Source organism: Ectothiorhodospira variabilis, assembly GCF_022227625.1.
GTDB classification, from domain to species: Bacteria; Pseudomonadota; Gammaproteobacteria; order Ectothiorhodospirales; family Ectothiorhodospiraceae; genus Ectothiorhodospira; species Ectothiorhodospira haloalkaliphila.
In genome coordinates this window covers 336,117-449,102 of sequence record NZ_JAJNAO010000002.1, presented here as the reverse complement: position 1 = coordinate 449,102, position 112,986 = coordinate 336,117, and the positions used below count along the sequence as shown (strand labels likewise).

104 protein-coding genes and 1 pseudogene (2 of these 105 running past the window's edge) are annotated in these 112,986 nt (G+C 64.6%); 53 read left to right on the top strand and 52 right to left on the bottom strand.

Annotated features, from left to right (window positions below; genetic code table 11):
• Window positions 1–2,808, bottom strand: partial view of a mechanosensitive ion channel domain-containing protein gene (locus tag LPW30_RS04745; RefSeq protein ID WP_026623795.1) — the 5' portion only. It extends 585 nt beyond the left edge of the window; the window shows 2,808 of its 3,393 coding nt (coding positions 1–2,808); it begins with the start codon at window positions 2,806–2,808; its stop codon lies off the left edge, out of view.
• 104 nt (window positions 2,809–2,912) lie between these two features.
• Between LPW30_RS04745 and LPW30_RS04740 the strand changes: the two genes are divergently transcribed.
• On the top strand, window positions 2,913–3,827 hold the full coding sequence (locus tag LPW30_RS04740; protein ID WP_051582654.1) for a patatin-like phospholipase family protein: 915 nt from the start codon (window positions 2,913–2,915) through the stop codon (window positions 3,825–3,827).
• Window positions 3,828–3,830: 3 nt separating this feature from the next.
• Here the strand turns inward: LPW30_RS04740 and LPW30_RS04735 are convergent, their stop codons facing one another.
• The 6 genes from LPW30_RS04735 to ccmE form a co-directional block, all read right to left on the bottom strand.
• Complete coding sequence (locus tag LPW30_RS04735) at window positions 3,831–5,057, bottom strand: Coenzyme F420 hydrogenase/dehydrogenase, beta subunit C-terminal domain (protein WP_025282688.1); 1,227 nt, start codon at window positions 5,055–5,057, stop codon at window positions 3,831–3,833.
• 274 nt (window positions 5,058–5,331) lie between these two features.
• Window positions 5,332–6,621 carry a c-type cytochrome biogenesis protein CcmI gene (ccmI, locus tag LPW30_RS04730; RefSeq protein WP_239680214.1) on the bottom strand — a complete coding sequence of 430 codons (1,290 nt, stop codon included), beginning with the start codon at window positions 6,619–6,621 and terminating at the stop codon, window positions 5,332–5,334.
• The gene (locus LPW30_RS04725; protein WP_025282686.1) at window positions 6,618–7,094 is read right to left on the bottom strand and encodes a cytochrome c-type biogenesis protein; all 477 of its coding nucleotides are present in this window, start codon (window positions 7,092–7,094) and stop codon (window positions 6,618–6,620) included. Before LPW30_RS04725 ends, ccmI begins: the two co-directional genes overlap by 4 nt.
• Entirely contained in the window at window positions 7,091–7,630 is a 540-nt protein-coding gene (locus LPW30_RS04720) for a DsbE family thiol:disulfide interchange protein (RefSeq protein ID WP_025282685.1), read from the bottom strand. The genes LPW30_RS04725 and LPW30_RS04720 overlap by 4 nt, the downstream gene beginning before the upstream one ends.
• Entirely contained in the window at window positions 7,627–9,660 is a 2,034-nt protein-coding gene (locus LPW30_RS04715) for a heme lyase CcmF/NrfE family subunit (RefSeq protein WP_025282684.1), read from the bottom strand. The genes LPW30_RS04720 and LPW30_RS04715 overlap by 4 nt, the downstream gene beginning before the upstream one ends.
• A gap of 2 nt (window positions 9,661–9,662) precedes the next feature.
• Window positions 9,663–10,118, bottom strand: a complete 456-nt coding sequence (ccmE, locus tag LPW30_RS04710) for a cytochrome c maturation protein CcmE (RefSeq protein ID WP_025282683.1) — start codon at window positions 10,116–10,118, stop codon at window positions 9,663–9,665.
• Between the two features lie 349 nt (window positions 10,119–10,467).
• Here ccmE and LPW30_RS04705 point away from each other — a divergent pair, with 349 nt between their 5' ends.
• Genes LPW30_RS04705 through ccmD form a run of 5 tightly spaced genes read left to right on the top strand, consistent with a single transcriptional unit; the run spans window position 10,468 to window position 13,681 of the window.
• Window positions 10,468–11,394 carry a chemotaxis protein gene (locus LPW30_RS04705; RefSeq protein ID WP_025282682.1) on the top strand — a complete coding sequence of 309 codons (927 nt, stop codon included), beginning with the start codon at window positions 10,468–10,470 and terminating at the stop codon, window positions 11,392–11,394.
• Window positions 11,391–12,080 carry a cytochrome c biogenesis heme-transporting ATPase CcmA gene (ccmA, locus tag LPW30_RS04700; protein ID WP_025282681.1) on the top strand — a complete coding sequence of 230 codons (690 nt, stop codon included), beginning with the start codon at window positions 11,391–11,393 and terminating at the stop codon, window positions 12,078–12,080. Before LPW30_RS04705 ends, ccmA begins: the two co-directional genes overlap by 4 nt.
• On the top strand, window positions 12,077–12,754 hold the full coding sequence (ccmB, locus tag LPW30_RS04695) for a heme exporter protein CcmB (RefSeq protein ID WP_029762651.1): 678 nt from the start codon (window positions 12,077–12,079) through the stop codon (window positions 12,752–12,754). The genes ccmA and ccmB overlap by 4 nt, the downstream gene beginning before the upstream one ends.
• Window positions 12,755–12,767: 13 nt before the next feature.
• Window positions 12,768–13,517: a heme ABC transporter permease gene (locus tag LPW30_RS04690; protein ID WP_025282679.1), complete on the top strand. Its 750-nt coding sequence runs from the start codon at window positions 12,768–12,770 to the stop codon at window positions 13,515–13,517.
• A complete protein-coding gene (ccmD, locus tag LPW30_RS04685; protein ID WP_025282678.1) occupies window positions 13,514–13,681 on the top strand; it encodes a heme exporter protein CcmD in 168 nt (55 codons plus the stop codon). Before LPW30_RS04690 ends, ccmD begins: the two co-directional genes overlap by 4 nt.
• A 22-nt stretch (window positions 13,682–13,703) precedes the next feature.
• Here the strand turns inward: ccmD and LPW30_RS04680 are convergent, their stop codons facing one another.
• Window positions 13,704–14,180 carry a NapC/NirT family cytochrome c gene (locus LPW30_RS04680; RefSeq protein ID WP_025282677.1) on the bottom strand — a complete coding sequence of 159 codons (477 nt, stop codon included), beginning with the start codon at window positions 14,178–14,180 and terminating at the stop codon, window positions 13,704–13,706.
• 179 nt (window positions 14,181–14,359) lie between these two features.
• Here LPW30_RS04680 and LPW30_RS04675 point away from each other — a divergent pair, with 179 nt between their 5' ends.
• From LPW30_RS04675 to LPW30_RS04660, 4 genes are read left to right on the top strand one after another with little or no spacing between them, the layout of a single operon-like run.
• Window positions 14,360–15,577, top strand: coding sequence for a response regulator (locus LPW30_RS04675; protein ID WP_025282676.1), 1,218 nt, complete (start codon window positions 14,360–14,362; stop codon window positions 15,575–15,577).
• 58 nt (window positions 15,578–15,635) lie between these two features.
• Window positions 15,636–16,334: a sensor histidine kinase gene (locus tag LPW30_RS04670; RefSeq protein ID WP_025282675.1), complete on the top strand. Its 699-nt coding sequence runs from the start codon at window positions 15,636–15,638 to the stop codon at window positions 16,332–16,334.
• 9 nt (window positions 16,335–16,343) lie between these two features.
• Window positions 16,344–17,060: a GAF domain-containing protein gene (locus LPW30_RS04665; protein ID WP_025282674.1), complete on the top strand. Its 717-nt coding sequence runs from the start codon at window positions 16,344–16,346 to the stop codon at window positions 17,058–17,060.
• A gap of 60 nt (window positions 17,061–17,120) precedes the next feature.
• Window positions 17,121–18,047: a recombination-associated protein RdgC gene (locus LPW30_RS04660; protein WP_239680213.1), complete on the top strand. Its 927-nt coding sequence runs from the start codon at window positions 17,121–17,123 to the stop codon at window positions 18,045–18,047.
• 36 nt (window positions 18,048–18,083) lie between these two features.
• Here LPW30_RS04660 and LPW30_RS04655 read toward each other — a convergent pair whose 3' ends face one another.
• From LPW30_RS04655 to LPW30_RS04640, 4 genes are all read right to left on the bottom strand, one after another.
• Entirely contained in the window at window positions 18,084–18,449 is a 366-nt protein-coding gene (locus tag LPW30_RS04655; RefSeq protein WP_239680212.1) for an acyl-CoA thioesterase, read from the bottom strand.
• 56 nt (window positions 18,450–18,505) lie between these two features.
• Window positions 18,506–19,792, bottom strand: coding sequence for an Nramp family divalent metal transporter (locus LPW30_RS04650; protein WP_239680211.1), 1,287 nt, complete (start codon window positions 19,790–19,792; stop codon window positions 18,506–18,508).
• A 120-nt stretch (window positions 19,793–19,912) separates the two neighbouring features.
• Window positions 19,913–20,494 (bottom strand): tRNA 5-(aminomethyl)-2-thiouridylate-methyltransferase MnmM, encoded by a 582-nt coding sequence (gene mnmM / locus LPW30_RS04645; RefSeq protein ID WP_239680236.1) that lies wholly within the window; start codon window positions 20,492–20,494, stop codon window positions 19,913–19,915.
• Window positions 20,494–20,976 (bottom strand): YqiA/YcfP family alpha/beta fold hydrolase, encoded by a 483-nt coding sequence (locus LPW30_RS04640; RefSeq protein ID WP_274521630.1) that lies wholly within the window; start codon window positions 20,974–20,976, stop codon window positions 20,494–20,496. The genes mnmM and LPW30_RS04640 overlap by 1 nt, the downstream gene beginning before the upstream one ends.
• Before the next feature lie 499 nt (window positions 20,977–21,475).
• Between LPW30_RS04640 and tkt the strand changes: the two genes are divergently transcribed.
• The 5 genes from tkt (at window position 21,476) to fba (ending at window position 28,612) form a co-directional block, all read left to right on the top strand.
• Window positions 21,476–23,470, top strand: a complete 1,995-nt coding sequence (tkt, locus tag LPW30_RS04635) for a transketolase (protein WP_239680210.1) — start codon at window positions 21,476–21,478, stop codon at window positions 23,468–23,470.
• A 77-nt stretch (window positions 23,471–23,547) separates the two neighbouring features.
• Window positions 23,548–24,543: a type I glyceraldehyde-3-phosphate dehydrogenase gene (gap, locus tag LPW30_RS04630; protein WP_025282667.1), complete on the top strand. Its 996-nt coding sequence runs from the start codon at window positions 23,548–23,550 to the stop codon at window positions 24,541–24,543.
• A gap of 162 nt (window positions 24,544–24,705) precedes the next feature.
• Window positions 24,706–25,884: a phosphoglycerate kinase gene (locus LPW30_RS04625; protein ID WP_025282666.1), complete on the top strand. Its 1,179-nt coding sequence runs from the start codon at window positions 24,706–24,708 to the stop codon at window positions 25,882–25,884.
• Between the two features lie 108 nt (window positions 25,885–25,992).
• The gene (gene pyk / locus LPW30_RS04620; protein ID WP_239680209.1) at window positions 25,993–27,435 is read left to right on the top strand and encodes a pyruvate kinase; all 1,443 of its coding nucleotides are present in this window, start codon (window positions 25,993–25,995) and stop codon (window positions 27,433–27,435) included.
• A 112-nt stretch (window positions 27,436–27,547) separates the two neighbouring features.
• Window positions 27,548–28,612: a class II fructose-bisphosphate aldolase gene (gene fba / locus LPW30_RS04615; RefSeq protein ID WP_025282664.1), complete on the top strand. Its 1,065-nt coding sequence runs from the start codon at window positions 27,548–27,550 to the stop codon at window positions 28,610–28,612.
• 65 nt (window positions 28,613–28,677) lie between these two features.
• On the opposite strand, the gene betA is transcribed toward fba, so the two are convergent.
• The 3 genes from betA to betI form a co-directional block, all read right to left on the bottom strand.
• Window positions 28,678–30,372 (bottom strand): choline dehydrogenase, encoded by a 1,695-nt coding sequence (betA, locus tag LPW30_RS04610; RefSeq protein ID WP_239680208.1) that lies wholly within the window; start codon window positions 30,370–30,372, stop codon window positions 28,678–28,680.
• A 66-nt stretch (window positions 30,373–30,438) separates the two neighbouring features.
• Window positions 30,439–31,917: a betaine-aldehyde dehydrogenase gene (gene betB / locus LPW30_RS04605; protein ID WP_239680207.1), complete on the bottom strand. Its 1,479-nt coding sequence runs from the start codon at window positions 31,915–31,917 to the stop codon at window positions 30,439–30,441.
• A gap of 20 nt (window positions 31,918–31,937) precedes the next feature.
• A complete protein-coding gene (betI, locus tag LPW30_RS04600; protein ID WP_025280296.1) occupies window positions 31,938–32,528 on the bottom strand; it encodes a transcriptional regulator BetI in 591 nt (196 codons plus the stop codon).
• Window positions 32,529–32,646: 118 nt separating this feature from the next.
• Here betI and choX point away from each other — a divergent pair, with 118 nt between their 5' ends.
• Both choX and LPW30_RS04590 read left to right on the top strand, forming a co-directional pair.
• A complete protein-coding gene (gene choX / locus LPW30_RS04595; RefSeq protein WP_239680206.1) occupies window positions 32,647–33,603 on the top strand; it encodes a choline ABC transporter substrate-binding protein in 957 nt (318 codons plus the stop codon).
• Between the two features lie 551 nt (window positions 33,604–34,154).
• On the top strand, window positions 34,155–35,174 hold the full coding sequence (locus LPW30_RS04590) for a phospholipase A (protein ID WP_084306989.1): 1,020 nt from the start codon (window positions 34,155–34,157) through the stop codon (window positions 35,172–35,174).
• Window positions 35,175–35,189: 15 nt separating this feature from the next.
• On the opposite strand, the gene mtgA is transcribed toward LPW30_RS04590, so the two are convergent.
• Window positions 35,190–36,566, bottom strand: coding sequence for a monofunctional biosynthetic peptidoglycan transglycosylase (gene mtgA / locus LPW30_RS04585; protein ID WP_239680205.1), 1,377 nt, complete (start codon window positions 36,564–36,566; stop codon window positions 35,190–35,192).
• A gap of 453 nt (window positions 36,567–37,019) precedes the next feature.
• On the opposite strand from mtgA, the gene LPW30_RS04580 reads away from it, so the two are divergent.
• From LPW30_RS04580 to LPW30_RS04530, 11 genes and pseudogenes are all read left to right on the top strand, one after another.
• Window positions 37,020–39,110 (top strand): translocation/assembly module TamB domain-containing protein, encoded by a 2,091-nt coding sequence (locus LPW30_RS04580; protein ID WP_239680204.1) that lies wholly within the window; start codon window positions 37,020–37,022, stop codon window positions 39,108–39,110.
• Between the two features lie 26 nt (window positions 39,111–39,136).
• Window positions 39,137–40,462: a prephenate-dependent tRNA uridine(34) hydroxylase TrhP gene (trhP, locus tag LPW30_RS04575; RefSeq protein WP_239680203.1), complete on the top strand. Its 1,326-nt coding sequence runs from the start codon at window positions 39,137–39,139 to the stop codon at window positions 40,460–40,462.
• Between the two features lie 61 nt (window positions 40,463–40,523).
• A complete protein-coding gene (locus LPW30_RS04570) occupies window positions 40,524–41,153 on the top strand; it encodes a YdbL family probable chaperone protein (protein ID WP_239680202.1) in 630 nt (209 codons plus the stop codon).
• The gene (locus LPW30_RS04565; RefSeq protein ID WP_025282514.1) at window positions 41,131–41,637 is read left to right on the top strand and encodes a Na+/H+ antiporter subunit E; all 507 of its coding nucleotides are present in this window, start codon (window positions 41,131–41,133) and stop codon (window positions 41,635–41,637) included. The genes LPW30_RS04570 and LPW30_RS04565 overlap by 23 nt, the downstream gene beginning before the upstream one ends.
• Window positions 41,634–41,909: an MrpF/PhaF family protein gene (locus LPW30_RS04560; protein WP_025282513.1), complete on the top strand. Its 276-nt coding sequence runs from the start codon at window positions 41,634–41,636 to the stop codon at window positions 41,907–41,909. Before LPW30_RS04565 ends, LPW30_RS04560 begins: the two co-directional genes overlap by 4 nt.
• Window positions 41,909–42,253, top strand: coding sequence for a monovalent cation/H(+) antiporter subunit G (gene mnhG, locus LPW30_RS04555; protein WP_239680201.1), 345 nt, complete (start codon window positions 41,909–41,911; stop codon window positions 42,251–42,253). Before LPW30_RS04560 ends, mnhG begins: the two co-directional genes overlap by 1 nt.
• Window positions 42,250–43,208 (top strand): annotated as a pseudogene (locus LPW30_RS04550) (hydrogenase subunit MbhD domain-containing protein). Before mnhG ends, LPW30_RS04550 begins: the two are co-directional and overlap by 4 nt.
• A complete protein-coding gene (locus LPW30_RS04545) occupies window positions 43,198–43,515 on the top strand; it encodes an NADH-quinone oxidoreductase subunit K (RefSeq protein ID WP_051582651.1) in 318 nt (105 codons plus the stop codon). The pseudogene LPW30_RS04550 and the gene LPW30_RS04545 overlap by 11 nt, the downstream one beginning before the upstream one ends.
• Before the next feature lies 1 nt (window position 43,516).
• The gene (locus LPW30_RS04540) at window positions 43,517–44,974 is read left to right on the top strand and encodes a complex I subunit 5 family protein (RefSeq protein ID WP_239680200.1); all 1,458 of its coding nucleotides are present in this window, start codon (window positions 43,517–43,519) and stop codon (window positions 44,972–44,974) included.
• Between the two features lies 1 nt (window position 44,975).
• Window positions 44,976–46,517: a proton-conducting transporter transmembrane domain-containing protein gene (locus LPW30_RS04535; RefSeq protein ID WP_239680199.1), complete on the top strand. Its 1,542-nt coding sequence runs from the start codon at window positions 44,976–44,978 to the stop codon at window positions 46,515–46,517.
• On the top strand, window positions 46,514–48,310 hold the full coding sequence (locus LPW30_RS04530) for a complex I subunit 5 family protein (RefSeq protein WP_239680198.1): 1,797 nt from the start codon (window positions 46,514–46,516) through the stop codon (window positions 48,308–48,310). The genes LPW30_RS04535 and LPW30_RS04530 overlap by 4 nt, the downstream gene beginning before the upstream one ends.
• Before the next feature lie 589 nt (window positions 48,311–48,899).
• On the opposite strand, the gene LPW30_RS04525 is transcribed toward LPW30_RS04530, so the two are convergent.
• Window positions 48,900–49,400 (bottom strand): peroxiredoxin, encoded by a 501-nt coding sequence (locus tag LPW30_RS04525; protein WP_239680197.1) that lies wholly within the window; start codon window positions 49,398–49,400, stop codon window positions 48,900–48,902.
• A 142-nt stretch (window positions 49,401–49,542) separates the two neighbouring features.
• Here LPW30_RS04525 and LPW30_RS04520 point away from each other — a divergent pair, with 142 nt between their 5' ends.
• On the top strand, window positions 49,543–50,910 hold the full coding sequence (locus tag LPW30_RS04520) for a YhjD/YihY/BrkB family envelope integrity protein (protein WP_025282507.1): 1,368 nt from the start codon (window positions 49,543–49,545) through the stop codon (window positions 50,908–50,910).
• Between the two features lie 59 nt (window positions 50,911–50,969).
• Here LPW30_RS04520 and LPW30_RS04515 read toward each other — a convergent pair whose 3' ends face one another.
• The gene (locus tag LPW30_RS04515) at window positions 50,970–51,467 is read right to left on the bottom strand and encodes a type II toxin-antitoxin system YhaV family toxin (RefSeq protein WP_239680196.1); all 498 of its coding nucleotides are present in this window, start codon (window positions 51,465–51,467) and stop codon (window positions 50,970–50,972) included.
• Window positions 51,464–51,799, bottom strand: a complete 336-nt coding sequence (locus LPW30_RS04510; RefSeq protein ID WP_238624817.1) for a type II toxin-antitoxin system PrlF family antitoxin — start codon at window positions 51,797–51,799, stop codon at window positions 51,464–51,466. Before LPW30_RS04510 ends, LPW30_RS04515 begins: the two co-directional genes overlap by 4 nt.
• A 260-nt stretch (window positions 51,800–52,059) precedes the next feature.
• On the opposite strand from LPW30_RS04510, the gene LPW30_RS04505 reads away from it, so the two are divergent.
• The 4 genes from LPW30_RS04505 to LPW30_RS04490 are packed head-to-tail and all read left to right on the top strand — an operon-like array spanning window position 52,060 to window position 55,062.
• Complete coding sequence (locus LPW30_RS04505) at window positions 52,060–53,343, top strand: SpoIIE family protein phosphatase (RefSeq protein ID WP_239680195.1); 1,284 nt, start codon at window positions 52,060–52,062, stop codon at window positions 53,341–53,343.
• A 10-nt stretch (window positions 53,344–53,353) separates the two neighbouring features.
• Window positions 53,354–53,920 (top strand): SiaB family protein kinase, encoded by a 567-nt coding sequence (locus tag LPW30_RS04500; RefSeq protein ID WP_238624814.1) that lies wholly within the window; start codon window positions 53,354–53,356, stop codon window positions 53,918–53,920.
• 22 nt (window positions 53,921–53,942) lie between these two features.
• A complete protein-coding gene (locus LPW30_RS04495) occupies window positions 53,943–54,335 on the top strand; it encodes a DUF1987 domain-containing protein (protein ID WP_025282502.1) in 393 nt (130 codons plus the stop codon).
• A gap of 1 nt (window position 54,336) precedes the next feature.
• Window positions 54,337–55,062 carry a GGDEF domain-containing protein gene (locus tag LPW30_RS04490; RefSeq protein WP_025282501.1) on the top strand — a complete coding sequence of 242 codons (726 nt, stop codon included), beginning with the start codon at window positions 54,337–54,339 and terminating at the stop codon, window positions 55,060–55,062.
• Here the strand turns inward: LPW30_RS04490 and LPW30_RS04485 are convergent.
• Window positions 55,046–56,836: a GGDEF domain-containing protein gene (locus LPW30_RS04485; protein WP_239680194.1), complete on the bottom strand. Its 1,791-nt coding sequence runs from the start codon at window positions 56,834–56,836 to the stop codon at window positions 55,046–55,048. The genes LPW30_RS04490 and LPW30_RS04485 overlap by 17 nt on opposite strands.
• A gap of 38 nt (window positions 56,837–56,874) precedes the next feature.
• Window positions 56,875–57,972: an AI-2E family transporter gene (locus LPW30_RS04480; protein ID WP_239680193.1), complete on the bottom strand. Its 1,098-nt coding sequence runs from the start codon at window positions 57,970–57,972 to the stop codon at window positions 56,875–56,877.
• A gap of 137 nt (window positions 57,973–58,109) precedes the next feature.
• On the opposite strand from LPW30_RS04480, the gene LPW30_RS04475 reads away from it, so the two are divergent.
• The 8 genes from LPW30_RS04475 (at window position 58,110) to LPW30_RS04440 (ending at window position 66,974) form a co-directional block, all read left to right on the top strand.
• Window positions 58,110–59,111: an alpha/beta fold hydrolase gene (locus LPW30_RS04475; RefSeq protein WP_239680192.1), complete on the top strand. Its 1,002-nt coding sequence runs from the start codon at window positions 58,110–58,112 to the stop codon at window positions 59,109–59,111.
• A 138-nt stretch (window positions 59,112–59,249) separates the two neighbouring features.
• Window positions 59,250–60,227 (top strand): PstS family phosphate ABC transporter substrate-binding protein, encoded by a 978-nt coding sequence (locus LPW30_RS04470; protein ID WP_239680191.1) that lies wholly within the window; start codon window positions 59,250–59,252, stop codon window positions 60,225–60,227.
• Window positions 60,228–60,424: 197 nt separating this feature from the next.
• Complete coding sequence (locus LPW30_RS04465) at window positions 60,425–62,725, top strand: ABC transporter permease subunit (protein ID WP_239680190.1); 2,301 nt, start codon at window positions 60,425–60,427, stop codon at window positions 62,723–62,725.
• A gap of 16 nt (window positions 62,726–62,741) precedes the next feature.
• Window positions 62,742–64,421, top strand: a complete 1,680-nt coding sequence (gene pstA / locus LPW30_RS04460; protein WP_239680189.1) for a phosphate ABC transporter permease PstA — start codon at window positions 62,742–62,744, stop codon at window positions 64,419–64,421.
• A gap of 48 nt (window positions 64,422–64,469) precedes the next feature.
• Window positions 64,470–65,321, top strand: coding sequence for a phosphate ABC transporter ATP-binding protein PstB (pstB, locus tag LPW30_RS04455; RefSeq protein WP_035369605.1), 852 nt, complete (start codon window positions 64,470–64,472; stop codon window positions 65,319–65,321).
• 59 nt (window positions 65,322–65,380) lie between these two features.
• On the top strand, window positions 65,381–66,118 hold the full coding sequence (gene phoU, locus LPW30_RS04450) for a phosphate signaling complex protein PhoU (protein ID WP_238624807.1): 738 nt from the start codon (window positions 65,381–65,383) through the stop codon (window positions 66,116–66,118).
• 65 nt (window positions 66,119–66,183) lie between these two features.
• Entirely contained in the window at window positions 66,184–66,624 is a 441-nt protein-coding gene (locus LPW30_RS04445; RefSeq protein ID WP_238624806.1) for a nucleotidyltransferase substrate binding protein, read from the top strand.
• A gap of 23 nt (window positions 66,625–66,647) precedes the next feature.
• Complete coding sequence (locus LPW30_RS04440; RefSeq protein WP_238624805.1) at window positions 66,648–66,974, top strand: nucleotidyltransferase domain-containing protein; 327 nt, start codon at window positions 66,648–66,650, stop codon at window positions 66,972–66,974.
• Here the strand turns inward: LPW30_RS04440 and LPW30_RS04435 are convergent.
• The 3 genes from LPW30_RS04435 to LPW30_RS04425 all read right to left on the bottom strand — a co-directional run bounded on the left by LPW30_RS04435 (window position 66,947) and on the right by LPW30_RS04425 (window position 69,978).
• Entirely contained in the window at window positions 66,947–67,798 is an 852-nt protein-coding gene (locus LPW30_RS04435; RefSeq protein ID WP_238624804.1) for a UDP-2,3-diacylglucosamine diphosphatase, read from the bottom strand. The two genes, LPW30_RS04440 and LPW30_RS04435, sit on opposite strands and share 28 nt — an antisense overlap.
• Window positions 67,799–67,857: 59 nt before the next feature.
• Complete coding sequence (locus tag LPW30_RS04430) at window positions 67,858–68,655, bottom strand: GNAT family N-acetyltransferase (RefSeq protein ID WP_239680188.1); 798 nt, start codon at window positions 68,653–68,655, stop codon at window positions 67,858–67,860.
• Window positions 68,656–68,904: 249 nt separating this feature from the next.
• Window positions 68,905–69,978 carry a porin gene (locus tag LPW30_RS04425; protein ID WP_239680187.1) on the bottom strand — a complete coding sequence of 358 codons (1,074 nt, stop codon included), beginning with the start codon at window positions 69,976–69,978 and terminating at the stop codon, window positions 68,905–68,907.
• Window positions 69,979–70,206: 228 nt separating this feature from the next.
• On the opposite strand from LPW30_RS04425, the gene LPW30_RS04420 reads away from it, so the two are divergent.
• Both LPW30_RS04420 and LPW30_RS04415 read left to right on the top strand, forming a co-directional pair.
• A complete protein-coding gene (locus LPW30_RS04420) occupies window positions 70,207–70,920 on the top strand; it encodes a sulfotransferase family protein (RefSeq protein WP_239680186.1) in 714 nt (237 codons plus the stop codon).
• A 194-nt stretch (window positions 70,921–71,114) separates the two neighbouring features.
• On the top strand, window positions 71,115–72,905 hold the full coding sequence (locus LPW30_RS04415; RefSeq protein ID WP_239680185.1) for an alkaline phosphatase: 1,791 nt from the start codon (window positions 71,115–71,117) through the stop codon (window positions 72,903–72,905).
• A 103-nt stretch (window positions 72,906–73,008) separates the two neighbouring features.
• Here LPW30_RS04415 and LPW30_RS04410 read toward each other — a convergent pair whose 3' ends face one another.
• The gene (locus LPW30_RS04410; protein ID WP_025282478.1) at window positions 73,009–73,794 is read right to left on the bottom strand and encodes a hypothetical protein; all 786 of its coding nucleotides are present in this window, start codon (window positions 73,792–73,794) and stop codon (window positions 73,009–73,011) included.
• 326 nt (window positions 73,795–74,120) lie between these two features.
• Between LPW30_RS04410 and LPW30_RS04405 the strand changes: the two genes are divergently transcribed.
• The gene (locus LPW30_RS04405; protein ID WP_239680184.1) at window positions 74,121–75,956 is read left to right on the top strand and encodes a pyruvate kinase; all 1,836 of its coding nucleotides are present in this window, start codon (window positions 74,121–74,123) and stop codon (window positions 75,954–75,956) included.
• 16 nt (window positions 75,957–75,972) lie between these two features.
• Here the strand turns inward: LPW30_RS04405 and LPW30_RS04400 are convergent, their stop codons facing one another.
• The 13 genes from LPW30_RS04400 to LPW30_RS04340 all read right to left on the bottom strand — a co-directional run bounded on the left by LPW30_RS04400 (window position 75,973) and on the right by LPW30_RS04340 (window position 88,024).
• Complete coding sequence (locus LPW30_RS04400) at window positions 75,973–76,491, bottom strand: phosphatase PAP2 family protein (protein ID WP_238624848.1); 519 nt, start codon at window positions 76,489–76,491, stop codon at window positions 75,973–75,975.
• Between the two features lie 10 nt (window positions 76,492–76,501).
• Window positions 76,502–77,743, bottom strand: a complete 1,242-nt coding sequence (locus tag LPW30_RS04395) for a glycosyltransferase family 4 protein (protein ID WP_239680183.1) — start codon at window positions 77,741–77,743, stop codon at window positions 76,502–76,504.
• Between the two features lie 87 nt (window positions 77,744–77,830).
• Complete coding sequence (locus LPW30_RS04390) at window positions 77,831–78,958, bottom strand: carboxysome shell carbonic anhydrase (protein ID WP_239680182.1); 1,128 nt, start codon at window positions 78,956–78,958, stop codon at window positions 77,831–77,833.
• A gap of 62 nt (window positions 78,959–79,020) precedes the next feature.
• Window positions 79,021–80,097, bottom strand: a complete 1,077-nt coding sequence (locus tag LPW30_RS04385; protein WP_239680181.1) for a LysR family transcriptional regulator — start codon at window positions 80,095–80,097, stop codon at window positions 79,021–79,023.
• Window positions 80,098–80,404: 307 nt separating this feature from the next.
• Window positions 80,405–80,668, bottom strand: a complete 264-nt coding sequence (locus LPW30_RS04380) for a 4a-hydroxytetrahydrobiopterin dehydratase (protein ID WP_025282473.1) — start codon at window positions 80,666–80,668, stop codon at window positions 80,405–80,407.
• Window positions 80,669–80,683: 15 nt separating this feature from the next.
• Window positions 80,684–81,160: a ferritin-like domain-containing protein gene (locus tag LPW30_RS04375; protein WP_025282472.1), complete on the bottom strand. Its 477-nt coding sequence runs from the start codon at window positions 81,158–81,160 to the stop codon at window positions 80,684–80,686.
• A 54-nt stretch (window positions 81,161–81,214) separates the two neighbouring features.
• Window positions 81,215–81,517 carry an alpha-carboxysome major shell protein CsoS1 gene (locus LPW30_RS04370; RefSeq protein WP_025282471.1) on the bottom strand — a complete coding sequence of 101 codons (303 nt, stop codon included), beginning with the start codon at window positions 81,515–81,517 and terminating at the stop codon, window positions 81,215–81,217.
• Between the two features lie 149 nt (window positions 81,518–81,666).
• Window positions 81,667–81,918: a carboxysome peptide B gene (locus LPW30_RS04365; RefSeq protein ID WP_239680180.1), complete on the bottom strand. Its 252-nt coding sequence runs from the start codon at window positions 81,916–81,918 to the stop codon at window positions 81,667–81,669.
• Between the two features lie 10 nt (window positions 81,919–81,928).
• Complete coding sequence (locus LPW30_RS04360) at window positions 81,929–82,198, bottom strand: alpha-carboxysome shell vertex protein CsoS4 (protein WP_025282469.1); 270 nt, start codon at window positions 82,196–82,198, stop codon at window positions 81,929–81,931.
• Window positions 82,198–83,850, bottom strand: a complete 1,653-nt coding sequence (locus tag LPW30_RS04355) for a carboxysome shell carbonic anhydrase (RefSeq protein ID WP_025282468.1) — start codon at window positions 83,848–83,850, stop codon at window positions 82,198–82,200. The genes LPW30_RS04360 and LPW30_RS04355 overlap by 1 nt, the downstream gene beginning before the upstream one ends.
• A 35-nt stretch (window positions 83,851–83,885) precedes the next feature.
• Window positions 83,886–86,186, bottom strand: coding sequence for an alpha-carboxysome scaffolding protein CsoS2 (locus LPW30_RS04350; protein WP_239680179.1), 2,301 nt, complete (start codon window positions 86,184–86,186; stop codon window positions 83,886–83,888).
• Between the two features lie 29 nt (window positions 86,187–86,215).
• Window positions 86,216–86,560 (bottom strand): ribulose bisphosphate carboxylase small subunit, encoded by a 345-nt coding sequence (locus LPW30_RS04345; protein ID WP_025282466.1) that lies wholly within the window; start codon window positions 86,558–86,560, stop codon window positions 86,216–86,218.
• A gap of 51 nt (window positions 86,561–86,611) precedes the next feature.
• Window positions 86,612–88,024: a form I ribulose bisphosphate carboxylase large subunit gene (locus tag LPW30_RS04340; RefSeq protein WP_025282465.1), complete on the bottom strand. Its 1,413-nt coding sequence runs from the start codon at window positions 88,022–88,024 to the stop codon at window positions 86,612–86,614.
• 234 nt (window positions 88,025–88,258) lie between these two features.
• Between LPW30_RS04340 and LPW30_RS04335 the strand changes: the two genes are divergently transcribed.
• A complete protein-coding gene (locus tag LPW30_RS04335) occupies window positions 88,259–89,992 on the top strand; it encodes a SulP family inorganic anion transporter (protein WP_025282464.1) in 1,734 nt (577 codons plus the stop codon).
• Here the strand turns inward: LPW30_RS04335 and LPW30_RS04330 are convergent.
• Window positions 89,964–92,720: an EAL domain-containing protein gene (locus LPW30_RS04330; protein ID WP_239680178.1), complete on the bottom strand. Its 2,757-nt coding sequence runs from the start codon at window positions 92,718–92,720 to the stop codon at window positions 89,964–89,966. The two genes, LPW30_RS04335 and LPW30_RS04330, sit on opposite strands and share 29 nt — an antisense overlap.
• Window positions 92,721–92,916: 196 nt before the next feature.
• On the opposite strand from LPW30_RS04330, the gene LPW30_RS04325 reads away from it, so the two are divergent.
• Window positions 92,917–93,642, top strand: coding sequence for a flagellar brake protein (locus LPW30_RS04325; protein WP_025282462.1), 726 nt, complete (start codon window positions 92,917–92,919; stop codon window positions 93,640–93,642).
• 6 nt (window positions 93,643–93,648) lie between these two features.
• Here LPW30_RS04325 and LPW30_RS04320 read toward each other — a convergent pair whose 3' ends face one another.
• The 12 genes from LPW30_RS04320 to cysB all read right to left on the bottom strand — a co-directional run bounded on the left by LPW30_RS04320 (window position 93,649) and on the right by cysB (window position 105,787).
• Window positions 93,649–95,943 carry a sensor domain-containing protein gene (locus LPW30_RS04320; RefSeq protein ID WP_239680177.1) on the bottom strand — a complete coding sequence of 765 codons (2,295 nt, stop codon included), beginning with the start codon at window positions 95,941–95,943 and terminating at the stop codon, window positions 93,649–93,651.
• 145 nt (window positions 95,944–96,088) lie between these two features.
• Complete coding sequence (gene nth / locus LPW30_RS04315) at window positions 96,089–96,721, bottom strand: endonuclease III (RefSeq protein WP_025282460.1); 633 nt, start codon at window positions 96,719–96,721, stop codon at window positions 96,089–96,091.
• Between the two features lie 20 nt (window positions 96,722–96,741).
• On the bottom strand, window positions 96,742–97,434 hold the full coding sequence (locus tag LPW30_RS04310) for an electron transport complex subunit E (RefSeq protein WP_025282459.1): 693 nt from the start codon (window positions 97,432–97,434) through the stop codon (window positions 96,742–96,744).
• Window positions 97,427–98,137: an electron transport complex subunit RsxG gene (rsxG, locus tag LPW30_RS04305; protein ID WP_239680176.1), complete on the bottom strand. Its 711-nt coding sequence runs from the start codon at window positions 98,135–98,137 to the stop codon at window positions 97,427–97,429. The genes LPW30_RS04310 and rsxG overlap by 8 nt, the downstream gene beginning before the upstream one ends.
• A gap of 4 nt (window positions 98,138–98,141) precedes the next feature.
• The gene (gene rsxD, locus LPW30_RS04300) at window positions 98,142–99,188 is read right to left on the bottom strand and encodes an electron transport complex subunit RsxD (RefSeq protein ID WP_025282457.1); all 1,047 of its coding nucleotides are present in this window, start codon (window positions 99,186–99,188) and stop codon (window positions 98,142–98,144) included.
• A gap of 85 nt (window positions 99,189–99,273) precedes the next feature.
• The gene (gene rsxC, locus LPW30_RS04295) at window positions 99,274–100,908 is read right to left on the bottom strand and encodes an electron transport complex subunit RsxC (protein ID WP_239680175.1); all 1,635 of its coding nucleotides are present in this window, start codon (window positions 100,906–100,908) and stop codon (window positions 99,274–99,276) included.
• Between the two features lie 39 nt (window positions 100,909–100,947).
• Window positions 100,948–101,529, bottom strand: a complete 582-nt coding sequence (gene rsxB / locus LPW30_RS04290; RefSeq protein ID WP_025282455.1) for an electron transport complex subunit RsxB — start codon at window positions 101,527–101,529, stop codon at window positions 100,948–100,950.
• 37 nt (window positions 101,530–101,566) lie between these two features.
• Window positions 101,567–102,145, bottom strand: coding sequence for an electron transport complex subunit RsxA (rsxA, locus tag LPW30_RS04285; protein ID WP_025282454.1), 579 nt, complete (start codon window positions 102,143–102,145; stop codon window positions 101,567–101,569).
• A gap of 24 nt (window positions 102,146–102,169) precedes the next feature.
• Complete coding sequence (gene mtnC, locus LPW30_RS04280) at window positions 102,170–102,892, bottom strand: acireductone synthase (RefSeq protein WP_025282453.1); 723 nt, start codon at window positions 102,890–102,892, stop codon at window positions 102,170–102,172.
• A complete protein-coding gene (locus LPW30_RS04275) occupies window positions 102,889–103,515 on the bottom strand; it encodes a methylthioribulose 1-phosphate dehydratase (protein WP_025282452.1) in 627 nt (208 codons plus the stop codon). The genes mtnC and LPW30_RS04275 overlap by 4 nt, the downstream gene beginning before the upstream one ends.
• A 201-nt stretch (window positions 103,516–103,716) precedes the next feature.
• Entirely contained in the window at window positions 103,717–104,706 is a 990-nt protein-coding gene (locus tag LPW30_RS04270) for a LysR substrate-binding domain-containing protein (protein ID WP_238624789.1), read from the bottom strand.
• 106 nt (window positions 104,707–104,812) lie between these two features.
• Window positions 104,813–105,787, bottom strand: a complete 975-nt coding sequence (gene cysB, locus LPW30_RS04265; protein ID WP_025282450.1) for an HTH-type transcriptional regulator CysB — start codon at window positions 105,785–105,787, stop codon at window positions 104,813–104,815.
• Between the two features lie 178 nt (window positions 105,788–105,965).
• On the opposite strand from cysB, the gene LPW30_RS04260 reads away from it, so the two are divergent.
• Entirely contained in the window at window positions 105,966–106,184 is a 219-nt protein-coding gene (locus LPW30_RS04260; protein ID WP_239680174.1) for a hypothetical protein, read from the top strand.
• 1 nt (window position 106,185) lies between these two features.
• Here the strand turns inward: LPW30_RS04260 and metG are convergent, their stop codons facing one another.
• Window positions 106,186–108,213, bottom strand: coding sequence for a methionine--tRNA ligase (gene metG / locus LPW30_RS04255; RefSeq protein WP_239680173.1), 2,028 nt, complete (start codon window positions 108,211–108,213; stop codon window positions 106,186–106,188).
• A gap of 257 nt (window positions 108,214–108,470) precedes the next feature.
• Here metG and apbC point away from each other — a divergent pair, with 257 nt between their 5' ends.
• From apbC to ubiV, 6 genes are all read left to right on the top strand, one after another.
• Window positions 108,471–109,562: an iron-sulfur cluster carrier protein ApbC gene (gene apbC / locus LPW30_RS04250; RefSeq protein ID WP_239680172.1), complete on the top strand. Its 1,092-nt coding sequence runs from the start codon at window positions 108,471–108,473 to the stop codon at window positions 109,560–109,562.
• A 3-nt stretch (window positions 109,563–109,565) separates the two neighbouring features.
• Window positions 109,566–110,132, top strand: coding sequence for a dCTP deaminase (dcd, locus tag LPW30_RS04245; RefSeq protein ID WP_025282446.1), 567 nt, complete (start codon window positions 109,566–109,568; stop codon window positions 110,130–110,132).
• 164 nt (window positions 110,133–110,296) lie between these two features.
• Entirely contained in the window at window positions 110,297–110,926 is a 630-nt protein-coding gene (locus LPW30_RS04240; RefSeq protein ID WP_239680171.1) for a TatD family nuclease-associated radical SAM protein, read from the top strand.
• Between the two features lie 3 nt (window positions 110,927–110,929).
• Entirely contained in the window at window positions 110,930–111,886 is a 957-nt protein-coding gene (gene mnmL, locus LPW30_RS04235) for a tRNA modification radical SAM protein MnmL/YtqA (RefSeq protein ID WP_239680170.1), read from the top strand.
• Window positions 111,887–111,900: 14 nt separating this feature from the next.
• Window positions 111,901–112,902, top strand: a complete 1,002-nt coding sequence (gene ubiU, locus LPW30_RS04230) for a ubiquinone anaerobic biosynthesis protein UbiU (protein WP_419398015.1) — start codon at window positions 111,901–111,903, stop codon at window positions 112,900–112,902.
• Window positions 112,899–112,986: the start of a ubiquinone anaerobic biosynthesis protein UbiV gene (gene ubiV / locus LPW30_RS04225; RefSeq protein ID WP_025282442.1), read on the top strand. The gene runs 806 nt beyond the window's last position; only the first 88 of its 894 coding nucleotides appear in the window; it begins with the start codon at window positions 112,899–112,901; its stop codon lies off the right edge, out of view. The genes ubiU and ubiV overlap by 4 nt, the downstream gene beginning before the upstream one ends.

Below are 112,986 nucleotides of genomic sequence, written 5' to 3'. Positions count from 1 at the left end.
GGCCGCCACCATCCACTGCAGTTCACTCCAGCGCAGGCCCAGCAGGGAGAAGACGATGATCACCGCAACCACGGCCAGCACATAGCGCAGCAGCATGGTGGTGGTATAACGATCGGCGGCATCCAGCGTGGTGCTGCGGGCCAGCAGGATCTCCACCAGGCCGGGCAGGTTGCGGGCCGCCAGGGTGAAGACGATGCCCAGGAAGATTGCCAGCAGGAAATCCTGCAGACTCACCCGGCTGAGGATCTCGGCATCGCCCACCACGATGGTGCGTGACCAGAGGGTGATTCCATCCAGCCAGGTCAGTGCCGGCAGTACGTCTGACCAGGCCCAGAACAGGGCCAGGATCACGCCCGCTCCGGCGGTGGTGCGCAGCAGGGTCCGGGTCTGCTGGTTCACGTCCTCCAGGCTCAGGTGGCGCTCGGGGATTTCCACGCCCCCCTCGGCACCCACGGTGCTGCTGCTCTCCACGGCCGCCGCCTTGGCCCGCTGCTCGCGCATGCGACGCAGGAGGAGGCGGGTTTCGCTGAGGATCAGCGCCCGGGCGGCCAGGCTGTAGGCCAGCCACACGACACCCAGCACGATGGCGGTGTCAATGATGCGCGCCATCAGCTCCCCCACGGTCAGCAGGTAACCGGCCAGGGTGAGGCCCGCCAGCGTCAGGGTGACCGCCGCCAGGGTCATGCGCAGCAGGCGTCGGCGGCGTTCCTTCAGGGGGAAGGGGGTGTCCTCGGGGGGCGGTGCCAGCAGGTTCCAGCCCAGCAGGCCGGTGATGATGACGGCGGCCAGCAGGCCCAGGCGTCCGAAGATATCGAACACCAGTTCACTGGGATGGGCGAAGGTGAGGGCCAGGAACAGGATCAGGCCCAACTGGGCCGGGAGGAACCAGGTGAGATGGCGTCGCAGGCGCTGAAGGGTCAGCTCGTTCCAGCCGAAATGGGCGCGGGCCACGCCATGGGCTGAGGTGAACAGCAGGACCAGGTGCCCCGCCAGCCACCAGATGGAGGCACTGAAGAGCATGGCGGCCAATACCTCCACGCCGAATTCCATCTCCGGCATCCATTCCAGGCGCAGCGCGGTGATCATGAGCAGCAGCGGGATGGGGATCACCCGTACCAGGCTCCACCACAGGGCCTGCAGGGTGAGCTTGATGTGATCAGTGAAGCGGTGGCGGGTCTTTTCCGCCAGTGCCTGGAGGTGGGCCGGCGTGCCGCGGCCCCAGGCGAAGAGCAGGCCCACCACCATCAGCGTGAGCGGCATGGCAATCGGGCTGCCGATGGTCACCTCCCTGAGTGCCCAGCGGATTTCCCGCCATGAGGCCGGGTCCGCCAGGCTGGTGACAGCGGTTGGGGTCCCCATGGCCCAGTCCAGGCTCACCGGCAGGTGGCTGGGCCACCAAAGCAGGGTTTCCCTGAGGATCTGTTGCAGTTCGTCCACCAGCGCCACCACCGATCGAGCCCGCAGGTCCGCATGGCGCAATTGATCCGCCAGGACCTCCTCTGACTGCAGATGCGCGGCCAGGGTCTGCTGCTGGATGCGGGTCATCTCCGCTTGAGCCGGGTCGTCGACGGTGCTGATGACCGGGCGGGTGGGCAGGCGCGAGGCCTGTTCCCGCAGGCTGATGCTGCGCAGCCGTGCCTGAGACAGTTCCCGTTCGATGGTGGCCAGGGTGAATCGTACCTCGTCCAGGTCTCGCAGCCGTCGCTGTTCCTCCAGAAACAGTCCACCCAGGGCCTCGTTGAGGCCGCTGACCTCCAGGCGTTCACGCACATTGAGCAGCGTCTGGGTCAGGTCCTGCTCCAGGCGCGTGTAGCGTTCGCGGTCGGCCTGTAGTTCCCGGATGCGACTCTGGGTGCGGGCGATCTGCTCGAAACGGGCATTCAGTGCCTGAATCTCATCGGCAAAGCGTGTGCGGGCATCCGGCTCCTGGTTCAACAGCCGCTGCAGATCGCCGCGCAGGCTGCGCAGTTCCTCCGTGGAACGCTCATTCAGTGCCCGTTGCATCTGGGTGGCCCGCAGGGCCAGCCAGCGGGACTCCAGTTCCAGGGCGCGGACCTCCAGGGCCAGGGTTTCCATGCGCGGAAGCAATGTCTGGGCGTCCAGCTGGGCGGCGATGATGCGGGCATCCGCCTGACGGATCAGTGCCTCGGAAGCGGCTTCCCGTGCCTGGGGCATGTCCACATCATTGACGGCCTGAACCTGGTCAATGGCCCCCTGGCGTTCGCGACCCAGGCGCTCCAGGGTTTCGGCCTGGTTGCGAGACTGCTCCTCCAGGCGACTCAGGGTGAGCCGTTTCTGGTCAAGTTCCAGGGCGGCCTGCTGGCGACGCCGCTCAAGGGTGGTCAGTTCCTGATCGATTTCGTTGATGGTCCACTCGTCTTCGACGGGTTGCAGGGGGGCCACCGTCTGCTGAATCCGATCCATGAAGTCACTCAGTCGCTCTGGCGTGGCCCGCGCCGTGGTGGCCCGATCCAGGGCACCACGCACGCGATCCGCCGCGGACTGCTCTCGCTCCAATGCAGTTTGCCAGAGTGCCTGTTCCGTGCTCGCAAGGCTCGTGTCCCCGGCCCGCTGGCTCAGGTGTTGTTCGGGGCTTTGCTCCAGCCAGTCTTCGGCTGGACCGGTGTCAATGGCATCGATCAGGGGGAGCAGTCGGTCTCTGCCTGCTTCCATCTCGCCCAGCAGTGCCTCCAGTTCTGCCTGGGAGATCTGCGCCATGGGGGCTGGACCATGCTCCTGGGCATGCAGCGGGAATGATAACGGCAGGGTCAGACACAGGATCAGCAGGCTGAGCAGGATGCGGGACATGGTATTCCGGGAGGAGGGCAAGAGTGGCATTGCGCTACCGGGGTATCCGTAATGCCGCCGTTTAAATTATCTTGTGATTATACAATTCGACGGTGCCATCCAGCATGAATGCAGCAGACTCCTTGCCCATTTCGTCCAACGCTCGCACGGTTTCCCTGGTGCTGGGCTCTGGCGGAGCCCGCGGGCTGGCGCATATTGGTGTGATCCAGGAGCTGGAGGCTCAGGGCTATGAGATCCGTGCCATCGCCGGCAGTTCCATGGGGGCGCTGGTCGGGGGGATTTATGCCCTGGGGGAGCTGGATACCTACGCGGAATGGGTCACGGGTCTGGAGCAGTCGGATGTGCTGGGTCTGCTGGACTGGAGTTTTTCCGGGGGCGGGATCATCCGCGGCGACAAGCTGATGAAGAAGCTCAAGGAGCTGGTGGGGGAGAGTGATATCGAGCACCTGCCCATCAGCTACACGGCCGTGGCCGTGGACATCGATCGGGGCCGGGAGGTATGGATGAGCGATGGCTCCCTGTTCGATGCCATCCGCGCCTCCATTGCCATCCCGGCGGTCTTCACGCCACATCGCTACCGGGGACGCACGCTGGTGGATGGGGGGCTGCTCAATCCGGTGCCGGTGGCGCCCACGCTGCGCACGCTGACGGACCTGACCATTGTGGTGGATGTGAATGGTCCAGCCCCCGAGTCCGAACCGGAATCCGATGGTCGGGGGGCGACCCAGAACAAGAATGGGCTGTTACAGCGGATGCGTGGCTATGTGGAGTCCTTCGGCAACGACACCAGTCCCTCGGCCGCCGAAGGGCTGGCCCTGTCCGAGGTGTTGATGCGCTCCCTGGATACCATGCAGGCGGCCATCACCCGGCAGCATCTGGCGGTCTTCCGACCGGACCTGGTGATCAGCGTGCCCAAGAATGTCTGCATGATCCACGAGTTTCACCGGGCGGGGCCGGTGATCGCCCTGGGGCGGAAACTGGCCAGGGAAGCACTGCCCGGTGCCCGCTCTGGCGGGTAGGGATTAACGTCCCCGTTCCCCCTCTTTCGGCTCCAGTCCATAAGGTTCCACCAGGCGCCACACATGATCCGGTATCATGTTGTGCATGCGCTTGGGCATGGCGCGACGCAGGTGAAGGACCGTCTCCACCGCCTTCATCTCCACACGGGCGCGGGCGAATTCCAGGCCGCGGGGGCCGATGCGGGGCATGAAAAAGGCAGCGATGGGCCTGGCCCAGTCGGGCATGCTGCGCAGCGGCAGGCCGCCAGCGGCGCGCTCGGTGTTCTTCATGAAACCGGTCACCGGCCCCTGACGCTTGCCGGCACTGGTGGGTGCCTTGAGGGTCACCTCATCCTCCAGGAGTTCCAGCATCTCGCGTCCGCGATCATTGCGCACCACCAGCCATTGCTCCCCTCGCCCAGCCATGTAACCGACAGTGATGTCCGCCAGCACGTTGGTGTAGTCCACGCAGGTTTGACAGGTCAGTGGGAAGAAATCCTTGGGCAACCTGGAGATGGGCAGTTTGAGGAAGGGGATGGTCTTCACGCGCCCGTCGGTGAAGCGCAGTTCCACATGGTAGTCGGCGCGAAACTCCAGGTAGGTGACGGTCTCGGGTTGATCCGCCAGCAATGCCAAAAAATCGTGGAAGCGTTCGGTGGTGGTGTTGTCGGAGCAGGGCGTGCCGATCACGTAGAGTGCTTCGATCTCCAGTTCCTGCTGCAGCACACGCAGAGGATACACCTGACAGGGCAGGCCGATCACCGCCAGTCGCTTGTATCCCTGAGCCAGCGCTGGTTCCAGGTGGGCCAGCAGCGGGGCATAGCCCATGCGCATGCCCCGACAGCGGGCCATGTCCTCGGCCCGGGTGACGAGCACAGGTTCGGGGCGCCAGAAATCATCGTCGGCGGCCCGCATGGTGAGTACGGCATCCACCTGGTGGGTTTCCAGCAGGCGCTCGGCCAGGCGGGTGGTGATCCCCGTCCATTGGGCGCCTTCCCGGGGCGGTTGCAGCGCGGCCTGGTGCATTGACTGATAGGGGCCGAAAAAAAGCTCATCGTCCCGCTCCGGGTCCCGGGCACGGCCGTGGACCTGGGCCTCCATTCGCGGGTAACGGGGCTGGATGAACTGGCAGGCGTGGCCGCAGCGGCGCGGATCGTGGGTGCGGGTGATGCCGCAATCGGTGCACAGATCCCGGTGGGGGAGTGCCTTGTCGGTGGGTGTGTTCTGCTGCGTGGGGGGCTGCGGGGGCATGAAACAGGCTCCTGATCGGTGCCGGGCGGTAACTTGAGGGGATGAGCTTACTGCATTTCATGGGGCTTATCCCAGCACCCACCCCTCACCCCAACCCCTCTCCCCACGGGGGGAGAGGGGCTCAGACCTGTTGGGCTGTCAAGGTCGTGGGGTTTTTCCCTCTCCCCACGGGGGGGAGAGGGGCTCAGGCTGCAGGTAGCCAGGTCCCACCTGCTCTCTGCCCCACCCTTGGGGGGGTGGGGATGAGGGGGCGGCGTCCAGGATGGCGGGATGCTTACGGCAGCACCCGGTCTATGCGCAGATTCACGCGGCCCTCCGGATCCGACGGATCCACCGGATTACTGATCCCCTCCAGATCGCCGCTGCGTGCCTCGGCCATGCCGCCTTCGCTGACGCGGGCCACCACTTCGATCCACTGGTACTGGCTCATGGCGTTCTGTGCGGCCATGCCCATGCCACCGCCGTCTTCCAGGGTGACCTGAAGCGGGAAGCGGGCCTCGGTGCGGACCACCGCCAGGGGCATGCGGGGACCATCCACCGGGCGGGCGAACACCATCACGTGTTCATCCCCGGAGAGCCGCTCGGCCAGGGCATCATCCAGTTCGATGGTGACCTCCAGAACCTTGGCATCGCCTTGCGGGGCAGTCGGGGTCCGGGCGCTGTCGGCCTGCTCCTGCTGCATGGCCGCGTTCACCTCCCGGAGTGCATCCTCCACCGCACGAGCCGAGCCAGTGTCAGGGTCCACCAGGGTTTCAAGATGTTGCAGATGCTCCTGAGAACGGCTCAGGTCACCCGCCTGGAAGGCGCCGATGGCCGCCAGCCAGAGGGCATTCTGGTTGTCCGGCTGTTGCTCCAGGGCCGTGTCCAGCAGTCCGGCGGCCCGGGTGGAGACACGGCCATCCTGGGCCACCACCAGGGTTTCGGCATAGTCCACGTTCAGGGTCGGGTCATCGCCGATGAGGTCATGGGCCCGCTCGTAGGCCTGGGCGGCGTCGCCGAACCGTTCCAGAAAGCGGTAGGTGCGGGCCAGCACCACCCAGCCTTCGGCATCATCCGGCTCCTGCTCCAGGCGAGCCCTGAGCTGGCCGATCATGCGTTCCACTTCCTCAAGATCATGCTGGCTCGCGCCCTGCTCCGATCCCCCGCCGGCAGAGGGAGCCTGCCCCATGGCGATGGTCTGGCGTGGGTCCGGGCCGCCATGGTCCAGCTGGAAGTGGATCAGCAGCGCCAGGATGGGCACCAGGATGGCGGTGGCCAGCAGTACCAACCCTCCTTGACGGTGAGGGGAGGCCGCTCTCGGCGGCGAGGATGTCTCAGAGTCATCCTCAACATCCGTGATCAGGTTGTCTTCCAGTTCCAGGCGTGCAGCCTCGTACTGCTCCCGGTTCATGAGCCCCGAGGCCAGTTCCTGATCCAGTTCGGCCATGCGCTGCCGGTAAATGGTGAGATTCAGGCCGCGGGCTTCCACGCCCGGCCCGGTGCGACCACGCAGGAAGGGCCACATCACCATGACGATGGCCGTGAGCATCAGCAGCGCGGCTGCAATCCAGAAACCAATGGTCATACGTCTTTTCCTTCACCCAGCAGGCGCCGGGCCCGCTCGCGTGCGGCGCTGTCCACGCCGGTGGTCCGGGCGCCCTGACGGCTGCCGCGGGAGGTGAGATACAGCACCACGAAGCCCAGCCCCAGGAGCACGAACGGTCCGATCCACAGCAGGTAGGTGGCGGGCGAGAACGGAGGGCGGTAGAGCACGAACTGACCGTATCTCGACACCATGTAGTCGATGATCTGGTCGTCGCTGGAGCCGGCGTTGAGCTGGGTGCGCAACTCCCGACGCAGATCCCGGGCCAGGCCGGCATCCGAGTCCGCCAGAGACTGATTCTGGCAGACGGTGCAGCGCAGTTCATGGAGCAGGGCGCGGTAGCGCTCCTCCAGCCCCGGTTCATCGAAATCGGTGGGGTCGACCCCACCGGCAGAGGCCACGGGGGAGAAGGCCAGCAGCGCCAGCAGCGGGATCAGGGGCCACCATGCCTTCATAGGGTTTCACTCCGCAGGCGCTCCACCAAGGGCAGGATGTCATCCTGAACCTTGTCCCAGGTGAGTGGGCCCACATGCTTGTAACGGATCCGGCCCTCGCCGTCGATGACAAAGGTTTCCGGCGTGCCGTACACGCCCCAGTCGATACCGACGCGACCCTCCAGGTCATGGGCGTTCCACACGTAGGGGTTGCCGAAGGCCCGCAGATACTCCAGGCCGTCACGGCGTTCGTCCTTGTAGTTGAGTCCATAAATGGGGATGCCGTAGCGGTCGGCCATGCGCACCAGCAATTGGTGCTCGTGACGGCAGGAGACGCACCAGCTGGCCCAGATGTTGAACAACACCACCTCGCCCTCGAAGTCCGCCGACCCCACCATGCGTTCGGGTTCCTCCAGGGCCGGCAGTTCGAAACCTGGGGCCGGCTGGTTCACCAGGGGGGAGGGAACCAGACGCGGATTGAGCCCCAGGCCGATGAGCAGGAACAGGCCCAGCAGGAGCAGCAGCCCCATGGGCAGCAGATACATCAGTCTTTTCATGCCGAGGGGCTCCGTTGGGCAGGCCGGGGTGCGGCATCCTGGTCAGCGATCCCGCCAGCGTTATCGATGCGTTGCGAGGCCGGCTCGGTGGCCCTCCGCCGGGAGAACACACGGTAGCGGCGGTCAGTGGCGGCCACGAAGCCCCCCAGTACGATCAACGTGGCCCCGATCCAGAGCCACATCTGGAAGGGGTTGTGATAGAGCCGCAATGACCAGGTGTTGCCGGACATGGGCTCGCCCAGCGCCACGAAGATGTCACGGGTGAATCGGGACTGGTATGACGCCTGGGCCATGGGTTGGGTCTGCACCCGGTACACCCGCCGCTGGGGATACAGGTCGGTGACCGGTTCACCGTTGCGGGTCACATGCACGTGGGCCTCCAGGGCATCCCAGTTGGGGCCGGCCACGTTGTAGACATCCCGCAACTCGTAGGTATAACCACCCAGTTCATGGCTCTGCCCCAGACCCATGCGCACATCACGCTCCTGCTCGAAGGCCATGAGCAGTGTGATGCCGATCACCAGGATGGCAAAGCCCACGTGACTGGTGGTCATGCCCCAGTAGCTGGCAGGCAGCTTGCGCAGGGTGGTCAGCGGCGTGCCGCGCTGGCGCAGCCGGCTGTAAAGATCACGCCCGGACGCCAGGATGATCCAGACCGCCAGGCCCACGCCCAGGGTGATCATCAGCGATGTACTGCCCATCATGGCCAGCGGGAAGACCACACCCACCGCCAGGGCCGCCAGCAAGGTGTGCCAGAAGCGCAGGCTGATCTCCCGGGCGGAAGCGCTCTTCCAGCGCAGCAGTGGCCCCAGGCCCACCAGGAAGATCATGGGCAGCATCAGCGGCGCGAACACCGCGTTGAAGTAAGGCGGTCCCACGGAGATCTTGCCCATGTTCAGGGCATCCAGCAGCAGGGGATACAGGGTGCCCAACAGGACGGCGGCCAGGGCCACCATCCAGATGACGTTGTTGGCCAGCAGCCCTCCCTCCCGGGACACGGGCTTGAATTCGGCATGGCTGTGCACGTTGGGGGCACGCCAGGCATACAGGGCGAACGAGACCCCGGTGACCACCAGCAAAAGCGCGAGGATGTACACGCCTCGAGCAGGGTCAGTGGCAAAAGCATGCACGGAAACCAGCACGCCGGAGCGAACCAGGAAGGTGCCCAGCAGGCTCAGGCAGAAGGCCATGATGGCCAGCAGCACCGTCCAGGTGCGGAACGCCCCTCGCTTTTCCGTGACGATCAGGGAGTGAATCAATGCCGTGGCAGCCAGCCAGGGCATGAGGGAGGCATTTTCCACCGGGTCCCAGAACCACCAGCCGCCCCAGCCCAGGGTGTAGTAGGCCCACCAGCTGCCCAGGGCAATGCCGGCCCCCAGGAAAGCCCAGGCCACGGTGGCCCAGGGCCGCGTCCAGCGGGCCCAGGCGGCATCCAGTCGCCCGCCGATCAAGGCGGCGATGGCAATGGCAAAGGGCACGGCCAGCCCCACGTAGCCCATGTACAGCATGGGGGGATGGATCACCAGACCCGGATCCTGCAGCAGTGGATTGAGATCGCGCCCGTCGGCCGGTACCGGGAAAAGGGTTTCGAAGGGGTTGGAGGTGAACAGGGTGAACGAGAGGATGCCCACACTCACCAGGCCCATCACGGCCACGGTGCGCGCCGCCATGTCCGTGGGCAACCCCTTGCTGAGCCAGGACACGGCCAGCGACCAGCCACACAGCATCAGCGCCCAGAGCAGCAACGACCCTTCGTGGCCGCCCCAGACCCCGGAGATGCGATACATCAACGGCAGCTCGGAGTTGGAGTGGTTGGCCACGTAGGCCACCGAGAAATCATGGGTGATGAAGGCGTAGGTGAGCGCAATGTAGGCGATCGCCAGGAACAGGAACTGACCGCCCACGGCCGTGTGAGCGGTGGCCATCCAGGCGGGCGTGCCCCGATGGGCGCCGATCAGGGGGATGATGCCCTGCACGGCGGCCATCAGGAGGGCAAGGATGAGGGCGAGCTGACCGATTTCCGCGATCATGGTCAGTACGCCTTCTCGCCGGGGTGTTCCTCATATCCCGCGGCCTTCAGTGCTGCGGCCACCTCGGGGGCCATATAGTTCTCATCGTGTCGCGCCAGCACCCGCTCGGCGCGGAAGATGCCGTCGCTGCCCAGGCGACCGTGGGTCACCACACCCTGACCTTCACGGAACAGGTCAGGCAGCAGGCCCACGTACTCGACGGGGATGCTGTGGGCTGTGTCGGTGATGCTGAACTGCACGGTCAGGTCGGTATCGTTGTGCTGGATGGATCCTTCCTCCACCAGTCCGCCCAGGCGGATGATGCGCTCGCCCGGTGCTTCACCCTGGGCGATCTGGGAGGGCCCATAGAAGTACATCAGGTTCTCGCGGAAGGCGCTCAGGGCCAGGGCCGAGGCGGTGGAAACCGCCAGCACGACGAGCGCCACGCCAGCCATTCGTCTCTTCTGTCGAGGCGTCATTGCATTCTCCTGCCAGGGTGTTTCCACCCAATGATCATGGTCTTTCCTTGAGGCACTTCCATCCGTGCGCCTGGCCGCCCGGGGCGGCGCTGGCCATTCATAGCACCATCACAGACGGGGTCGCAAGCGGGTTGGTGCCCCCATTTGCACCGTCCGGCCTGGGCATTTGTTTTGTTCATTCGTATTCAAGACAACCTGGGTGGCCTCAGGTTCTATGGTTGCGATTTATCAGTATGATCCAGGTCAGAAAACGATGCACGAAGTCCCGGGATGGATGGCGGGTGCGAGCGTGTGCCCTTCCGGGCGCACTGGTACCATGGGACGAAGGTGGGTCATCTGGAGCGTCGACATGGTTGAAGATCGTTGGGGGTCATCCCTGGAATCCAATCGGGTGGCCGGCAGCCGACTCGAGTTGCTGCTGTTCCAGCTCCAGGGCCAGCAACTCTATGGCATCAATATCTTCAAGGTTCAGGAGGTCATCCCTTATCAGCCCCTGTCCCATCTGGCGGGTTCCCATCCGCTGGTGAAGGGGATCGCCACCCTGCGGGGCATCACCATGCCGGTGATGGACTTGTCGCTGGCCATTGGCGGCCCGCCCCTCAAGTCGCCGGAGGATGGTTACATCATCATCACCGAGTACAACCGCTCGGTGCATGGTTTCCTGATCCGTCGCGTGGAGCGCATCATGAACACCCAATGGGGGCAGGTTCAGCCACCGCCCCGGGCCACGGGTCGCAATGCCTTCGTCACCGCCATTACCCTGCTGGATGATCGCATTGTGGAGATCCTGGATGTGGAGAAGGTGCTGGATCAGGTGGTGCATGCCAGCACTCAGGTGTCGGCAGATCTCAGTGATGGCTTTCGTGCCGAGGACTGCAAGGTGCTGGTGGTGGATGATTCCACGGTGGCTCGTAATCAGATTCGCGCCGCCCTGGAACAACTGGGCGTGCAGTGCACCCTGGTGACCGATGGCAAGCATGCCATCGAGCTGATCGAGCGCCTGCAGGCCGAGGGTGTGGATGTGGCCCGTGAATTCATCATGATGGTGTCGGATATCGAGATGCCGGAAGTGGACGGGTATCAGCTCACCACGCGGGTCCGCGAGGACGAGCGTCTCAAGGATCTCTACATCCTGTTGCATTCATCCATCAGCGGCGTCTTCAACGTGGACATGGTGCGTCGCACCGGAGCGGACAAGTTCGTGCAGAAATACCATCCGGACGATCTGGCCGAAGCCGTGCGAGAGCGCATGCGGCAGTTGGGGCAGTGGTCATGAGCGATGCTGCAGCCGTGCCGGGCGGCGCGCTGGATGCCCCGATCCCGCAGCCCTTTCCGGCGCATTGCCTTGCGGTGGACGGCCTGGTGCTGGAGCGCGGCGAGCGCCTGCTCTTCAATGGCCTGACGTTCTCGCTGGAGGCCGGGGAACTCCTGCAGGTGGCTGGCCGCAACGGCGCCGGCAAGACCAGCCTGTTGCGGGTGCTGTGCGGGCTCACCCGCCCCATGGAGGGGGAAATGACCTGGAACGGTGTGCCGGTGCGTCGCCTGGATGACGGCCCTGGGGGGCACCTGGCCTATCTGGGGCATCACAATGCGCTCAAGGATGAACTCAGCGCCGAGGAAAACATCCAAAGCCAGTGCCGGCTGCACGGCTGCCCGCAGGCGCCTGAGGTGGTGTTCTCCATGCTGGAGGAACTGGGCCTGGGCGGACATGCGGACCTGCCGGTGAAGCTGCTGTCTCAAGGCCAGAAACGGCGCGTCGCCCTGGCCCGGTTGTTGTTGCTGCGACGGCCCCTGTGGATTCTTGATGAACCCTTTGCCGCCCTGGATGTGCAGGTGATCGAAGTGCTCAGGCAGGCACTGGAGGCCCATCTGGCCGCCCGGGGCATGATCATTCTCACCACCCACCAGGCCGTACCTGTGCGCGGCACCCAGCGCACACTCACCCTGGGGACGGGTGCATGAGCGCGTTGTTACGGGCCTTGATGGCCCTGCTGAGACGGGATCTGCTGCTGGCCATGCGTCGTCGCCAGGATGCACTGGTGGTGCTGGGGTTCTTCGTGGTGGTGGTGTCCCTGTTCCCGCTGGGGGTGGGGCCCGATCCTCAGTTGCTGCGCAGCATGGCACCCGGGGTGCTGTGGGTGTCCGCCCTGCTGGCCACCATGCTCTCCCTGGAGCGCCTGTTTGCCGATGACTTCCGCGACGGCTCCCTTGAGCAGCTGTTGCTCACACCGCAGCCCCTGCCACTGCTGGTGTTGATGAAGATTCTTGCCCACTGGCTGGTCACGGGCCTTCCCCTGGTGCTGATATCGCCCTTGCTGGGCATGCAGCTCAACCTGGATGGCACCGAAATCGCTGTGCTGATGATGGCCCTGCTGCTGGGTACGCCCATTCTCAGCCTGGTGGGGGCCATCGGCGCGGGGCTCACGCTGGGACTGCGGGGCGGGGGCGTGCTGATTTCGCTGTTGATCCTGCCCCTGTATGTGCCGGCACTGATCATGGGGGCAGGGGCCGTGGATGCGGTCATGTACGGGTCGAGCCCCGATGCCCACCTGTCGCTGCTGGCCGCATTGCTGATCTTTACCCTGTTGTTGGCGCCCTGGGCGATCGCCGCGGCGCTGCGCATCATGCTGGACTGACTGGAGGAAGGCCGTGGCTCAACCGCGTGTGCAGTGGTTCAAGTTCTCTTCACCACCGAATTTCTATGACCTGTCGGGGCGATTGATTCCCTGGTTTGGGGGTCTGGCGGCGATACTGTGTGTCGCCGGTCTGTATGTGGGCTTCGTGGTGGCCCCGCCGGATTACCAGCAAGGGGACAGCTACCGCATCATGTTCATCCATGTGCCGGCGGCCTGGATGTCCATGTTCCTCTATGTGCTCATGGCCGTGTATGCGGCCATCGGCCTGATCTGGCGGGTGAAGACCGCCGAGGTGATGGCCAAGGCCATTGCCCCCACGGGCGCCCTGTTTGCGTTTCTTTGCCTGTGGACAGGGGCCCTGTGGGGCAAGCCCACCTGGGGCACCTACTGGGTGTGGGACGCACGCCTGACCTCCCAGTTGATCCTGCTGTTCCTCTATCTGGGTTACATGGCGCTGCATGGGGCCATCGAGGATCGTCAGCGGGCGGCCAATGCCAGTGCCGTGCTGGCCCTGGCGGGGGTGGTGAACGTGCCCATCATCTACTTCTCTGTGGTGTGGTGGAACACCCTGCACCAGGGGGCCTCCATCACCGTGACCAGTGCGCCCACCATGGAAACGGTGATGTTCGTGGCGCTGATGCTCATGACCTTCGCCTGCTGGATGTATGCCATCGCGGTGGTGCTTTGGCGGGCGAGGCTGGAATTGCTGGAACGTGAACGCCGCGCCAAGTGGGTGCTCGAACGCATGGGGGGCAAGGCATGATGGAATTTCTCGCCATGGGCGGCCACGGGCCGTTCGTCTGGGGCTCCTATGGGGCGGCCTTGCTGGTGCTGGTGGGGGAGATGATCTGGCTGCGCCGACGGCGCATTGCGTTGCGCCGTCAGCTGGCCCGGCTGGCAAGGCTCCAGGAGAGCCCGCCGCCATGATCCGGGCTGCCGGCGGGCGCGTCTAATCCTCCTGTGCGAACCGCGGTGCCTCGAAGCGCAGGGCCTGTAGCTCCGGGTCGTGTCCCGAATAATCGTGGCAGCTCTGGCAGGTGTCGAAGTTTTCCATCATGCCCGTGTGCTGGGCGAAGAATGCCGGATCATTCGCTTCCACTTCGCTGGTCATGTGGCAGGCGGCACAGTTGTCGCTGGTCTTCTGCGGGTGGAGTTGCGACGGCGGGTCGTTGTGGGGGTTGTTCTGACCGGTGAACATCAGGTAGACCTTGCGGGCCCCCTGCACCTTGTCGGTCACCAGGCCCTTGGTATGGCAATCCAGGCAGTTGGTGAAGGCATGGTCACCATGATCCCAGGAGACCTTTTCATAGGCATGGCAGGCGATGCAGAAGTCGTTCTGCTTGGACACGTGGTGGCCGCCCACACCCCCACCCACCAGCAGCGCCAGAACGATGACGACGATCAGGATGACCCAGAACCTGCCCATGACGGACTCCTTGAAGTTGGTAAGTTCGTGTTTGTAGACCGGGGGAGTCGCGCGAGACGATTCCCTCAATGACTGTAGCAGAATGCCCCGGCTGTCGTTTGGGACGGTATGGTGGGTCTTTTCACCAACGCCCCATGCGGGCAGAATCAGGTGCCCATTGGCCACGGGAGGCAAAACGAATGGATCATGTGCTGGAGCGGTTGTCGGTCCTGATCATCGACGATTTCCATACCATGCGCTCCAATCTATCGGGAATGCTGCTTTCCATGGGGGCGCGGCAGGAGCCGGATGTGGCGGCCAATGCGGAGGATGCGCTGGGCCGGTTGCGCGCCAAACGCTACGACATCGTTCTGTGCGACTACAACCTGGGCGCTGGCATGGACGGGCAGCAGTTGCTGGAAACGGCCCGCCGCGAGGGGCGGGTGGGTGTGGGCACCGCCTTCCTGATGATCACTGCCGAGAACACCCCGGAGATGGTCATGGCCGCTCTGGAGAGTGCGCCCGATGCCTATCTGGCCAAACCCATCACCAAGGACCTGCTGGCCGTCCGGCTGCAGCGGGTGCTGCGCCGCCGTCTGCCCTTGAGGCCAGTGGCCGATGCGCTCTCGCAAAAGGATCTCTCCGGCGCCCGCAGTCTGCTGCAGGACATGCTGGCAACGGGGCGCGGCCAGCGGGCCGATGTGTTGCGTCTGCAGGCGGATCTGGCCCTCGAGGAAAACGACGCCGACGGCATGGAAGCGGCAGCGCGCGCTGCCCTGGCGGAGCAGGAAGTGGCCTGGGCCCATGTGGCCCTGGGGCAGGCGCAAGAGATGCGCGGTGACGATGGCCGGGCGGAGGCCTGTTATCGCAAGGCCCTGGAGGTGACACCCCACTTCATGTCTGCCCACGATCGACTGGCTGGCTCCCTGGAACGCCAGGGGCGCTCCGCAGACGCCTTCAAGGTTCTGATCGAGGCGATCCGGCGCTCGGGAAGATCCCTGGGGCGTCAACGTCAACTGGGGCGTCTGTCCATGGAACTTCAGCATTGGGAGCAGGCTGTGGCCTCCTGGAAACAGGCCGTGCAGCTGGGGCAGTCTCAGGGTGCCGGTCACCCCTCAGACGCTGTCTGGCTTGCTCATGCGCTGGCCAGGCATGGGGAGTCCAGCGAGGCGGGAGCTTGCCTCAAACAGATGCGCACGGAACTGCGGGGGCATGAAGATTTCCCCTGGTGGGAGCTGGTGGGGCACCTGCTGGTTTGCAACGAACTGGCACTGGACAAGGAGGCCATCCTGGACACCCTGGATGTTCAGCTCTCCCGCGGGCAGCCACCCGCCCTGGTCCGGGCTGCCTTGATCCAGGGGCTGTCCCATCTGGGGGAGGTGGAACGGGCAGAGATGCTGCGCCAGGAGGACCTTTGATGGTCTTGTTCCCCGTGAAACGGTTAGGATGATGGAAAGCAGCTAACGGGGTGAGGATGTGAGTCGACTGGATTTCAGCGCGGTGCTGGCCATCAGCATCCATGACATGAAGAACTCGCTCAACATGGTGCTCAACTCACTGGACACCCTGTTGGAGGATCATTCAGGCGCCCCCATCCAGTGCGATCCTGACCGCCTCACCCAACTCCGCTACGAGGCACGCCGTGTCAATGATGCGCTGATCCAGTTGCTGACCCTCTACCGAAACAGCACAGGTGGTTTCACGCCCCGTTTCGCCCCGGTGATGATCCAGGAACTGCTGGAGGATTACTGGCTCAGTAACAAGCCCCTCATGGATCACCGTGAGGTGCGTTGCGAACTCCATTGTGACCCGGATCTGATCTGGGTGATGGATCGTGGCCTGGTGAACAGCCTGCTGGAAAACGTGATCAACAATACCATCCGCTACACTCAGGATAAGCTGTCCATATGGGCCCGTGAGGAACGGGGGTGGCTGGTCCTGCAGGTGGACGACAACGGCGCCGGCTACCCCGAATCCATGCTGGGGCGCCGGTCGCTGGAGGACCAGGGCGATTTCGACCCCACGCAGGGACGCACCGGGCTGGGGCTTTACTTCTGTGCCCTGGTGGCCGACATGCATGCGGACGAAACGCGACGGGGTTATGTGGAGTTATCCAACCGGGGCAACCTGGGGGGTGGCTGTTTCACCCTGCGTCTCCCGGAAGTACTGACCTGAGAGCCTGCCATGTACGATGCCTCCTTTACCGAACGACTCACCGAACTGTCCCGCTTCGTGGAGACCACCCAATCCCTCGAGGAAGGGCTGGATCAACTCAGCACGTTGGTGGCCCATGCCATGACCTGCCACCACTGCTCCATCATGCTGGTCAGCAGGAACGATGGCGAGGAGCTGCCGCATCTCAGGGTGGAGGCCCATTGTGGCCGTCTGACGGAGGAGGCCAGACAGCATGCCCAGCCCCTGGGAGACGGCATTGCCGGGCGGGTGGCCAGTTCCGGGGAACCGCTGCTGATCAAGGATCTGCATCATTCACCCTATGCACCCCTGGCCCGCCGCGGCGAGTCCGGTACCGTGGATGTGGTCTCGGTGCCGGTGATCCTGGAAGACCAGGTGGTCGGTGTGATCAATGTGGACAGCCCCATTGACCGGGAACGACTGGATGGCCTGGATCTGCGCATGGCCAGCATCCTGGCCCTGGTGGTATCCAAGGCCATCCACATCCATCGGCTTCAGGGGCTGCTCAAGACCCACTTCATGCAGCTCACCCTGGCCCGCGAGGCCCGTCGCACCGGTCGCATGACCCATGATCCGGAGAAGGTGGCGCGCCTGATGGCCCACACCCTTTACGACGAGATGATCGAAGCGGGCTTTGCCCGGGATCATGTGCTGATGGTGGCTACCGAGATCCTGTCCCAGGTCCATGATTCCCTGAGCAAGACCTGACTGAGCAAGATCAGGTCACGGCGGGTATAATCCCGGGCCTTTCCCACCACCGGTCACTTCATGTTCAAGAATGCCAGACTCTTCCGCCTGGGGGACCCCCTGGGTCTTTCCGCCTCGGAACTCGAAGACAAGCTTGCCGATCACCGTTTCAAGCCCTGCGGCCCTCTGACCCTGTCCACCATGGGTTGGACCGAGCCCCTGGGCAGCGACACAACGGCCCTGGTGCACGGTGCCGCCGGTTGCCTGCTGATCTGCGCCCGGCGCCAGGAGCGGCTGCTGCCGTCTTCGGTCGTGGCCGAGATGCTGGAAGAGCGGGTGGCCGAGATCGAGGCCGGCGAGGCCCGCAGCGTCGGTCGTGCCGAACGCAAGCAGTTGCGCGAAGCCATCACTGCCGAACTACTCCCCCAGGCCTTCACCCGCTCGCGCCGCCTGATGGCCTACGTGGATACCGTGGCCGGCTGGCTGGTGGTGGATGCCTCCAGTGAACGCCTGGCCGATGACCTGGTCAGCCTGTTGCGTGAGTCCCTGGGCAGCCTGCCCGCGGCCCTGCCGCAGCCGGCCAATCCTCCCGCCTCCCTGATGACCCGCTGGGTGTCACAGGGCCACGGTGACGAGGGCTTTGAGCTGGGGGATGCCTGCGAACTGCGTGACCCCACGGACACCCAGTCGGTGGTCCGTTGCCGTGGGCAGGACCTGACAGGGGAAGAGATCGCCAAGCACCTGGAAGTGGGCAAGCAGGTGGTTCAACTGGCCCTTGACTGGAACGAGCGCCTGAACTTCGTGCTGGCAGATGATCTATCCATCAAACGCCTGCGCATGGCCGATGAACTGATCGAGGAAGGCGGCGTGGCCGAGGCGGAGGACGCCGTGGCCCGCATGGATGCAGAGTTCACCCTGCTGGGTCACGAAATGCGGGGGCTGATCCAGCGGCTGGAGACGGTCTTCGAACTGCCCCAGCCGGTGTCTTCCGAAGCCGTGCCCTGGTAATGGGATGAGGGGGGCGAGGCTGGGAAGCCACGCCCGTCAGTCCGTGCCCTCGGGCAGTGGTGTCTTGTTCCCCTCGCCATCCAGATGCACAAAGGTGACGCAGGTGGAAAAGATCGGCTCTTCCCGGCCGCTCTCCAGGTCATCCGCAAAGGCACTCACCGCGTATTGCACGGACGTCCTGCCACGTTTGTGCTCATGGCTGCTGAAACGCAGCACCGTTCCCTGATGAACGCCCTTGTGGAACTCCACGCTATTCATGGCCACCGTCACGAAGCGGCAGCCGGGATAGTCCCGGCTGGCGGCAATCCAGGCGATTTCGTCCACCCATTTGAGCAGGAAACCCCCGAAGAGATAACCGTAGTGGTTCAGGTGTTCCGGTCTGACCAGCTTGAACGTGTCCAAGGCGGACTCCTTTCTTGATCTTGAGGGAAAAGGGGGGATGACCCCGATTGATGCGGTTAACCCAGGATACGCCAGCCGGCCCAGACCAGTGAGAAAGCGATCAGGAAGAACAGCCCCACCCAGGCCAGGCCCAGCAGCACGGGGCCGGGCCGCGCCGCCGCCGGCATGTGTTCATCGGTGACCACCCGCAGGGTGAGCCAGGCCAGTACCGGGGCCGACAGGAAGGAGATGGTGGTGGCCAGATCCACAAAGGTGGTGAAGCGTTCGCCCGCCAGGTAGATCAGGGTGAGGGCGCCGCTGAGGACCACCACCAGGGAGAGCACATAGGGCCAGCGATGGTCGTCCGGCGGGCCCAGCACCACCCCCCGCTCATCGGCTTGGGCCGCCCGAATCAGGGCCGTGATCACCCGCGGATAGGCATCCGTCACCGCCAGTGTGGTGCTGAACATGGTGGTGAGGGCGGCCACGGCGATGAGGGGGCGGCTCCATTCGCCCAGGGCGCCCGCATACAGATCCACCAACTGTGCAGAGAAGCCCACGGCCGAATCGGCAAACCCCTGCCCGGTGCCATGCAGGGTAAGGGCCCCCAGCAGCAGGAAGGCCAGGGCCAGCAGGGTGGCGGCCATGAAGCCGATGCGAAAGTCTGTGAGTGACTGGCTCAGGCTGGGGCGGGTGCCGGTCTCCCGGGAGCGTTCCAGGGTCCATAGGGAGTGCCAGACGGCCACATCCAGCGGGATGGGCATCCAGCCCAGCAGGGCCAGCAGGAAGGCCACGCCGGCGGCGGTCCACACCTGCGGGGCCTGGGCGATGCCGGAGAGGGTGGACCAGTCCGGCGATTCGCCAAAGGCCAGCGCCACGGTGGCCAGGGTGGAAATGGTCAGGGCCCCCATGATCACCTTCATGCCCAGATCCACGCCCCGATAATTGCCGATGGCCAGCAGGAGCAGGCAGCCGCCCATGATCCAGGCCGACAGGGTGGCCGGCGAGGCGTCCATGCCGAACACCATGCCGAACAGGCCCGCCGTCACCACGGTCACCACCGCCTGGATGATGAACATCGTCCCCAGGGTGACCAGGGCGAACAGCCCCAGGGCCCAGCGCCCGAGCCGCCGATAACCGATCAGCAGGTTCTCTCCGGTGGCGGCCGCATAGCGGGGCCCGAATTCCAGAAAGGGGTATTTGAGGATGCAGGCCAGCAGCACCACCGGCAGCAACAGCAGGCCGTATTCGGCCCCGGCGCGGGTGGATTGCACCAGGTGCGACACGCCGATGGCCGCCCCGGCCATGAGCAGGCCGGGGCCGATGGCGTGGCGCAACAAGCCCGGGCGGAGGGTGTTCTTCATGGGGCGGCCTCCGGGGCGGGCCGACCGGCGCGGTGGTATGGAGCGGCAATCAACATGGGCGCGGATTATACGAAGCCTGGTGCGCCGGATGCCATGCCGGTGTGCCCGGATAGAGATCCATCAGGCCCGTTTGAGACACTTCAGCACGGGAGAAGGGAAGGGGCGCTCCCGGGTCCTGTCGCAGACGATATCCCGACGTTCCCGCAACCAGGCCTTGATGGCGGCATGTTCTTCCTGTCCGCCGGGGTGGCCCCGGTACATCATCAGGCTGATCATTCCGTCAGGGTGCAGCCAGGCCAGCGAGGCCTCAAGGGCCGCGAGGGTGTGTCGTGCATGGGTGACGATGTCATGGTCCCCGCCAGGCAGATAGCCCAGGTTGAACATCACGGCCTTGATCCTGCCGCGCAGGTTTTCCGGCAGATATTCAGCCAGGTGCTGATGCCCGGAGTGGATCAGCGTGACCCGTGATGCCAGGCCCTCTGCCTCCAGGCGAGCCCGGGTGGCCTGCACGGCCTGGGCCTGGATATCGAACGCCCACACGTGCCCCGTGGCGCCCACCTGGCGCGCCAGGAACAGGGTGTCGTGACCGTTGCCGGCGGTGGCATCCACCACGTGATCTCCCTCGGCAAGACAGCCCTCCAGGGTGTGATGGGCCTGCCGGGTCAAGGGCAGGCCGTCGATCGCCTGGGCGCCGGCGGCCATCACGGATACAGCCGTGCCTGGCGCTCGCAGGCCTCCAGCATGGCCTGCAGCGGTTCCGGGTCGGCCAGGCGATGATCCCGTCCCACCTCGATGAGACAGTATTCGGGCAGGCCGCTGCGTGCCATCAGTGCCTGGGAATCGGCAAAGGGAATGGTCTCGTCCTCGCGGGCATGCAGGATCAGGGTGCCCGGTTTGACGCGATCGGCGTGGCCCCAGTGACGCCAGGCGGGGCACAGCAGGACCAGGGGGATGTCCCCGGTGTGCAGGTTCATGGCCACGGCCCCGCCGCGGGAGGATCCCACGATCACCTGCGGGCGATGGGCATGCAGGGTGGCCTGGGCGGTGTCCATGGCGGCCTGGAAGTCATCATCGTCCAGGGGAGGATTGATCACCTCATGACCGTGACTGAGCAGATGTGTGGGCTTGAGGCCGCCGGGGCTGGATTGCCAGCCGTGGAGAAAGAGGATGCGGATTGGATGCATGGAGGGAAGTGCCCTGGAAGCGGATTTATCGCCTTGAGTGCGCGCATTTTAATCACCCGGGCGCCGCCGAGGCCATCACTTTGCCCCGCATGAACGGGGTCCATGTGAGAAATTCCCCCATTTTTTTGGCGCGCACGCTGGCGCAACAAAAACCCGCTTGAGTATTAAAGGAATCAAGAGTGATTCCGGGGAGTGTCGTTGAAGCTTTATGAGGCAGTGCAGCAAAAGGCCATGTGAAACTCTCGGACTTGCTCCGAAGCATTCTGTCAGCGAAAATGCACCGCTCCGAAGTTGTGACCAGGCCAAGGAATGCGCAATGTCAAGGTATCTGAATGCGAGATGTGTCAGATGCTGAACGCCACCTTCAGGCTGGTCTTGCAACACCCGATTCCCGGTCGCCGCGATCATTGAATGTCGTGGAGAAGAACAAGAACACCGTCAATAGGTGTCATCGCGGCCACCCCTGTTTTGTCGTTTTAAATCACTTGAGGAGAACTGCATGCCGTCTCGCAAAGAGCTAGCCAACGCCGTACGCGCGCTTTCCATGGACGCGGTCCAGAAAGCCAAGTCCGGTCACCCCGGCGCCCCCATGGGCATGGCCGATATCGCCGAAGTGCTGTGGAATGATTTTCTCACTCACAATCCGGACAACCCTCACTGGGTGAATCGCGACCGTTTCGTCATGTCCAACGGCCACGGCTCCATGCTGGTGTACTCACTGCTGCACCTCACCGGCTACAACCTGCCCATGGACGAGCTCAAGCAGTTCCGCCAGTTGCACTCCCAGACCCCTGGTCACCCGGAATACGGCTACACCGCCGGTGTGGAGACCACCACCGGTCCGCTGGGGCAGGGGCTGGCCAATGCGGTGGGCATGGCCATCGCCGAAAAGGCCCTGGCGGGTCAGTTCAACCGCCCCGGGCATGACATCGTCGATCACCACACCTACGTCTTCCTGGGCGACGGCTGCCTGATGGAAGGCATCTCCCACGAGGTCTGCTCCCTGGCCGGCACCCTGGGCCTTGGCAAGCTCATCGCCTTCTACGATGACAACGGCATCTCCATCGATGGTGAGGTGGAAGGCTGGTTCACCGACGACACCCCCGCCCGCTTCGAGGCCTATGGCTGGCATGTGGTGCGCAACGTGGACGGTCACGACGCCGAGGCCGTGAAGAAGGCCACCGAGGAGGCCCGCGGTGTCACCGATCGCCCGACCCTGATCTGTTGCAAGACCATCATCGGCTGGGGCTCCCCCAACAAGCAGGGCAAGGAGGAATGCCACGGAGCCCCCCTGGGCGATGACGAGATCAAGCTGGTGCGCGAGACCCTGGGCTGGCAGCATGAACCCTTCGTGATTCCAGAGGACATCTACGCCGGCTGGAGCGCCAAGGACAAGGGCGCCCAGGCCGAGCAGGCCTGGCAGGCCCGCTTTGATGAGTACAAGAAGGCCCATCCGGAACTGGCCGCCGAATTCACCCGCCGCATGAGTGGTGACCTGCCCGCCGACTGGCAGGAGAAGGCCACTGCCTTCATCCAGGAGACCGTGGACAAGGCCGAGAAGGTGGCCAGTCGCAAGGCTTCCCAGCAAAGCATCGGCGGCTATGCCCCGGCGCTTCCGGAACTGATGGGCGGCTCCGCCGACCTGGCCGGCTCCAACCTCACCCTCTGGGGCGGTGCCCGCGGTGTCAGCCGCGAAAACGCCGACGGCAACTACATCTACTACGGCGTGCGCGAGTTCGGCATGGCGGCCATCATGAACGGCATCGCCCTGCACGGCGGCTTCATCCCCTATGGCGGCACCTTCCTGATCTTCAGCGACTATGCCCGTAATGGCCTGCGCATGTCGGCCCTGATGAAGCAGCGCGCCATCTACGTGCTCACCCACGACTCCATCGGTCTGGGCGAGGATGGCCCCACCCACCAGCCGGTGGAGCAGGTGCCGAGCCTGCGCCTGATCCCCAACATGTCCGTCTGGCGCCCCTGCGATGCGGTGGAAACCGCCGTGGCCTGGAAATGTGCCATCGAACGCAAGGATGGCCCCACCGCCCTGAGCCTGTCCCGTCAGGGGCTGCCGCACCAGCAGCGCGATTCGCAGCAACTGGCCAACGTGTCCCGCGGCGGTTACGTCCTCAAGGACACCGACGGCACCCCCGATGCGATCCTCATCGCCACCGGTTCCGAGGTGGCCCTGGCCATGGACGCCGCTGCACAGCTGGCCGACAAGGGCCGCAAGGTGCGCGTGGTCTCCATGCCCTGCACGGACCTGTTCGATGCCCAAGGCGCGGACTACCGCGAATCGGTGCTGCCCGCATCCGTGCGTGCCCGTGTGGCCGTGGAGGCCGCGGCCACCCAGGGCTGGTTCCGCTACGTGGGCCTGGACGGCAAGGTGGTCGGCATGGAAGGCTTTGGCGAATCCGCCCCGGGTGATGCCCTGATGGACTACTTCGGCTTCACGGTGGACAACGTGGTGCAGGCAGTGGAAGACGTCATGTGATCCACCGGCCGCTGCCGGCCACGGCAGCGGCCAACCATTACAAAAATGATGACCCGTAAGATGGAGACAGTAACGTTATGACGATCAAAGTCGGTATCAATGGTTTCGGCCGCATCGGCCGCATGGCCTTCCGCGCCATCTCCCAGGAGTTCCCGGAACTGGAAGTGGTGGCCATCAACGACCTGCTCGAGCCCGAGTACCTGGCCTACATGCTGCGCTACGACTCCGTGCACGGCCGCTTCAACGGTGATGTGTCCGTGGAAGGCGAGCACATGGTGGTCAAGGGCAAGAAGATCCGCCTGACCGCCGAGCGGGATCCGGCCAACCTCAAGTGGGGCGACGTGGGTGTGGACGTGGTGATCGAGTCCACCGGCTTCTTCCTCACCGAAGAGACCTGTCAGAAGCACATCGACGCGGGTGCCAGGAAGGTAGTGCAGAGTGCCCCGTCCAAGGACGCCACCCCCATGTTCGTGTATGGCGTGAACCACAAGGACTATGCCGATCAGGCCATCATCTCCGCCGCCTCCTGCACCACCAACGCCCTGGCCCCGGTGGCCAAGGTGCTGAACGACCAGTTCGGCATCAAGCGGGGCCTGATGACCACCGTGCATGCGGCCACCGCCACCCAGAAGACCGTGGACGGCCCTTCCCAGAAGGACTGGCGCGGTGGGCGCGGCATCCTGGAGAACATCATCCCGTCCTCCACCGGTGCCGCCAAGGCCGTGGGCAAGGTGCTGCCCAGCCTGAACGGCAAGCTCACTGGCATGGCCTTCCGGGTGCCCACCTCCGATGTCTCCGTGGTGGATCTCACCGTGGAACTGGACAAGGACGCCAGCTACGACGACATCTGCAAGGCCATGCAGTCCGCCTCCGAGGGTGAACTCAAGGGCGTGCTGGGCTACACCTCCGACAAGGTGGTGGCCACGGATTTCCGCGGCGTGAGCATGCCCTCCATCTTCGACGCCGAGGCGGGTATCCAGCTGGATCCCACTTTCGTCAAGGTGGTGGCCTGGTATGACAATGAGTACGGCTACACCTGCAACATGCTGCGTCTGGTGCAGCACGTGGGCTAAGGGCTTCGGCGCCCTCACCCCAACCCCTCTCCCCAAGGGGAGAGGGGCCGGGGATGAGGGGCAAACGGAGGGCACCCGAAGAACCCTTTGCCAAGCCCTCACCGGGTTTGCCAAAGTGTTCTTAAAACAAAAAATGCCAAAACCATCAAAGGAGTCACATCAATGTCCGTCATCAAGATGACCGATCTGGATCTCAAGGGTAAACGGGTCCTCATCCGCGAGGATCTGAATGTGCCCGTCAAGGGCGGCAAGGTCACGTCCGACGCCCGGATCCGCGCCAGTCTGCCCACCATCCAGCACGCCATGAAGGCCGGAGCCCGGGTGATGCTCATGTCCCATCTGGGGCGCCCGGAAGAGGGCGTGTTCTCCGAGGAGGACTCCCTGGCGCCGGTGGCCGAACACCTCTCCGGCCTGCTGGGCCAGAAGGTGAAACTGGTGCGCGATTATCTGGATGGCGTGGAGGTTCAGGATGGTGAAGTGGTGCTGCTGGAGAACGTGCGCTTCAACAAGGGCGAAAAGAAGGACGACGAGGCGCTCTCAAAGCAATATGCTGCCCTGTGCGACATCTACGTGATGGATGCCTTCGGTACCGCCCACCGGGCCCAGGCCTCCACCCATGGCGCCGGCAAGTTCGCTCCGGTGGCCTGCGCCGGGCCGCTGCTGGCGGCTGAACTGGAGGCCCTGGGCAAGGCCCTGGGCAACCCCAAACGGCCGCTGGTGGCCATTGTGGGTGGCTCCAAGGTGTCCACCAAGCTCACCGTGCTCGAATCCCTGTCCACCAAGGTGGATCAGCTCATCGTCGGCGGCGGAATCGCCAACACCTTCATCGCCGCCCAGGGGCATGGCGTGGGCAAGTCCCTGTACGAGGCCGACCTGGTGGCCGAGGCCAAGCGCCTGATGGAAGCCGCCAAGGCCAAGGGCGGCGAGATCCCGGTGCCCACCGATGTGTGCGTGGGCAAGGAGTTCTCCGAGTCCACCGAGGCCAGCAACCGCTCCGTGGACGCGGTGGCCGAGGATGACATGATCTTCGACGTGGGCCCGGAAACGGCGGCCACCTATGCCGAACTCATGAAAAAGGCCGGCACCATTGTCTGGAACGGCCCGGTGGGCGTGTTCGAGTTCGACCAGTTCGCCGCCGGCACCCGCGCCATGGGCGAAGCCATCGCCGAGAGCGATGCCTTCTCCATCGCCGGGGGCGGCGACACCCTGGCAGCCATCGACAAATATGGCCTGTCCGAGCGCATCTCCTATATCTCCACCGGCGGCGGTGCCTTCCTGGAGTTCCTGGAAGGCAAGACGCTCCCGGCGGTGGCCATGCTGGAGGCCCGGGCCAAGGCCTGAGTTCCGTGCTGTGCGGCTCGCGGCACCGGCCGCGGGCGAGCTCCGGCAGAGGTGTGAGTGTCGCCCCTGCCCCGAACGAAGTGCCCAGAACACAGGAACAGGCCCAACATGCGTAGAACCAAGATAGTCGCCACGCTGGGACCGGCCACGGACTCGCCCGCAGCCATGCGGGCGTTGGTCCGGGCCGGAGTCGACGTGGTGCGCATCAATTTTTCCCATGGCGAGGCGGATGATCATCGCAAGCGCGTCAGCCTGTTGCGCGAAGCCGCCGCGGAGGCCTCGCGCATCATCGCCGTGCTGGGGGATCTGCAAGGCCCCAAGATCCGCATCGCCCGGTTTGCCAAGGGCAGTGTCGAACTGAACGAGGGCGATCCCTTCGTGCTGGATGCCGAACTGGATCCAGGGCTGGGAGATGTTCAGAAGGTCGGCCTCACCTACAAGGAGTTGCCCGGGGACGTGAACGCCGGGGATGTCCTTTTGCTGGATGATGGCCGTCTGGTGCTGGAGGTGCAGCGGGTGGATGGCCCGCGCATCCACACTCATGTGGTGGTGGGCGGCACCCTGTCCAACAACAAGGGCATCAACCGCCAGGGGGGCGGTCTCTCCGCCGCGGCACTCACCGACAAGGACGTGAACGACATCCGCCTGGCGGCGGAACTGGAGGTGGATTACCTGGCCATCTCCTTCCCTCGCTGTGCCGATGACATCCATCAGGCCCGCCAGCGCCTGCGGGATGCCGGGGGGGATGGTGCCATCTGCGCCAAGATCGAAAGGGCTGAGGCGGTCACCGCCAGTGACGAGATCCTGGAGGCCACCGACGCCATCATGATCGCCCGAGGCGATCTGGGCGTGGAGATCGGCGATGCGGAACTGCCCGGCGTGCAGAAGCGCCTCATCCATGATGCCCGCACCCGCAACAAGGTGGTGATCACGGCCACCCAGATGATGGAGTCCATGATCACCAGCCCCATTCCCACCCGGGCCGAGGTGTTCGATGTGGCCAACGCCGTGCTCGATGGCACCGACGCCGTCATGCTCTCGGGAGAGACGGCCACCGGGCGGTATCCCGACAAGGCCGTGGCCGCCATGGGGCGCATCTGTGAGGCCGCCGAGCGCCAGCGCAGTGCCCGGGTGTCCACCCATCGCATGGACAGCTATTTCCAGCGGGTGGATGAGGCCATCGCCATGGCCACCATGTACACGGCCAATCACCTGGATGTGCGCGCCATCGCCGCCATGACGGAATCCGGCTCCACGGCCCAGTGGATGTCCCGGATCAGTTCCGGCATACCCATCTTCGCCATGACCCGCCACGAGCGCTCCTGCCGCAAGATGGCCCTGTACCGCGGCGTTTACCCGATACTGTTCGTGAGCGAAAACACCAGTCACGCGGAGAATAACCGCCAGGTGGTGGACATCCTTCGGGAGGCTGGGGTGGTGCGGGACGAGGACCTGGTCATCATCACCAAGGGGGATCTGACCGGGGTGATGGGTGGCACCAATGCCATGAAGATCGTCCAGGTGGGCGCGCTCCAGGATGGCGTCACCTGAATGCAGCAAACCGCCGCTGTCGGTCCGGGTATGTGACCGCGGCGGTCAGGTCATGATAACGATAGCGAACCTGCGATAAATTGTTTCTCAAGCAAACCAAAAGGAGGTCCCAATGGCCCTGATTTCCCTTCGACAACTGCTGGACCATGCTGCCGAACATGGCTATGGCATGCCCGCGTACAACGCCAACAACCTGGAGCAGGTGCAGTCCATCATGCAGGCTGCCGACGAGGTGGACTCGCCGGTGATCATCCAGGCCTCGGCCGGTGCCCGCAAATACGCTGGCGAGCCCTTCCTGCGTCACCTGATCGTGGCCGCGGTGGAACAGTACCCTCACATCCCCGTGGTGCTGCACCAGGACCACGGCGGTGAGCCGGCGGTGTGCCAGGCCTCCATCCAGTCCGGGTTCACCTCGGTGATGATGGACGGCTCCCTGATGCCTGACATGAAGACACCGTCCACCTACGACTACAACGTGGAAGTCACCCGACAGGTGGCCGACATGGCCCACTGGGTGGGCGTTTCCGTGGAGGGTGAGCTGGGTTGTCTGGGCTCCCTGGAGACCGGCCAGGCCGGCGAAGAGGACGGTTCCGGTGCCGAGGGCACCCTGTCCCATGATCAGCTGCTCACCGATCCGGACGAGGCCGCTGATTTCGTCAAGAAGACCCATGTGGACGCCCTGGCCATCGCCATCGGCACCTCCCACGGCGCCTACAAGTTCACCCGTCCGCCGACCGGTGACATTCTGGCCATCCAGCGCATCAAGGAGATCCACGCCCGCATCCCCGACACCCACCTGGTGATGCACGGCTCCTCCTCGGTGCCCCAGGAGTGGCTGAAGATCATCAACCAGTACGGCGGCGACATGGGCGAGACCTACGGTGTGCCCGTGGAGGAGATCCAGGAGGGCATCAAGCACGGCGTACGCAAGGTGAACATCGACACCGACCTGCGCATGGCCTCCACCGGCGCGGTGCGCAAGTTCCTGGCCGAGAACCCCAAGGAATTCGATCCGCGCAAATTCCTCAAGGCCTCCACCGCCGCCATGAAGGACATCTGCAAGGCCCGTTACGAGGCCTTCGGTTGTGCCGGCATGGCCTCCAAGATCCGGCCCATGAACCTGGAGGCCATGGTGGCCCGCTACAAGTCCGGCGAGCTGGACCCCAAGGTGAAGTAAGCCCCCGGGGCTGGTGCCAGACCGGCCCCTCACCCCAACCCCTCTCCCCAGCGGGGAGAGGGGCTTTAAGCCGCTCGCTTCCCCTGCAACCGGGTCGGACTCCCCGCCTCCACCCGATACACCGGTGCCTGCGACGCAGGCAGCGCCTCCCGACCCCGGATGCGATCAGCGATCTTCTCCGCCATCATGATGGTGGGCGCATTGAGATTCCCCGTGACGATGCGGGGCATGATGGACGCATCCACCACCCGCAGCCCTTCCACCCCATGTACCCGTCCCTGGTCGTCCACCACGGCCATGTCATCCTCCGCCGTGCCCATGCGACAGGAGCCGCAGGGGTGATAGGCCGTTTCCGCGTGATTGCGGACGAACTCGTCCAGCTCCAGGTCCGACGTGGCCTGGGCCCCGGGGGCCAGTTCGCGGCCCCGGTAACGATCCAGGGCTGGCTGGGCCATGATCTCCCGGGTGAGGCGGATGGCGTCCCGGAACTCACGCCAGTCCTGCTCATGGCTCATGTAATTGAAGCTGATCCGTGGCGCCTGCCTCGGGTCTGCAGCGGCCAGGCGCACGTGCCCCCGGCTGGGTGAGCGCATGGAACCCACATGGGCCTGGAAGCCGTGGGCCTCCACCGCCTGAGTGCCGTTGTAATTGATGGCGATGGGCAGGAAGTGGTACTGCAGGTTGGGCCAGTCAAAACGGGTTTCACTGCGGATGAACCCGGCCGCCTCGAACTGATTGCTGGCCCCGATGCCGCGCCCGCCCAGCAGCCACTGGGCGCCGATCCAGGGCTGGTTCCACCACTTCAGGGCCGGATACAGGCTGATGGGTTCCTTGCACGCATACTGCACATAGATCTCCAGATGATCCTGGAGGTTGTTGCCCACGCCGGGGAGTCCATGGATCACGGGGATATCCAGGTCGACCAGCTCCTGGGCGGGACCGATCCCCGAGCGCTTCAGGATGGCAGGGGAGAGGATGGCGCCGGCGCAGACCAGCACCTCCCGTTCGGCCCGAACCTCCTGGCGGCGGCCCCGCTGGATGTAACTCACGCCTCGGGCGGTGCGACCCTCCATGATGATGTGGTCGGTGAGGGCGCGGACCTGGATGTCCAGATTGGGCCGCTGCCTGGCCTGATCCAGGTAGCCTCGCGAAGTGCTGGCGCGGCGGCCCCGGGCCGTGGTGGTGCGGTCCATGGGGCCAAAACCCTCCTGCTGGTATCCGTTCACGTCCTCCGTGCGGGGGTAACCAGCCTGTTCGGCGGCCTGGATGAAGGTCTCGAAGAGGGGGTTGTTGCCGGGCTTGGGCGTGGTGACATACAGCGGACCCTGGTCACCATGGTAGTCATTGGCGCCGATGTCCCGGGTCTCGGCTTTGCGAAAATAGGGCAGGCAGTGGGCGTATTCCCAGCCGGGCAGGCCAAAATCGCTGGCCCAGTGGTCGTAGTCCAGGGCGTTGCCACGGATGTAGCACATGCCGTTGATCAGTGAGGAGCCGCCCAAGCCCTTGCCCCGGCCGCAGTCCATGCGGCGCCAGTTCATGTGGGGTTCGGGCTCGGTCTGGAAGGCCCAGTTGTACTGTCGGCCCTGCAGCGGATAGGCGAGGGCGGCGGGCATCTGGGTCCGAAAGTCCAGGCGCCAGTCCCGGCCACCGGCTTCCAGCAGCAGCACCCGGGTGTCCGGGTCCTCGGTGAGGCGGGCCGCCAGCACGGCTCCGGCGGAGCCGGCGCCGATGATGATGTAATCGTATGTATTTGTTTTCATGGGGTAATGCCCCTTGGTAGAATGGGTTGGGGGTGCACAGATGGGGGGGGCGCGGAGCCCCCGCCGTCAAAACACGCTCTCCACCCCTCCCAGTTCCACGTACACCGACTTGCGCTGGGTGTAGTGTTCCAGCGCCGCCAGCCCGTTCTCCCGCCCAAGCCCCGATTGCTTGTAACCCCCCACCGGCATCTCCACCGGCGACAGGTTGTAGGTGTTGATCCAGCAGATCCCCGCCTGCAACTGATGGATCACCCGGTGAGCCCGGGACAGGTCGCGGCTGAATACCCCCGCCGCCAGGCCGTAGCGCGTGTCGTTGGCCCGCTGGATCACCTCCTGCTCGGAGGCAAAGGATTGCAGCACCATCACCGGTCCGAACACCTCCTGACGCACGAGGGGGTGATCGTCGGGGCAATCGGCAAAGACGGTGGGGGCCACGAAGGCACCATCCGGCGCCGAGCCGGGCGACAGGGTCTCGCCCCCAATGAGCAGTTTCAGACCATCGGCACGGGCCCGGTCGATATGGTCCATCACCTGGTCCCGATGGGCATGGCTGATCAGCGGACCCAGATTGGTCTCGGGGTCCAGGGGATCCCCGGCACGGATCTTCCCGATGCGTTCGAGCAAGCGCGCCTCGAACGCTTCGCGTACGGACGATTCCACGAACACCCGGGTGCCGTTGGTGCAGATCTGGCCGCTGCTGTAGAAATTGGCCATCAGGGCGGCGCTCACCGCCTGTTCCAGATCCGCGTCGGCAAAGATGATCAGCGGCGACTTGCCCCCCAGTTCCATGGTCACCTGCTTGAGATTGCTGCTGGCCGAATCGGCGGTGACCGCCTTGCCCGTTTCCACCTCACCCGTGAACGAGACCTTGGCAATCTCCGGGTGACCGGTCAGGGCACGCCCGGTATCCGCATCTCCTTGCACCACATTGAATACACCCTCCGGCAGCCCGGCCTCGGTGAGGATCTCCGCCAGCACCAGGGCCGAGAGTGGCGTCACCTCGCTGGGCTTGAACACCATGGCATTGCCGGCGGCCAGGGCGGGGGCCGCCTTCCAGCAGGCGATCTGCAGGGGATAGTTCCAGGCGCCAATGCCCGCGCAGACCCCCAGGGGCTCGCGGCGGGTGTAGATGAAGGCCTGCTCGCCCTGGGGGATCTGTTCACCCTCCAGCGCCATGGCCACGCCGGCAAAGTACTCCAGGGCATCCGCGCCCGTCTGGATGTCCACGGCGGTGGTCTCGCTGATGGGCTTGCCGGTATCCAGGGTCTCCAGGGTTGCCAGCGCGTCGTTGCGCTCGCGCAGCAGGTCCGCAGCCCGGCGCAGCACCCGGCCCCGTACCATGGGGCTCAGTGCGGCCCAGACCCGCTGGCCCTCACGGGCCGATTGCACGGCGGCATCCACCTGCTCCGGGGTGCTGCTCTGCACGCGGGCCAGGGTCTGGCCCGTGGCCGGGTTGACCGTGTCGAAACGCTGGCCGCTGGGGTCGGTCACCCGACGGCCATGAATGTAACCGCCCTGAATCGGGTCGATCTGGGGTAGTGACATGAGGGGGCTCCGGAGTGGGGTCAGTGGGTCTGGGCCAGCCAGAAGCGGGCGTTTTCCCGCGCCAGGCGGCGGCAGCCGTTGATGTCGATGCCGTCGGGGTGTAGCGCGCCCCGCAGCCACAGGCCGTCGATCAGGCCAGCCACCGAGCGGGCCGCATCCCGTGCCTGAGTGGGTGGCAGGCGTTTGCGGAACTGGTGGCACAAATTCGAGTATAGGCGCCGTTCGTTCACCCGCTGCAGTCGCTGCAGCGCAGGCTGGTGCATACTGGATGCCCAGAACTCCAGCCAGGTGCGCATGGCGGCCCGATTGGTCTGTGTCGAGTCGAAATTGCCGTCGATGATGGCGTCCACATGCCCTTCCACGTCGTCGGCGTCCAGGCCCTGGCGGCGCTCCGTGACGGCCCGGCCCAGTTCGGCCAGCAGGTGGCGCATGGTGGCCTCCATCAGCCCGGACTTGCCGCCAAAGTAATGGCTGATGATGCCGGTGGACACCCCCGCCAGTCGGGCAATGCGGGCAATGGTGGCATCCGCCAGTCCATACTGGTGGATGGCGGTCAGATTGGCCCGGATGAGTTGCTCGCGGCGTCCGTTGAGTGATCCGTGATGAGGCATGCTCTGTCCCTGGTCGTGGATATGACCTTCACTCTAACCAAAATTGAATGAGCGTTCAATGTGTGTTTGAATGAACGTTCAATCAATATCCGATCAACTGTATGGGAGAGAACCTTTCATGGCTTCATTACCCCGAATCCTGACCGCCGGCGCGGCGATCTGCATGCTGGCTGCCCCGTTTGCCACCCTGGCAGGCAGCGACGAACCCGAGGCCTGTGGCCAGGTGCGCTTCGCCGAGGTGGGCTGGACTGACATCACGGCCACCACCGCCACGGCCCGTGTGGTCCTTGAGGCCTTGGGCTACGACACCACCAGCCTCACCGTGTCGGTGCCCATCGCTTATGGTGGTCTGGCCAATGATGATTTTGATGTCTTTCTGGGCAACTGGATGCCCAGCATGGCCAGCATCATCGAACCCTACGAGACTCGGGGCACGGTGGAGACCATTGCCACCAACCTCACGGGCGCCAAATACACGCTGGCGGTTCCCCAGTATGTGCACGATGCGGGCGTGACACATTTTTCCGACCTGGCTGAGCACCGCCGGGAGTTCGGTGGACGGATCTATGGCCTGGAGTCGGGCAATGACGGCAACGAGATCATCCATGACATGATCGACCAGGATGCCTATGGCCTGAGTCGCTTCCGGGTGATGGAGTCCAGCGAGGCGGGCATGCTGGGCGAGGTGCGCCGCAGCACCGGCAATGGCGACTGGATAGTATTCCTGGCCTGGGAACCTCACCCCATGAACACCCGTTTCGATATTGCCTATCTGGAGGGCGGCGAGGATTTCTTTGGCCCGGACTTCGGCGCTGCCACCGTGCACACCAATGTGCAGACCGGCTATGTGGACCGTTGTCCCAATGTGGGCCAGTTCCTCAAGCAGTTGAGCTTCACCCTGGAGATGGAAAATCACCTCATGGATCAGATCATGAACCAGGACGTGGATCCCAAGCAGGCGGCGCGCGAGTGGCTGCGTGACAACCCCGAGGCGCTGGAGCCCTGGCTCGAGGGCGTGACTGACCGCCAGGGTCGTCCTGCACTGGAGGTGGTGAAAGAGGCTGTGGCCGGCTGATCCCGGCTCGGCTGAACCCACTCCCTATGATCGGCGTCTCCCCGTGGGAGCGGCCCTCGGCCGCGAAGGGCCTGACTGTCAGCCTCGCACCCAGGCCAGAGAGCGGAGTGGACCTCGGGGTGCCCGGATCCCTTACAGCGGGACGCCGTGAATACATCCATGTAGGCTCTGCAGCCGCTTCCTGCGGCTGAAGCCCGCTTACAGGAATCCGGGCACCCCGAGGTCCGGACGCCACGGCGTTCTTTTCGAAAAGCCCTTCGCGGCCGAGGGCCGCTCCCACGGGGGCGGGGTTCGTGCCGGACAGCAGCAGACGATAGTGGAACCTGGCGCGCCGCTCCCACGGGGGCGGGGTTCGTGCCAGGGGGGGGCGGTGGCAATGGGCTGTCGGTTGCCTTGGATGAATCCCTGCGGGGGCTGCCTTTCATTCGCACGGCGTGCTGACCTATGCTGTATCCTGATCGCCGCTCCAAAAATCGCCCCCCCGCATGCCCCCCACACACTTGGTAAAGCTCCAGCTGACGCACCGTCGCTTCTGCAGGCCCTCCCCGTTGATGCTGGCGTTCGTCGCCTGCTGGCCGATGTCGGGCGCGGCCATCACGTGGGAAGACTGCGCGCGGATCAACGCGGATGATGAACGCCTGGCCTGTTACGACGCTCTGGTCGGCGAGCAAACGGATGCGGCCCCCGCCGCGGATGCGCTCACCGCCATCGAATTACCCGAGCCGGAGCCGCCCGAGCCGCCCGCCCGTGAGTCGGCGGAGGGGCGTCCCACTTCCCGGCTTGCCAGCACCTGGGGATTCTCACCCGACTCCGATGCGCACATGCTGCGGGTGCATCAACCCAATTACTTCCTCCCGGCCCGATACTCCGATCGCACCAATGACCGGCCCTTCGCGCCACTGGCGGGGATCGATCCCGCGGCTGATCAGGATCTGGACTCGGTGGAGTCCAAGTTTCAGTTCAGTTTCAAGGCGCGCCTGTGGACCACCCATGACCGTCGCTGGGGCGTGTGGGCGGGGTACACCCAGCAGAGTCAGTGGCAGGTGTACAACGAGGACGTGTCACGTCCTTTCCGGGAGACCAACTATTCGCCCGAGTTGATCCTCAGCTATCGCCCCGGTCTGCGCCTGGCCGGTTTCGATTGGGAGGTGCTCAACCTGGGCTTCCTGCACCATTCCAATGGTCGGTCCGAGATTCTTTCACGCAGTTGGGATCGGTTGTACGCGGGGGTCGGTCTGGAGCGGGACGACCTGGCCCTGGTGGGGCGGCTATGGCATCGGGTGCCGGAAGGCAAGCAAAGGGACGATAATCCGGATATCACCGACTATTACGGCTATGGGGACCTGACGGCTTCGTACCGCCATGGGGATCACCGCTTCACTGCCATGCTGCGGGGCAACCCGTCCACGGGTCGGGGTGCGCTATCGGCCTCGTGGACTTCGCCTCCCGTGCTCGGTCCGCTGCGCGGCTACGTGCAGGTCTTCTCCGGCTACGGGGAGAGTCTGATCGATTACAACTGGTACCAGAATACCGTGGGGGTTGGCGTCAGTCTGAACGACGTTCTGGACTGATGCGTCGGGGCGAACTCAGTCCATGAGTGCCACGGCGCCGATCTCCAGCACGAAGGGCCCTGCGGCCTTGTCGGCGAGCATGAAGCCCAGTTGACGCACCTGGGCCGGTTTCAGGGGCGGGGCATCGGAGAGGATTCGGCCACGGAACACGGGTTCGAAGCCGTCGAAGGGCAGTTCCACCTCCCGCCATTCACCCTCCGTGGTATCAAAGTGCTGGCGGTAGGCCATGGCATCGTTCCCGGTGTCGGTGCGCAGTCGCAACTGGTAGGTGCGCCCGTCGCCACGCACCCGCAACAGGATGCCACGGGCCTGACCCATCTCAAGGGTATCGGGTATCCGGCGCACGGAGGCGAAGCCGCCGTTGTTGGCCAGGGAAATCTCCCCCGTGAAGACCGCCACACCCTCCTCGCTGATCTGGAACCGGCTGCGTGACAGCCCCCCCATGACACCGTCGTTGACGATCTGCCACCGCGCTGACTCATCGGCAGCATGCAGGTCGATCAATGTGGTCATCATTCCCTCCTGGCTCGCGAAGAATCCGGGTTTGGTCAGGTCTTTACGCACCGTATCACCGGAAGCCGGTGTCAGGCGATGTTTCAGTACCACGCCATCCTGCGGGAAAAGAGGCGGTTGCCCAGTGTGGTCACCCGTGGGTGAGGCCCATACCCCCTCCAGATAACCCGCCCTCTTCAACTGTGGCACCTGGCGCTCGATCCAGGCCTGCCGCTCAAGTACATAGGAGGATGGACGATTGGCCCTCAGGCGCACCGGGCCCGGCAGCACTGCCGCCAGGCGTGCCGCCTCCGACTGGGTGAGGTGGCTGGCCGGTTTGTCGAAGTAGGCCTGGCTGGCCGCCTCCACCCCGTAGATGTTCGGCCCGAACTGGGCAGCATTGAGATACACCTCCAGGATGCGCTGCTTGGGCCAGAGCCACTCGATGAATACGGTCAGATAAGCTTCCACTCCCTTGCGCAGGAGACTGCGCTCTGGCCACAGGAACACGTTCTTGGCCGCCTGCTGACTGATGGTGCTGGCGCCCCTGAGTCGTCCTCCCTCCCGGTATTCCCGAAGGGCCGCACGGATGGAACCGAAATCAAAGCCCCGGTGATTCATGAAGTTCTGGTCCTCGGCGGCGATCACCGCATAGGCCGCCTCGGGAGCGATGCGATCCCGGGGCACCCATTCGTGGCGCACCGGCACCTTGTGCCCGGAGGCGCGGCTGGAATTCTCATGCAACACCATGAAGGCCGTGGTGGGCGGATCGACCCAGCGCAGTCCACCCACCACCAGGGTCGTGGAAACCAGCAGCAACAGGACAACCCCCACCGTCAGGCGGATCAGGAAGCGCCGGAATGACCAGCGTCGGGGTCTGTGATAATGGCGGCGTCTCACAGGGCGTAATATCTCAAGTTCAAGGTGACAGCGGAAGGCCATTCGGGCACGTTTGCGGCGAGGACCCGGACCCGGGACTTGTGGACCAAACCTGAAGTGCTTCGTGCCCTCGACGACGCAAATGCGGTGTATCACAGGGGAATTTCCCATTATCCACAAAAGCTGTGGATAACTCTGTGGATGGTATGTCGGAAACTGCTCCCAGCCCCCGTGGCACGTGGCCTGTTCTCAGACTGATTACTTTTTGATCAATATCGTAACTGTCTGATATATTGAGCTTATTTTGAGTGTTCTCAAGTCTGACTGAAGGTGGCGGGATCAGCGTGCAGGGTGTGCCCGTCGCGGGCCCCTTGTGCATAATGTCAAGTGTTCAGGCGCCGCACTGACCCGTTTTTCGGGCTTACTGGTGGGCTGCGGCCCCATCACCCATTTTCTGTGTGGATTCTGCCCACCTTGCTCCGTTTCGCCTTGCCAACCTGGATGCTGATCACCCTGCTGCTGATGGCATCGTCGGCCTCGGGGCGGTGGATGCTGGATATTGGCGATGTGCAGGGCGATGGCTGGTCCATGACGGGTGTCACGTTGGAGATGACGCTGGCGCCCGGCCCGACCGGAGCGGACGCGATTCGCCTACACGTGGATCATCTGCACCTGCCGGACCCGGTGGGCTCGGCGAAGGCCGTGGAGGTGACTTGCCCCGGAGGGCGTCTGGAGCCCACACGGCTGAAATGCCCCGCCATCCGGCTCTCTGGACGTCATCCCTGGCTGACCCTCAGCCAGGTGTCCGGGCAACTGGATCTGGGATTTGATGGCCGCCTGGAGCTGACGCTGAAGCAACTCCCCCTGGCGGATGGGCGCATGGACGTCTCCGTCACGCACGACGCGGGGCAGTGGGGGGTGCGTGCTCAGGGTCAGCGGCTGGCGTTGCGGGAAGTCCGCGGGTTGGCAGAAAGGGTGGGGGTGCCGCTGGAGGATCTGATGCCCGAGGGCTTCCGGATGGAAGGTCATCTGGCGCTGGACCTCAAGGGCCGGGGCGGGATGGATGGCATCCAGGCCACTCAAGGCCGGGTGGTCTGGGGCGACGGTGCCTTCGCCGGCGCGGAAGGTACCCTGGCCGGGGAGGGCCTGGGCATGTCCCTGCAATGGGATGTGCGCCAGGAGGGTTCGGCCTGGCAGGGGGTGCTGGCCCTGGATTGGGATGAGGGTGCCCTGTACGTGGATCCGGTCTTCCTGGAGGTGGGGCCTGAACAGCCGGTCCGCGTCAGCACCCGGGTGGATTGGCATGACGGCAGGCTGTCCTTGAAGGATCTGGCGTTCGCCTGGGGGGAGGATCTGCGTCTGGCAGGGCAGGCGAGCCTGGATCCGGCGCACCTGCCCGGTAGTCTGAAGGCCACCCTGGACGTGGATCGGGCCAGGCTGCCGGCCGTTTACGAGGCCTTCCTGCAGCCCTTTGCCTACGGCACCGTCCTGGACGACCTGGAGACCGGCGGCCTGATCTCCGGGCGCCTGCAAATTCGCGAGGGCGCTCCGCAGCGTGCAGCCCTCACCCTCTCCGGCGTGGACGCGGACGACCGCAAGGGTCGTTTGGGCCTCTATGGTCTGGATGGGCGATTGATCTGGAAATCTGATGGGGCGGCGCCCGTCAGTCATGTTTCCCTGGAGGGTGGGCACCTCTATCGCATTCCCCTGGGCATGACCCGCGTTGCATTGCAACTGGAGCAGGACGGTGTCCGGCTCACGCAGGAGGCACGGGTTCCGATACTCGATGGTGAGTTGCGCATGCACGGTCTGGAGGCCCTGGGCCTGGGCAGCGATGACCCGGTGGTGACCTTCGAGGCCAGCGTCATGCCCATCTCCATGGAACGCCTGGCGGCCAGCGTTGGCCGTCCGCTGTTCACCGGAACCCTGGCGGGCAGCATTCCCCGGGTGCGCTATCAGGGTGGTGAGCTCACCGTCGGCGGGCGCTTGGTGATCCAGGCCTTCGACGGCATGATCCGCGTGGGCAACCTGCGTCTGCGGGAGCCCTTCGGCGTGGCACCGGTGCTCTGGGCGGACATGGAGATGGACAATCTGGATCTGGCGTCCATCACCAACACCTTCGAGTTCGGTCTCATCGAGGGGCGCCTGAGGGGCCATGTACGGGACATGATCCTGGTGAACTGGGAGCCGGTGCGCTTCGACGCGGCCCTGTACACGCCGCTGGATCAGCGCTTTCGGCGACGCATCAGCCAGCGGGCCGTGGATAATCTGGTGAGCCTGGGCGGCGGTGTCGGTGGCATGCTGGGTACCGGCTTTCTGCGCTTCTTTGATTCCTTTGGCTACCGGCAACTGGGCCTGTCCTGCCGGCTGCGTGGGGACGTCTGCGAGATGGATGGCGTGGCACCCGCGCCGGACGGTGCGGGGTATTACATCATCCAGGGGGCGGGTCTGCCGCGGGTGGAGGTGATCGGTTTCACGCGGCAGGTGGCCTGGCGGGATCTGATCCAGCGCCTGCAGGCGGCGGTGGAAGCCGGGGAGGTGAGTGTGGGGGAGGGAGACCGCTGATCACGGCCCTGTGCTATCGTCCCGCCATGAACGCCCCCGAACTGCTCGCCCCCGCCGGTACCCTCAAGAACCTCCGTTACGCCCTGGCCTATGGCGCCGATGCCGTCTATGCCGGCATGCCCCGCTATTCCCTGCGGGTGCGTAATAACGAGTTTGCCTCCCTTGAGGCCCTGGCGGAGGGCATCCGGCTCACCCATGCCGCCGGTCGGCGCTTCTTCCTGGCCGCCAACATCAGTGCCCATCAACCCAAGCTGGCCACCTTCGCGCGGGACATGGCCCCCGTGGTGGCGCTGCAGCCCGATGCACTGATCATGTCCGACCCCGGGTTGATCATGCAGGTGCGCGAGCGCTGGCCCGAGATGCCCGTGCACCTCTCCGTGCAGGCCAACACCGTGAATGCCGCCAGCGTGCGCTTCTGGCAAGACCTGGGGCTGACCCGGGTGATCCTCTCCCGGGAGCTCTCCCTGGGAGAGATCGAGTCCATCCGCCAGGACTGCCCGGACATGGAACTGGAGGTGATGGTCCACGGGGCCATGTGCATCGCCTATTCCGGGCGCTGCCTGCTGTCCGGCTACTTCAATCATCGCGACGCCAACCAGGGGGCCTGCACCAATGCCTGTCGCTGGCAGTACCGCCTGCACGCCGCCGAGGAAGACACGGCCGGTGATCTGGTGCCCCGTGACGCGCCGCCCGCGCCCGACCGACATGCCCTGGCGGGCCAGCCCTTCCTCCTGGAGGAGGGCGAGCGGCCCGGGCAGCTCATGCCGGTGGAGGAGGACGAGCACGGCACCTACATCCTCAATTCCATGGATCTGCGCGCCGTGGAGCACGTGCAGCGCCTGGTGGCCATCGGGGTGGATGCGCTGAAGATCGAGGGGCGCACCAAGTCCCATTACTACGCGGCGCGCACCGCCCAGGTGTATCGCCGGGCCATCGACGATGCCACGGCTGGCCGGGCATTTGATCCCGCCCTGCTGGAGGCCCTGGAGGGGCTGGCCAACCGGGGCTATACGGACGGCTTTCTCACCCGGCCTCGGGAGCGCACCGCCCAGAACTACGTCCGCGGGCATTCCGAGTCCGACCGGCGGCTGTTCGTGGGTGAGATCGAGGCCTATGACCCGGTCTCGGGCATGGCCCGGGTGGACGTGAAGAACCGCTTCGGGGTGGGGGATTGCCTGGAGATCATCACCCCGGGGGGCAGCCGCGAGATCGTGCTCGAGGCCATCACCGGCCGCGAGGGTCTGCCCGTGACACAGGCCCCCGGCGCCGGTCACCGGGTGTCCATTCCGCTGCCGCCGGGCGACTATCACATGGGCCTGATCCTCAGGCAGGTGGAGCCACCGTCCCCTTGATGCCGGCGTCGGGGTGGCGGAGACTATGAACCAGGAACCGTCACTGTACCGGAGATCATCCATGACCCCGATTGCCCGATGCGCGCGCCCGCTGGCGTGGTTTGGCCTGGCCTTTCTGCTGTCCGCCTGCGTGACCATCAACATCTACTTCCCCGCCGCGGCGGCGGAGGATGCGGCCCGCATCATCGTGCGCGACGTCCTGGGCGAGACGGAGCAGCCGCCAGCCCGTGATCCGGCCGAGGAGCCCGGTGCCTCGGATCAGGGAGCGCTGCGGGAGATGGGCAGCCGGATGATGGTGGCCGTGCTCAACGGGGTGATCTCCCCGGCCCAGGCGCAGCAGCCGGATATCAACATCCGCTCCTCGGCCATCGATTCCCTGCGGGCCTCCATGCGCCAGCGGGCCTCGGCGCTGCGCCCCCATTACCAGTCCGGGGCGGTGGGATTCACCAGCGATGGCCTGGTGGCGGTGCGTGACCTGAATGAGGTTCCGCTGAGGGATCGTTCCGCGGTGCAGCGCCTGGTGTCTGAGGAGAACGCCGACCGCAATGCCCTGTATCGGGAGATCGCCCGCGCCAACGACCGCCCCGAATGGGAGTCCGACATCCGCAGGACCTTTGCCCGGGTCTGGGTGGAAGAGGCCCCCTCCGGCTACTGGTATCAGGACGAGCGTGGCCGCTGGCAGCAAAAATAGCCGCCGCTTCCTGGTCACCCTGGGTGCCTGCCTGTTCCTGTGGTGGGTGCTCACCGAGGGCGATCCCGGGTCCTGGACACTCGGGGTGCCGCTGGCCGTGCTGGCGGCACTGTCGGTGTTCACCCTGCCCGCCGGGCGCCGCTACCGGATCGCCTGGCGCCAGGTTCTACCCTTCGCCCTGAGCTTCTTCTGGCAGTCCCTGGTGGGGGGGCTGGACGTCTCCCGCCGGGCCTTCTCGCCGCGTCTGCCGTTGCGTCCCGGGTTCATCGACTATCCCGTGCAACTGCGCCGGGGCCCGGCCCTGACCTTTTTCATGATCGTCATCAGCCTGTTGCCGGGTACGCTGAGCGTGGGTCTGCATCGGGCCTGCGTGCACGTGCACGTACTGGATCTGGGGCTTGACGTGCAGGGATCGCTGGCGGACCTGGAGGGTCGTGTGGCGCGCCTGTTCGGGATCACGATCCACCAAGGGGAGGCCTCATGAATGCGATCTGGATTGGCGCGGCCCTGTTCCTGCTGCTCACCGTGGCGGCGGGCATGGTGCGCGTGCTGATGGGGCCCCGACCCGGCGATCGCATGCTGGCCGCCCAGCTCTTCGGTACCGCCGGCGTGGCCATGCTGTTGCTGCTGGCCTGGGGTCTGGAGATGCCGGCCCTGGTGGACGTGGCCCTGGTGTTCGCCCTGTTGTCGGCGGTGGCCACGGTGGCCTTCGTGCGCCAGCGGGGCCTGCCCCGTGAGGGTGGGGAAGAGCCGTGATGGGTCCGCTGGACATGGTCAGCCTGATCCTGGTGGTATCGGGCCTGGTGTTCTTTGCCGCCGGCAGCCTGGGGATGCTGCGGTTTCCCGATGTCTACACCCGCCTGCACGCCCTCACCAAGGCCGACAACCTGGGCCTGGGGCTGGTCGTCCTGGGTCTGATCCTGCAGGTGGGCAGCCTGCCCCTGGTGCTGAAGCTGGTGCTCATCTGGCTGCTGGTGCTGTTCAGTGGTGCCGCTGCCTGCCATCTGGTGGCGCAACGGGCGCTCACGCAAGGTGAACCGGAGTCGGAAGCCGGGGCCGACCCGGCGCGCCAGCCCCGGGGCCGGGAGGGTCGTGGATGAGCCCCTGGCAGGCCGGTTTGCTGTTGGCCTTTGACATCACCCTGGTGCTCACCCTGCTGGGCGTGGCCTGGCAGTTGCTGCGGGGGGTGAACCTGTTTCGCTCGGTGGTGCTGTTCATTGCCTTCGGTCTGCTGCTCTCCCTGGCCTGGGTGCGCCTGCAGGCCCCCGATGTGGCCCTGGCCGAGGCTGCCATCGGCGCCGGGGTGACCGGTGCCCTGCTGCTGGTGGCCCTGGGGCGGCTGCGGCGCATGGCGTCGGGGCGCCACGGGGGGGAGGGATCATGAGTCGCCCGCGGCTGTCCCATGTGCTGACGTCCCTGCTGGCCGGGGCACTGGGCGTGGCCCTGGTGCTGATCCTGCTGGAACTGCCGGCCCATTCGGGTCTGGCCGAGCCCGTGGCCGAGGCCATGGACCGTTCCGGGGTGGGGCATGAGGTGACCGCCGTGCTGCTGAACTTCCGGGGTTATGACACCTTCCTGGAACTGGCGGTACTGCTGCTGGCGGTCTGGGTGGCCTGGTCCCTGGGCCGCCAGGATCCGGTGCCCGCCCGTTCGGTGCGGGGGCCGGTGCTGCGCGGCACCCTGCGTCACCTTGTGCCGGTGGCCGTGCTGACGGGGGGTTACCTGGTCTGGGTGGGGGCCAGCACCACCGGTGGGGCCTTTCAGGGCGGGGCGGTACTGGGCGCGGCCGGGGTGATGCTCGTGCTGGCCCGGCCCCGGTCGCTCCCCCGGGTGCCGCGACTCGGGCTGCGATTCGTGGTGGCCCTGGGGGTGCTGGTGTTCCTGGCCAGCGGCGTGGGCGGCCTGCTGGGGGGGCATGGGTTCATGGGCTATCACCCGGACTGGGCCTATGCCCTGATCGTTGCCGTGGAACTGGCGGCCGCCGTGTCCATCGGTCTGGGGTTGGTACTGCTGTTCCTGGGAGGACGTGTTCAGGGAGATGACGATGATCACTGAGAACCTGGTGGGTGAGATCTATCTGGTCTGCGGCGCCCTGCTGTTCGTGCTGGGGGTGCACGCCCTGGTGGTGCGTCCCCACCTCCTGGTCAAGGTGCTGGCCGTCAACATCATGGGGTCCGGGGTGTTCATGGTCCTGCTCACCGCGGCCTCCGGTCCCGACCTCATCGATCCGGTGCCCCATGCCCTGGTCATCACCGGCATCGTCGTCGCCGTGTGTGCCAGCGCCGTGGCCCTGGCGCTGATGCTCAAGGTGAGGGCTGCCACGGGGCAGGCACGCCTGCCATCGGAAGCCCCGGAGGACTGACATGCCCATCGCCGGCCTCACAGGCGGGCTGTCCTGGGCAGCCTTGATCGTGATCGTGCCCCTGGTCGGGGCCCTGCTCACCGGGTTGTGGCCCCGGGCGGGGGGCTGGGTGGCACTGGTGGTGGCCCTGCTCACCCTGGGAACGACCCTGGGCGGCGCGCTGCATGTGTGGTGGCAGGGTCCGGAGATCCATGCCCTGGGCGGTTGGGAGGCCCCTCTGGGTATCGCCCTGGTCCTGGACGGACTGGCGGCCTTCATGCTGCTGCTCACATCGGTGGTGGGGCTGTTCGTCACCCTCTACGCCCTGGGCTACGTGGGCCGAGATGAGCGCTCCGGCCGTTTCTGGGTGTTGTGGCTGTGGCTCTGGGCGGCCATGAACGCCCTGTATCTCTCCGGTGACGTGTTCAACCTTTACGTCACCCTGGAACTGGTGGTGCTGGCCTCGGTGGCCCTGGTGGCCCTGGCCAGCGGCGGGCCGGCCCTGGTGGCCTCCATGCGCTACCTGCTGTTGAGCCTGCTGGGCTCCCTGGCCTATCTCATGGGGGTGGCCCTGCTCTATGGCGCCTACGGGGTACTGGATCTGATCACCCTGGCGGAGCATGTCACCCCCGGCCACCTGCTCATGATGGTGGCGGCCCTGATGACCGTGGGGCTGATGGCCAAGACCGCGCTCTTTCCCCTGCATGGCTGGCTGGCGCCGGGGCATGGCAGTGCGCCGGCTGCCGCCAGCGCCATCCTCTCGGCCCTGGTGGTGAAGGTGTCCTTCTACCTGATGCTGCGCCTGTGGCTGACCCTGTTCCCGGACCTGGCCACACCGGCCCTGGGCGTGCTCATGGGAGGGCTGGGGGGTGCCGCCGTGATCTGGGGCGGCATCATGGCCATGGCGGCGGATCGGCTCAAGCCTTTCGTGGCCTACTCCACCGTGGCCCAGGTGGGTTACCTGGCCCTTTTCTTTCCCTTCATGCTGGCGGTGCCGGGCGGCTGGCGGGCGGTGGTGTTCTTCGCCGCCGCCCATGCCTGTGCCAAGGCCACCGTGTTCATGGCTGCCGGCACCCTGCAGAGGGCGGCGGGGCACGACCGGATGAGCGAACTGGCGGATGTGATGCGGGGGCGCCCCATCAGCAGCTTTGCCATGGGGATCGCCGGCGCCGGTCTGGTGGGCCTGCCGTTCACCGGCGGCTTCATCGCCAAGTGGTTGCTGGTGGAGACCGCCATCGCCGGTGACGTGTGGCCCTGGGCCGTGGTGGTCGTGGTGGGCGGGCTGCTGGCCGGGGCCTATGTGTTTCGCCTGCTGGGTCCGGCCTTCCTGGCGGGGCGCGGCAGCCCCGGCCGCCCCATTGCCGGGATCATGGAATGGTCCACCCTGGGCATGGCCCTGGTCTCCATCGCCCTGGGGTTCGCCGGCGCCGCCTCGCTGCAGTTGCTGGATGCCACCGTGACCGGTCCGGGAGGTCTGTGACATGGAACCGGGTGGCTTTCTGCTGGTGATCATCCTGATGACCTCCCTGGTGCCGGGGCTGGTCATCTTCTTCCTGCGCGAGCAGCAGTTCGCCCTGCGTACCTTCTTCAACCTGGGCGGAGCCGGGCTCAAGCTGGCGCTGATCATCAGCCTGCTGGTGGGCGTGTACCGGGATGGCAAGACCTACAGCTTCACCCTGAACCTGTTGCCGGGCATTGATCTGGTGCTGGCCGCCGACGCCCTGTCCCTGCTGTTCGCCACGCTCTCGGCGGTGCTCTGGCTGGTGACCACCATCTATGCCATCGGCTATCTGGAGCATTCTCCCAAGCGCAGCCGCTTCTTCGGTTTCTTCAGTCTGTGCGTGAGTGCCACGGTGGGGATCGCCTTCTCCGGCAACCTGGTCACCATGCTGATCTTCTACGAGATCCTCACCCTGGCCACCTGGCCCCTGGTGGTGCATCGGGGCACGCCGGATTCCTTCCGTGCCGGGCGTATCTATCTGGCCTACACGCTGATCGGCGGAGCGGTGCTGCTGGCGGCGGTGGTCTGGCTGACGGTGCTGGCGGGCAGTCAGGATTTCACGGCCGGTGGTTATCTGCGCGATCTTTACCCGGAGCATGAGTGGGCGCTGACCCTGCTGTTCCTCATGTTCGTGGTGGGGTTCGGGGTCAAGGCGGCCCTGCTGCCCCTGCACAGCTGGTTGCCCCGGGCCATGGTGGCGCCGGCCCCGGTCAGTGCCCTGCTGCACGCGGTGGCGGTGGTCAAGGCCGGGGCCTTCGGTATCGTGCGGGTGATGAATGATGTTTACGGCATCCAGCTGGCTGCGGACATGGGGATGACCCTGCCGCTGATGGGGCTGGCGATCCTCACGGTGCTGTATGGCTCGGTGCGGGCCCTGTTCACCCAGGATCTCAAGCGTCGGCTGGCCTTTTCCACGGTGAGCCAGGTGTCCTACATCATCATCGGCGTGGCCCTGGCCGGCCCGGTGGGGGCGGTGGGGGGGCTGGTGCACCTGGTGCATCAGGGGGTGATGAAGATCACCCTGTTCTTCTGCGCTGGCAACTTTGCCGAGACGCTGGGCATCCATCGTATCGAGGAGATGCGGGGGGTGGGGCGGCGCATGCCCTGGACCATGGCCGCCTTCACCCTGGGAGGACTGGGGATGATCGGGGCACCCCCCATGGCCGGGTTCATCACCAAGTGGTACCTGGGGATGGGGGCCCTGGAGGTGGGGCAGGGCTGGGTGATCGGCGTGCTGCTGGTGAGCAGCCTGCTCAATGCGGCGTATTTCCTGCCGCCGATCCTGGCGGGCTGGTTCGGTCGGCCCCAGCATCACTGGTCCCAGGATCGTTTCCGCGACGGTCTGCTGGAGACCCACTGGATGCTGCTGCTGCCGACGCTGGCGGTGGCGGCCATGGCCCTGGGTATGGGGCTGCTGGCCTCGTTGAGCATCAGTCCCCTGTACTGGGTGACCTTCATCGTGGAGTTCGAATACGGCTATGAGCACATCTGGCGTGCCGTGTTCGAGGAGGTGGATCCATGAGCGCGGCCGTCGCTCCCTGGCTGGCTTTGATCCCCGGTATGCCGCTGCTGCTGGCCTTCCTGCTGGCCCTGGACGGGCGGGGTGCCCTCTGGCGCCTGACGCCGCTGGCAGTGTTGCCGGCGTTGCTGGGGGCGGTGTTATTGCCCGTGGGGGCATCGGCGGAGTATTCGGCGGTGCTCCTGGGGGCGGAACTGGCCCTGGATCCCATCGGGCGGGGGCTGCTGCTGGTCACGGCACTGCTGTGGGGGGCGGCGGCGGTCTTTGCCCAGGGATATCTGGGGGGCAGCGCGGGAGCGGGCGTGTCCGCGAGGCTGATAGGTTCGGAGCACCGCCATTCGCGGCCGGGGGCCGCTCCCACAGAGCCGGGACTGGTGCGCTTTCATGTCTTTTTCCTGCTGGCCATGGCGGGCAATCTGGGGTTGATCCTGGCGGGCGATGCCATGGTCTTCTACGCCTTTTTCGCCCTCATGAGCCTGTCGTCGGTGGGCCTGGTGGTGCATGAGCGCACTCGGGAGGCTTGGCGGGCGGGTTGGGTTTACCTGGGCATGACCATGCTGGGGGAGGTGGCGCTGTTTTCCGGGCTGGTGCTGCTGGTGCATGGGGCGGGCGGGCATTCCCTGGCGGAACTGGCCTCGGAGGCCCCGGCCAGTCCTCTGGCGGCCGCGTTGCTGCTCATCGGCCTGGGCATCAAGGCGGGGCTGTTGCCCCTGCATCTGTGGTTGCCGCTGGCGCATCCGGCGGCGCCGACGCCGGCGAGTGCGGTGCTGTCGGGGGCGATGATCAAGGCGGGTCTGTTGGGGTGGATGCGTCTGCTGCCCGAAGGAGAGGCCACGCTTTGGGTGGGTGATCTGCTGGTGGTGCTGGGGTTGCTGGGGGCCTGGTTCGGGGTGGTGGCCGGGGTGTTCCAGTCGCGACCGAAGACGATCCTGGCGTATTCGAGCATCAGTCAGATGGGGCTGATGATTGCGGGGCTGGGTGTGGCGATCCAGGTGCCTGCCCTGGCGCCGGTCCTGATGGCGGCGGTGGGCTTTTATGCGATGCATCATGGTCTGGCGAAGGGGGCGCTGTTTCTGTGTGTGGGGATTGCGGGCCGGGTGCGGGGGCCGTGGATTCTGGCCTATGTGGGTTTGCCGGCGCTGGCATTGGCGGGTTTGCCGCTGACTTCGGGCTGGGTGGCCAAGACGGCCCTGAAGGTGCCCATGGAGGGGCCGCTGGCGGATCTGTCGGTGGTGCTGTGGGTGCTGACGCTGGCGGCGGCGGGGACGACACTGTTGATGGTGCGGCTGGTGGCGGTGATGTTGCGTGAGCGGGGGCCTTCGCGGCCCCTGCCGCTGTCGATGTCGATGCCCTGGCTGGTGCTGGTGGTGGCGGGTGTGCTGTTGCCGTGGTTCTGGGTGCCGGACTGGACGGAGGCTTCGCTGGATGCCTATCGATTGTGGTCGGTGCTCTGGCCGATGCTGTTGGGGCTGGTGGTCGGTCTGCTGGGCTGGGCGGTGGCCCGCTGGCGCGGCTGGGGCATGCCGGGATGGATTCCTGAGGGCGATGTGTGGGTGCCGCTGGAGCGCCTGGGTGGCTGGTGGTTACGGGTCTTCGGGGGTGTGCCGGGGCGGGTTCATTCCCTTTGGGATGGGGTCATGGAGTTGCTGGGTGAGGGTGTCCGGGGTTTCTGGAACGGGGTACTGGCCTGGGCGGTCCGGGGGGAGCGCCGGATGGTGCAGTGGGAGGTGATGGGGGTACTTTTCCTGGGGCTGGTGCTGGGGGTGTTCCTGGTGCTGGCGTTGTCGTTGGGGTGAGGTTGTTGATGTAGTCTGGTTTGGGGTGCCTGGGTTGGGTCTTGTGTGAGCTTGTGGGAGCGGGCCTTGCCCGCGAAAGGGGTGCCCGGGGTGTGCTTCGGTGGTGGTTCCCCTCATCGGGGCCGCATTCCTTGCGGCGGGACGCCGTGAATACGTCCCTGTAGGCTTGGCCACCGCATCCATGCGGTGAACACCCGCCTCCAGGAACCCGCCCCCGCTGAGGGGGTTCGGCCGCTGAGGCTTCGTTCTGGGTGCCTGGGTTGGGCATTGTATGAGCTTGTGGGAGCGGGCCTTGCCCGCGAAAGGCGTGCCCGGGGTGTGCTTCGGTGGTGGCTCCCCTCATCGGGGCCGCATTCCTTGCGGCGGGACGCCGTGAATACGTCCTTGTAGGCTTGGCCACCGCATCCATGCGGTGAACACCCGCCTCCAGGAACCCGCCCCCGCTGAGGGGGTTCGGCCGCTGAGGCTTCGTTCTGGGTGCCTGGGTTGGGCATTGTGTGAGCTTGTGGGAGCGGGCCTTGCCCGCGAAAGGGGTGCCCTGGGCCCCGCTGAGGTGACTCAGCATTGGTTGCTGTCGGTGGCTGAGTCCTCAGGTTTCACCCTTCGCACCCAGCGCTTCAAGCACGGCGTCGGCGGAGCTTTCCACCACCTGCCGGGGCTTGTCCACGCCGAGCCATTCCACCCGGCCATTGTCCACGATCATGGCATAGCGTCGGGAGCGGGTGCCCATGCCGCCGCCGGAGGCGTCCACGTCCAGGCCGACGGCTCGGGTGAAGTCGGCGTTGCCGTCGGCGACCATGAGGATGCGGTTGCCCACTTCATGGATCTCTCCCCAGGCATTGAGCACGAAGATGTCATTCACCGCCACGCACATCACCCTCTCAATCCCAGCCGCCTTGAGCCGATCATGGCGGGCGATGAAGCCGGGCAGGTGGATGCCGGAGCAGGCGGGGGTGAAGGCGCCGGGGACGGCGAACAGGGCCACCCGGAAACCGGTGAAGAGCTCCGAGGTGGAGATGGGCTGGTCCCCCGCGGGTGTCATGATGCGCAGGGTGACCTCGGGAATCGGGTCACCGGTCTGGATGGTCATGGCTGGCTCCTCCTTGGGGTTTGCGAAGCCCGGCATTTTAGAGGCGACTTATGATGAGTGGCCAGTCGGCCCGGGCCGGTATGGTTTGATCCTGTCGTGGCTTGTATCCTGACAGCATTGGCCACCTGAAAGATACCTGACCATGAAGATCAAGGAACAGTCCCTGCAGATCAAACGCATGGTGGAGCAGGGGGATATCCGGCGGATGTCCCGCTCCCAGGCCTGGTCGGTGGGTGCCGTGCGGGCCATGATGGGCATCGGCCGGGAGGTGTCCGGCGGTCAGCTGAATCTGCATGCCATGAGTCTGGTGTATACCAGCCTGCTGTCCGTGGTGCCGTTGCTGGCGCTGTCCTTTTCCGTGCTCAAGGCATTTGGTGCCCACAATGCGGTGGAGCCCTTCCTGCTCACGCTGCTGGAGCCCCTGGGGGAGCAGGGGGAGGAGGTGGTTGCCAACGTCGTGGAGTTCGTGGAGAACATGCGCGTGGGGGTGCTGGGGTTCATCGGCCTGATCTTCCTGTTCTTCACGGTGGTGGGGCTGATCCAGAAGGTGGAGGCGGCCTTCAACTACATCTGGCACGTGCACACGCCCCGCAATTTCGTGCAGAAGTTTTCCAATTATCTGAGTGTGATCCTGGTGGGGCCGGTGCTGGTCTTTTCCGCCCTGGGGATCACCGGCACGGTGATGGCGACCGACATCGTGCAGCAGGCCATGGAATACGGGGTCGTGGGTCAGTCGGTGGAACTGTTGTCCAAGCTGGTGCCCTACCTTCTGGTGACCCTGGCCTTCACGTTCATCTATGTGTTCGTGCCCAACACCCATGTGCGGCCGCTGCCGGCACTGATCGGTGCGCTGGTGGCTGCCATCCTCTGGCAGAGCGTGGGATGGGGGTTTGCGTCCATGATGGCGGGCTCCACCCGGTACGACGCCATCTATTCCGGCTTTGCCATCATGATCATGCTGCTGTTCTGGCTGTATCTGAACTGGCTGATCCTGCTGGTGGGGTCGCAGGTGGCCTTCTACCTGCAGAATCCCACCTATCTGCTGATCACCGATGGAGATTCGGCCACCCTGTCAGGCAATCTGCAGGAGCGTCTGGCGCTGCGCCTGATGCAGATCCTGGGGGCGCGTTTCTATGAGGGCGGTGAGCCCCTGTCCCGCGGGGAACTGGCGCATCATGTGGGTCTGCCCGAGGAGGCCCTGGACCGGGTGCTGCAGGCCCTGGAGAAGGCGGGGCTGTTGGTCCCCACATCGAAATACCCCACCCGCTACCTGCCGGGGCGGGACCTGGGCCAGATCGCGCTCAAGGATATCCTCGATGCGGTGCGGGGCTACGGCAACTCCCTTCCCGGCGAGCAGGAGCCCAGCCTGGATGACCAGGTGGCCCGGGTCTGCCAGGAGATGGAACAGGCGCTGGATGGCGCCCTGGCCAGTCAGTCACTGCGTGATCTGGTGCATCAGCAGCCGAAGAAGGAAGATGGAGTCTCGCCCGGGCAGGCCGCCTCGACCTGAGGAAAATCCATGACGAACGACTGATCTACGGCGATCTGGCGCGGCAGATGGCCTGATCATCAACGGTCATCGTCTGCTGCACCCAGAAGCGCCCTGAAGCGCTCGCCATGGCTCATGGCTGCCTCCCGTAAGGTTTGCCAGCCATCGGGTGGATGACCCTCCCTGAGCATCTTTTGGAAGACGGCGTAAGCGTCATGCTTGCTGTCGTAGGCGCGCTTGGTGGATTCGTCGTTCACCCAGGCGTAAACGATAATCCTGCTGGCGAGGTCGTAGCGAAAGAACAGCCGGTACTGCTGGTAGAACTTGGCCCGACGCCAATGGCTGTGCTCCGTGCCGAGGGTGTTCCCTTGACGGTACTGAGGCCCCGAGGGATCTTGGGGAATGTCGTTCAAGGCCAGTTTCACGATGGCTGCAAGGCGCTTGGTGGCTGGTTTGCCGCGATATCCAACGGGATCCTTTTCCTGGAGTCGTTTCACCTTTTCGGTGAGCATTTCGACCTGTTCAATGAACAGTGGATGGGCGTAAATGGTCCATCCGTTCACCTTCAGCGGGGTCATGCGTCGTCGTCATCCTCTGGCAACACCTCGTCCATATCCACTTCAACGCCTGACGTGAGACGCTCAGCCTCGGCAAATGTGCTGGCAGTGACCGCCTGAATGTTTTCCGGATGCTCCTGCAGATCGCGCTCCAGGAAGGCCAGGAAACTGGTCATCACGGGATCTCGGCTGGACTCGTCACTCGCACGTGAGAGCACCACTTCCCCATTCGGGCGAATGGTGTAGTGGATCCGGTCACGGCGTTTCAGCTTCAGGGCATGACGAACCGTTGCCGGCACCGTTGTCTGGTAGCGATCTGTCAGAGTGGAGTCAGCTTCAATGGTCGTGTTCATGTCGTTCTCCGCCCGGCGGCACTGCAAGGGTTACGGGAAGAAGGTAATGCATTCGCATTGCCTGGTCAATGAAGCCGCCTGCCCGTTGTTCAGCCAGGAGGCCCGCAGGGCTGTCCGACGTACGTTAATGGCACGGTGATGAACGGTCGCCACGAGCCGCGCCTATCAAACCCCTGTCATACTCCGTCTCTAACATGGCGACTCTGATTCTCAGGTGAACCAGTCGTGGGGTCTTGCCAAGACCTCACCCAAGAGACGTCATGACCAGCACGCTTCCCTCGCGACCCCCTCAGCGGGTTGATCACCGCGGCACGCCCATGGATCGCCGGATTGGCCGGGATCTGCTCGTTCATGTGGAGCCGGCCCATCCGGAACACACCAACGAGGAGATCGCCGAGCGCTTCGCCGCGGATCGGGCCCTGCAGAATCTGCCCGTCACCTTCGGGCAGCGTCCCATGGGGCTGATCAATCGCAGCCTGTTCCACAACATGATGGCGAAACCGTTCTATCCGGAGCTGTACAGCCGGCAGAGCTGCATTGCCTTCATGGACAAGAGCCCTCTGGTGGTGGAGGCCGGCCTTCCCATTCACGAACTGACATCACTGGCCATCCAGGCCGGCGAAAAGGTGTTCGTCGATGGCTTCATTCTGGTGGAGGATGGCGAATACGTGGGTGTGGGTCAGATGCTGGATCTGATGCAGGCGATGACGGAACTCCAGGAGCGACAGCACCGGCAGCTGAGAGAAAGCATCGATTACGCCAGCATCCTGCAGTCGTCACTGCTCAAGCCCTCCTGTCAGGCCATGGCCGAAGCTCTGCCGGAACAGCACTGGCTGTGCTGGCGCCCCCGGGATGTGGTGGGCGGCGACTTCTACCACTTCCTGCCTCTGTCCGACGGATTCCTGGTGGGCCTGTTCGACTGCACGGGCCATGGTGTGCCAGGTGCCTTCATGACCCTGATCGCCGTCGCGGCCCTGGAACGGGCCCTTGCCGAACACGGTCCGGACGACCCGGCGGCCCTGCTCAAGGCCATGAATCGCCGTATCAAGCAGAGCCTGAATCAGCAGATGGGCTGCGACCGCCACGCCCATCGACTGGAGAACTCCGACGATGGTCTGGATGGGGCGATCCTGCGTTACCACGCTACCAGACAGCAGATTCGTCATGCCGGTGCCCACATGCCCCTGTTCCGCCTGATGCCCGGCACGCAGGGGCAGTGCGAGATGGTCAAGGGCGACCGGGCGGGGGTGGGTTACACGGGCATCCATTGGGATCAGGAGTGGCAAAACCAGACGCTGGAATGCCAGCCCGGAGAAAGGCTCTACCTGGTCAGTGACGGTGTGATCGACCAGATCGGTGGCGACAAGCGCATCGCTTTTGGCAAGAAGCGCCTGCGCCAATGCCTGCTCGACACACGCGACCTGAGCCTGTCCGGGCAGGGCAAGGCTCTTGAGAAGGCACTGGACGACTATCGCGGGGACGAGCCTCCCCGTGACGACATCACCCTCATCGCCCTGGCATTGCCCGGACATCCTTCCTGCTGAGGTTTCCCCAATGAATCAAGCACTGTGCATCTGTGCCGAAAAGCCCCAGGACTGCGCACGGCAAAACGGCGACCTGATCTTCTACTACGTGGGGGATTTCTCCCAGAACATCATCCATGCCATCGGCGACGCAGTGAAGCTGCGGCTGGAAGCCAGCGAGACTTCGGGCAGCACCCGGCGCAAGCTGTTTTCCATCTTCATCGAGATGGCGCAGAACATCATCCACTATTCCAGCGATCCCTTGCATGCGGATGATGCGTCGGCCGGGGAGATACGTGCCGGGTCGGTGTGCATCTGCCGCTCTGGCGAGCGGTTCCAGATCATCTGCAAGAACCCTGTCACCCGCGAATGGGCCGATCAGCTGCAGCAGACCCTGTCCGCCCTGCGGGAGATGTCCCGGGAAGAGATCAAGCGTTCCTACCGCCAGCAACTGCGCGCCGCCGAACCGCCGGCCAACAGCAAGGGCGCAGGCCTTGGGCTGCTCACCATTGCCCGGGACAGCACCGCACCCATCGACTACGAGATCGGTGAACATCCCACGGGCGATCTCACACTCACGCTGCGCGCTTACCTTTGATGTTCAATGGGAGAACACACCGATGGACAATCGTCTTTACATTCCCGCCAGCCCGGACACCCCGGAGGTGGACTTCGATTTCGAGGCCTGTCATCTGCGCCTGCGCGGGGAGTCCTACCCAGAGAGTGCCGTGGCCTTCTACCATGACATCCTGGAGCGCACCCGGGCGTTCCTTGAGGGCTGCAAGGACACCGAGATCCAGGTCACCATCGAACTCAAGTACTTCAACAGTTCCAGCACCAAGATGCTCTTCAATCTGGTGGACATGCTCAACTATTCCATCGTCCGGGGTAATCACATCCGGTTGAACTGGATTCATGACGAGGACGATGAAACCATCCTGGAGTTCGGACAGGAACTGGCCGAGGACTTCCCCGATATCGATTTTCGTTCCCTGCCCACACAGGCACTCTGAGATGACCGCGCCCGACCTGTTTGCCCGGGAAAAGGCCGCTCTGAGCCGGGCCAAAGAGGCCCTGGAACAGGGAAACGGCGAGATTGCCCACCGTGCCCTGGCGGATCTTGCCCAGGCCTTCGACCGCATGATTCGCGACACGGGTCGGCTGATCAACCACGCGGACCGTACCGAACGTGAACTCAACCGGGCCAATCAGAAACTGCGGGAGCTCACCGAAGAGCTGACCTTCAGAAGCCGGCACGATGGGCTCACGGGGCTGCTCAACCGCGAAACCTTCATTGGCGAAACGGTCTCGCTGATGGCCTCCGGGACGGTGATCCTGCTGCTGCTGGACATCGATCACTTCAAGCAGGTCAATGACCGCTACGGCCACCCGGTGGGCGACAGGGTGATCGTCGGCGTGGCCCGGGTACTGTGTGCACGGGCGCCCGGGCAGGCCCTGTGCGGGCGCCTGGGTGGCGAGGAGTTTGCCATCCTCCTGCCCCATGGGCACTGGGCCAGCGCGCTGCATCTGGCCGAGGACATCTGTGGCGGTATCCGGGATATACGGGAGCCCGCTCACCCGGGACTGCGGGTCACAGCCTCCATGAGCGCGGCTGCCAGCGCCCCCGGCACCCGTTTCGACACGCTCTACGTCTGTGCCGACGACGCCCTCTACCGGGCCAAGTCCCTGGGGCGGGATCGCATCGAGACGGTGGCGGACTGGATCACCCCAGACGCCTGACCGGGGGCTTGTCCGTCACGATATCTTGTTGATCGCTGCCGAGGCGGCGGTCAACGAACAGGGTGTTCCCGGGTTTCTGCTTGGCACAACGCTTGACCTCGCTGGCCCGCTGGGCGATGTCCAGGTGCGACTCGAACAGGCCGGGGTCCACCGGTACCACCCCGATGGAGAGGCTCAGCAAAGGAAAGAAGCGAGGTCGTCCCTGTCGATCCAGCAAGGTGACCCCTCCGGTTGCCCGGTCGCCTGCATCGTAGAACTCCCCCACCTGCTCAGCAAAGGCCTCCAGCAGCCATTTGCACCGCGCGTGCCCTTCTCCTTCCCCGTTGAAGACCAGGATGAAGTCATCGCCACCCACGTGCCCCACAAAATCCCCCTGCCGCCTGGGCAACCTGCGCACCAGGTCCCCCAGCGCACGGATCACGCGGTCGCCACGGGCGTAACCATAATGATCATTGAAGGGCTTGAAGTGGTCCAGGTCGCAGTAGGCCACGGTGAAGGGCTGGTGGGTTCCCAGCAGCCCGTCCAGGTGCTCGTTGATGGGCACATTGCCCGGTAGCTGGGTGAGCGGATTGGCATATCTTGCGTAATGCACCTGAAGCTTGGTGAGCTTCTTCAGAAGCTCCACCAGCCAGCCGACCCCCAGGTAGTCGCCGGTGTGCGGATCAATGATCACGAATTCCTGATCCACCTGTCCATGGGCGGAGATGGCCTCGCTCAACTCTTCCAGGGGCTGATCGGCGGGCACCAGCAACGGATCCACGCGCATGAAATAGCGCAGCGGACTGCGATCATGCAGTTCGCGGGTGAAGCGCTGGGAGTAGAGCATGAGCAGCTCATGGCGTCTTACCATGCCGACAGGTCGACCCCTGTCCACCACGGGAAGGCAGTGCAGATCCGGTGATGTCTGGAATTGCGCCACCGTGTCCGCCAGCGTCTGGTTGGGGTTGGCCACCGGATTGGGGTGGATCAGTTCCTGGGCCCGGTTGCGGGGTGCCGGGAACCAGTCCTGCGGGTCCCACGATCGCTCGTGTCGAGGCCTTTCAGCGGCCAGGGTGGGCTCGGCCGCGGGCCGGGCAATATGGTAGCCCTGCCCCAGCGGGATGCCCAGATGTCGAATGACCTCGTATTCCGCCGCGGTCTCGATCCCTTCGGCAATGATCCGGGTGCCAAGGCCGTGGGCAATCTCGTTGATGGAGCGCAGAAACTGCCGCTTGACGTCATCGCGGTCGACGTTCTGCACGAAATGCATGTCGATCTTCACGTACTCGGGCTGTAACTCGGACCAGTGCCGCAGGCTGCTGTAGCCGGCACCCAGGTCGTCCAGGGCGATGGAAAACCCCATGTCCCTGTAATGCCGCACGGCGTCGCGCATGATGGAATAATCGATGATGGGTTCCTGCTCGGTGAGTTCGATCACCACCCGATCCGGTGGGATGCCGACCTCTTTGAGGAACCGCAGGGTCACCCCGTGTATGGCCTTGCGGTCCAGCAACACGTCGGGCGTCACATTCAGGAACAACTTGCCCGCAAGCCCCAGGTGCGCAAACTGCCCGAGGATCACCTCCCGGCAAAGCACATCCAGTTCGAACAGTCGTCCCTGTCGCCGGGCCTCCGCCAGGAGCTTTTGCGGGGCGTGCCAGGGGCTGTCGGAAGGCCCTCTGATCAACCCCTCATAGCCCGCCACCTTTCCATCCCTCATGTCGACGATGGGTTGAAACAAGGCATGAAGATGCCCGCCCGCGATGATGTGGTCGAGCGTTTGACAACTGGACATTCGGCTTCCGATAGGTCTGCGGTTGGTTAGCAGCTCAATCAGGAGCTTATCGTGTTCTGGTGACAGGGCTGTGACGACTGCTCAAGAACCTCCCCGCTCGGCCAGGCGCGAATCACGGCATTCACCAGGGTGGCGAGGGGGATGGCGAAGAAGACGCCCCACAGCCCCCAGAGACCTCCGAAGATGATGACCGCGACGATGATGGCCAGGGGATGCAGGTTCATCATCTCCGAGAACAGCAGCGGCACCAGCACATTGCCATCCAGCATCTGGATGACGGTATAGGCCAGCATCACGTGGATGAAGGGGGCGCTGAACCCCCACTGAAAATAGGCGACCAGCGCCACCGGCAAGGTGACGGCGATGGCCCCCACCAGTGGAATCAGCACGGAAAGGCCCACCAACAGGGAGATCAGCAGGGCGTAATTGAGGCCCAGCATCCAGAACACCAGATAGGTCACGCCCCAGACAATGACGATTTCAATGAACTTGCCCCGCACGTAGCTGGAGATCCTTACATGGACCTCCTGCCAGACCACCTGGACGAGACCGCTGTCCCGTGGCAGAAAGCTCGCGAACCATGCCAGTATCAGCGCCTTGTCCTTGAGCAGGAAAAACACCATCAGTGGCACGATGATCAGGTACACCAGCAGGTTGATCATCTGCATGGCCGACATGAGCGTGAGGTTCAACACCCTTTGGCCAAGAACGATGGATTGCGCCCGCAGGGCACCCATCACCTCCCGCACCTGATCCTCGGTCACCATGTGGGGGTAATTTTCTGGTAACTGCAGCAGCATACGCTGGCCTTCCAGGATCATCCTGGGCAACTCCCTGACCAGCTGCCCGATTTGCTGCATGAGGATGGGGACGACCACCAGCACCACACCCAGCATGACGCCGAGGAACAGCACGAAGCACAGGGTGACCGCCAGGAGCCGGGGCAGGCCCCGTTGCTCCAGGGCGTGCACGGCCCACTCGAGCAGATAGGCGATGATCACTGCGGCGAGCAGGGGGGCAAGCAACTGCCCGGCCAGCACCAGGACGACGAGCCCCATCACCAGAAAGGCCGCCAGCACGAAGACCTGAGGGTTGGAAAAATGGCGGGAATACCATTCCCGAAGGAGAGTGAACATGAGCCTTTATCAAGCGTCCCGCCGGGGTGGCGCGATCATCCGAGGGTGCCACGACCGCATGTTGGCTCGACGACATCCCGACGACGATGCGATGACATGGCAGGGGTGTGTGCCCTGTCGCATGACCGGGGTCCGGGATGCGGCGTCCCTGGCCTCTTGACTCAGGGCTGGGGCATCTGGCGGGCATTGCCCTGATCGCCGGGGTTTGCAGCCTGCCATGGTCATCGGCCCTGTCCATGGAGACTGAACGCTGGACCGCCCCCGACGGCACGGCACTGCGCGAGGCCGTCTGGCACCCGGACGGGCAGAGCCTGGGTACCCTGATACTGCTCCCGGGATACCAGGAGTTTGCTGAAAAGTACGACGAACTCGCCCACTGGGCGGCCCTGCAGGGTTGGCGGGTTCGACTTCTTGAATGGCGCGGCCAGGGCCTCTCCGAGCGCCCCCAGGCGGATCCGCATCGTGCTCATCATGACGATTTTGGCGTGGCTGCCGCCGATCTGCTGCACTGGATGGCGGATCAGGCCCACCAGGATCACGGGCCCCGGGTCATCCTGGCCCATTCCCTGGGTGCCCACCTGGCGTTGCGAGCGCTGGTGGATGGCGATGTGGGTGCTGTGGATGCGCTCATCCTCTCGGCGCCCATGCTATTGCCCAACACGGGGCCTTATCCCGTCTGGCTGGCCGAGCGCATCGCGCGCCTGGCGGTGGGCCTTGGGCTGGGGGAGTGGTACGCGCTGGGACAGGGACCGTACGATCCCAAAAGACATCGGTTTGCCGGCAATCCGGTCACCGGCAGCCTGGCGCGCTGGTCGGTTCACCATGATCACTTCCGGGAACGCCCCGAACTGGCGCTCGGCGGCGTCACCTGGGGATGGCTGGATCAGGCCTTGCGTTCCCGGCGTCTCATCAAGCGCAAGGCCGCCGACACCATCCAGCACCCAGTGCTGCTGCTCTCCGCCCCCGCCGACCGGCTGGTGGTGGCAGAACGACACCCGTCATTTTGCGACCTGCTGACCCGATGCACCCTGATCCGTTATCCCGGTGCCCGCCATGAGCTGCTCATGGAGGAGGATCGCATCCGGGATCGGGTGCTGGGGGATGTGCTGGGATTCCTCGAGGCCCAGTCTTCCCGGTGATGTCATCAAAACGTCATCTTACTTTCACAAAGACGACACTCCCGCTTCCCATACTCTCCCTCGTCAAAACCGGTTTCCGCCCCGGATTATCTGGGGTGGCGGTTGTCTTGCCATCCATCCCGTGAGAAGAGGAATGTCATGAAGCACCTCAAGAAAGCCTTTGTCGCCGCCGGCGTGTCCGCCGCGCTGGTGATGGCCGGCCCCGTCCAGTCCAGTGAGGTCGACCCGAACCTGCCCACATACGAGCGTGTCTCGGGTATCTCCGGCAACCTGTCCTCCATCGGTTCCGACACCCTGAACAACCTCATGACCCTGTGGGCCGAGGAGTTCAATCGCTTCTATCCCAATGTGAACATCCAGATCCAGGGTGCCGGTTCGGGCACGGCGCCGCCGGCCATCACCGAGGGCACCGCCAACTTCGGTCCCATGAGCCGCACCATGCGTTCCTCCGAGAAGCAGTCCTTCGAGGAGCGCCATGGGTATCCGCCCACCGAAGTGGCCGTGGGTATCGACCTGGTGGCGGTGTTCGTGAACAAGGACAATCCCATCGAAGGCATGAGCCTGGCCCAGGTGGACTCCGTGTTCTCGGAAACCCGCCGCTGCGGCGCCGATGAGCGCGTCACCCGCTGGGGTCAGCTGGGTCTCGGCGGTGGCTGGGAAAGCCGTGATATCGCGCTGTACGGTCGCAATGCCGTGTCCGGCACCTACGGCTTCTTCCGCCAGCACGCCCTGTGCGGCGGTGATTTCAGCGATGACGTGAATGAGCAGCCGGGTTCCGCTTCCGTGGTGCAGGGCGTCACCGAGTCCCTCAATGGCATCGGTTACTCCGGCATCGGCTATCAGACCGCCGGCGTCAAGGCCATCAAACTGGGCCAGGAAGAAGACAACCTGTTCGAGCCCAATGCGGAAAATGCCCTGACCGGCGACTACCCCATGGCCCGTTCCCTGATGCTGTATGTCAACGCCCATCCCAACGATGGTCTGCCCCCGCTGGAGCGTGAGTTCCTGAGAATGGTGCTCTCCAGGCAGGGTCAGGAAGTCGTGGCGCGTGACGGCTTCGTGCCGCTGCCCGAGTCGGTGGCCGGTCGCATGCGCGCCGAGCTGGGTCTCGAGTGAAGCGGGGCAGGGTGGGCATTCCACGCCCGCCACCCCAGCCAGGGCCCCGCCACTCGCGGGGCCCTGGTTCTTTTACACGTTCACGCTTCATGACGCCGTCACGAAACTGTCACGTTCGTGGGTTAGCGTGAGCGCCGATACGGTGGGCCCCGCTGGGGCGCCACCCCGTCTTTTCCCTCATCAAGACGACGAGCACCATGAGCACAACCAACCCGGCCATCGGTAGGGGTGGCGAAAGCCCCCGGGATGTCGCCCTTCTGCCCAGTGGCGACAAGCGCGCCCGGCTCAGGAAGTGGCGCTATTTCAAGGACGGCGTGTCCCGCTACGGCGTGGGTGCCGGTGGCATCGGGGTGGTGGTCGCCCTGGGGCTGATCTTCGTCTACCTCTTCTATGAAGTGGTTCCCATGCTCCTGCCGGCGGATGTCACGCCCCATGAGAGCTATCAGATCCCCGGTGAGCCCGCGGCGCAGACCCTGCACCTGGCCATGGAGCGTTATCAGGAACTGGGGGTACGGTTCTCGGACGACGGTGTGGCCACCTTCTTCGAGACGCCCGATGGCGAGGTTCGCAACTCGGTGGACCTGCCCATTCCAGCAGAGGCGCGCATCACCAGTTTTTCCGCCGCCGAGGCGCGCCAGCGTCTGGTGGCCTATGGCTTGTCCGACGGTACGGCTGTGGTGGCGCGACACGACTACGACCTGACCTACCCGGACAATGTGAGGCACATCGAGCCCAAGCTCACCTTTCCTCTGGGCGAGGATCCGGTGGTCATGGACCCTCGAGGGGAACCGCTGATCCAGGTGGCCATCCAGGAGGGTAGCCGCGGCTTTGCCATCGCCGGCCTCACCGCCGACAACCGCCTGGTCTTCAGCCTGTATCGCACCTCCACCAACGTGTTCACCGGCGAGACCCGGATCAATCACAGTGCCTATGAACTGCCATCGCCCCCTGGTGTGACACGTCGCGTGCTGGTGGACGCGGATCACCGCGCCGTGTTCGTGGCGGACAATGAGTCACGCATTCACTATTACGATGTGTCCACCCCGAGCAACCCGCGCCGGGTGGAGGCGGTTCGCGTGGTGGGAGATGACCATGACGTGACCGCCATGGAGTTTCTGGTGGGCACCCAGTCCATCATCGTCGGCGGATCGGATGGATCCCTCACCCAGTGGTTTCTGGCCCGGGATGAGGAGAACGTGCGCCGTCTGCGGCATGTGCGCAGTTTCGAGTCGCAACCGGCGCCCATTGCCAGCATCTCGCCGGAACTGGGCCGCAAGGGCTTCCTGGTGGGGGATGCGGCCGGCGGCCTGAGCATTCACTATGCCACGTCCAATCGCACGCTGATGCAGGACACCATCCTGGACGGGCCCATCCAGGCCATCGGTGTGTCGCCGGTGAATCGGGCCCTGCTGGTGCTGGGGCCCGACGGCCAGATCCTGCCCATGACCCTGCGCAACCCCCATCCGGAGGTTTCCCTCAGCGCCCTGTGGGGCAAGGTGTGGTACGAGGGGCGTGACGAGCCCACCTACACCTGGCAGTCCTCCGGGGCCACGGATGATTTCGAACCCAAATTCAGCCTGGTGCCGGTGACCCTGGGGACCATCAAGGCGGCCTTTTACGCCATGCTGTTCGCCACGCCGCTGGCCATCATGGGGGCCATCTACACGGCCTATTTCATGCAGCGCCACCTGCGCGGGATCGTCAAGCCCACCGTCGAGGTCATGGAGGCCCTGCCCACGGTCATCCTGGGCTTTCTCGCCGGTCTCTGGCTGGCGCCCTTCATCGAGGCTCATCTTCCGGCGGTGTTCAGCATCTTCATTCTGCTGCCGTTGCTGATGCTGGCGGTGGGGTTTGCCTGGACACGCCTGCCCGAGGCGATTCGCGCCAGGATCCCCGTGGGGACGGAAATGCTCATCCTGATCCCCGCCGTGCTGCTCATGGTGTGGGTGTGTGTCCAGTTGAGCCCCATGGTGGAGGTGTGGTTCTTCGATGGCAGCACCCGCCAGTGGCTCACCGACATGGGCATCACCTATGACCAGCGCAACGCCCTGGTGGTGGGTATCGCCATGGGCTTTGCCGTCATTCCCACCATCTTCTCCATTGCCGAGGATGCGGTCTACACCGTGCCCCGGCACCTCACCCAGGGCTCCCTGGCCCTGGGGGCCACGGCCTGGCAGACGGTGGTGGGCGTGGTCCTGCCTACCGCCAGCCCCGGCATCTTTGCCGCCGTGATGATGGGCTTCGGTCGCGCCGTGGGCGAGACCATGATCGTGCTCATGGCCACGGGCAACACGCCGGTCATCAACTTCAACATCTTCGAGGGCATGCGCACCCTGTCGGCCAACATCGCCGTGGAACTCACCGAAACGGCGGTGGGCAGCACCCATTACCGCATCCTGTTCCTCTCGGCCCTGGTGCTGCTGGTGCTCACCTTCGTGCTCAATACCGCCGCCGAGATCGTGCGCCAGCGTCTGCGCCAGCGTTACAGCAACCTGTAGGCCGGAATCCTGAACGATGACACTCAAGCAATGGTTTAAAAGCGGTTCTCCCTGGGTGTGGCTCAACGCCGGCGCCATCGCCATCAGCATGATCATGGTGGTGGGGCTGCTGTCGCTGATCCTGGTGCGCGGGTTCTCCCACTTCTGGCCGGCCCCCATCCTGGAGACCACGGTCACCCAGCCGGACGGCCGGCAGGTTCAGGTGATGGGCGAACTGTCCCGTTCCCAGACCTTGCCCGCCGAGGTGCTCAGGGATGCCGGCGTGGACATCCCCCGGGAGATCAATGTGGTCACGCGCCACCTGATCAAGCAGGGCAACCGGGATGTCTGGGGTCGTGACTTCGTCTGGTATCCGGAAACCGGGATGGAGGAATGGCGTTTCCCGGCGGACGCCATGCGCCTGGAGCGACGGGAAAGGGGGGACTTCTTCGGCTATCCGGTCCGCCTGATGGAGGCGGGCCGCACGGTGGCCGAGGGGGATGACCTGTGGCCGGCGCTTCAGCAACGGGTGGCGCGCGCCAATGACATCTTCGACGAAATCCGCCGCATCGAGCGGCGCGAGATCGGCAGCGTCAACCAGCGCATGGAACGGGTGCGTCTGGATGAGCGCCGCCTGGAGATGGACCGACGTGCCGGGCGCATCGATCGCGCCACTCAGGAAGAGGCCATGGCGGAGCTTGAAGCCCGTCGCGCCGAACTGAACCAAGAGTTTGCCGTGTTGCAGGAGCGCCTGGACACGCTCTATCAGGACGTGCGCCGGGACACCCTGGTGGCCCGGGTATCGGATGGTCGGGAAGTGGATTTGTCACTGGCCCAGATCATCCGCGCCGTCAAGCCCAACGACATGTCCGTGGTCTCCAAGATGGGCCTGTACGTGGCCCAGTTCTGGGACTTCCTGAGCGGCTATCCGCGCGAAGCCAATACCGAGGGCGGCATCCTGCCCGCCATTTTCGGCACGGTGACCATGGTGTTCGTCATGTCCATCATCGTCTCCCCGTTCGGGGTGCTGGCGGCCATCTACCTGCGCGAATATGCCCGCCAGGGGCCGCTGCTGCGCATGATACGCATCTCGGTGTACAACCTGGCCGGGGTACCCTCCATCGTCTTCGGGGTATTTGGTCTGGGGTTCTTCGTCTACTTCGTGGGCGGGGCCGTGGACCAGCAGTTCTTCCCGGAGGCACTGCCATCGCCCACCTTCGGTACGCCGGGGCTGCTCTGGGCCTCGCTCACCCTGGCGCTGCTGACCTTGCCGGTGGTGATCGTGGCCACCGAGGAGGGGCTGGCGCGCATCCCCAGCACCATCCGTCACGGCAGTCTGGCGCTGGGGGCCACCAAGGCCGAGACTCTGTGGAAGGTGGTGGTCCCCCTGGCGACGCCGGCCATGATGACCGGGCTGATCCTGGCCATTGCCCGGGCGGCCGGCGAGGTGGCCCCCTTGATGCTGGTGGGCGTGGTCAAGCTGGCACCGACCCTGCCCGTCGACGGCAACTTCCCCTTCATCCACCTGGAACGCAAGATCATGCACCTGGGCTTCCATATCTTTGACGTGGGCTTCCAGAGCCCCAATGTGGAGGCGGCCCAGCCGCTGGTCTACGCCACGGCCATGACATTGGTGGTGCTCATCGTCATGCTGAACCTCACGGCCATCAGCATCCGTAACCGGCTGCGCGAGAAGTACCGCAGCGAGTCCGATTGATCCGCCATCAAGGCCTGAATACAGAGAATGACGCCAATGGATGCCACAATGACCCAGACCGACAACAGCGCGCCGGCCTCGAGCCACGGCATTGCCTCGAGCCTGTTCGAGAACCCCAACGCCAAGCGCCTCAAGCTGTCCGATGAGCGCATTGCCCTGGAGGTGAAGGACCTGAACCTCTATTACGGCGAGGAACAGGCGCTGAAGAACATCTCCTTGAAACTTGCCGCCAACCGGGTGACCGCCTTCATCGGCCCCTCCGGTTGCGGCAAATCCACCCTGCTGCGTTGCTTCAACCGCATGAACGATCTGGTGGACGCCTGCCGGATCGAAGGTTCGATCAGCCTGGAGGGCAAGGACATCTACGACCGCAAGGTGGACGTGGCCGAATTGCGCCGCCGGGTGGGCATGGTGTTCCAGAAGCCCAACCCCTTCCCCAAGTCCATCTTCGAGAATGTGGCCTATGGGCTTCGGCTCCAGGGGGTGCGCAACCGCCAGGTACTGAGCGAAGTGGTGGAGCGCGCACTGCGCGGGGCGGCCCTCTGGGATGAGGTGAAGGACCGCCTGAACCAGAATGCCTTTGGCCTTTCCGGCGGTCAGCAGCAGCGCCTGGTGATCGCCCGCGCCATCGCCATCGAGCCGGAGGTCATCCTGCTGGATGAGCCGGCCTCGGCCCTGGACCCCATCTCCACGGCCAAGATCGAGGAACTGATCTATGAATTGAAGGAGGATTACACCATCCTGATCGTGACCCATAACATGCAGCAGGCCGCCCGTGTTTCCGACTACACGGCCTACATGTACCTGGGCGAGATGGTGGAATATGGTGACACCATGACCCTGTTCACCAACCCGAAAAAGAAAGCCACGGAAGACTACATCACCGGTCGCTACGGTTAACGTCGCGGGCACGGTCATCAGTCATCATTTGATACAGCATTTTATCGAGGCACACGGCGATGGATCAGAGCAGTCTGAGTGGTCACTACCTGGAAAAGTACAACGAAGAGCTGGAGACCCTGCGGCGTCGTGTGCTCAACATGGGCAACCTGGTGGAGCGGCAGGTGGCCAACGCCGTGAAGGCCCTGACCACGGCAGACACGGCCCTGGCGGACGAGGTGATCCAGGAAGATGTGCGGGTCAATAGCATGGAGGTGGCCATCGACGAGCACTGCTCCGAGATCCTGGCCCGGCATCAGCCGGCCGCCAGCGACCTGCGGTTCATCCTGGCCATCATCAAGACCATCACCGACCTGGAGCGCATCGGAGACCAGGCTGAACGGGTGGCCCGCATGGCAGTGCATCTGGCGGAGAAGGATCGTCCGCGCAATCAATATGGTGACGTGCAGGCCCTGGGAGAAAAGGTGACGCAGCTGGTGCACAACGCCGTGGATGCCTTTGCCCGTCTGGATGTGGATGCCGCGGTGGCCACTGCCCGGGAGGATGTCAACGTGGACAGGGACTACGAGGCGGTGATGCGTCAGCACATCACCTTCATGATGGAAGACCCGCGCACCATCTCCCGGGCCCTGGACGTGGTCTGGGCCATCCGCGCCCTTGAACGCGTGGGCGATCACTCCCGCAACATGTGCGAATACGTGATCTACCTGGTCCGCGGCAAGGATGTGAGGCACATCAGCCTGGATGAGATGGAACAGGTGGCCCGGGGAGGCGAGCCGGAGGGGGAGTCGCAGTAGCCGGGTGCCGAGAATGACGCCAGCGGCGGGTTCTGCTAGTTTGGAGGGCCCGGACAGGAGGTACGATGAACGACCAGGACATCCGCTGGCAGCAACGGTTTGCGAATTTCAACAAGGCGCACGCGCAATTGCTGGAAGCGCTGGAGTTGATGGAGCAACGGCCGCTCAGCAAGCTGGAAAAGCAGGGGACCATCCAGGCGTTTGAGTTCACCTACGAACTGGCCTGGAACCTGCTGCGCGACTACATCCTCTGGCAGGGCGATGCCCGGGTATCCGGTTCCAGGGATGCCATACGGGAGGCCTTCAATCGCCAGTTGATCAGTGATGGCCACGGCTGGATGGCGATGCTGCAAGACAGAAACCGCACAGTGCATACCTACAATGAGGCCACTGCCAATGAAATCCTGGCCCATGTGCGTCAGCGTTATGCTGCCCTGTTTCGTGAACTCGCACAGACGTTTGCTGAATTGGCCCATGACCAGAAGTCCGAACCTGGGGGCCATTGATCATGTCGGCAGGGCGGTTCGGGTTGACCGAAAATGATGTGATAAAGCTGTGCAGCGTTTTCGAGCGCTATCCGCAGGTGCGCGAGGTCATCATTTACGGCTCGCGCGCCAAGGGCACCCATCGACCTGGGTCGGACGTCGACCTCACCATCCTGGGCTGCGTCGATTGGCAGGTTTTTAACCAGCTGGAACTGGACCTCGACGACCTGTTGCTGCCATACAAGATCGACCTCTCGCTGTACGAGCAAATCGATGATGCCGACTTGAAGTCCCATATCGAGCGCGTGGGGCAGACACTGTTTTGCGCAGCGCAGCGGTCGAACTATAGCCCCGAGCTCGCCCGAGACTGAAGGAAAGCAGGCTTGAGCCCCTCTCCCGCAGGCGGGAGAGGGGTTGGGGTGAGGGCCGGCGCCCGATGCAGCGCCTCCTCCCGGCTGTGATTGGACCAGTGCATGAGCCGGATATTGCCTTGAAAATCCTCCAGCAACGCCGTGCAGTGCTCCACCCAGTCACCGTCATTGCAGTACAGCACACCATCGATGCGCTCGATCCCCGCCTTGTGGATGTGGCCGCAGATGTAGCCGTCATAGTTCCGCTCGGCAGCCCGGCCGGCCGCCGCCGCCTCGAATCGCCGGATATACTCCCGGGCCTTGCCCACGCGGGTCTTCACATGCCCGGATAACGACCAGTACGAATGCCCCATGCGCATGCGCCAGGCGTTGTAGGCCTGATTGATGCGCAGCAGCACCTTGTAGGCTCCGTCCCCCAGCGCCTTGGCCAGCCGGTTGTGCTTCACCAGGGTGTCGAACTCATCCCCGTGGCTCACCAGAAAGCGACGCCCATCAGCGGTCACATGCTCCGCCTGACGCTGCACGCTCACCCCCTGGAACACCGTGCCCACGAACGCCCGCAGGGCCTCGTCATGGTTGCCGGGGATGTAGATCACCCGCGTGCCCGCCTGGGCCTTGTCCAGGATGCACTGGATCACCGCGCTGTGATCGGTGCTCCAGTAAACGCTGCGCTTCATGCTCCACAGGTCGAAGATATCACCCACCAGATAGAGGGACTCGCACTCGGTGGACTCGAGAAAGTCCAGCAGATAATCCGCCCGGGACTGGCGCGTGCCCAGGTGGACATCGGAGAGGAAGATGCTGCGGCAGTGGATGCTGGCCATGATGAGGATGTCCCGTTTGGAGTCTGCGCCGATTATCCCCGCCTGACATGACCGTCGGATCAAGGGTGGATGGCATTGGGATGACGATGAGGGGCGGTGCGCATGAAATGCCGCTGATAGCGCGCAGGCAGGTCTTCACGCTTGAGCAGGATGAAGACGTCCGCGACCCTGAAATCCGGGTCCCAGCAAGGTTCGCCGCCGGTGCGGGCCCCCAGGCGCAGATAGGCCTTGAGCAGGGGTGGCATGAGGGGTTGCTCGGGCAGGGCAGGGGGGCAGGGGGGGAGCGGCAGTCGGGGCATGACCCGCAGCGCTTCGGGCACCAGGTATTTTTCCCGCAGCCGCTCCATGATGGCATGGGCCTGGTGGCCGCCATCCTGCATGGGGATGCTGGCGCAGCCGATCAGGTGGTCGATGCGATGGCGTGACATGAACTGGGCGAGGCCTGCCCAGAGCACGCCGATGGCGGCGCCGTTGCGATAATCCGGATGGACGCAGGTACGTCCCACCTCCATCACGCGGCCTTCAAGTCGGGCCACTTCACCCAGCTGGAATTCGTTCTCGGAATAGAATCCGCCAGCCAGGCGGGCCTGCTGATCCAGGAGGATGCGGGTGCTGGCCACGGCAGCGCCGGTTTGGGTGTCGCGCACCAGCAGATGGTGGCAATAGCGGTCGTACCGGTCCTGATCCAGGCCGCAGATCACCGAGGCCTGACTCAGTTCGGCCCCCATCTCTTCGGCGAACACCTGATAGCGCAGCCGCTGCGAGGCCATGATGTCCGCGTCATCCCGGGCCACATCCGCCCGGAGCATGTTCCGGGGCAGGTTCCATTGACCTTCGTTGAGGATCGCTGTTTGCATGTCGTCTGCTTTCCCGCCCAATAAGGCATGCGGGCAGCGCCCCTGGCGCCACCCATTGAACCGTTCACCCCGGGGTGCTCTCCCAGGGTTCAGCGCCCATGCTGAATGAGTGATCTTTCAGGCCGGTGAAGCCATCGTGATTCTTGTGTTGCAAGGCGCATAAAAAAGGCCCGGGGGTAGGACCGGGCCAGGATCGCCATGCTTTGCAGAGGAGTGGGGCGTCCCTGCCCCGATACACACAGGGTGTGATCAGAAGTCGTAACGCATGCCCAGGGAGAAGGCGGTGGCCTTCTCGCCGGCGGCCCCACTGGGGCTGGCGGTACGGGCGGCGCTCCAGGAGGTCAGGCTGGAATCATCGTCGTTGTCCATGACGGCGATGTTGCCGTAGAAGCGCAGGGCGCTGTCCAGGCGATATTCCAGGCCGATGGCGTAGAGGTTGGCATCGTTGTCATCCAGGTCGGAATCCAGGGTGAACCAATGGGCATTCAGGTAGACGTTGGGGCTGGCCTTGTACTGGCCGCCGAAGCCCCAGACCTTGCCTTCTTCACCTTCCAGGTTTTCGTCCTGACGTCCCGTATTCTCGGTCACCTGGTACAGGGCGCCCAGACGGAATTCCGGGGTGATCTGGTAGGAGCCGGCCAGGCGCCAGGCGTCGGCGTTGTAGTCGAGGGCAGCGGTATCCGGTTCGTCCGCATCAAATGCACGATAGATGCTCTGATTTTCATAGGCCAGCACCACATTCACCGGCCCGTTGCGGAAACCCAGGGAGGTACTCACCGCGCGGTTCTCGGCATCCTCCACAGTGGACTGGCCGGAGTTGTCGGCCGAATACTGGATATCCCACACCAGCCCGTTCAGCGACGGTGTGCGGTAATGGATGCTGTTTCTGAACCGCTCGTCGAAGCGACCGTGGTCGTTGGTGCGGGTCAGGTTGCGCATGTCGCCCACCTGATCACCGAAAAAGTTGGCCGGGCCGCGGGCGCGCTTGAAGGGTGTGTCGAACTTGCCCACGCGCAGCATGCCCCAGTCGCCCTTCAGGCCGGCGAAGGTATCGCGGGTGGCGAATTCACCACCGTCAGTGTCGAAGTCGATCTGCTGTTCGATCTGGAAGATGGCGGTGAGGTCATCCGCGAACTGGCGCTCACCCTTGAAGCCCAGGCGGCTGGAGTTGCTGGAGACGTTGAATTCGCTGTAATCGTCGCCGTCGTTCAGAATGTCGGCAGACAGATGTGCCCGCCCATACAGCGTCATGTCGGCCACGGCCAGGGCCGGCATGGACATACCCACGGCCACCATGGCCGCAATCAGTTTCTTGTGATGCATGTGAATGACTCCCCAAGTCTATGAGTGGAAAGGCTGTCCCGAGCCTGTCTAACCGGGGAGAAATATGGCGGTGCAGCGTTAAAATGCCGTGAACAAACCATGAAGTTGTGATGAAATCACCACAGGTGTTGCGTGAGTGCAACGCTTTTTGCGGTGCCGGGTTTATCCTGCTGTCATGTAGAGCCATTACCCTGAGTCGCTGGTTCACGACTCAGGAGTGTCACGCTCATGCGAGTCATCATCGGCTATTCCATGCGTTCGGGCAGCACCCTGCTGGCCCACATCCTCTCTGGCCATTCCCAGGCCCGTGCCTACAGCGACATCAGTTCCAACTGGGCACTGGTCCGCATTGCACTGGGGCTGCAGCCACCTGGCATGATCTGCATCAAGCCCGTTGACCTGCTCTATTTGCAGCGACACGTGCGGCTCTGGGATCGCTACGATCGACGTATCTGGCTGGCCCGAGACCCTCGGGATGCCTATCTGTCCTCCGTGGAGTCGGGGTATGCCTATCTGCTCTGGAGGCGGGGTCGCAGGGAGGAGGGGATCGACGTGGGCCTGCTCAAGCGCTGGCGGCGTATCTACGACACCTATCTCGATGATCCGGATCCCTGGTATCGGATCCACTACGAAGACCTGGTGGCCAGGCCCGATGCCACGCTGGCGGGCCTGATGAACTACCTGGACCTGCCCCACGAAACACTCTACCCCTTCCAGACCTTCGACATCCTCCACGGCGGCGACTACAAGATCGCCCGCTCCAACACCGTGCGGGATGACTCGCGGCATCGTTATCAGCGGGAATTGACACCGGCGCAACTGGAGGTCTTCGACCGGTATCTGGGAGATCACATGAGGGCCCTCCAGTATCCGCTCAGCGGAGATCTGACTGGTTCCATCGGAAAATGTGATGTGGCTCGCACTCCCGTAACCTGTCAATAGAGTGTCAAGGATTCAAAACCCACCCGTCATACAGCGCCCATAGGGTCGACCTGCAGCATGGATGAGTGACTGTCCCATGGCAGTGGAAGGGGCGGCGTTCACCGCGCGGCATCCTCCGGGGGCCGTTTCGGCCATCCGGATTCCAGTGATCTGAACGACGATTGTCGAAGAGGTGGTGTGTGATGGGTGTGCGAATGCGTTTTCGATCTTCAACCGTGGCGGTGGTCACCACCGTCGCCCTGGTTTGGGCCATGGCTCCGGCTCAGGCCGGAATGCCCAAGAATGTGATTGTGTTGGTACCGGATGGTCAGTCCCAGTCGGTGGTGACCTTGGGGCGGCTCTATCGGGGCGAGCCCCTGGCATTGGATGAGATTGCCACGGGCATGGTGAATACCAGCATGACCAACTCGGTCATCACCGGCTCGGCGGCGGCGGCTACCGCGTTTGCCACCGGTTACAAGACCTCCGAGCCACATATCGGCATGGCACCGCGCAGCTACGATATCCTGAGCAACTACCAGTTGCCCGAGGGAGTGGACTGGGATTGGTTTGAATACCGTCCCCTGGCCACGCTGCTGGAAGGGGCCCAATTGGCGGGCAAGGCCACGGGGGTGGTGGCCACCTCGCGGATCAGTCATGCCACCCCGGCTGGCTATACGGCCCACGTGGACGCCCGCGGCAAGGAGAACGAGATCATGAAGCACATGGTCTACCAGAACCTGGATGTGGTCTTCGGGGGCGGTAGCCGGCACCTGTTGCCCAGGAGCATGGGCGGCTCGCGGGACGATGGCGAAAATCTCCGGCAGGTCTTGCACGACCGCGGTTATCAGGTCATCGACCATGCCGATGACCTGCATGGCATCCATTCCGATCGCGTCTGGGGCCTGTTTGCTTCCAGCAGCATGATGCCGGAACTGGACCGTCGGTATCTGCGGGAAAACGGCCACGACTATGACGTGAGTCTGCACGAACAGGCCCTGGCGGAACCCTCGTTGTCGGAGATGACGGCCAAGGCCCTGGAACTGCTGTCCCAGGAACGGAACGGTTTCTTCCTGATGGTGGAAGGTAGCCAGATCGACTGGGCGGGTCATTCCAATGACGTCGTCTATCACCTGCAGGATTTCCTTGAGTTTGACGACAGTGTTCGGTTGGCGCTTGACTTTGCCAAGCATGACGGCCAGACGATGGTGGTGGTGGTCCCCGATCACAACACCGGTGCCCTCGCCCTGGGTAACTGGGCCAGCAGTGGCAACTACACCCGTACCTCCATCGAGCGGGTGATCGAACCCCTCCAGGGGATGCAGGTGACGGCCAACTTCCTCAGTGCGCAGCTGCCGGGAAACCCGTCTGATGGCGACATCCGTGACACGGTGGCCAAGTACTGGAATATCCACTTGTCGGATGACGACCTGGCGACCATCCGCGATGAGCAGTCCATCCGCGGTCTGCAGCGGGCCATCATCAAGGTGGTCAACGACAACCACACCATTTTCGGCTGGACCACCCACGGTCACTCCGGGGAGGATGTGCCCCTGTGGAGCTACGGCCCCGGTGCTCCCACCGGCTATGTGGATAATGCGGATATCGGCCAGATCATGGGCAAGGCGATGCGTCTGAATCTTTCGCTGACCCATCCCAGCGGTCTGAATCAGCGCCTTTTCGTGGATGTTCAGGAGCACTTCCCCGAGGCCGTCGTGGATGACACGGGGGCCACCCTGGGTGAGTGGCGTCTTGTGAACGGTACCGATGTGCTGCAGCGCGGAGATGACACCTGCCAGTTGGAAGGTCTGGTGGTGCATTCCCCGTTGGCAGGTGGTGGCGAGGGCCGCACCTTCGTGCCCGCTCAGGCCATCGAGATCATGCAACGGCCGGTGATGTGGAATCGCCATTGTGGCGTCTCCCAGCCAAACAACCTGGGGCAGAGCATCCGTGACCGGGTGCACGAGCGGCTGGAGCGGGCCTTCAGCGAACGTGGAATGCGCTGATCGCAAGTGCAGGTGATGGTGGTTGCCTTCCTCCGGAATGGACGGGGGGAGGGCTTCAAACCCGGATCAGGCCCGCGTTGCGGGCCTGATCCATTTTTGCCGTTTACGGCTGGTAGGCCATGTAACGGTCCAGGGTTTCGCTGTCCACGCCGCGCAGGGTGGCGCCCTGCGGGCCGGCGCCGATGCGGGCTACGTGCTTCCCGGTCTTCTCCTGATCCGGTTTGAGAATCCAGACCCGGCCATCTTCGGCTTCCGCCCGGTAGCCTGGTTTCGTGGCCAGGTAGGCCAGGGCCGTATCACGATCAGGCGCGCGCAGGGTCATGCCCTGCGGACCGGCATTGATCAGCATCACGGGGCGGGCGGGCTTCTCCTGACCTTCCCGAAGCACCCACAGGCGCCCGTCTTCCACACTGACATCAAAGCCCGGCTTGGTGGCCAGGTATTCCAGGGCGGTCTCGCGGTCGTGCGCGCGCAGGGTCATGCCCTGTGGACCGGCGTTGATCAGCATCACGGGGCGGGCGGGCTTCTCCTGGCCTTCCCGAAGCACCCACAGACGCCCGTCCTCAACACTGACGTCGAAGCCGGGTTTGGCGGCCACGTATTCCAGGGCGGTTTCGCGGTCCACGGCCTTCAGGGTCATGCCCTGGGGGCCGGCGCCGATGAGTATCACCGGGCGATCCGGCTTTTCCTGGCCCTGCTTGAGCACCCACAGTCGACCATCCTCCAGCTGGACCCGGAAGCCGGGTTTCGAGAAGGCGGCCTCGGGGGCTGTCTGCTGGGCAGTGGTGGTGTCCATCGTGGATCCATCAGGGGATGGGGTGCTCTGACAGCCGGCTCCCACGAGAGCGGCGGCCAGGGCCGTGAACAGGGCGGTGCGTGCATGTTTCATGGATCAGATGTCCTCGGTATGGAGTGGGATCGAAAGGGGCGAGCCTGTGATCCGGTCCATGCTAAGGGAGAATCATGACGTTTTTTTGACCATGGCCGGCCAGCGCCGGCGGGCACTGTCATGCGCCTGTCACGCCTTTCTGTTATCTCATGGGGTCTCACTCCCAACGCGGTCCGCACTCGCCGGCGGACCCTCATGGCCCCGACTCCATGCAAGATTCCATTTCCGAAGAAAGTCATCCCTCCATCTTGGATCGCCCGCTGGATGAAACCGGCCCCGGTCAAAGTGCAACTGCCACACCCCCAGTGGATTCACTGGAGACATTGATGGCTGGCCTGCAGAATCTGCGTACCGAGGTTTTGCTGGGGGCGCATCGACGACTGGAAAGGTTCTCCCGGGACTACCCCGGCGAAGTCCCGCTCTCGGCCCGTAACCTGGCCCATTACCTTGCCTTCCGGTCGCTGGATCTGCGCCCCATCCAGCGGGGCCTGGCCCGTCAGGGGCTGTCTTCCCTGGGGCGCACCGAGGCCCATGTGCTGGCGAGCATCAATCAGGTCACGCGTTTGCTGGGGCAGCTGACGGGGCGCCCGGTGGCCGGTCTGGAAGACGAGCCCGCCATCGATTACGACAAGGGTGAAACCACCCTGCGCGACAATGCCGATCAGCTCTTCGGACCGCCATCGGGGCCGCGTGAGGTGCGCATCATGGTCACGCTGCCCAGTGCGGCGGCGGTGAATCCCCAACTGGTGATGGAACTGATGGAAGAGGGCATGGACTGTGCGCGCATCAACTGCGCGCACGACGATGCCCAGGCCTGGTCAGCCATGATCGGCCACCTGCGTGCCGCAGAGGCGCAACTGGGGCGGCGGTGCACCGTACTCATGGACCTGGGCGGCCACAAGCTGCGCACAGGCCCGCTGGAGTTCAAGCCGGCCATCACCCACATCAAGCCCCGCCGCAATCTGCTGGGCAGGGTCACGGAGCCCGCGCATGTCCACCTGCTGCCCGAAGGCACGGGACAGGACCCGGTGCAGGCACGCGGCCAATATGCCTTCTCATTGCCCCAGGCGACGCTGGATGGCCTGCAATCGGTGGATGAACTGCGCTTTCGCGATACCCGTGGCAAGGCCCGGGTACTTCGGCTGGTGGAACCCCTGCCCAAGGGAGGGTGGCTGGCTACCCTGGACCAGGGGGCCTATGTGAGTGACGAGACCGAGTTCGTCCTCAAGCGCCCGGATGCCAACGGGCACCGAAGCCCGGTGCTGTCCCTGCGGCTGGGATGGCTGACGCGGGAGCCGGTCAACATTCGCCTCTACAAGGGCGCCCTGCTGCACCTGACCCGCGACCCGGTGCCGGGGCGTCCGGCCCTGGTGGATGATCAAGGGCGGTTGGCACGCTGCGCCCGGATCGCCTGTTCCGCGCCCGAAGCGCTGGATCTGCTGGAAGTGGGGCAGGCGGTGTGGATCGATGATGGCAAGATCGGTGGCCGGGTGGAGTCGGTGGATGCCAGCGGCGTGATGGTTCGTATCACCCATTGCCGTCCCCAGGGCAGTCGCCTTCGGGCGGACAAGGGTCTCAACTTCCCCGGCGCTCGACTGAACCTGCCGCCGCTGAGTCCCCAGGATATGAAGGACCTGGACTTCGTGGTGGCCCATGCGGATCTGGTGGGTTACTCCTTCGTGGAGTCCCGCCAGGACATGGTTGTTCTCATGGATGAACTGGCCCGGCGTGGCGGCGCCGGGCTTGGGGTGGTGGCCAAGATCGAGACGGGCCGTGCCCTGGAGAATCTCTCCGAGATCATCCTGGCCACCCTGGGGCGTCACCGCCTGGGGGTGATGATCGCCCGCGGGGATCTGGCCGTGGAGATCGGGGGCGAGCGGCTGGCGGAGATCCAGGAGGAGATCCTGTGGCTGTGCGAGGCGGCCCATGTGCCGGTGATCTGGGCCACTCAGGTGCTGGAGACCCTGGCCCGGAGCGGGACCATCTCCCGCCCCGAGATCACCGATGCGGCCATGGCCGGGCGGGCCGAATGCGTCATGCTGAACAAGGGGCCCTATATCCTGGAGGCGGTGCACACCCTGAACGATATCCTGGTGCGCATGCAGGCGCACCAGCACAAGAAGAGCTCGCAGTTGCGAGCCCTTCGGTTGTGTGCGGATTGAGGGGCGGGGCCGGCCGTCAAAGCATCAGGCTGGCACTGGCGACCAGGGCACCAATGGCGGCGCCTGCCAGCACGTCGCTGGGATAATGCAGGCCCAGCACCAGGCGGGAGAGGGCGATCATCACCGTGAAGGGCACCACCAGCCAGGCCCAGGCCGGCAGGTAGGCCACCAGGATGATGGTGAAGGCCACCGCATGCATGGTATGGCCGGAGGGGAAGCTGAAACGGTCCAGGGCCGGCACGTTCTGCAGGATGTCCTGGTTCTGGGTGTAGGGTCGGTCGCGCACCGTGGTCTGCTTCAGGAGCTTGTAGATGGGCAGGCAGAGCAGGCCCACCAGGGCCATGTGCAGGCTCACCTGCAGGGCCCACAGGCCATGGATGACAGGCAGGGCCAGCATCAGCACATACCAGAACACCCCGTTGCCCAGGCGGCTGACCATGGCAAAGGTCCGGTGGGTCAGCCATTGGTGATTGGCCCGGTTGAAGGCCAGGCAAAGGGGCAGTTCGGCTTCGGTCATTCGCTGCATCATGCGCATGGGGAACACCTCACTTGGCTTGGGCGTACTCAAGGAACAGGGCTTCCAGCCGATCGTGCTCACAGCGCCAGTCCACCGTCTCGGCCTCGGCGCGAGCCTGGGTACCCAGGCGTCTCCAGGTGTGGGGATCGGCCACCAGCTCGGTGGCCAGTTGCTTGAACTGTTCGGCGTCATCGAAGCGGGCCAGCATGCCACTCTCGCCGTGGCGCAGATGCTGGCGGCCCGCCGCATAGTCGTAGGACACCACCGCTAGACCCGAGGCCATGGCTTCCAGGACCACGTTGCCGAAGGTGTCCGAAGTGGAGGGGAACAGGAACATGTCGCCGCTGGCGTAATATCCCGCCAGATCCTCACCGATGTGCACGCCCGCCAGGATCAGGTCCGGGTGCTGTTCACGCAGTTCGGCGGCGGCCGGTCCATCACCCACCAGAATGAATCGGGCCCGGGGCTGGCGGGCCTGCATGGCGCGAAAGGCCTCCACGGCCAGGTGCAGATTCTTCTCCGCGGCCAGGCGGCCCACGTAGATCACCGCTGGGTCATCCGGCTCAAGTCCCCATTGGGCGCGCAGGTCAGGACGACGGCGGGCGGGGTTGAATAGCTGGGTGTCCACACCCCGGGCCAGCACTCGGCAGGTGCCAAAACCCTGCTCCTGCAGCTCTTGAGCCAGGGTGTCGGTGGGCACCAGGGTGCACTGGGTGCGGTGATGGAAGCGACGCAGGAACCAGCTGATCGCCGGCGCCAGGAACCCCAGGCCGTAATACTGGCTGTAGCGGTGGAAGTTGGTGTGAAAGCCGCTGATCACCGGGATACCCATGGCCCGGGCCGCGGACAGCACGGAGCCGCCCAGCAGGCCTTCGGTGGCCACGTAGATCACGTCCGGCGGGTTGGCGCGCCACGCCTTGCGGATGGCGCCACGGGCAGGCAGGCCGAAATGCAGGCCGGGGTAACCGGGGATCGGCAGGCCGTGGGTGAGTTGCTCACGCAGCCCCTCCCGGGGGGCCAGGGTGCCGTGGTCACCCTTGCCCTGGCGCGGGCGGATCAGGTGAACCTCATGCCCGCGCTCCAGCATGCTGTGCACCATCTGGTGCAGGGTGTGGGCCACGCCATTGATCTCGGGAGGGAAGGTTTCCGTGACCATGGCGATGCGCAGTCGCTGCCTGGGCACCGCGGCCAGGTGGGGGTGTTCGGTCTGTTCCGCGGCCGCGTCTGGGGTCGTCGTCTCAGTTTCCCGGGTTTGTTGGGCAGTCTGCATGGGGCTTCCACTGTGGACAGGTTGCCCCGATGCTAGGCGGGCTGGTTGTCAGCCCGGTGAACAAGCCGTGACGTTTGCGTGAATGCCCTACAACAACTCCAGTCTCCGTGTAGGCCAGTCCACCACGGCCGACCGGGCAATCATGCGGCGGGCCAGGTCCGGGAACTCCTCGCCAATCACCTGGGCCGCAAATTCGCACAAAAAGCGCGACTTCAGACGGGCGCGGGCCCGGTCCACTCCCATCTGTTCATAGGGTGATGAGGTCAGCAACAGGAAACCATCATCCGGGATGCGGCCTGCGGCCATGTTGGCGGCAATGATGCCCGCAGCCTTGATAATGGGCTCTGAAAGATCCGGATTATAAGGGCCGATGATCAGCGCCGTATTGGGTAGATGCAGGAAATCGAATCCGCGCCCCACACAGATGGCCCATTCCCGATGCTGGATGTCCAGTTCCCGATCCGCACCGCGCAGGGCGTCCACATGGTCCAGGTTGCCCAGCAGTAGCGGCAGAAGATCCCGCTGGAAGCCAGCAGGCATGTCCGGGCACAGGGTCTGGAGGCGTCGGGGCAGATCGTCCGCATCGGCGTGGGAAAGCGACGAGATATCCAGGGCATCGCCACGGCGGTTGTGAATGATCAGCGCGTCGCTGTCGGTTTCGAAGCCGCACACCAGTGGGTACACGCTTTGTCCGTCGGCACCGAACAGCTCTTCTGCCTGGGCGCAGATCTCCTGCGTGTGCTCCATGGCGGCGGTCGTGTCGCAGCCAAAGCCCGCACAGCCCCGGGCGTGATCGCCCCGCGAGTAATGATAGGTGATCAGCAGCAGCACACCGTGGCCGGCACGGGTGGCGCTTTCCACGGCATGAGTGATCACTTCTCCCAGGTAAGGCCAGCCCAGGTCAAAACGACCACCCAGGCTGCGAAAGGGCTGAATGATGCCCAGTGGGGTGTGGGTGGCATGGGGGATATGGACGCGGCCGTCCATGCACTTCATCACCATCACGCGGGTGGGATGACGCGCCAGGTAACGCTGCCGGGCCAGGGTGGTTGCGGGACTGCAAAAGTCCTCGCTGTGGGCTTCTGCCAGCGAAATGAGCCAGCCGATGCGTTCGTCGATGGGTCGGGTGTGGATCTGAATGGCCGTGCTCGCCCTGCCGGATGAAACATGCCAGCCGGGATCATGTCTTGACCCAGGCCGGGTTTTGGGAGGCATGAGCATAGCACTGGAATGAATGACGTTCATCGTTCCAGAGGGGATTTTTCATCAATTCGAGTCTATGGGTTGTCTTCTCCTTCCGGGAGCAGGATCGCCTGTTTGTCGGCACGCAGGACCTGGTAGGTCTTGTTCAGGGTGGCGCGGATCTCCGGTTCCTGCTCAATGGCAAAGGCCAGGAAGGTGCGGGCCAGGGTGGACAGCTCCCGCCCCTTGGGATGCACCAGATACCAGGCCCGGTCCACGGGAAAGCCTTCCACGTCCAGCATGGCCAGGCGGCCCCCGCCCCAATCCAGATTCAGGGAATGCAGCGACAGCGCCGAGAGGCCCAGGCCGGCCACGATGGCGTGCTTGATGGCCTCGTTGCTGCCCAACTCCATGCGTACCCGCGGGCGCAGGCCCTTTTCCTGGAAGCGCCGCACCAGGGAATCGCGGATCCCTGAACCGGTCTCCCGAAGCAGGAAGTTCTCCCCGGCCAGGTGCTCCAGGGGAATGCGCTTTTCCTGGGTGAGGGGGTGATCGTTGCGGGCGACGATCACCAGGGGGTTGGGTGCCAGGTAGGTGGCCTCCACCTCCATGCCGGCAGTCTTGGGCTCACCGAAGATGTACAGGTCGTCCTCGTTGGCCACCATGCGCTCAATGATGCTCTCGCGATTGGTGATCTTGAGGGATACCTCGATGCCCGGGAATTTTTCGCAGAAGGACCCGAGGATTTCCGGGGCAAAATACTTGGCGGTGGTGATCACCGCCAGTCGCAGCCGACCACTCTTGAGGCCCTTCAGGTCTGCCAGCTTGGTCTCAAGATCGCTCAGCGTGCGCAGGATCGTCCGCACGGCGGCATACACTTCACGACCGGCATCAGTGGGCGCCACCTGGCGGCCCACGGTGACGAACAGGGGCATGCCCACGGTGTCGGAGAGCTTCTTGATCTGCATGGAGACCGTGGGCTGGGTGAGGAACATCTCCTCGGCTGCCCGGGTGAAGCTCCCCAGGCGGACGATGGCCTCCAGCAACTGCATCTGCCGTAGCGTGGCGTGGCGGATGAATCGGCTGGCGGTGCCGGAGGGACCACTGGGATGGTCCCGGTCATCGTTGTCGTTGGAGGACTTCGTCTTGCTGGACGTTTCACGAGGGGGCATCGGCGTTCCTCGTCTGACCCGGGTCAGTCGGGCCAGACGCGTGGGCGAGAGGGCAGGGCGGGCGGTGCCTCCTCCTCCTTGCGTTTGGTTGCCGACGAGCGCGGGGTTTGACTCCGGGTGCCGGTGCGGCGCTTGGTCGCGGCTGGTTTTCGGGGCGTGGTGGTCCCGGGTGAGGGTTTATCCGGAGGCGATGGAGGGCTGCTCGATGCCGATGCCTGACCAGATTCTTTCGGGTCGGATTCCTTCGGCGCGGCTGTCTGTGTCGCCGGTCCGGGGGATTCCGGTTTTTCCTGGGGGGGTGATTGGCTCATGCATCCTCCTGTGTGGGCGCCAGTGCATCCAGGTCGCGGGCAAAGTCCCTCTGCGCCTCGCTCAGGGCCTGGGCCCCTTCCTCGGCGTGAAGGGTGATGTTGACGTAGGTTCGCCCGAAGCTGATGTCCGGGTGGATGCCGCTGCGCTCGGACAGCTCCGCCGCCTTCTCCAGAAAGTGGCGAGTGCCCTCATAATCCTCAAAGGCGAGCCGGCGTTCCAGTCGCGGTGGCTTCTGTCGCTCGATCCATTCCGGGTTCATGTGCACGCTCCCCCGTCAGAAGTAGATCCGGTCACTGTCATGGCCGCGCCGGGGCACCCCCAGGGAGGCCAGCCAGTGTTCGATGTCATGGGCGTGCGCCAGTTCCTCCTGGAGCAGCCGTTGAAAGAAGGCGCCGTTATCCGCGTCACCCACACGCTGGCAGAACGTGAGGGCGTCCTGGTAGATGGCGATGATCTCGCCCTCCAGGATCGTATCCTGACGAAGCAGATCCACCAGGGTGCGCCCCACGCCCGCGGGTCGTAACTGCGAGGCATTGGGGGCTGCCCCCAGGGACAGCATCCTTTGGGTGATCAGCTCAGCGTGGCGCATTTCCTCGACCGTTTCCTCCCGCAGGCGCGCGGCCGCCTCCGGCAGCCCCCAGGCCTCGACCAGCGAGGCCTGGGTCATGTACTGCTGCACCGCCGAGAGCTCCAGGCTGAGCGCCCGCCCAAGGTAACCCAGAATACGAGGATGGACTCGTGTTTGTCTCATGCTTGATGACCCCTGCCGCCCGCATCGGGCGGCTCAGGTTCAGGCAAAGGGGGTTCAGGCGCCAGGCTCGGCCTTGCTCAGGATGGGTTCCACTTCCCGGTGCGGACGGGCAATGATGTGTGCTGCCACCAGGCCGTCACCCACTCGTTCGCAGGCATCGGCCCCGGCGCGCACCGCAGCGTTCACGGCCCCGGTCTCGCCGCGCACCAGCACGGTCACATAACCCCCGCCGACAAATTCGCGGCCGATCAGTCGCACTTCGGCGGCTTTCGTCATGGCATCTGCCGCCTCGATGGCGGGCACCAGTCCGCGGGTTTCAATCATCCCCAGCGCAATACCATAGTTTTCTTGGGCCATCTGTCTTCTCCGAGTGACTCAGTGGTTGTTGATGATTCAGTGGTTGTTGTTGATTCAATTGGGCGGTTACCCGGCCCGGTATTCCCCGCGGTTGCGAACGGCCTCGAAGGTGCCCGCGGGGGCTCTAAACCATTTCAAGGCCCGATTTTTCATGTGTCCGGTTCCCAGTGGTCGATGATCCCGCCCACCGTCAGATCGGTGAGGATGCGGGCATCGCCCATGGCGTAGCGGGCGGCGGAGCCGCTCACCACAAACACCCAGTTACCCGGGCTCGCGCCCACCGGATCCGTGGCCACCACGCGCTTGCCCCTGGCATCGCGCAGCACCCTCAGATGCACGCGATGGAGCCCCGGGACGCGCTGGGTGCAGACCAAAGACCCTTCCACTTGTTGAATCTCCATGGCCTGCCTCCTAGGTCTCGCTGCCGGGTGCTGCTTCCGGCGGCGGCCAGTGATCAATGATCCCGACGATGGTCAGATCGCTGGGGAACTCCTTGCTGCCTGCTGCCTCCCGGGCGGCAGAACTGCCCACACAGATCACCCAGTCGCCGGGCACGCAGCCCACCGAATCCACCGCCACCTGCAGGGCGCTGCCATCGCGTACCACCTGCAGATGCTTGTGTTCGAAGCCCGGGATCCGGTTGGTGGCCACCAGCGGCCTCACCACCTGGCAGATCTTCATCAGTGTCCTCCCGCCGGCTGCGGATCCACGGAGGTGGACACCACTTCCAGCCCCGATCCTGCATCGCAGTCCCGCACCACCAGCATGCGGTGCAACAGGCCTTGCTGGACGCGGACGCGGAAACGATCTGCCAGCGCCCGATCCAGGCGGCGTGCCCGCTCCACGGCCCGCTCCCGGGCTCCCGGCACGCGGCCGTGGTAGTCAAAACGCACCACCACCGGGATGGGCAGGCCGTGGCTCACATTGAGACCGTCGAAGATGCGACAGCCCACGTCCAGATCCGGCGCGCCTTCCTCCACCGTGTGCAGGTAGGCGAAATAGGTCAGGTTGCGCAGCTGGATTTCCTCAAAACCGATACCCACGGCCATGAAGCGCTCAGCGTGGCCCGCGTCCGGGTAGCCGCCCCCCTGCAGGGTGCGCACATACTCGATCTGCGACAGGTTGTTTTCCACCAGGCGCGCCACCAGGCGCACCATGCCCTCATCGGCGGTGTCCGGCGCGGCGGCACAGACTGCCTCCAGGATGCCCTGCCGGGCGGCCTCGGGCGTGAGGTTGTGGGTCTGGTCATACAGCGCTTGCGCATCCACCGACTGGTTCAGGTCCATCTCGCCCCGTTCATCCGGCAGGTGCACACGGATCGCGTCGGTATCCGTATCCAGTCCGATCAGCAGCAGGGCCACGGAGGCGCCGCAGCAGAAACTGTTTTCGATGGCCTGGCGGAAATGGTGCAGCCGCTCCAGGCCGGCCCGGGCCGCCAGGCCATCGTCGGAGCCGTGGGCGGCGCAGCCCTGATGTTCCGGGTCAAGGCTGCTGAAGTGGTACATCACCACCTTGAGATAGCGGGTGGAGGTATCGGCAGTATTGGGCCGGCCCTCCCGGAAGCGCTGGTGTTCCACCTCCACCCATTTCTCCACTGTCTCCTCCACGTCGAACAGGGTGCCGGCGTAGGATTTGCGGCGCACCGCACCGATGGGCAGGCGCAGCACGTAACTGATGGCATGGGCCAGGCGTCCATCGGCGCAGGGCGTGATGTCCATCAGGTGAAAGCCGCAGGACTGCAGGAACTCGTCAAAGGCCGTCGTCTCCCGACCCCGCAGGGGGTCGCGGGCAAAGAAGTCATCGGCCATGCGCCGGTAGGTTTCGAACAGCGACCAGGCGTACAGGCGCCGCAGATCCAGGCCGGCGATCCAGGCATCGTCCAGGATACCGTTGGGCAACTCGAAACCCAGTTCCCGCTGCGCCAGTTGCTGGGCCCGCTGGGTGAAATCCGGCTCGCAGTGCAGGGCAGAGATCTGTTTGAGTGTGGGCACGATCTGGTCGAAGGCAGCTCGCACGCCCTGCTCGTAAGTCCGCAGTTGCTCGTTGGTCGAGCGGTTTGTCAGCGGATGCGGTTGGGTCACTGTGCCCGGCACGTGACGTCGTGCCCGATGCGGTGGACGACGCTCCCGGCTCGGCGCCAGGGGGGCGGTGTCCTGCACGGACGGGCGGCTGACTGTGTCCTCGGTACGCGGGGCCGCGGGCGCAGGCTCCCACCCCCCAGGCTTGCGGGGGGACGCCTGGCGCGCATCCCCGACCGTGGCCGCCGGGCTCGGCGCGGCGCCGGCCCCCGAGGCCCAGATCAGGTTATCGCGATGTGCGTGGCGTCGAATCATGTCGTGGGTTCGCTGTCTCTGTTCCTGGTTCTGTCTTAGCCGCGGGCGCCGCCGGAGTAGGTCACCAGCGAGCCGCGGTCTGTGTTGCCGCTGCCGCCGGTCACCCGGCTGACGGGCGGTGGCGTGTCTTCATTACGCTTGCGTTCCACACTGGGCATGGCGCTCACGGACCCGGCTCGCGTGGGATTGCGGCGGCGGGCGGAACTGCCCTCCGTGCCGGTGACGCGTTCGCCACGCTCCCAGTCATCTCCAGTGATGCGGGTGCCGGTGGACTGACCCTCACCGGTGACCCGGGATCGCATCCCGGCGGTCACGGAGGGCTGTTCCTCCAGGTTCTCGATGCCGGCTGCCGGAGCCACAGGCTCGAACTGGGTACGGCGATCAAAGCGTGCTTCCTCGGTGCCGGTGATCTTGCCGCCGGCCATGCCAAAGGGGCCGGTAATGCGCCCACCCTGTTCGTAGGCAGTGCCCGTTACGCCATCCTTCCTGCGCGTCTGATGGGCCTGGCGGGCCGGTGAGGCCACACTGAAGTGCTGCCAGGGTGCGCCATCCAGGGCCTGGGGAAAGTCGGGCTGCCCCGGCAGGGCTGCGGTATCACAGGCCTCGGCGAACTGGTCCACGCCCAGGTAGGGTGTGCCCGAGATGGTCTCGCACGCACCCCTGTCATCTCCGGTGACATCGCCACCGATGCCCGGCTGGATGCCGGTGGCCCTTGGGCCAGGGGTCGAAGCCCGGGGATGCACCCGCTCGGTGATGCGTTCCTGCTCCTTGGGGGCACAGAAGGCCGCTGACTGTTCCAGCCCTGCGTAGGGCGTGCCGGTCACGCTCTTGCAGGTGCCGGGCTCGTTGCCAGTGACGCGGCTCGAACGATCGGAGCGGGTGCCCGATACCCGCTGCCCACCCAGGGTGGTGGACTGGCCGGTACGCTCCGGTTCCAGAGGCTCCGGTCGGGAGCCACAGAAGGTTTCGTACTGTTCGCTACCCAGGTATTCATCCCCGGTCACCATCCGGCAGGTGCCTGGTTCGTCGCCGGTGACGCGGGAGCTGCGACCTACCTGGGCGCCGGTCACGTGCTGACCATGCAGCGTCTCGGACTGACCCACCTTGGGTGGCGGGTTGGCTGGGCCCCGGTTTTTCCTGCCGGTGCTCTCGGAAGCGGGGGCGCAAAAGGTGCCAAAGTGCTCCGCGGACAGATACTGATTGCCTGTCACGGCCGTGCAACTGCCGGATTCATTACCGGTCACCCGTTCCGAGCGGCCGGTGCGGCTGCCGGTGATTGTGGAGCCGGCGCCGGTACTGCTGAGTCCCACCTTCACGGGTCCGCGTGGGGCCTCGGTCTGGCAGAACTCGCGAAAGATTTCGGCACCCAGGTATTCGGTGCCGGTGACAGCTCGGCAGGTGCTCGCCTCGTCGCCGGTGACGGACTGGCTACGGCCCACCCGGGTGCCAGTGAGGTGCTGGCCATGGGCGGTTTCCATCACACCCACCTTCCAGGGCTGATCCTGCGCGCCGGACGGTGCCGGGCGCTGACGCCCCGTGGGGGCGGATTTGCGGGTGCCCACCCCGCCAGCGCGGCTGCGCTGATCACGCACTGCCTGGGCCAGTTCACGGCCCGAAAGCCGCGGGTTGGCCTGGCGAGCCAGGCTCGCTGCCGAGGGAGGCGAGTGTGCGGCGGCCTTGCCACGTCCTGCCTGCGCCTGGCGGCGGGCCATGGCCTGAAGGCGGCCCTGGGGCTGATTCACGGTGGGTCGCCGCCGACCGTTGCCACGCCGAGTGCCGTTGGCGTCGCTTCGGCCCATGGAGGTTGCCGAGGCACGCGTGGACTGACCGGACTCCGACGCGTGAGTCGACCGGGACAGGTCCTGTCCCATGTGTTTGGTGTCGCGGTTTTCACCCCGACAGGCACCACCGCAGCGACATTCGCCCTGGTCGGGATTCTGCTTCGCACCAGCCCCGGCCGGACGAGCCATGGAAGGTGCCACGTCCTGGCGAGTGCGGTCGGCAGAGCGGTCCGCCCGCTTGCCGGCGCTGGCCAGAGCCTGGCGACGCGCCTGCGCCTTGGCGCGGGTATCGGAGGCGGGGGATTGCGCACCTGCACGGGTGCGTCGGGAAGGTGACGCCGGGGCGGCGCTTCGGCCAGCGGGAGGCTCTGGCCGTGGCGCAGGCGACACCACAGGCTGTTGCGGTGCCTGGGGTGCAGCGGCAGTCGCCGACGCACGGGTATGCCCATCGCTTCGCGATGTGCCCAGGGCCGCCTTGCCTCCGGCGGCCTGTGCCCGGCGGCGGGCCTGCGATGCTGCCCGTCCGGTCAATGTCTGCTGCTCATGATGTGGCATGATGACCCCCCTGCCTTGGAACCCGCGTCTTAGCGACGACCCTCGAACACCACAAACGCCGAGCCCTGGCTCTGGGTGTAGTTGTCGTAGCCGGTGAAGCGGACGTGGTGATCAGGATAGGCTCGGTGGCAGGCCTCCAGCTCGTTGACCACCTGCTGCAGATCCACACTGCCGAAGAACGGCAGCTTCCACATGGGCCAGTAGTGGTTCATGGCCTGACTGGGGTGGATGTGCTCAATGCTGGGCGTCCAGCCCTGGGCGATGACATAGGCGATCTGATCGAAGATCTCCTCCTGAGTGAGGGCAGGCAGGAAACCGAAGGTTTCCAGGGTCTGGCGGGTCTGGTAGTCACCCATGGTGTTCTGGAATGGCATGGTCTAGGTTCCTCTTTGCGTCTGGGCCGGTTGCGGTGAAAGCCGGGCGGATCAGCCCTGGTCCAGCTTGTCCACGGTCTCGAACTCGAACTTGATCTCTTTCCAGGTTTCCATGGCGATGGCCAGTTCCGGACTGTGGCGGGCCGCCTCGCTGAGCACATCGCGGGCCTCCTTCTCGATCTCCCGGCCTTCGTTGCGAGCCTTGACGCAGGCCTCCAGCGCCACCCGGTTGGCAGCAGCGCCGGCGGCGTTGCCCCAGGGGTGCCCCTGCGTGCCGCCACCGAACTGCAGCACCGAGTCGTCGCCAAAGATGGTGACCAGGGCCGGCATGTGCCACACATGGATGCCGCCGGATGCCACGGCGAAGACGCCGGGCAGCGAGCCCCAGTCCTGGTCGAAGAAGATGCCCCGGGAGCGGTCTTCCGGGATGAAGGACTCACGCAGCAGGTCCACGAAGCCCAGGGTGGAGCCTCGATCCCCCTCCAGCTTGCCCACCACGGTGCCGGTGTGCAGGTGGTCGCCGCCAGAGAGGCGAAGGCACTTTGCCAGTACGCGGAAGTGAATGCCGTGCTTGGGATGACGGTCGATGACGGCGTGCATGGCCCGGTGGATGTGCAACAGCATGCCGTTCTTGCGGCACCACTTGGCCAGACCGGTGTTGGCACAGAAGCCGCCGGTGATGTAGTCGTGCATGATGATGGGCTGGCCCAGTTCCTTGGCGAATTCGGCCCGGGCATACATCTCTTCCGGATCGGGGGCGGTCACGTTCAGGTAATGCCCCTTGCGCTCACCGGTCTCCTGCTGAGAGGCTGCCACCGCCTCGGCCACGAACTCGAAGCGGTTTTGCCAGCGCATGAACGGCTGCGAGTTCACGTTTTCGTCGTCCTTGGTGAAGTCCAGACCGCCGCGCAGGCACTCGTAAACGGCACGGCCGTAGTTCTTGGCGGAGAGTCCCAGCTTGGGCTTGATGGTGCAGCCCAGCAGGGGACGACCATACTTGTTGAGCTTGTCCCGCTCCACCTGGATACCGCTGGGCGGCCCCATGCAGGTCTTGACGTAGGCGATGGGGAAGCGGATATCCTCCAGTCGCAGGTGACGCAGCGCCTTGAACCCGAACACGTTACCCACCAGGGAGGTGAGCACGTTGACGATGGAGCCTTCCTCGAACAGATCTATGGGATAGGCGATGAAGGTATAGAAGGACTCCTTGTCGCCAGGCACGTCCTCGATGCGATAGGCGCGGCCCTTGTAGAATTCCAGATCGGTGAGCAGCTCCGACCATACGGTACTCCAGGTGCCGGTGGAGGACTCTGCCGCCACCGCAGCGGCCACTTCTTCCCGCGGCACGCCGGGCTGGCCGGTCACCTTGAAACAGGCCAGCAGGTCCGTGTCCAGGGGGACATAGTCCGGCGTCCAGTACATGTCTCGATATTCTTTAACGCCCGCGTCGTACGTCTTGCTCATGGTCGGCTCCTGTGGTGTGTGCCCTGTCCGCCGTGCAGGGCGGGAGATACGTTTTCCACAAGAAGCTACACCAAGCGGGGGGATTGAAATAAATCATTTGTTTCGATCGTATCCATCGACTGGAGTCTATAGGTAACCTATAGACTCCAGTCGATGCCCTCCCTAGGAAACTTCGATTATTGCCACGGTCATTGCGCGTCGATAATGATACCCGTCCCCGACGCGGAGTCTGCGATGCAATTATTCAACGAGATCCGCCTCAATAATCTGCGTGGCGATCTGTTTGGCGGTGTGACGGCGGCGGTGGTGGCACTGCCCATGGCGCTGGCCTTTGGTGTTGCCTCCGGCGCCGGCGCCGAGGCGGGGCTCTATGGTGCCGTCCTCATCGGCCTGTTCGCCGCCCTGTTCGGTGGTACGCCCACCCTGATCTCCGAGCCCACCGGGCCCATGACGGTGGTCTTTACCGCCGTGATCGCCTCGCTGATTGCCGCCGATCCGGAACAGGGGCTGGCCATGGCCTTCACGGTGGTCATGCTCACTGGGGTGTTTCAGATCGCCTTTGGTGCCATGCGTCTGGGGCGTTACGTGACCATGATGCCCTATACGGTGGTCTCCGGATTCATGTCCGGCATCGGCATCATATTGATCATCTTGCAGTTTCCTGGGTTGCTGGGTCATGCCACCCCGGAGGGCGGCGTGCTCGGCAGCCTCAGCGCGTTGCCGGAACTGGTGCGGGCCATCGACCCCTGGGAGTTGCTGCTGGCGGGATTGACTCTGGCGGTGCTGTTTCTCATGCCGGCCCGGATCAAGCGCTTCCTCCCGGCGCCGCTGGTGGCCCTGGTGGTGGGCACGGCCGTGGCGGTTTATTGGCTGGGCAACCAGGACCTGCGGGTGATCGGCGAGATCCCCACGGGGCTGCCGCAACTGCAGTTGCCGGTGTTCAGCGCTGCCCAGTGGCAGATCATCGTGGTGGATGCCCTGGTGCTGGCACTGCTGGGTTCGGTGGATGCCCTGCTGACCTCGGTGATCGCCTCCAACCTCACCCGCAAGAACAGCAACTCGGACAAGGAGTTGGTGGGCCAGGGCCTGGGCAACATGGCCTCCGGCCTGTTCGGCGGTCTGCCGGGTGCCGGTGCCACCATGGGCACGGTGGTGAATATCCAGTCGGGCGGCCGCACCGCCTTGTCGGGGTTGGTGCGGGCGGCCTTGCTGGCGGTGGTGGTGATCTGGGCCGCGGACCTGACCGCCAGCATCCCGCTGGCGGTGCTGGCGGGGATTGCCGTCAAGGTGGGCGTGGACATCATCGACTGGCGTTTCCTGCGCCGGGCCCACCGTGTCTCCCTCAAGGGGGCCTTCATCCTCTATGGGGTGATCGGTGTCACCGTGTTCGTGGACCTGATCATGGCGGTGGCCATCGGCCTGTTCGTGGCCAATATCCTCACCATCCGCCGCCTGGCGGATGTGCAGTCGGAATGGGTGTGCACCCTGCCACCCAGCCGCGAGGGGGACGATGATGCCAGTGACAGCGACATCACCACCGAGGAGCGTGCCCTGCTTGCCCTGGGGAGCGGGCGGGTGAAGATGCTGCACCTGAGCGGACCGCTGGTATTCGGGGCCGCGGCCTCCATCCGGGGACAGCAGCACAAGCTGGAGGCGGCCCAGGCCGTGGTGGTGGATCTGAGTCGTGTGCCCCACCTGGGGGTGACCACTTCGGTGGCCCTGGATGCGGCCCTGAGGGGGCTGTTGAACCGCGACGTGCCCCTCTTCGTGGCGGGTGCCCGGGGGCAGCCGAGGGAGCGTCTGGAAAAGCTGGGCTTCGGTGAACTGGTGGGGGCCGACGGCTGGGTGGATGAACGCAAGCAGGCCCTGGAGAAGGCATTGGCGGCGATCAACGGGGGTGGGTCATCCGGCCCGGATGAACAAGGCCCTGGGCCACAGCCTATTTCGGGCGCTGCGCCACCTGCTTGAGCATCATCGACCGGATCTGTTCCCCGGGCACGGCAGGGCTGAACAGAAAACCCTGGCCAACCTGGCAATCGTGCCGGATCAGGAAATCCCGCTGGGCCGGGGTTTCCACACCTTCGGCTATCACCTCCAGGCCCAGGGTGTGCCCCAGGCCGATGATGGCCCGGATGATGGCGGAGTCCTCCGGATGCAGTTCGGGGTTGTCTTCCAGGTCCAGTACGAATGACTGATCGATCTTGACGGCCTGTACCGGCAGACGCTTGAGATAGTTCAGCGAGGAGTAGGCCGTGCCGAAATCATCGATGGAGAAGTGAAAGCCCCGGGCATTCATCAGCGCGAGGGTTTCGATGGTGCGCTCCACGGAACTCATGGCCGCGCTTTCGGTGATTTCAAACTCGATGCGTGCCGGCTCGACACCCGTCTGCTCCAATATGGTGAGGGTACGTTCCAGAATGTCCGGCTGGTGGAACTCCCGGGCTGACAGGTTGATGGCCACCGGCACGGCGGGCATGCCTTGCTCATCCCACTGTCGTATCTGCAGGCAGGCCAGACGCAGCACCTCCGGGCCCAGGGCCAGGATGAAGCCGGTTTCCTCGGCCAGGGGGATGAAGCGGCCCGGTGATACCAGGCCCCACTGCGGATGGTTCCAGCGCACCAGGGCCTCCAGGCTGATGATGCGGCCGGTGCTCAGTTCCACGCGGGGCTGGTAGCAAAGGAAAAACTCCTGGTTCTCCAGACCCTGGCGCATGGCCTGTTCCAGTTGCATGCGGTCCTGAAGCTGCTCGTCCAGTTCCCGGGTGTAAAAGTTGTAGGAGCGTCGCCCCTGGGTCTTGGCTCGATGCATGGCGGCGTCGGCATGGCGAATCAATTCCTCCGGTCGTTCGCTATCGTGGGGGAACACGGCCATGCCGATGCTGAAGCTGATGACCACCGGGGTATCCCCAAGGGTGAAGGGCTGACTGAAGGCTTCCTGCAGGTGTTCCACCACGGGGATGAGGTCCTGGGCCTTGTGAAGGTTGCTCAGCAGCAGCAGGAATTCGTCACCGCCGAACCGGGCCACCGTATCCCCCTCGCGCAGGTGCTCGCGCAGTCGCTGCGACACCTGGACCAGTAATGCATCGCCTTGTTCGTGGCCTAGCGAATCGTTGATCACCTTGAAGTCATCCAGGTCCAGGAAGGCCACCGCCAGGACATGGCGGTCCCGGCGGGCCATGGCCATGGCCTGAGTCAGGCGGTCTATGAGCAGTTCCCGATTGGGCAAGCCGGTCAGCGGGTCGTGAAAGGCCAGGAAATCCAGGCGTTCACTGAGCTGCTTCTTGTCGGTGATGTCCTCGGCCAGCTTGATGTAATGGGTGATTTCCCCCTGAGTATTGCGAATGGGATAGATGCAGGCCTGCTCCCAGTAGACTTCGCCGTTTTTCTTGACGTTACGGAATTGCCCTTCCCAAAGGCCCGCTTCGGAGAGGATGGAAAACACTCGGCTGTCCTCGATCCCAGGCGGATGTGTGCTGCCCAGATCCTGGGCAGACAGGCCCGAGACGTCCTCGAGACTAAAGCCCGTGACGTTGCAGAACTGGTGGTTGACGTACTGGATATGGCCCTGGGTGTCGGTGATTACCACGATGCTCGGGCTTTGATCCACCGCAAAGGCCAGGCGCTGCAGGCTCTCCTCCGTGGCGTGACGTTCGGTGATGTCCAGGTGGGAACCCACCATGCGGGCCGGCAGGCCGTCGGCACCCCGGATCAACGAGGCCTGCGCGAGAATCCAGCGGTAGGAACCATCCTTGTGCCGCATGCGTGTCTCGTAGACGAGGCGGCCTCGGGGGTTGGCCAGGAACTCGCGCACACGTTGCTCGGAGGCTTGTCTGTCCTCCGGGTGCAGGCGAGTGCTCCACTCCTCGTAGCTATTGCCAATCTCCCGGTCTTCATGACCCAGTTGCTGCTTCCACTCCCGCGAGTAGAAGACCTCATGGGTATGGAGATCCCAGTCGAACAGGCCGATGTTGCCGGCCTGGATGGCTTCCTGGAGGCGCAGTTGATCGCGATTCTTCTCGGTCAGGTCCACATCCATGCAAAACAGGCGCAGGTCATCCGTGCCACTTTCCAGGGTGGTGTGTACGGAGTAAACCTGCACCGGGGTGCCGTCCTTGCGCTTGAGGGTGAGCGGGCCTGAGGCTGGTGTGGGGCCGCCGGCCTTGACCACCCGCAGTGCCTTGCGCGCCTGCGCCTTCATGGTGTCGGGAATGATCAGGTCCAGCAGGTTACCCTGCAACGCCTCCCGGGCGGTGTAGCCGTAGATGGTTTCGCTGGCCTTGTTCCAGTAGAACACGCTGCCGTCCATGCAATAGCCCTGGATGGCGATATCCGGCACCTTTTGCAGCAGATTCTCGAAGATGGCATCCTTTTCGCGAGCCGCCTGCTCGGCCCGCTTGCGATCCGTCACATCCCGCAAATACACCGCAGAGACCCTGTCCGCGCCCATCTGCATGGGCACGGTGCGCACATCCACGGAGATCACGCCCTTTTGGCGATGCGGGATCTCGATCTCGGTGGGTTCGTCGGGAACCACCACGAAACCGAAGTCATACCCTTCCAGTTGCTCCCGTGCCTGCCCGAACAGTCGGGCTGCGGCGGGGTTCGCGTAACGGATGGTGCCGTTGGTGTCCAGCAGCAGGATGGCATCGGAGGCCTCCTCGACGATCTGCTGAAAATGTTCGTGCCACAGTTGCATCGGCGATAATGTCCGGGAGAAGTGCCCGATTGGCTGGGTCTGGATCGCCGTGCGGACACGTGCCCGGCCCAGCGGGTTGCCCCTTGTGGGTCGACTCCTGTCACGGGGAGGGTGGCGCGTCGGTCCAGGGCGGCCGAATCAGGTTGCGAATGTTATCATGATCGCCCCTCTCGTTTTGCCAGCAGGCAAATTTTTCATGTCCGATCCCGCCTCCACCCTGATCCGCAACCATCGCCGTCAGCATTCCCTGTTTCGGGAACTGATCAAGGGCCGATCCCTGCTCACCCTCACGGGCACACCAAAGCGTCTGCAGGGCGTGACCCAGATGCTGGAAACCGACCTGGAAAGCGGCAAACTGGCCCTGGAGGCCCCCAACAACGAAGAGTTGGTCAAACTGCTCGCGCCAGGCATGCCGCTGCGGGTACGTGGCTCGCTGCGCGGTGTGCCGGTGTATTTTGAGGTGATTCTGGAGCGGTTGATCCAGGATGGAGATCTGCAGGCCCTCGTATGTCAGTGGCCCGAAGAGGTGGATTACCGCCAGCGCCGCGGCGCCTTTCGCATGAACATCCCCCTGAGCATGGAGGCACGCGTGATATGGACTCAGCGCGACGAGGAAACGGGTCAGGAGTTTCTTCATACGGGCCGGCCGGTAGACCTGTCCATCCAGGGTATTGGGTTGGACTGGGAGCCCGACGAGCAACCGCTGCCGGTGGTGGGCAGCGCCGTGGTGGTTCAGTCCTTGGCGATAGGCCCCCATCGCTGGCGGGATATCGATGCTGTGCTGCGCAACGCGCAGCGCCACACCGGGCGGGATGACCTCTACCGGGTGGGCCTGGAGTTCGGTTTTCTGAGCCTGAGCGCAGAGCGGATGCTCAACCGCTTCATCATGGACCTGCAGTGCGAGGCCGCCAAGCGCACCTGAGCGTGGCTAATGCCTGTCCTGGGTGGGGAACTGCAGTAGTCGGGTGGTGCTGGCATGGAAGACATGCATGCCATTGCGCCCCGTTTTCTTCACCTGATACATGGCCTGATCCGCCCGGCGCATCAGCTCCTCCACATCCAGTCGTCGGCCATGGAACAGGGTGATACCGATGCTGGGGGTGCAATGATACTCCATGCCTTCCAGATCATAGGGCTGACCCAGGGCATCCAGGATCTTCTGGCCCACATGCCGGGCCTGTTGCAGGGCCTCTTCCTCAATCAGTTCCAGGTCTTCCAGCATCACCACGAATTCGTCCCCGCCGAGGCGGGCCACCGTATCCGCTTCCCGCACGGCCTCGCGTAACCGCCCGGCAACCTGTTGAAGCAAAAGGTCGCCGATGGCGTGCCCATAGGTGTCGTTCAGGGCCTTGAAGTGATCCAGATCCAGGAACAACAGGGCACCGTGTTGCCCTGAGCGCTGCCCTGCCGCCATGGCATGGCGAATGTTCTCCATCAGCAGGCGGCGGTTGGGCAGTTGTGTGAGGGCATCGCAGTAAGCCAGCTGACCCATGCGCTCGGCCGCCTGCTTCTGGGTGGTGACATCACGCACCACCGCCACTACTTCGTCGTTATTGAGTTTCACCAGGCGGGCCTCGAAGTGGTGGGTCGCGTTGCCGATGTCCAGACTGTATTCCACACGGCGCATCCGCCCATGGAGCAGCACGGAATGAATGCCTTCGAAGAGCGCCCAGGCGGCCTCTTCCGGCAGTACCTGGGTGAGGGTCTTGCCAATGAAGCGGTCCGGCTGCGCATAGAGCAGGGCAGTGTTGCCCGAGTGCCAGTCCAGGTAGCGCCCCTCGCTGTTGAACCGAAGCACCAGGTCGGGCATGGCCTCCAGGAGCGCGCGATTCTTTCGCTCACTGTCCGCCAGGGCCGTTTCCATCTCCTTGAGACGGGTCTGGTCGAACACATAGCCGCGGATGCGTTGCAGCCGTCCAGCCTCGTCCCGTTCCGGTCGGGTGATATCGTAGAACCAGCGGTAATACCCGCCCTTGTGGCGCAAACGGTAGGATTGCTCGAACTGATGGGTTTTGCCGCGGATGTGGCCCTGGAGCTCGTTCAGCACCCGCCCCATGTCTTCCGGGTGTATCAGGTCGGCATAGTTAAAGCGCGGGTCCTGCAGTTCCGCTCGGGTATAGCCCAGCAGGTCATGGACATTTTCGGAGGCATAGAGGACCCGCCCGTTGTCCACAGCTTCCCAGATGAACAAGGCCACCGGGCCTGTGGCAAACAACTGGCGCTCCTCGTGCAGTGAATGCTCCACCCGTTTCCGACGGGAGATATCCTCCTGGATGCCGATCATGCGGACGGGCTTGCCGCTGGGGTTGCGCTCAATCACCTGCCCCCGGTCGTGCACCCATACGTGGTGGCCTTCCCGGTGGCGCATGCGGTATTCCGCTTCGTAGAGGGCGGTTTCGCCGCGCAGGTGAGCGTTGAGTTGGGCATGCACGCTCATCCGGTCATCCGGGTGAATGCGTCCCTCGCGGGTGCCCAGTACCGGTTCCAGTTCCGCGGACTCATGGCCCAGCATCCGGGCCCAGCGGGGGGCGTAATACACATGGCCGCTGATCATGTCCCAGTCCCAAAGGCCCTGGCCGCTGCTTTCCAGGGCAAAGCGCCAGCGCAGTTCGTTGTCGCGAATGACTCCCCGCTGCGACTCCGCCTGCTGGCGCAGCCGGAAATTATCCTCGAAGCTGGCTTGGATGCGCCCGGTCATGAGGGCCACGAAGAGCAGGAACAGCAGGACGATGGCGCCGGCCATGGGGGATAGCCCCTCTCCCGGCAACACCAGGGCGATCCCCAAGGACAGCAGCATGGGGCCGATGATCAGCAGAGCGGAGAGGCGGTCCGTGGCCAGGGCGATCATCACGCCCGCGCTGATGCCGGCCATGGCAAAGGCCAGGAAGAACTGGGCCTGGGTGTCGCCGGACTGGCTGAGGATTGCCGCGCCCGCGGCCCAGGCGAGCCCCATGGCCAGCGCGCCGCGTCGAAAACGGATCAGCCAGATTCGACCCTGCTGCCGTCCCTGGCGCTCGGCGCGTCGGAATCGATACAGCAGGCTGGCCCGCAGGGCCGTGGCACCCGCGAGAAGGGCGAGCCAGGTCAGGATCAGGGCAGGCGAAACCAGGCTCCAGTGCACCCAGGCCAGTATCACCCCCGCAAACAGGCTGATCGGGAGTGAGGCGGTCAACCCGTTGTAGAGAAACCGGGTACGTTCCGTCCGGGGGTCGATGGTGCTCATGCCATGGCCGCCGCGGAGCGTTTATGTCTGTCCCTCGAATCTCGCATCCTGGAGAGTCCTGACCAAAATCTGACCCGAGGAGTGTGGCACAAACCACGGCACTTCTCCATGTGTCGACATGACCGCCGGGCGGGTGAATGTGCCCTTAGGGGGTTTTGTCCTTGTAATCACACAGGTCCGCGATGAGGCAGGTTCCACAGCGGGGGCTGCGTGCCAAACAGGTGTAGCGGCCATGGAGGATCAGCCAGTGATGGGCGTCGCGACGGAACTCGGCGGGCACCACCTTGAGCAGTCGCTGTTCCACCGCCAGCGGGGTCTTGCCCGGGGCCAGGCCGGTACGGTTGGCCACCCGGAAGATGTGGGTATCCACGGCAATGGTGGGCTCGCCGAAGGCGGTGTTGAGGATCACGTTGGCCGTTTTGCGGCCCACGCCGGGCAGGGCCTCCAGGGCGGCCCTTTCCCTGGGCACCTGGCCGCCGTGCTGTTCCACCAGGATGCGGCAGGTCTTGAGGATGTTTTCCGCCTTGGCGTTGTAAAGCCCGATGGTGCGGATATGGGTCTTCAGTCCCTCCAGCCCCAGTGCCAGGATGGCCTCCGGGGTATTGGCCACCGGGAACAGCCGGGCGGTGGCCTTGTTCACCCCCTTGTCGGTGGCCTGCGCCGAGAGGATCACGGCGATGAGCAGCTCGAAGGGGGTGGTGTAGTCCAGTTCGGTGGTGGGTTCCGGGTTGGCGTCACGCCAGCGGGTGAAGATTTCCCGGCGTTTCTGGTTGTTCATGGGGCGTGTGCAGGGCAGGCCTAGGCCTCGGCCTCCTTCAGGGTGACCGCCTCGCGCCGCCGGGCCTGGCGGCGCTCCAGCCGATCGTCGATCCAGTTCTTCATGGCCAGCAGCAGGCCCAGGCCGATGAAGGCCCCGGGGGGCAGGATGGCCAGCAGAAAGCCCCGGTAGTCCTCCACCAGGGTGATGGTGAGACCGCGTGCGGCCTCGCCGAACATCAGGTGGGCCTGGTCGAACAGGGTGCCGTGGCCCAGGGCCTCGCGCATGCCCCCCAGGGCCACCAGCACCGCCGTGAAGCCCAGGCCCATGGTCAGGCCGTCCACGAAGGCCCGTGGCAGTGTGTTCTTGGAGGCGAAGGCCTCGGCGCGACCGATGATGGCGCAGTTGGTGACGATCAGCGGGATGAAGATCCCGAGCACCAGATAGAGCTCATGGAAATAGGCGTTCATGGACAGCTCGATGGCGGTGACCACCGAGGCGATGATGAGCACGTAGACCGGGATGCGGATCTCGGGGCGCACCCAGTTGCGGATGGTGGAGACCGCCAGATTGGAGGCGATCAGGGTGAGGGTGGTGGCCAGGCCCAGGCCCAGGGAGTTGACCACGGTGCCGGAAATGGCCAGCAGCGGACACAGCCCCAGCAGCTGCACCAGTCCCGGGTTGTTGTACCAGAAGCCATCAGCAATGATCCGGCGATAGGAAACATCACTCATCGATCTCGCCCCGCTCTGCATCAGTGTGTGGTTCGTCGTTGTCGGCGCTGTCGCCGATTGCGGCGTCTTCTTCGTCGGAGGGTTGTTGCGCCTCCGGCAAGGGTTCGAAGACCTGTTCGCGATGGTTCTCGTAATAGATCAGGGTATTGCGCACTGCCCGCACCACGGCCCGGGGGGTCACGGTGGCACCGGTGAACTGGTCAAAGATACCGCCATCGCGCCGTACCGCCCAGTCCTCCTGGGGCGGGTCACCCAGGGAGCGGCCGTCAAAGTCGAGGATCCAGTCGGAACGCGCCGCCTCGATATCATCCCCAAGTCCCGGTGTTTCCCGGTGACTGACCACACGCACGCCGGCCACATCGCCGTCGTCCTGTACGCCCACCAGAATGTGGATATTGCCGGAATAACCATCCCGTGCCACCACCGAAAACACCGCCGCTACTGGTTCGCCCTCCCGGCGAGCCCGGTACACCAGCCGGTCGTCTCCACCCAGGAGGGGATCAGAGAGCTTGATGGTGTCCTCCAGGATGGCATTGTCATAGCGGTCCGCCGGCAGGATCTCGTTGAGACTGGCCAGGGTGGCCGCCTCGATGTTGGCGTCGATGCGCTCCCGTGTGCCCTCGAAGACCAGGGCCACCAGGGCGGTGCCCACCAGGCCGAACAGGGCCAGCAGGACCGTGGAGATGATGATGTTGCGCGACATCCCCTCAGCCCTCCTTGCGCGCCGGAGTCTTGCCGAAGACCCTGGGCTGGGTGTAGTGATCGATGGTCGGCGCCATCATGTTCATGAGCAGGATGGCGAAGGCCACCCCCTCGGCATACCCACCCCAGGCGCGGATCACGTAGGCCAGGATGCCCACACCGGCGCCAAACACCAGTCGCCCCATGGGGGTGGTGCTGCCCGAGACCGGATCGGTGGCGATGAAGAAGGCCCCCAGAATGGCCGCGCCGCTGAACAGATGGAACAGGGGGGAGGCGTACACCTCCGGGTTGATCAGCCAGAACAGGCCGGAGATCAGCGCCAGCGATCCCAGCATGGCCACCGGCACATGCCAGGTGATCACCCGTCGCCGGATCAGCCACAGGCCGCCCAGCAGGAAGAACAGGTTGATCCACTCCCAGCCGCGGCCAGCCACCGCGCCGAAGAAGGGCGAGGCCTGTATATCGCTGAGGCTGCGATCCATGGCCAGTTCTGTCTGCAGGCGGTCCAGCGGCGTGGCGCCGGTGATCATGTCCCAGGTGAGCCCCGCCGGCAGCTGCCCCAGGAAGATCGCTTGCAGGGTCTGGGGCAGGCTGAAGGCCATCTCCGCCAGGGTGGAGGGGGGCAGCCACAGGGTCATCTCCCGGGGGAAGGAGATCACCACCGCCACGTAACCCACCATGGCGGGATTGAAGGGGTTGTAGCCCAGGCCGCCATACAGGTGCTTGGCCACCACGATGGCAAAGCCCACGCCGATCAGGGTGATCCACCAGGGGGTGAGCGGTGGCACGGCCAGGGCAAACAGCCAGCCGGCCACCACGGCCGACAGGTCGGTGACGAAGGGCTTCACGGGGCGCCGGCGCGCCATCAGCATCAATGCCTCGGCGGCCAGGGCCACGGTGACCGCCAGCACGACATTGACCAGCACCCCCCAGCCGAAGAACCAGGCCATGGCCACGGTGCCGGGCACCAGGGCATACAGTACCTGTCGCATGACCCGGTTGACGCTGCGGGCCGGGCTCATGTGGGGGGATGTGAAGGTCTTGAAGCGCATCAGTGGCCGTCTTGTTCAATGAGGCGGCCCGATCACCCGCCGGCCCGCACCAAGGCGCGGGATCCAGGGGCGACCGGGCTGCGGTTCACCGGGTTTTTTCCTGTGTCCGGGTGTCTGAGGGAGGCTTGCCCTGGTCGGGCGGAGTGGTGTCGGCACCCTGGGCCGCCTTTTTCGCCTGAGCCCGTTCCAGGGCGGCCTGGATGGCGGCTTTCTTGGGGTCGCTGCCCGTGTCCGCGGCCTTGTTTTCGGCGGGTTTGTCGTTCAGGGCCTGCTTCTTGCGGTTCATGCGTTCGGCCTTTTCCCGTTTTTCCCGGGCCAGGCGTTCCTGACGCATCTCATGACGCACCCGGGCGGCATCCGCCTCCTGCTTTTCCCGCTCCTGGGACCAGATCTCGTTCTTGGCGAAGCGGTAGAACTGCACCAGGGGAATGTTGCTGGGACACACATGGGCGCAGCAGCCGCACTCGATGCAGTCGAACAGGCTGTAGTCCTGGGCCTTGTCGAAATCCCGCGCCCGAGTGAACCAGTAAAGCTGCTGGGGCAGCAGGTTGGCGGGGCACACGCGCACGCACTCGCCGCAGCGGATGCAGGGCATCACGGGTCCGGGCGGATCCACCTCTTCGCCCTTGGCCGCCAGGATGCAGTTGGTGCCCTTGATGATGGGCACCTGGTCGCTGGCCAGGGCAAAGCCCATCATGGGGCCGCCCATGATGAGCCGCTCCACGTCGTCGCTGTAGCCGCCGGCATGGGCTACCAGATGGCTGATGGGGGTGCCAAAGGGCACCCGCAGATTGCGGGGGCGCTGCACGCCGCTGCCGGTGACGGTGACGATGCGGGAGATCAGGGGCTCGCCGCGGATCACTGCCCGGTAGATGTTGGCCAGGGTGCCCACGTTATGACAGACCACGCCCACGTCGGCCGGCAGGCCCTCGCTGGGCACCTCGCGACCGGTGAGCACCCGGATGAGCTGGCGTTCGCCGCCGGCCGGGTAGATGCTGGGGACTGCGACGATGCGGATGTTGTCGTTTTCCTCGCCGCCCAGGGCCTCGGTCATGGCGCGTAGCGCCTCGGGCTTGTTGTCTTCGATGCCGATGAGGCACTGGCGGGGCTGCAGTGTGCGCTTGACCAGCAGCAGCCCCTGGATCACCGCGTCGGCGCGGGTGCGCATGAGCATGTCGTCGCAGGTGATGTAGGGTTCGCACTCGGCGCCGTTGACCACCAGGGTGTCGATGGTCTGCTGCGGGCGGGGATTGAGCTTCACCGCCGAGGGGAAGGCGGCGCCGCCCATGCCCACAAGGCCACCCTCGCGCACCCGGTGCCGCAGGCGAGCCGGATCCAGGTTCTGCAGGTCCTCGATGGGGGGCATGCGGTGCTCGCCCCAGTCCTCGTCGCCGTCCACCTCGATCACCACACAGGGGGCGGTGAGGCCGGAGGGGTGCGGCACCGGGTGTTCCTCGATACCGCGCACGCGACCGGAGGTGGGGGCGTGGATGTGGGCGCCCACATAAGTGTCGCAGCGGGCGATGATCTGGCCCTTGTAGACCTTGTCGCCAGCCTTCACCACCGGTTGTGCCATCTCGCCGATGTGCTGGCGCAGGGGCAGGGTCAGGTACTCGGCCAGCGGTGCCTTGAACACGGTTTCTTGCGTGCTCTCGGCCTTGTGGTCGGGCAGCTTGAGGCCGCCATTGAAACGCCAGAGTTTGTGTGGGGTTGATGTCATCGGGTGCGATTGTAACCGAAACGGGGCATCGGTCCGGGGTCAGGCGCCAGGCGCCGACTGTTGAGCCAGATCCGCCAGGCGAACACGGCCGTCAGGACGCTCCAGGGGCAGGGGCCACTTCCAGCTGCTCAGATCCCTGGGGATGGGCTCCATCTGGATGCAGTCCACCGGGCAGGGGCTGATGCACAGCTCACAGCCGGTGCATTGGGCCTCAACCACGGTGTGCAGTTGTTTGGGGGCGCCCACGATGGCGTCCACCGGGCAGGCCTGCAGGCACAGGGTGCAGCCGATGCAGGTGTTCTCATCGATCACTGCCCGCGCCTTTTCCTTCACGTCGCCTTCAACGGGCTTGGCATCCCGGCCCAGCAGGTCAGCCAGGGCCAGCACCGTATTGTTGCCACCGGGCGGGCACAGATTGATGTCTGCCGTGCCCTCGGCGATGGCCTCGGCGTAGGGTCGGCAGCCGGGAAAGCCGCATTGACCGCACTGGGTTTGCGGCAGCATGTTGTCGATCTGCTCGACCACCGGGTCGCTTTCCACGCGAAAACGCACGGCGGAATACCCCAGGATGAGCCCGAAGACGGCAGACAGCGAACTGATGACAAGAACGGCGGCTAGCATAGGCGGTTACCTGTCTTGAAGGGGCGCGGCGAGCGCCTCAGGGGGCCAGACCGATGAATCCCATAAAGGCCAGGGACATGAGTCCGGCAGTCACCAGGGCGATGGCGCTGCCCTTGAACGGCTTGGGTACGTCGGCGGCGGCGATGCGTTCGCGCATGGCCGCGAACAGCACCAGCACCACCGAGAAGCCGATGGCGGCACCCAGGCCATAGACCACCGAATCCACAAAGCCGTGCATTTCCTGCACGTTCAGGAGCGCCACACCCAATACTGCACAGTTAGTGGTGATCAGGGGCAGAAAGATCCCCAAAACGTTATAAAGCAGGGGGCTGGTCTTGTGCACCACCATCTCGGTGAACTGCACCACCGCCGCGATCACCAGGATGAAAGCGATGGTGCGCAGGTATTCCAGACCGAACGGCGCCAGCAGGTACTCGTTCACCAGGAAACTCACCACGGACGACAGGGTGAGCACGAAGGTGGTTGCCAACCCCATGCCGGCGGCAGTCTCCACCTTGCGGGAGACGCCCATGAACGGGCACAGGCCCAGGAACTTCACCAGGACGAAGTTGTTGACCAGTACCGTGCTGACCAGAATGAGTGCTAACTCGGACATGGATCTCCCACCGTCTGGCGAGTATCAATCACCGGCATGGTCGGCTTCAACCGGGCGGATACTGGGGGCACCATTCACGTCCACCCCGTGGAAGTCCGCGGCACGGGGGTGCCCGCCGGCATCGCGCATATCGCCGGCGCGGCGGATGCAGGTGGTGCGCAGCCCGGCGGACCCGGCGGCATCCAGTTCGTCCACCGTGTCGGACAGGAATAGGATCTGCCCCGGTGGCACGCCGATGCGTTCGGCAATGGCCTTGTAGGCGGCAATCTGCTTCTTGCCGCCCACTCGGGTATCAAAGTGTTCGGTGAACAGGGGGCGCAGGTCGCCGGCCTGGCTGTGCCCCAGGAGCATCTGCTGGCTGTGCGCGGAGCCGGAGGAGAACACGTACAGGGCCAGGCCCTGATCATGCCAGCCGCGCAGGCAGTCCACGGCATCGCCGTACACGTGGCCGGCGAAGTCGCCGCGCTGAAAGCCTTCTTCCCACACCAGCCCCTGCAGGGCCTGGAGTGGTGTGATCTTCTGATCCGCCTGCATCCAGGCCAGCATGCGTTCGATCAGGGCCTCGTCGTTCAGCGAGCGGCCCGCATAGGCTCGCACATCCGCCAGCAAGCGTTTGACCCCGGGCTCGCGGCTGTGTTCACGCACAAACCCGGGCAGTCGGCGCGCCGCGTAGGGGAACAACTCGTCGCGGATGAAGGCACGGCTGGACAGCGTTCCCTCGATATCGGTGAGGATGGCTTGGGTCATGGGGTCAGTCTGCGCATGTTCAGTTCACACTCAAACAGGAATTCGAAGGCTTCCACATGGTGCCGGGCCTGAGCCACATCCTCGCCCCAGGTGTAAAAGCCGTGGCCTTCGATGAGGTAGCCCAGTAGTTCCGGGTGCTGGGTCATGTGCTCATCCACCCGGGCGGCCAGTTGGGGTATATCCTGCTCGTTGCCGAAGATTGGCACAATCACTTCGGCATCATGGGAGGTCACTTCCGGCAGGGCCGTGAGGATCTCGTAGTCCCGCAGGTGGATCTGTGAGCCCTGAGCGAGGCGGGAGAGCACGGTGGCATTGACCGAGTGGGTGTGCATCACGGCCCCGATCCGCGGCCAGCGGCGATACAGGATGATGTGCAGGAAGGTCTCGGCTGAAGGCTGCTTGTCGGGGGACAAAACATTGCCTTCCAGGTCCACCAGCATCAGGCCGTCCGGACCCAGTTGGCCCTTGTGCTGGCCGGATTCGGTGATCAGCATGCGATCATCATCCAGGCGCGCCGAGAGATTGCCGGCGGTGGCTGGCATCCAGCCCCGTTCGTGGAAGAACCGGGCCGCCGAGATCAATGCGTCTGCCGTGTCACCGTGGTGCTCGTTAAGTTCGTCCATACCTGTGGGATCATAGGGAAAAGCAGCCGGCTAATGTACGCGAGGGTGACACGCGCGTCCATCCCGCAGCGCCAGGTGGGAGCGGCCCCTGGCCGCGAATGGACAGCCCGGTCGCCGGGTTCTTCGGCTGACATCGGGGGTCGGACATTCTCGTGGTGGTTGGCGGGAAAGCCTTCGCGGCCGAGGGCCGCTCCCACGGGCTCAGGACCAGGCAGGTTGTCCGGTGGGGAGGTCGGTATTGGCGAACAGGCGCTCCACGCCTTCCGGGTCCAGTTCCTGCACGGCGCTGGCCACCTGCTCATGGGTGAGGTGCGGGGCCAGCAGGGTGATGAAGTCGAACATGTAGCTGCGCATCCAGGCGCCGCGGCGAAAGCCGATGCGGGTAATGTTCTCGGAAAAGGCCGGTTGCGTCTCCAGGGGCACCAGATCATCGTCATTGCCTGCTTCCAGGGCGATGCGGGCAATGATGCCCACCCCCATGCCGTGGCGCACGTAGGTCTTGATGACATCCGCATCGGCGGCGGTGAGGACGATATCCGGTGTGAGGCCGGCGCGACGGAAGTCCGCGTCCATCTTGGTGCGGCCGCTGAAGCCGTCCAGGTAGGTGACGATGGGGTAGTCTGCCAGGCGCTCCAGGGGAATGGCCTTTTCCTTGGCCAGTTCGTGTCCGGCGGGCACCACCACGCAATGGCTCCAGCGATACGCAGGCAGCATGATTACCTGACCGGAGGCGATCAGCGGCTCCGTGCCGATGATGAAGTCCACCTCATCGTGACTGAGCATCTCGGCGATCTGGCGAGGTGTGCCCTGGTGGATCTGCACCCGCACCTTGGGGAAGCGGTGCTTGAAGGCGTCCACGATGGGGGGGAGGATGTAGCGGGCCTGGGCATGGGTGGTAGCAATGCGCAGATCCCCGGCCTGTTCGTCCCGGGCCTCTTCGGCGGCGCTGCGGATGTTTTCCACCTCACGCAGGATGGTGTCGCTGTAGGCCAGGATGCGTCGCCCCACCGGGGTCATCCCCGACAGGTGCTTGCCGTTGCGCTGGAAAAGCGGCACGCCCAGTTCCTCTTCCAGCAGGCGGATCTGCTTGCTGATGCCCGGCTGTGAGGTCATCAATCGGTCCGCCGCCTCGGAGATGTTGAGGTTGTAACGGGCGATGGCCTGCAGATAGCGGAGTTGCTGGAGTTTCATGAAAATGGGATCCTGTGACGCCGTGATGCGGGTCGTGCGGAATACATGATCCCGCAATTATACATATGCAAATAATTTTGTGTTATGGCGTGCCGTTGGCGTGGGATCAATGCACTGGCAGGCTCACGTCTGCGAACAGGGCGTCCACGTCCTCCTGATTTCGGGCCGACACGGCCTGTTCCAGCCTTGGCTGGTCCAGGTGTGGCGCGATCAGCGACATGAAGTATCCCATATAACTGCGCAGATACATGCCCCGCCGGAAGCCTACCCGGGTGATGTGCTCGCTGAACAGGCCGTTCGCCGGCAGATACACCAGGTCCGTGTCCGTATCCTCCTCGAAGGCCATGTGGGCGATGATGCCTGCCCCCAGCCCCAGCCGCACATAGGTCTTGATCACGTCCGAGTCTGCTGCGCTCAGCACGACCTCCGGGGTGAGCCCCTGTTTCTGAAAGTCCTGCTCCAGCTGGCCGCGGCCGGTAAAGCCATGCACATAGGTGACGATAGGATGTTCGGCCACTGCCTTCAGGGTGAGCGACTCCATCTTCGTCAGGGGATGTCCTGGCGTTACCACCACGCCATGAAGCCACCGGTATGCCGGCACCATGATCAGTTCCCGGTGCAGGGCGATGGCCTCGGTGGCGATGGCGAAATCCACCTGGCCCGAGGCGGCCATCTGGGCAATCTGTTCCGGGTTGCCCTGATGAATCAGCAGATGCACCTGGGGGTAGCGCTCGCGAAAGCGCTTGATCAGCGGTGGCAGGAAGTAACGGGCCTGGGTGTGGGTGGTGGCAATACTCAGGGTGCCCCGCGCCTCGTCACCGAACTCCTCGGCGATGGCGCGAATATTCTCCACCTCCCGGAGGATGTTCTCCGCCCTGGCAAGGATCTTCTGTCCCGCTGGTGTGACGTGGCTGAAATGCTTGCCGCTACGATGGAAGATCTCCAGACCCAGTTCCTCTTCCAGCAACTTGATCTGCTTGCTCACCCCAGGCTGGGAGGTGAACAGCCTTTCGGCCGCCTCGGTGACGTTGAGGTTATTCTCGACGATGGCCTGCAGGTAGCGGAATTGCTGGAGTTTCATGGGCGAGGGCTCTTGGGTGCCGATGGCGTCGGATCCGTCACTCCGGCATCGGCTTATCCTGGGGGAGGGGTTTATGCCCTGGGGTGATTGATGAAGAATTTAATATTCTTTCAAAGGAGTCTATCGGACTGCTAGGTTTGGGTCATCATTATTGATAAAACGCAAGAGGTGACCCGTCATGAGCCACGCAGATACAGTATCCGGGCAGGAATACAGCACCATCCAACGCGAGGCGGCCCTGCGTCGGCGGATGGTGAGTCTGGAGCGGGAGCTCAAAAAGGTGGAGGCAGAACTGGACGGCGTACGCCAGTCCCGTTCCCGGCAGGGGGCGGGGACCGGCGCGGCGTTCCCCTCGCAGCCGCGCTTTGATCATCCGCTGCCGGTGGCCGCAGGGTGAATTACTTCACCCGCATCCCCGGCTCGGCCCCCTCATCCGGTGACAGGATGAACAGATCCTTGCCCCCCGGACCAGCCGCCAGCACCATCCCCTCCGAGACACCAAACTTCATCTTGCGCGGCGCCAGGTTGGCCACCATGACTGTCAGTCGGCCTTCCAGGTCCGCCGGGTCGTAGGCCGACTTGATGCCCGCAAACACCTGCCGCGTCTCGCCTCCCAGGTCCAGGGTGAGACGCAGCAGCTTGTCCGCCCCCTTTACATGCTCCGCCTGAGCGATGCGGGCAATGCGCAGATCCACCTTGGCGAAATCATCAAAGCTGATCTCGTCACGGATCGGGTCCTTCGCCAGTGGGCCAGCCGGTTTTGAGGCCGTGGGCTCCAGGCTCTCCTTGGAGGCCTCCAGCAGGGCCTTGACGGCCTCTGGGTCCACCCGGGTCATCAGCGGCTCGTAGGGCTTGATACGCGTGCCGGTCAGGGGCTTGGTCACCGCATCCCAGGTCAGCGGTTCCACATCCAGGAAGGCCTCGGCCCGTTCGGCCATGGCCGGCAGTACCGGCTTGAGGTAGGTCATCAGCACGCGGAACAGGTTGATCCCCTGGGTGCAAATGCCCTGCACCTGGGGCAGGGTGTCCTCCTGCTTGGCCAGCACCCAGGGCTTTTGCTCATCCACATACTGGTTGGCAGTGTCTGCCAGGGACATGATCACCCGCATGGCCTGACCGAACTCGCGGCGCTCATACAGGCCGGCGATTTCGTCACCGGCGCGACGGAAGCGGTCATACAGGTCCGGATCGGGCAGTTCCTCCGCCAGACGTCCCTCGAAACGCTTGTGAATGAACCCGGCGCAGCGGGAGGCGATGTTCACCACCTTGCCCACCAGGTCGCTGTTCACCCGGGCGATGAAGTCGTCCAGGGACAGGTCGATGTCGTCCACCCCGGGGCCCAGCTTGGCGGCAAAGTAGTAGCGCAGGTATTCCGGCTGCAGGTGCTCCAGGTATGTGCTGGCCTTGATGAAGGTGCCCCGGGACTTGGACATCTTCTGGCCGTTCACGGTGAGAAAGCCGTGGCAGTGCACCGCCGTGGGGGCACGGAAACCGGCACCATGCAGCATGGCCGGCCAGAACAGGGTATGGAAGTAGGCGATGTCCTTGCCGATGAAGTGGTGCAATTCCGTGTTGCTGTCCGGGTTCCACCAGGCGTTGAAGTCCAGACCGTGCTGGTCGCAGTAGTTCTGGAAGCTGGCCATGTAGCCGATGGGGGCGTCCAGCCACACATAGAAGAATTTGCCCGGTGCATCGGGGATCTCGAAGCCCCAGTAGGGGGCATCCCGGGAAATGTCCCAGTCATTCAGGCCGGCTTCGAACCACTCCCGCAGCTTGTTGCGGATCTCCCCCTGCAGGCTACCGGAGCCGGTCCAGTCCCGCAGCATGCGATGAAAGTCGGCCAGCTGGAAGAAATAGTGTTCGGACTCCCTCTCCACCGGGGTGGCGCCGGAGATGGCAGACACCGGGTTCTTCAGGTCCGTAGGGGTGTAGGTGGCCCCGCAGGCCTCGCAGGAGTCGCCATACTGATCGGCGGCGCCGCAGCGTGGGCATTCCCCCTTGATGAAGCGGTCGGGCAGGAACATGCCTGCCTCCGGGTCGTAGGCCTGGCGGATGGTGCGCTGGGCAATGTGCCCCTTTTCCTTCAGGCGGCCATAGATGAGTTCGGCGAAGTGCCGGTTCTCGGGGGAATGGGTGCTGTGGTAGTTGTCAAAATTCACCAGAAAGCCGGCGAAGTCCCGGCGGTGCTCCTGGCCGATGCGTTCGATGAGTTCATCCGGGGTGATGTTCTCGCTGCGGGCCTTGAGCATGATGGGCGTGCCGTGGGCGTCGTCGGCGCACACGTACAGGCAGCGATGGCCGCGGGTCTTCTGGAACCGCACCCAGATATCGGTCTGGATGTATTCCACCAGATGCCCCAGGTGGATGGGGCCGTTGGCATAGGGCAGGGCGCTGGTGACGAGGATGTTGCGGATGTTGGATGTCATGATCGGGACGCTGCGGGGAAAACCGTTGAAGTTAACAGTTTCCCGGCGGACGGACCAGCGAGTGAGCCTCATTCCAGGGATGGCGCCCGCCGCTCCCCCCTCATCCCCGGCCCTTCTCCCCCGAGGGAGAAGGGAGTTGTTGCCCCTATCCCGCTGGCGGGAGAGGGGTTGGGGTGAGGGCCGTGGGGGCACAGGGGTTGGGGCCGGGCCGCCATCGTGTAGAATCCCGGGAATTGCAAGATTGCGGAGTGAAGAACATGGCGGAAGTGTCGCGGCTCAAGATCGAAACGGCTCTGAAGGAGATCCAGGACCCGTACCTGGACAAGGATCTGATGTCCGCCAACGCGGTGAAGGACATCCAGGTGGAGGGCAGCGCGGTGACCGTGCAGCTGAGCCTGGGTTACCCGGCGGCGGGCTGGCATGGCGAGCTCACGCGTCTGGTGGAGGACAAGCTCAAGGCCATCGATGGCGTTGATCAGGTGGTGGTGAACATCGCCACCCGTATCGTCGCTCATGCGGTGCAGCGCACCCTCAAACCCCTGGAAGGCATCAAGAACATCATCGCCGTGGCCTCCGGCAAGGGTGGCGTGGGCAAGTCCACCACCGCCGTCAACCTGGCCCTGGCCCTGAAGGCCGAAGGCGCCACCGTGGGCATCCTGGACGCCGACATCTACGGCCCCAGTCAGCCGCGCATGCTGGGCATTTCCGGCAAGCCGGAGACCAAGGATGGCAAGACCATGCAACCCATGGAAAATCATGGTCTGCAGGCCATGTCCATCGGCTTCCTCATCGAAGAGGACACGCCCATGATCTGGCGCGGCCCCATGGTCACCCAGGCCCTGGAACAGTTGCTGCGCGACACCAACTGGGCGGAGCTGGATTATCTGATCATCGACCTGCCCCCGGGCACCGGTGACACCCAGCTCACCCTGGCCCAGAAGATCCCGGTGAGCGGCGCCATCATCGTCACCACCCCGCAGGACATCGCCCTGCTGGATGCCCGCAAGGGCCTGAAGATGTTCGAGAAGGTGGATGTGCCGGTGCTGGGCGTGGTGGAGAACATGAGCATCCACATCTGCTCCAACTGCGGTCACGAGGAGTACATCTTCGGGCAGGGCGGTGGCGAGCGCATGGCCGAGGAGTACGGCGCCGAGTTCCTGGGTGCCCTGCCGCTGGACATGCACATCCGCGAGCAGGTGGACGGCGGCAATCCCACCGTGGTGGCCGACCCCGAGGGTCGCGTGGCCGAGATCTACCGGGAGATCGCCCGCCGCTCCGCTGCACGCCTGGCCACCCAGGCCAAGGACTTCAGTTCCAAGTTTCCCAACATCGTCATCCAGAACAGCTGACCCATGCCCATCAAATCCGACCACTGGATCCGCCGCATGGCGGAAGAACACGGCATGATCGAGCCCTTCGAGCCAGGCCAGGTGCGCTATGCCGGGAATGAACGCATCATCTCCTACGGCACCTCCAGCTACGGCTACGACGTACGCTGCGCGGATGAATTCAAGGTGTTCACCAACATCAACTCCACCATCGTCGATCCCAAGCACTTCGACGAGCGCAGCTTCGTGGACGTGAAGTCGGATGTCTGCATCATCCCACCCAATTCCTTTGCGCTGGCGCATACCCTTGAATACTTTCGTATTCCACGCTCAATCCTGACCATTTGCCTCGGAAAAAGCACGTACGCAAGATGCGGATTAATTGTAAATGTAACGCCCTTGGAACCGGAGTGGGAGGGGCATGTGACGTTGGAGTTTTCCAATACCACGCCGCTGCCGGCGCGGATTTATGCCAACGAAGGCGTGGCGCAGATGCTGTTTCTGGAGTCGGATGAGATTTGTGATGTGTCCTACAAGGATCGGGGCGGGAAGTATCAGGGGCAGCGGGGGGTGACGTTGCCCAGGACCTGATTGTGCTCGCGGGAGAGGGGTTGGGGTGAGGACAGGCGGGCACGGGGCATGACAGCGCCCCCATACTTGAGGTTTAATGTAGGCTTTCCCGGCACACCTGCGCCGCGGTCGGCGGGGCGGGTTTTCAGCCGCCCGGACCGCATGCCACAGAGGTTCTAAACGACATGCAACAAACGGCCAACCACCATGACGCCGAGCGCGTGGTGGGCTACACGTTACACGGGCGCCGTTACCTGAATGTGACCCACCGCTGCACCCTGCGCTGCGCCTTCTGCCCCAAGTACAACCGGACCTGGGACGTGCAGGGCTATGACCTGCGCCTGCAGGCGGACCCCACCGTGGCCGAGATGATCGAGGCCGTGGGCGATCCGGCCCAGTGGGAGGCGGTGGTCTTCTGCGGCCTGGGCGAGCCCACCCTGCGCCTGGACGACATCCTCGAGGTGGCCCGCAACATCAAGGCGCGAGGCGCCCGTTGCGTGCGCATCAACACCGACGGACTGGCCAGCCTGGTGCATGGTCGGGACGTGACCCCGGAGATGGCCGGCTGCATCGATGCCCTGTCCATCTCCTTGAATGCCCAGGATGAACTCACCTACGAGCGCCACTGCCGCCCCAAACTCCCCGGTGCCCATGCCGCCCTGCTGGACTTTGCCCGCAAGGCCCGGGCCCACGTGCCCGAGGTGACCCTTACCGCCGTCGAAGGTCTGGCCGGCGTGGACATCGCCGCCTGCGAGGCCATCGCCCGGGATCTTGGCGTGGGGTTCCGGCGCCGTGTGCTGGACCAGGTGGGTTGACCCGTGGGACTGAGTGACCGCGTCAACACCCTGGGCCGCGACCTCAAGGCCTGTTTCGGCCAGCGGGTGCACAAGCTCACCGTGAGTGCCGGGTTCGTCTGTCCCAACATGGACGGCACCCGGGGTCGCGGTGGCTGCGCCTTCTGCAACAACGACAGCTTTGCCCCCCAGGGCCAAGACGGCGGTGAGGTGGCCCGCCAGCTGCGCGAAGGGCGCGAGGTCATCGTCCGGCGCAATGGCGCCAGCCTGTATCTGGCCTATTTCCAGGCCTACACCAACACCTATGCCGAGGTGGACCGCCTCAAGCATCTCTATGACGCCGCCCTGGAACAACCCGGCGTGGTGGGCCTGGCCATTGGCACCCGTCCCGACTGCGTGCCCGACAAGGTGCTGGACCTGCTATGCGCCTACCAGGATCAGGGCTATCTGATCTGGCTGGAACTGGGCCTGCAGTCTGCCTTTGATGAAACTCTCAACCGCGTCAATCGCGGTCATGGCTTTGGCGAATACAAGGACGCCGTAAACCGCGCCCGCAGCCGGGGCCTGCTGGTGTGTACCCACCTGATCCACGGCCTGCCCGGCGAGACCCCCTGGCACCAGCGGGAAACCCTCAGCCGGGTGCTCAACGAAGGCACCGACGGCCTCAAGCTGCACCCCCTGCATGTGGTGCGTGGTACCCAGCTGGCCCGCCTGTGGCGCAACGGGGACTACCGCCCCTGGACCTTGAACGAATACGTGAACACCGCCGCCGACCTCATCGAGATGACCCCGCCGGAGGTGGTGTTCCACCGCCTCACGGCCACCGCCCGCGAACCCCTGCTGCTGGCCCCCGAGTGGTGCGCCAGCAAATGGAACGCGATCAACGGCATCGAACAGGAACTCACGCGCCGGGGCACCCGCCAGGGTGCGCGCCATCCCTACCCAGACAGTCACCTTCCCGGAACCCAGGAGAGTTGTTGATGAACCCACAACGTATGGAGCTGGTCTGCCCTGCCGGCGGCCTGCCCGCGCTGCGCACGGCGGTGGACCACGGCGCCGACGCCGTCTACCTGAGCCTGCGCGGCGAGACCAATGCCCGTAACTTTCCGGGCCTGAACTTCGATCGCAAGGCCCTGGCCAAGGGCATCGCCTATGCGCACGGCAAGGGCACCAAGGTGTACATGGCCCTGAACACCTATCCGCAACCGGATATCTGGAAGGCCGCCACCGAGGCAGTGGACGCCGCTGCCGCCGAGGGTGTGGACGCCGTCATCCTGGCGGATCTGGGCCTGATGCGTCACGCCGCCGACAACCATCCCGATCTCACCCTGCACCTGTCCGTGCAGGGCTCGGCCACCACCGCCGAGGCCCTCAACTTCTACCACGACCGCTATGGCGTGCGTCGCGCCGTGCTGCCCCGGGTGCTGTCCCTGTCCCAGGTGGCCCAGGTGATCGAGCGCACCAAGGTGGATATCGAGGTGTTCGGTTTTGGCAGCCTGTGCGTGATGGTGGAAGGGCGCTGCATGCTGTCCTCTTATGCCACCGGCGACTCTCCCAACACCAAGGGGGCCTGTTCCCCGGCCCACTCGGTACGCTGGATCGAGACCGAGCGCGGCCGCGAGGCCCGTCTCAACGGCGTGCTCATCGACACCTTCCGGGAAGGCGAGAGCGCCGGTTACCCGGTGATCTGCAAGGGCCGCTATCACGTGGGCGATGGCCAGGACACCGTGTACGCCATCGAGGAACCCACCAGCCTGAGCACCCTGGACATCCTGCCCGATCTGATGAAAGCGGGGGTGAAGGCCATCAAGCTGGAAGGCCGCCAGCGCAGCCCTGCCTACGTGGGCAAGGCCACGCAGGTGATGCGTCAGGCCCTGGATGCAGTGCATGCCAACCCCGACAATTACAAGCCGAAGCCGGAATGGGCCGAGCAGCTCGCCGGCATGTCCGAAGGACGCACCCAGACCCTGGGTGCCTTGCATAGAGCCTGGCAATGAAACTTTCTCTGGGACCGATTCCATACTACTGGCCCCGCGAACGGGTCATGGACTTCTACAAGGCCATCGAAACCGCCCCGGTGG

What these genes read in the sequence shown, in the direction of transcription:
- LPW30_RS04740 (WP_051582654.1), top strand. Translation starts at nt 2,913, where the DNA reads ATGAATGCAGCAGACTCCTTGCCCATTTCGTCCAACGCTCGCACGGTT.
- LPW30_RS04735 (WP_025282688.1), bottom strand. Translation starts at nt 5,057, where the DNA reads ATGCCCCCGCAGCCCCCCACGCAGCAGAACACACCCACCGACAAGGCA.
- ccmI (WP_239680214.1), bottom strand. Translation starts at nt 6,621, where the DNA reads ATGACCATTGGTTTCTGGATTGCAGCCGCGCTGCTGATGCTCACGGCC.
- LPW30_RS04725 (WP_025282686.1), bottom strand. Translation starts at nt 7,094, where the DNA reads ATGAAGGCATGGTGGCCCCTGATCCCGCTGCTGGCGCTGCTGGCCTTC.
- LPW30_RS04720 (WP_025282685.1), bottom strand. Translation starts at nt 7,630, where the DNA reads ATGAAAAGACTGATGTATCTGCTGCCCATGGGGCTGCTGCTCCTGCTG.
- LPW30_RS04715 (WP_025282684.1), bottom strand. Translation starts at nt 9,660, where the DNA reads ATGATCGCGGAAATCGGTCAGCTCGCCCTCATCCTTGCCCTCCTGATG.
- ccmE (WP_025282683.1), bottom strand. Translation starts at nt 10,118, where the DNA reads ATGACGCCTCGACAGAAGAGACGAATGGCTGGCGTGGCGCTCGTCGTG.
- LPW30_RS04705 (WP_025282682.1), top strand. Translation starts at nt 10,468, where the DNA reads ATGGTTGAAGATCGTTGGGGGTCATCCCTGGAATCCAATCGGGTGGCC.
- ccmA (WP_025282681.1), top strand. Translation starts at nt 11,391, where the DNA reads ATGAGCGATGCTGCAGCCGTGCCGGGCGGCGCGCTGGATGCCCCGATC.
- ccmB (WP_029762651.1), top strand. Translation starts at nt 12,077, where the DNA reads ATGAGCGCGTTGTTACGGGCCTTGATGGCCCTGCTGAGACGGGATCTG.
- ccmD (WP_025282678.1), top strand. Translation starts at nt 13,514, where the DNA reads ATGATGGAATTTCTCGCCATGGGCGGCCACGGGCCGTTCGTCTGGGGC.
- LPW30_RS04680 (WP_025282677.1), bottom strand. Translation starts at nt 14,180, where the DNA reads ATGGGCAGGTTCTGGGTCATCCTGATCGTCGTCATCGTTCTGGCGCTG.
- LPW30_RS04675 (WP_025282676.1), top strand. Translation starts at nt 14,360, where the DNA reads ATGGATCATGTGCTGGAGCGGTTGTCGGTCCTGATCATCGACGATTTC.
- LPW30_RS04665 (WP_025282674.1), top strand. Translation starts at nt 16,344, where the DNA reads ATGTACGATGCCTCCTTTACCGAACGACTCACCGAACTGTCCCGCTTC.
- LPW30_RS04660 (WP_239680213.1), top strand. Translation starts at nt 17,121, where the DNA reads ATGTTCAAGAATGCCAGACTCTTCCGCCTGGGGGACCCCCTGGGTCTT.
- LPW30_RS04650 (WP_239680211.1), bottom strand. Translation starts at nt 19,792, where the DNA reads ATGAAGAACACCCTCCGCCCGGGCTTGTTGCGCCACGCCATCGGCCCC.
- mnmM (WP_239680236.1), bottom strand. Translation starts at nt 20,494, where the DNA reads ATGGCCGCCGGCGCCCAGGCGATCGACGGCCTGCCCTTGACCCGGCAG.
- LPW30_RS04640 (WP_274521630.1), bottom strand. Translation starts at nt 20,976, where the DNA reads ATGCATCCAATCCGCATCCTCTTTCTCCACGGCTGGCAATCCAGCCCC.
- tkt (WP_239680210.1), top strand. Translation starts at nt 21,476, where the DNA reads ATGCCGTCTCGCAAAGAGCTAGCCAACGCCGTACGCGCGCTTTCCATG.
- gap (WP_025282667.1), top strand. Translation starts at nt 23,548, where the DNA reads ATGACGATCAAAGTCGGTATCAATGGTTTCGGCCGCATCGGCCGCATG.
- LPW30_RS04625 (WP_025282666.1), top strand. Translation starts at nt 24,706, where the DNA reads ATGTCCGTCATCAAGATGACCGATCTGGATCTCAAGGGTAAACGGGTC.
- pyk (WP_239680209.1), top strand. Translation starts at nt 25,993, where the DNA reads ATGCGTAGAACCAAGATAGTCGCCACGCTGGGACCGGCCACGGACTCG.
- fba (WP_025282664.1), top strand. Translation starts at nt 27,548, where the DNA reads ATGGCCCTGATTTCCCTTCGACAACTGCTGGACCATGCTGCCGAACAT.
- betA (WP_239680208.1), bottom strand. Translation starts at nt 30,372, where the DNA reads ATGAAAACAAATACATACGATTACATCATCATCGGCGCCGGCTCCGCC.
- betB (WP_239680207.1), bottom strand. Translation starts at nt 31,917, where the DNA reads ATGTCACTACCCCAGATCGACCCGATTCAGGGCGGTTACATTCATGGC.
- betI (WP_025280296.1), bottom strand. Translation starts at nt 32,528, where the DNA reads ATGCCTCATCACGGATCACTCAACGGACGCCGCGAGCAACTCATCCGG.
- choX (WP_239680206.1), top strand. Translation starts at nt 32,647, where the DNA reads ATGGCTTCATTACCCCGAATCCTGACCGCCGGCGCGGCGATCTGCATG.
- LPW30_RS04590 (WP_084306989.1), top strand. Translation starts at nt 34,155, where the DNA reads ATGCTGGCGTTCGTCGCCTGCTGGCCGATGTCGGGCGCGGCCATCACG.
- trhP (WP_239680203.1), top strand. Translation starts at nt 39,137, where the DNA reads ATGAACGCCCCCGAACTGCTCGCCCCCGCCGGTACCCTCAAGAACCTC.
- LPW30_RS04570 (WP_239680202.1), top strand. Translation starts at nt 40,524, where the DNA reads ATGACCCCGATTGCCCGATGCGCGCGCCCGCTGGCGTGGTTTGGCCTG.
- LPW30_RS04560 (WP_025282513.1), top strand. Translation starts at nt 41,634, where the DNA reads ATGAATGCGATCTGGATTGGCGCGGCCCTGTTCCTGCTGCTCACCGTG.
- mnhG (WP_239680201.1), top strand. Translation starts at nt 41,909, where the DNA reads ATGGGTCCGCTGGACATGGTCAGCCTGATCCTGGTGGTATCGGGCCTG.
- LPW30_RS04545 (WP_051582651.1), top strand. Translation starts at nt 43,198, where the DNA reads ATGATCACTGAGAACCTGGTGGGTGAGATCTATCTGGTCTGCGGCGCC.
- LPW30_RS04540 (WP_239680200.1), top strand. Translation starts at nt 43,517, where the DNA reads ATGCCCATCGCCGGCCTCACAGGCGGGCTGTCCTGGGCAGCCTTGATC.
- LPW30_RS04535 (WP_239680199.1), top strand. Translation starts at nt 44,976, where the DNA reads ATGGAACCGGGTGGCTTTCTGCTGGTGATCATCCTGATGACCTCCCTG.
- LPW30_RS04530 (WP_239680198.1), top strand. Translation starts at nt 46,514, where the DNA reads ATGAGCGCGGCCGTCGCTCCCTGGCTGGCTTTGATCCCCGGTATGCCG.
- LPW30_RS04525 (WP_239680197.1), bottom strand. Translation starts at nt 49,400, where the DNA reads ATGACCATCCAGACCGGTGACCCGATTCCCGAGGTCACCCTGCGCATC.
- LPW30_RS04520 (WP_025282507.1), top strand. Translation starts at nt 49,543, where the DNA reads ATGAAGATCAAGGAACAGTCCCTGCAGATCAAACGCATGGTGGAGCAG.
- LPW30_RS04515 (WP_239680196.1), bottom strand. Translation starts at nt 51,467, where the DNA reads ATGACCCCGCTGAAGGTGAACGGATGGACCATTTACGCCCATCCACTG.
- LPW30_RS04510 (WP_238624817.1), bottom strand. Translation starts at nt 51,799, where the DNA reads ATGAACACGACCATTGAAGCTGACTCCACTCTGACAGATCGCTACCAG.
- LPW30_RS04505 (WP_239680195.1), top strand. Translation starts at nt 52,060, where the DNA reads ATGACCAGCACGCTTCCCTCGCGACCCCCTCAGCGGGTTGATCACCGC.
- LPW30_RS04500 (WP_238624814.1), top strand. Translation starts at nt 53,354, where the DNA reads ATGAATCAAGCACTGTGCATCTGTGCCGAAAAGCCCCAGGACTGCGCA.
- LPW30_RS04495 (WP_025282502.1), top strand. Translation starts at nt 53,943, where the DNA reads ATGGACAATCGTCTTTACATTCCCGCCAGCCCGGACACCCCGGAGGTG.
- LPW30_RS04490 (WP_025282501.1), top strand. Translation starts at nt 54,337, where the DNA reads ATGACCGCGCCCGACCTGTTTGCCCGGGAAAAGGCCGCTCTGAGCCGG.
- LPW30_RS04485 (WP_239680194.1), bottom strand. Translation starts at nt 56,836, where the DNA reads ATGTCCAGTTGTCAAACGCTCGACCACATCATCGCGGGCGGGCATCTT.
- LPW30_RS04480 (WP_239680193.1), bottom strand. Translation starts at nt 57,972, where the DNA reads ATGTTCACTCTCCTTCGGGAATGGTATTCCCGCCATTTTTCCAACCCT.
- LPW30_RS04475 (WP_239680192.1), top strand. Translation starts at nt 58,110, where the DNA reads ATGCGGCGTCCCTGGCCTCTTGACTCAGGGCTGGGGCATCTGGCGGGC.
- LPW30_RS04470 (WP_239680191.1), top strand. Translation starts at nt 59,250, where the DNA reads ATGAAGCACCTCAAGAAAGCCTTTGTCGCCGCCGGCGTGTCCGCCGCG.
- LPW30_RS04465 (WP_239680190.1), top strand. Translation starts at nt 60,425, where the DNA reads ATGAGCACAACCAACCCGGCCATCGGTAGGGGTGGCGAAAGCCCCCGG.
- pstA (WP_239680189.1), top strand. Translation starts at nt 62,742, where the DNA reads ATGACACTCAAGCAATGGTTTAAAAGCGGTTCTCCCTGGGTGTGGCTC.
- pstB (WP_035369605.1), top strand. Translation starts at nt 64,470, where the DNA reads ATGACCCAGACCGACAACAGCGCGCCGGCCTCGAGCCACGGCATTGCC.
- phoU (WP_238624807.1), top strand. Translation starts at nt 65,381, where the DNA reads ATGGATCAGAGCAGTCTGAGTGGTCACTACCTGGAAAAGTACAACGAA.
- LPW30_RS04445 (WP_238624806.1), top strand. Translation starts at nt 66,184, where the DNA reads ATGAACGACCAGGACATCCGCTGGCAGCAACGGTTTGCGAATTTCAAC.
- LPW30_RS04435 (WP_238624804.1), bottom strand. Translation starts at nt 67,798, where the DNA reads ATGGCCAGCATCCACTGCCGCAGCATCTTCCTCTCCGATGTCCACCTG.
- LPW30_RS04430 (WP_239680188.1), bottom strand. Translation starts at nt 68,655, where the DNA reads ATGCAAACAGCGATCCTCAACGAAGGTCAATGGAACCTGCCCCGGAAC.
- LPW30_RS04425 (WP_239680187.1), bottom strand. Translation starts at nt 69,978, where the DNA reads ATGCATCACAAGAAACTGATTGCGGCCATGGTGGCCGTGGGTATGTCC.
- LPW30_RS04420 (WP_239680186.1), top strand. Translation starts at nt 70,207, where the DNA reads ATGCGAGTCATCATCGGCTATTCCATGCGTTCGGGCAGCACCCTGCTG.
- LPW30_RS04415 (WP_239680185.1), top strand. Translation starts at nt 71,115, where the DNA reads ATGCGTTTTCGATCTTCAACCGTGGCGGTGGTCACCACCGTCGCCCTG.
- LPW30_RS04410 (WP_025282478.1), bottom strand. Translation starts at nt 73,794, where the DNA reads ATGAAACATGCACGCACCGCCCTGTTCACGGCCCTGGCCGCCGCTCTC.
- LPW30_RS04405 (WP_239680184.1), top strand. Translation starts at nt 74,121, where the DNA reads ATGGCTGGCCTGCAGAATCTGCGTACCGAGGTTTTGCTGGGGGCGCAT.
- LPW30_RS04400 (WP_238624848.1), bottom strand. Translation starts at nt 76,491, where the DNA reads ATGCGCATGATGCAGCGAATGACCGAAGCCGAACTGCCCCTTTGCCTG.
- LPW30_RS04395 (WP_239680183.1), bottom strand. Translation starts at nt 77,743, where the DNA reads ATGCAGACTGCCCAACAAACCCGGGAAACTGAGACGACGACCCCAGAC.
- LPW30_RS04390 (WP_239680182.1), bottom strand. Translation starts at nt 78,958, where the DNA reads ATGCCTCCCAAAACCCGGCCTGGGTCAAGACATGATCCCGGCTGGCAT.
- LPW30_RS04385 (WP_239680181.1), bottom strand. Translation starts at nt 80,097, where the DNA reads ATGCCCCCTCGTGAAACGTCCAGCAAGACGAAGTCCTCCAACGACAAC.
- LPW30_RS04380 (WP_025282473.1), bottom strand. Translation starts at nt 80,668, where the DNA reads ATGAACCCGGAATGGATCGAGCGACAGAAGCCACCGCGACTGGAACGC.
- LPW30_RS04375 (WP_025282472.1), bottom strand. Translation starts at nt 81,160, where the DNA reads ATGAGACAAACACGAGTCCATCCTCGTATTCTGGGTTACCTTGGGCGG.
- LPW30_RS04370 (WP_025282471.1), bottom strand. Translation starts at nt 81,517, where the DNA reads ATGGCCCAAGAAAACTATGGTATTGCGCTGGGGATGATTGAAACCCGC.
- LPW30_RS04365 (WP_239680180.1), bottom strand. Translation starts at nt 81,918, where the DNA reads ATGGAGATTCAACAAGTGGAAGGGTCTTTGGTCTGCACCCAGCGCGTC.
- LPW30_RS04360 (WP_025282469.1), bottom strand. Translation starts at nt 82,198, where the DNA reads ATGAAGATCTGCCAGGTGGTGAGGCCGCTGGTGGCCACCAACCGGATC.
- LPW30_RS04355 (WP_025282468.1), bottom strand. Translation starts at nt 83,850, where the DNA reads ATGATTCGACGCCACGCACATCGCGATAACCTGATCTGGGCCTCGGGG.
- LPW30_RS04350 (WP_239680179.1), bottom strand. Translation starts at nt 86,186, where the DNA reads ATGCCACATCATGAGCAGCAGACATTGACCGGACGGGCAGCATCGCAG.
- LPW30_RS04345 (WP_025282466.1), bottom strand. Translation starts at nt 86,560, where the DNA reads ATGCCATTCCAGAACACCATGGGTGACTACCAGACCCGCCAGACCCTG.
- LPW30_RS04340 (WP_025282465.1), bottom strand. Translation starts at nt 88,024, where the DNA reads ATGAGCAAGACGTACGACGCGGGCGTTAAAGAATATCGAGACATGTAC.
- LPW30_RS04335 (WP_025282464.1), top strand. Translation starts at nt 88,259, where the DNA reads ATGCAATTATTCAACGAGATCCGCCTCAATAATCTGCGTGGCGATCTG.
- LPW30_RS04330 (WP_239680178.1), bottom strand. Translation starts at nt 92,720, where the DNA reads ATGCAACTGTGGCACGAACATTTTCAGCAGATCGTCGAGGAGGCCTCC.
- LPW30_RS04325 (WP_025282462.1), top strand. Translation starts at nt 92,917, where the DNA reads ATGTCCGATCCCGCCTCCACCCTGATCCGCAACCATCGCCGTCAGCAT.
- LPW30_RS04320 (WP_239680177.1), bottom strand. Translation starts at nt 95,943, where the DNA reads ATGAGCACCATCGACCCCCGGACGGAACGTACCCGGTTTCTCTACAAC.
- nth (WP_025282460.1), bottom strand. Translation starts at nt 96,721, where the DNA reads ATGAACAACCAGAAACGCCGGGAAATCTTCACCCGCTGGCGTGACGCC.
- LPW30_RS04310 (WP_025282459.1), bottom strand. Translation starts at nt 97,434, where the DNA reads ATGAGTGATGTTTCCTATCGCCGGATCATTGCTGATGGCTTCTGGTAC.
- rsxG (WP_239680176.1), bottom strand. Translation starts at nt 98,137, where the DNA reads ATGTCGCGCAACATCATCATCTCCACGGTCCTGCTGGCCCTGTTCGGC.
- rsxD (WP_025282457.1), bottom strand. Translation starts at nt 99,188, where the DNA reads ATGCGCTTCAAGACCTTCACATCCCCCCACATGAGCCCGGCCCGCAGC.
- rsxC (WP_239680175.1), bottom strand. Translation starts at nt 100,908, where the DNA reads ATGACATCAACCCCACACAAACTCTGGCGTTTCAATGGCGGCCTCAAG.
- rsxB (WP_025282455.1), bottom strand. Translation starts at nt 101,529, where the DNA reads ATGCTAGCCGCCGTTCTTGTCATCAGTTCGCTGTCTGCCGTCTTCGGG.
- rsxA (WP_025282454.1), bottom strand. Translation starts at nt 102,145, where the DNA reads ATGTCCGAGTTAGCACTCATTCTGGTCAGCACGGTACTGGTCAACAAC.
- mtnC (WP_025282453.1), bottom strand. Translation starts at nt 102,892, where the DNA reads ATGACCCAAGCCATCCTCACCGATATCGAGGGAACGCTGTCCAGCCGT.
- LPW30_RS04275 (WP_025282452.1), bottom strand. Translation starts at nt 103,515, where the DNA reads ATGGACGAACTTAACGAGCACCACGGTGACACGGCAGACGCATTGATC.
- LPW30_RS04270 (WP_238624789.1), bottom strand. Translation starts at nt 104,706, where the DNA reads ATGAAACTCCAGCAACTCCGCTATCTGCAGGCCATCGCCCGTTACAAC.
- cysB (WP_025282450.1), bottom strand. Translation starts at nt 105,787, where the DNA reads ATGAAACTCCAGCAATTCCGCTACCTGCAGGCCATCGTCGAGAATAAC.
- LPW30_RS04260 (WP_239680174.1), top strand. Translation starts at nt 105,966, where the DNA reads ATGAGCCACGCAGATACAGTATCCGGGCAGGAATACAGCACCATCCAA.
- metG (WP_239680173.1), bottom strand. Translation starts at nt 108,213, where the DNA reads ATGACATCCAACATCCGCAACATCCTCGTCACCAGCGCCCTGCCCTAT.
- apbC (WP_239680172.1), top strand. Translation starts at nt 108,471, where the DNA reads ATGGCGGAAGTGTCGCGGCTCAAGATCGAAACGGCTCTGAAGGAGATC.
- dcd (WP_025282446.1), top strand. Translation starts at nt 109,566, where the DNA reads ATGCCCATCAAATCCGACCACTGGATCCGCCGCATGGCGGAAGAACAC.
- LPW30_RS04240 (WP_239680171.1), top strand. Translation starts at nt 110,297, where the DNA reads ATGCAACAAACGGCCAACCACCATGACGCCGAGCGCGTGGTGGGCTAC.
- ubiU (WP_419398015.1), top strand. Translation starts at nt 111,901, where the DNA reads ATGGAGCTGGTCTGCCCTGCCGGCGGCCTGCCCGCGCTGCGCACGGCG.